The 115343-nt window shown below is 55.5% G+C and carries 88 protein-coding genes, 1 tRNA gene and 2 pseudogenes (2 of these 91 cut by a window edge); 28 read left to right on the top strand and 63 right to left on the bottom strand.

Translation table 11 applies throughout. The features are described from left to right. On the bottom strand, positions 1-2459 hold the 5' portion of the coding sequence (gene uvrA, locus JMN36_RS07175) for an excinuclease ABC subunit UvrA (protein WP_204088386.1). The gene continues 424 nt to the left of window position 1, outside the view; the window shows 2459 of its 2883 coding nt (coding positions 1-2459); the start codon lies at positions 2457-2459; its stop codon lies off the left edge, out of view. A gap of 346 nt (positions 2460-2805) precedes the next feature. Here uvrA and JMN36_RS07170 point away from each other — a divergent pair, with 346 nt between their 5' ends. Further along, positions 2806-3399: an MBL fold metallo-hydrolase gene (locus JMN36_RS07170; RefSeq protein ID WP_236881667.1), complete on the top strand. Its 594-nt coding sequence runs from the start codon at positions 2806-2808 to the stop codon at positions 3397-3399. 100 nt (positions 3400-3499) lie between these two features. Beyond that, positions 3500-5923, top strand: coding sequence for a HelD family protein (locus tag JMN36_RS07165; protein ID WP_204088384.1), 2424 nt, complete (start codon positions 3500-3502; stop codon positions 5921-5923). On the opposite strand, the gene JMN36_RS07160 is transcribed toward JMN36_RS07165, so the two are convergent. From JMN36_RS07160 to JMN36_RS07140, 5 genes are all read right to left on the bottom strand, one after another. Continuing rightward, positions 5899-6900 (bottom strand): alpha/beta hydrolase, encoded by a 1002-nt coding sequence (locus JMN36_RS07160; RefSeq protein WP_204088383.1) that lies wholly within the window; start codon positions 6898-6900, stop codon positions 5899-5901. The genes JMN36_RS07165 and JMN36_RS07160 overlap by 25 nt on opposite strands. 138 nt (positions 6901-7038) lie before the next feature. Further along, a complete protein-coding gene (locus JMN36_RS07155) occupies positions 7039-7479 on the bottom strand; it encodes a universal stress protein (protein ID WP_012731464.1) in 441 nt (146 codons plus the stop codon). 144 nt (positions 7480-7623) lie between these two features. Then, on the bottom strand, positions 7624-9813 hold the full coding sequence (gene uvrB, locus JMN36_RS07150; protein ID WP_204088382.1) for an excinuclease ABC subunit UvrB: 2190 nt from the start codon (positions 9811-9813) through the stop codon (positions 7624-7626). Positions 9814-9932: 119 nt separating this feature from the next. Next, entirely contained in the window at positions 9933-10880 is a 948-nt protein-coding gene (gene coaE, locus JMN36_RS07145) for a dephospho-CoA kinase (protein WP_204088381.1), read from the bottom strand. A 174-nt stretch (positions 10881-11054) separates the two neighbouring features. Next, the gene (locus tag JMN36_RS07140; protein ID WP_012731461.1) at positions 11055-12359 is read right to left on the bottom strand and encodes an acetyl-CoA C-acetyltransferase; all 1305 of its coding nucleotides are present in this window, start codon (positions 12357-12359) and stop codon (positions 11055-11057) included. 111 nt (positions 12360-12470) lie between these two features. On the opposite strand from JMN36_RS07140, the gene JMN36_RS07135 reads away from it, so the two are divergent. Continuing rightward, positions 12471-13814 carry a 3-oxoacyl-ACP reductase gene (locus JMN36_RS07135; RefSeq protein WP_204088380.1) on the top strand — a complete coding sequence of 448 codons (1344 nt, stop codon included), beginning with the start codon at positions 12471-12473 and terminating at the stop codon, positions 13812-13814. A 1-nt stretch (position 13815) separates the two neighbouring features. Further along, positions 13816-14856 carry a MaoC/PaaZ C-terminal domain-containing protein gene (locus JMN36_RS10995; protein WP_221924090.1) on the top strand — a complete coding sequence of 347 codons (1041 nt, stop codon included), beginning with the start codon at positions 13816-13818 and terminating at the stop codon, positions 14854-14856. Positions 14857-14988: 132 nt separating this feature from the next. Here the strand turns inward: JMN36_RS10995 and JMN36_RS07125 are convergent, their stop codons facing one another. From JMN36_RS07125 to JMN36_RS07110, 4 genes are all read right to left on the bottom strand, one after another. Then, complete coding sequence (locus JMN36_RS07125; RefSeq protein ID WP_221924089.1) at positions 14989-17100, bottom strand: glucose PTS transporter subunit IIA; 2112 nt, start codon at positions 17098-17100, stop codon at positions 14989-14991. Positions 17101-17379: 279 nt separating this feature from the next. Continuing rightward, positions 17380-18846: a 30S ribosomal protein S1 gene (gene rpsA / locus JMN36_RS07120; protein ID WP_046202961.1), complete on the bottom strand. Its 1467-nt coding sequence runs from the start codon at positions 18844-18846 to the stop codon at positions 17380-17382. 291 nt (positions 18847-19137) lie between these two features. Further along, the gene (polA, locus tag JMN36_RS07115; protein WP_204088377.1) at positions 19138-21912 is read right to left on the bottom strand and encodes a DNA polymerase I; all 2775 of its coding nucleotides are present in this window, start codon (positions 21910-21912) and stop codon (positions 19138-19140) included. 110 nt (positions 21913-22022) lie between these two features. Continuing rightward, on the bottom strand, positions 22023-23129 hold the full coding sequence (locus JMN36_RS07110) for a sulfurtransferase (protein WP_221924088.1): 1107 nt from the start codon (positions 23127-23129) through the stop codon (positions 22023-22025). Between the two features lie 75 nt (positions 23130-23204). On the opposite strand from JMN36_RS07110, the pseudogene JMN36_RS07105 reads away from it, so the two are divergent. Then, positions 23205-23351, top strand: a pseudogene (locus JMN36_RS07105) (site-specific integrase); the annotation flags it as partial. Positions 23352-23479: 128 nt separating this feature from the next. Here JMN36_RS07105 and JMN36_RS07100 read toward each other — a convergent pair. The 3 genes from JMN36_RS07100 to JMN36_RS07090 all read right to left on the bottom strand — a co-directional run bounded on the left by JMN36_RS07100 (position 23480) and on the right by JMN36_RS07090 (position 26164). After that, positions 23480-23553 (bottom strand) — tRNA-Leu (locus JMN36_RS07100). A gap of 179 nt (positions 23554-23732) precedes the next feature. Next, entirely contained in the window at positions 23733-24638 is a 906-nt protein-coding gene (locus JMN36_RS07095; RefSeq protein WP_221924087.1) for an SGNH/GDSL hydrolase family protein, read from the bottom strand. A gap of 203 nt (positions 24639-24841) precedes the next feature. Beyond that, positions 24842-26164: a threonine/serine exporter family protein gene (locus JMN36_RS07090; protein WP_221924086.1), complete on the bottom strand. Its 1323-nt coding sequence runs from the start codon at positions 26162-26164 to the stop codon at positions 24842-24844. A gap of 226 nt (positions 26165-26390) precedes the next feature. Here JMN36_RS07090 and JMN36_RS07085 point away from each other — a divergent pair, with 226 nt between their 5' ends. From JMN36_RS07085 to JMN36_RS07040, 10 genes are all read left to right on the top strand, one after another. Beyond that, positions 26391-27728, top strand: a complete 1338-nt coding sequence (locus JMN36_RS07085) for a DUF4921 family protein (RefSeq protein ID WP_204088373.1) — start codon at positions 26391-26393, stop codon at positions 27726-27728. 135 nt (positions 27729-27863) lie between these two features. Next, the gene (locus tag JMN36_RS07080; RefSeq protein WP_204088372.1) at positions 27864-28169 is read left to right on the top strand and encodes an urease subunit gamma; all 306 of its coding nucleotides are present in this window, start codon (positions 27864-27866) and stop codon (positions 28167-28169) included. Between the two features lie 18 nt (positions 28170-28187). After that, positions 28188-29402 carry a hypothetical protein gene (locus JMN36_RS07075; RefSeq protein WP_204088371.1) on the top strand — a complete coding sequence of 405 codons (1215 nt, stop codon included), beginning with the start codon at positions 28188-28190 and terminating at the stop codon, positions 29400-29402. 33 nt (positions 29403-29435) lie between these two features. Further along, positions 29436-31628 carry an urease subunit alpha gene (ureC, locus tag JMN36_RS07070; protein WP_221924085.1) on the top strand — a complete coding sequence of 731 codons (2193 nt, stop codon included), beginning with the start codon at positions 29436-29438 and terminating at the stop codon, positions 31626-31628. 28 nt (positions 31629-31656) lie between these two features. After that, entirely contained in the window at positions 31657-32460 is an 804-nt protein-coding gene (locus JMN36_RS07065; protein ID WP_204088369.1) for an urease accessory protein UreF, read from the top strand. A gap of 32 nt (positions 32461-32492) precedes the next feature. Continuing rightward, complete coding sequence (gene ureG / locus JMN36_RS07060; protein ID WP_204088368.1) at positions 32493-33140, top strand: urease accessory protein UreG; 648 nt, start codon at positions 32493-32495, stop codon at positions 33138-33140. 3 nt (positions 33141-33143) lie between these two features. Then, a complete protein-coding gene (locus JMN36_RS07055; protein WP_204088367.1) occupies positions 33144-34199 on the top strand; it encodes an urease accessory protein UreD in 1056 nt (351 codons plus the stop codon). Between the two features lie 150 nt (positions 34200-34349). Beyond that, positions 34350-36026, top strand: a complete 1677-nt coding sequence (locus JMN36_RS07050; protein ID WP_204088679.1) for a purine-cytosine permease family protein — start codon at positions 34350-34352, stop codon at positions 36024-36026. A 221-nt stretch (positions 36027-36247) separates the two neighbouring features. Continuing rightward, positions 36248-38041, top strand: a complete 1794-nt coding sequence (locus JMN36_RS07045) for a hypothetical protein (RefSeq protein ID WP_204088366.1) — start codon at positions 36248-36250, stop codon at positions 38039-38041. Positions 38042-38165: 124 nt separating this feature from the next. Next, positions 38166-39452: an amidohydrolase gene (locus JMN36_RS07040; protein ID WP_204088365.1), complete on the top strand. Its 1287-nt coding sequence runs from the start codon at positions 38166-38168 to the stop codon at positions 39450-39452. Positions 39453-39602: 150 nt separating this feature from the next. Here the strand turns inward: JMN36_RS07040 and pyk are convergent, their stop codons facing one another. The 18 genes and pseudogenes from pyk to JMN36_RS06955 form a co-directional block, all read right to left on the bottom strand. Further along, complete coding sequence (pyk, locus tag JMN36_RS07035; RefSeq protein ID WP_204088364.1) at positions 39603-41030, bottom strand: pyruvate kinase; 1428 nt, start codon at positions 41028-41030, stop codon at positions 39603-39605. A 158-nt stretch (positions 41031-41188) separates the two neighbouring features. Further along, on the bottom strand, positions 41189-42124 hold the full coding sequence (lgt, locus tag JMN36_RS07030; RefSeq protein WP_221924084.1) for a prolipoprotein diacylglyceryl transferase: 936 nt from the start codon (positions 42122-42124) through the stop codon (positions 41189-41191). After that, positions 42117-42920, bottom strand: a complete 804-nt coding sequence (gene trpA, locus JMN36_RS07025) for a tryptophan synthase subunit alpha (protein ID WP_204088362.1) — start codon at positions 42918-42920, stop codon at positions 42117-42119. The genes lgt and trpA overlap by 8 nt, the downstream gene beginning before the upstream one ends. Continuing rightward, the gene (trpB, locus tag JMN36_RS07020) at positions 42920-44218 is read right to left on the bottom strand and encodes a tryptophan synthase subunit beta (protein ID WP_204088361.1); all 1299 of its coding nucleotides are present in this window, start codon (positions 44216-44218) and stop codon (positions 42920-42922) included. Before trpB ends, trpA begins: the two co-directional genes overlap by 1 nt. Positions 44219-44266: 48 nt before the next feature. Next, positions 44267-45082 carry an indole-3-glycerol phosphate synthase TrpC gene (gene trpC / locus JMN36_RS07015; RefSeq protein WP_204088360.1) on the bottom strand — a complete coding sequence of 272 codons (816 nt, stop codon included), beginning with the start codon at positions 45080-45082 and terminating at the stop codon, positions 44267-44269. Positions 45083-45194: 112 nt separating this feature from the next. Continuing rightward, positions 45195-46013: a TIGR02234 family membrane protein gene (locus JMN36_RS07010; RefSeq protein ID WP_204088359.1), complete on the bottom strand. Its 819-nt coding sequence runs from the start codon at positions 46011-46013 to the stop codon at positions 45195-45197. Between the two features lie 208 nt (positions 46014-46221). Further along, positions 46222-47799: an anthranilate synthase component I gene (locus JMN36_RS10745; protein ID WP_241865239.1), complete on the bottom strand. Its 1578-nt coding sequence runs from the start codon at positions 47797-47799 to the stop codon at positions 46222-46224. Positions 47800-47949: 150 nt separating this feature from the next. After that, positions 47950-49056 (bottom strand): annotated as a pseudogene (gene hisF / locus JMN36_RS10740) (imidazole glycerol phosphate synthase subunit HisF); the annotation flags it as partial. Positions 49057-49189: 133 nt separating this feature from the next. Next, the gene (locus tag JMN36_RS07000; RefSeq protein WP_204088357.1) at positions 49190-50062 is read right to left on the bottom strand and encodes an inositol monophosphatase family protein; all 873 of its coding nucleotides are present in this window, start codon (positions 50060-50062) and stop codon (positions 49190-49192) included. Positions 50063-50135: 73 nt separating this feature from the next. Further along, positions 50136-50873 carry a bifunctional 1-(5-phosphoribosyl)-5-((5-phosphoribosylamino)methylideneamino)imidazole-4-carboxamide isomerase/phosphoribosylanthranilate isomerase PriA gene (gene priA / locus JMN36_RS06995; protein WP_204088356.1) on the bottom strand — a complete coding sequence of 246 codons (738 nt, stop codon included), beginning with the start codon at positions 50871-50873 and terminating at the stop codon, positions 50136-50138. 42 nt (positions 50874-50915) lie between these two features. After that, positions 50916-51728: an imidazole glycerol phosphate synthase subunit HisH gene (locus JMN36_RS06990; protein ID WP_221924082.1), complete on the bottom strand. Its 813-nt coding sequence runs from the start codon at positions 51726-51728 to the stop codon at positions 50916-50918. 2 nt (positions 51729-51730) lie between these two features. Further along, on the bottom strand, positions 51731-52387 hold the full coding sequence (gene hisB / locus JMN36_RS06985) for an imidazoleglycerol-phosphate dehydratase HisB (RefSeq protein ID WP_236881652.1): 657 nt from the start codon (positions 52385-52387) through the stop codon (positions 51731-51733). 5 nt (positions 52388-52392) lie between these two features. Beyond that, positions 52393-53553: a histidinol-phosphate transaminase gene (locus JMN36_RS06980; protein WP_236881665.1), complete on the bottom strand. Its 1161-nt coding sequence runs from the start codon at positions 53551-53553 to the stop codon at positions 52393-52395. Positions 53554-53745: 192 nt separating this feature from the next. Further along, positions 53746-55077 (bottom strand): histidinol dehydrogenase, encoded by a 1332-nt coding sequence (gene hisD / locus JMN36_RS06975; RefSeq protein WP_221924081.1) that lies wholly within the window; start codon positions 55075-55077, stop codon positions 53746-53748. 61 nt (positions 55078-55138) lie between these two features. After that, positions 55139-55675, bottom strand: a complete 537-nt coding sequence (locus JMN36_RS06970) for a hypothetical protein (RefSeq protein ID WP_204088352.1) — start codon at positions 55673-55675, stop codon at positions 55139-55141. Between the two features lie 47 nt (positions 55676-55722). Then, positions 55723-56043 (bottom strand): biotin synthase auxiliary protein BsaP, encoded by a 321-nt coding sequence (gene bsaP, locus JMN36_RS06965; protein WP_236881651.1) that lies wholly within the window; start codon positions 56041-56043, stop codon positions 55723-55725. Between the two features lie 9 nt (positions 56044-56052). Next, a complete protein-coding gene (gene bioB, locus JMN36_RS06960; RefSeq protein ID WP_082089884.1) occupies positions 56053-57117 on the bottom strand; it encodes a biotin synthase BioB in 1065 nt (354 codons plus the stop codon). Between the two features lie 110 nt (positions 57118-57227). Next, the gene (locus JMN36_RS06955) at positions 57228-57953 is read right to left on the bottom strand and encodes an Rv0361 family membrane protein (protein WP_204088351.1); all 726 of its coding nucleotides are present in this window, start codon (positions 57951-57953) and stop codon (positions 57228-57230) included. A 237-nt stretch (positions 57954-58190) separates the two neighbouring features. On the opposite strand from JMN36_RS06955, the gene JMN36_RS06950 reads away from it, so the two are divergent. The 8 genes from JMN36_RS06950 to JMN36_RS06915 all read left to right on the top strand — a co-directional run bounded on the left by JMN36_RS06950 (position 58191) and on the right by JMN36_RS06915 (position 69508). Further along, entirely contained in the window at positions 58191-59015 is an 825-nt protein-coding gene (locus JMN36_RS06950) for a TetR/AcrR family transcriptional regulator (protein WP_204088350.1), read from the top strand. Between the two features lie 10 nt (positions 59016-59025). After that, positions 59026-61341 (top strand): glycogen debranching protein GlgX, encoded by a 2316-nt coding sequence (gene glgX, locus JMN36_RS06945; RefSeq protein ID WP_236881650.1) that lies wholly within the window; start codon positions 59026-59028, stop codon positions 61339-61341. A 60-nt stretch (positions 61342-61401) separates the two neighbouring features. Next, the gene (locus tag JMN36_RS06940) at positions 61402-63054 is read left to right on the top strand and encodes an exonuclease domain-containing protein (RefSeq protein ID WP_204088349.1); all 1653 of its coding nucleotides are present in this window, start codon (positions 61402-61404) and stop codon (positions 63052-63054) included. Between the two features lie 480 nt (positions 63055-63534). Further along, positions 63535-64425 (top strand): fructose bisphosphate aldolase, encoded by an 891-nt coding sequence (locus tag JMN36_RS06935; RefSeq protein WP_204088348.1) that lies wholly within the window; start codon positions 63535-63537, stop codon positions 64423-64425. A gap of 217 nt (positions 64426-64642) precedes the next feature. Then, positions 64643-65560, top strand: coding sequence for a hypothetical protein (locus JMN36_RS06930; RefSeq protein ID WP_204088347.1), 918 nt, complete (start codon positions 64643-64645; stop codon positions 65558-65560). Positions 65561-65610: 50 nt separating this feature from the next. Then, on the top strand, positions 65611-68133 hold the full coding sequence (gene treY / locus JMN36_RS06925) for a malto-oligosyltrehalose synthase (protein ID WP_221924080.1): 2523 nt from the start codon (positions 65611-65613) through the stop codon (positions 68131-68133). A gap of 77 nt (positions 68134-68210) precedes the next feature. Next, positions 68211-69281: a GTP pyrophosphokinase gene (locus JMN36_RS06920; protein ID WP_204088345.1), complete on the top strand. Its 1071-nt coding sequence runs from the start codon at positions 68211-68213 to the stop codon at positions 69279-69281. 77 nt (positions 69282-69358) lie between these two features. Continuing rightward, positions 69359-69508: a hypothetical protein gene (locus JMN36_RS06915; protein ID WP_156441630.1), complete on the top strand. Its 150-nt coding sequence runs from the start codon at positions 69359-69361 to the stop codon at positions 69506-69508. A gap of 42 nt (positions 69509-69550) precedes the next feature. Here JMN36_RS06915 and JMN36_RS06910 read toward each other — a convergent pair whose 3' ends face one another. The 4 genes from JMN36_RS06910 to JMN36_RS06895 are packed head-to-tail and all read right to left on the bottom strand — an operon-like array spanning position 69551 to position 72076. Continuing rightward, positions 69551-69952, bottom strand: a complete 402-nt coding sequence (locus JMN36_RS06910; RefSeq protein ID WP_204088344.1) for an RNA-binding S4 domain-containing protein — start codon at positions 69950-69952, stop codon at positions 69551-69553. A 9-nt stretch (positions 69953-69961) separates the two neighbouring features. Continuing rightward, positions 69962-70198 (bottom strand): hypothetical protein, encoded by a 237-nt coding sequence (locus JMN36_RS06905; RefSeq protein WP_204088343.1) that lies wholly within the window; start codon positions 70196-70198, stop codon positions 69962-69964. Positions 70199-70222: 24 nt separating this feature from the next. Further along, the gene (locus JMN36_RS06900; protein WP_204088342.1) at positions 70223-71308 is read right to left on the bottom strand and encodes an ABC transporter substrate-binding protein; all 1086 of its coding nucleotides are present in this window, start codon (positions 71306-71308) and stop codon (positions 70223-70225) included. A 6-nt stretch (positions 71309-71314) separates the two neighbouring features. Further along, positions 71315-72076, bottom strand: coding sequence for an IMPACT family protein (locus JMN36_RS06895; protein WP_204088341.1), 762 nt, complete (start codon positions 72074-72076; stop codon positions 71315-71317). Between the two features lie 77 nt (positions 72077-72153). On the opposite strand from JMN36_RS06895, the gene treZ reads away from it, so the two are divergent. Then, a complete protein-coding gene (gene treZ, locus JMN36_RS06890; protein WP_204088340.1) occupies positions 72154-74337 on the top strand; it encodes a malto-oligosyltrehalose trehalohydrolase in 2184 nt (727 codons plus the stop codon). Between the two features lie 108 nt (positions 74338-74445). Here the strand turns inward: treZ and dnaE are convergent, their stop codons facing one another. Beyond that, positions 74446-78024 carry a DNA polymerase III subunit alpha gene (gene dnaE / locus JMN36_RS06885; RefSeq protein WP_221924079.1) on the bottom strand — a complete coding sequence of 1193 codons (3579 nt, stop codon included), beginning with the start codon at positions 78022-78024 and terminating at the stop codon, positions 74446-74448. Positions 78025-78325: 301 nt separating this feature from the next. Here dnaE and JMN36_RS06880 point away from each other — a divergent pair, with 301 nt between their 5' ends. Continuing rightward, positions 78326-79822, top strand: coding sequence for a type III PLP-dependent enzyme domain-containing protein (locus JMN36_RS06880; RefSeq protein ID WP_239091387.1), 1497 nt, complete (start codon positions 78326-78328; stop codon positions 79820-79822). A 38-nt stretch (positions 79823-79860) separates the two neighbouring features. Here the strand turns inward: JMN36_RS06880 and rarD are convergent, their stop codons facing one another. From rarD to lspA, 4 genes are read right to left on the bottom strand one after another with little or no spacing between them, the layout of a single operon-like run. Further along, positions 79861-80739, bottom strand: a complete 879-nt coding sequence (rarD, locus tag JMN36_RS06875; protein ID WP_204088338.1) for an EamA family transporter RarD — start codon at positions 80737-80739, stop codon at positions 79861-79863. Positions 80740-80770: 31 nt separating this feature from the next. Next, positions 80771-81880 carry a hypothetical protein gene (locus tag JMN36_RS06870; RefSeq protein WP_221924078.1) on the bottom strand — a complete coding sequence of 370 codons (1110 nt, stop codon included), beginning with the start codon at positions 81878-81880 and terminating at the stop codon, positions 80771-80773. After that, positions 81873-82814, bottom strand: coding sequence for an RluA family pseudouridine synthase (locus JMN36_RS06865; protein WP_204088336.1), 942 nt, complete (start codon positions 82812-82814; stop codon positions 81873-81875). Before JMN36_RS06865 ends, JMN36_RS06870 begins: the two co-directional genes overlap by 8 nt. A gap of 19 nt (positions 82815-82833) precedes the next feature. Then, a complete protein-coding gene (gene lspA, locus JMN36_RS06860) occupies positions 82834-83310 on the bottom strand; it encodes a signal peptidase II (RefSeq protein ID WP_204088335.1) in 477 nt (158 codons plus the stop codon). A gap of 79 nt (positions 83311-83389) precedes the next feature. On the opposite strand from lspA, the gene JMN36_RS06855 reads away from it, so the two are divergent. Both JMN36_RS06855 and JMN36_RS06850 read left to right on the top strand, forming a co-directional pair. After that, positions 83390-84328: a DUF6263 family protein gene (locus JMN36_RS06855; RefSeq protein ID WP_236881664.1), complete on the top strand. Its 939-nt coding sequence runs from the start codon at positions 83390-83392 to the stop codon at positions 84326-84328. A gap of 10 nt (positions 84329-84338) precedes the next feature. Continuing rightward, the gene (locus JMN36_RS06850) at positions 84339-85340 is read left to right on the top strand and encodes an asparaginase (RefSeq protein ID WP_236881647.1); all 1002 of its coding nucleotides are present in this window, start codon (positions 84339-84341) and stop codon (positions 85338-85340) included. Here the strand turns inward: JMN36_RS06850 and JMN36_RS06845 are convergent, their stop codons facing one another. The 23 genes from JMN36_RS06845 to JMN36_RS06735 all read right to left on the bottom strand — a co-directional run bounded on the left by JMN36_RS06845 (position 85341) and on the right by JMN36_RS06735 (position 114496). Further along, positions 85341-86843: a DNA polymerase IV gene (locus tag JMN36_RS06845; RefSeq protein ID WP_221924076.1), complete on the bottom strand. Its 1503-nt coding sequence runs from the start codon at positions 86841-86843 to the stop codon at positions 85341-85343. A 73-nt stretch (positions 86844-86916) separates the two neighbouring features. Next, entirely contained in the window at positions 86917-90159 is a 3243-nt protein-coding gene (gene ileS, locus JMN36_RS06840; RefSeq protein WP_221924111.1) for an isoleucine--tRNA ligase, read from the bottom strand. A gap of 413 nt (positions 90160-90572) precedes the next feature. Continuing rightward, a complete protein-coding gene (locus JMN36_RS06835; RefSeq protein WP_221924075.1) occupies positions 90573-90767 on the bottom strand; it encodes a hypothetical protein in 195 nt (64 codons plus the stop codon). Between the two features lie 106 nt (positions 90768-90873). Beyond that, a complete protein-coding gene (locus JMN36_RS06830; protein WP_221924110.1) occupies positions 90874-91926 on the bottom strand; it encodes a DivIVA domain-containing protein in 1053 nt (350 codons plus the stop codon). Positions 91927-92269: 343 nt separating this feature from the next. Continuing rightward, positions 92270-92575, bottom strand: a complete 306-nt coding sequence (locus JMN36_RS06825; protein WP_046202993.1) for a YggT family protein — start codon at positions 92573-92575, stop codon at positions 92270-92272. 58 nt (positions 92576-92633) lie between these two features. Continuing rightward, positions 92634-93158: a cell division protein SepF gene (locus tag JMN36_RS06820; RefSeq protein WP_221924074.1), complete on the bottom strand. Its 525-nt coding sequence runs from the start codon at positions 93156-93158 to the stop codon at positions 92634-92636. 28 nt (positions 93159-93186) lie between these two features. Next, positions 93187-93936, bottom strand: coding sequence for a YggS family pyridoxal phosphate-dependent enzyme (locus JMN36_RS06815; protein ID WP_221924109.1), 750 nt, complete (start codon positions 93934-93936; stop codon positions 93187-93189). 99 nt (positions 93937-94035) lie between these two features. After that, entirely contained in the window at positions 94036-94737 is a 702-nt protein-coding gene (pgeF, locus tag JMN36_RS06810) for a peptidoglycan editing factor PgeF (protein WP_221924108.1), read from the bottom strand. A 116-nt stretch (positions 94738-94853) separates the two neighbouring features. Then, entirely contained in the window at positions 94854-96269 is a 1416-nt protein-coding gene (gene ftsZ / locus JMN36_RS06805) for a cell division protein FtsZ (RefSeq protein ID WP_221924073.1), read from the bottom strand. 236 nt (positions 96270-96505) lie between these two features. Further along, complete coding sequence (locus tag JMN36_RS06800) at positions 96506-97348, bottom strand: cell division protein FtsQ/DivIB (protein ID WP_221924072.1); 843 nt, start codon at positions 97346-97348, stop codon at positions 96506-96508. A gap of 41 nt (positions 97349-97389) precedes the next feature. Further along, positions 97390-98952 carry a UDP-N-acetylmuramate--L-alanine ligase gene (gene murC, locus JMN36_RS06795; RefSeq protein ID WP_221924107.1) on the bottom strand — a complete coding sequence of 521 codons (1563 nt, stop codon included), beginning with the start codon at positions 98950-98952 and terminating at the stop codon, positions 97390-97392. 103 nt (positions 98953-99055) lie between these two features. Continuing rightward, positions 99056-100159, bottom strand: coding sequence for an undecaprenyldiphospho-muramoylpentapeptide beta-N-acetylglucosaminyltransferase (gene murG / locus JMN36_RS06790; RefSeq protein WP_221924071.1), 1104 nt, complete (start codon positions 100157-100159; stop codon positions 99056-99058). A gap of 73 nt (positions 100160-100232) precedes the next feature. Further along, a complete protein-coding gene (gene ftsW / locus JMN36_RS06785) occupies positions 100233-101888 on the bottom strand; it encodes a putative lipid II flippase FtsW (RefSeq protein WP_236881646.1) in 1656 nt (551 codons plus the stop codon). Between the two features lie 5 nt (positions 101889-101893). Then, entirely contained in the window at positions 101894-103363 is a 1470-nt protein-coding gene (gene murD / locus JMN36_RS06780) for a UDP-N-acetylmuramoyl-L-alanine--D-glutamate ligase (RefSeq protein ID WP_412728573.1), read from the bottom strand. Positions 103364-103397: 34 nt separating this feature from the next. Then, entirely contained in the window at positions 103398-104495 is a 1098-nt protein-coding gene (gene mraY, locus JMN36_RS06775) for a phospho-N-acetylmuramoyl-pentapeptide-transferase (RefSeq protein ID WP_012731389.1), read from the bottom strand. Then, positions 104495-106012 carry a UDP-N-acetylmuramoyl-tripeptide--D-alanyl-D-alanine ligase gene (locus JMN36_RS06770; RefSeq protein ID WP_221924069.1) on the bottom strand — a complete coding sequence of 506 codons (1518 nt, stop codon included), beginning with the start codon at positions 106010-106012 and terminating at the stop codon, positions 104495-104497. Before JMN36_RS06770 ends, mraY begins: the two co-directional genes overlap by 1 nt. 52 nt (positions 106013-106064) lie before the next feature. Then, on the bottom strand, positions 106065-107645 hold the full coding sequence (locus tag JMN36_RS06765; RefSeq protein WP_221924068.1) for a UDP-N-acetylmuramoyl-L-alanyl-D-glutamate--2,6-diaminopimelate ligase: 1581 nt from the start codon (positions 107643-107645) through the stop codon (positions 106065-106067). Between the two features lie 63 nt (positions 107646-107708). Next, positions 107709-109631 (bottom strand): peptidoglycan D,D-transpeptidase FtsI family protein, encoded by a 1923-nt coding sequence (locus tag JMN36_RS06760; RefSeq protein WP_221924067.1) that lies wholly within the window; start codon positions 109629-109631, stop codon positions 107709-107711. Positions 109632-109842: 211 nt separating this feature from the next. After that, positions 109843-110742 carry a cell division protein FtsL gene (ftsL, locus tag JMN36_RS06755; RefSeq protein WP_221924066.1) on the bottom strand — a complete coding sequence of 300 codons (900 nt, stop codon included), beginning with the start codon at positions 110740-110742 and terminating at the stop codon, positions 109843-109845. Beyond that, positions 110739-111911: a 16S rRNA (cytosine(1402)-N(4))-methyltransferase RsmH gene (gene rsmH / locus JMN36_RS06750; RefSeq protein ID WP_221924065.1), complete on the bottom strand. Its 1173-nt coding sequence runs from the start codon at positions 111909-111911 to the stop codon at positions 110739-110741. The genes ftsL and rsmH overlap by 4 nt, the downstream gene beginning before the upstream one ends. Positions 111912-112112: 201 nt before the next feature. Further along, on the bottom strand, positions 112113-112544 hold the full coding sequence (mraZ, locus tag JMN36_RS06745; protein WP_221924064.1) for a division/cell wall cluster transcriptional repressor MraZ: 432 nt from the start codon (positions 112542-112544) through the stop codon (positions 112113-112115). A gap of 959 nt (positions 112545-113503) precedes the next feature. Further along, positions 113504-113896, bottom strand: coding sequence for a DUF3040 domain-containing protein (locus tag JMN36_RS06740; RefSeq protein WP_221924063.1), 393 nt, complete (start codon positions 113894-113896; stop codon positions 113504-113506). A gap of 207 nt (positions 113897-114103) precedes the next feature. Further along, positions 114104-114496 carry an SAV_6107 family HEPN domain-containing protein gene (locus tag JMN36_RS06735; RefSeq protein ID WP_221924062.1) on the bottom strand — a complete coding sequence of 131 codons (393 nt, stop codon included), beginning with the start codon at positions 114494-114496 and terminating at the stop codon, positions 114104-114106. A gap of 250 nt (positions 114497-114746) precedes the next feature. Between JMN36_RS06735 and JMN36_RS06730 the strand changes: the two genes are divergently transcribed. After that, positions 114747-115343, top strand: partial view of a GNAT family N-acetyltransferase gene (locus tag JMN36_RS06730; RefSeq protein WP_221924061.1) — the 5' portion only. 15 nt of this gene lie beyond the right edge of the window; the window shows 597 of its 612 coding nt (coding positions 1-597); the start codon lies at positions 114747-114749; the stop codon falls past the right edge of the window.

Here is a 115343-nt window from a genome sequence, read left to right as displayed (position 1 = left end):
CGGTGGATAGAGGTGATCGGTTCAAAGAAGTCGGCAGCCTCAGAAATGGGCATATCGAGGACTTCGGCAATGTTTTTGCCCTTATATTTGACCTCAAGAGTTTCCCGGTTATACCGCGCGCCATGACAGACTTCACACGGAACATACACGTCGGGGAGAAAATTCATTTCAATCTTGATTGTCCCGTCGCCTCGACATGCTTCGCACCGTCCGCCTTTAACATTGAATGAAAAGCGACCGGCTTTATAGCCGCGCACTTTTGCCTCTTGTGTTTCGGCGAAAAGATTACGAATCTTGTCAAAAACTCCTGTATATGTCGCAGGATTTGACCGCGGTGTCCGGCCAATCGGACTCTGATCAACCTGCACCAACTTGTCCAGCTGATCCAACCCCTCAATCCGACGGTGACGGCCTGGAACGACGCGGGCACCATTCAAATCCCTCTGCAGTGTCGATGCGAGAACACCATTCACCAAGGACGACTTACCTGACCCCGATACCCCAGTGACGACGGTTAAAACACCGAGCGGGAAAGACACATCGATGTTTTTTAGATTATTTTCCTTAGCCTCAATGACTGTGATGTGACGGTCTTTATCAAGTTCTCGGCGCTTGTCCGGAACGGCCAACACCCGTCGACGGGATAAATAGTCACCGGTTAACGAGTTCTTACACTTCTCGATGCCATCCGGTCGGCCCTGATAGACCACTTCCCCACCATATTCACCAGCACGAGGACCGATATCGACCAGCCAATCCGCTGTTCGAATTGTTTCTTCATCGTGCTCGACAACGATGAGAGTATTTCCAAGATCGCGAAGCTGTTCCAGAGTGGCGATCAATCGTTGATTATCGCGCTGGTGGAGGCCAATCGAAGGCTCGTCAAGAACGTAGAGGACGCCCGCCAGACCTGAGCCGATCTGTGTCGCTAAGCGAATACGTTGAGCTTCTCCGCCTGAAAGGGTTCCAGCCGAACGAGATAGTGAGAGATACTCAAGTCCGACGTCGAGAAGGAAAGTCAGTCGCGCCTGCACTTCCTTGAGTACTCGGCCGGAAATCATTTCCTCACGGGAGGAGAGCGTTAACGAATTTAAGAACACCGAAGCGTCAGAGATAGATAAATCACTAAGCTCCGCGATGGATAACTCCTGATTGGTACCATCCGAAGAATCTCCGGCAATCTTGACCGAGAGGACCTCCGGCTTTAAACGAGCTCCATGGCACTTCGGACAAGGCACCTCACGCATATATGCCGTGAACCGCTGCTTTTGCGAATCAGACTCTGCCTGGTCTATCCGCCGATGAAGGAATGGCATGACCCCTTCAAACGGCGCGCTATATTTCCTTACCCTCCGATAGGCATTGCGATAACGAATGGAAATCTGATGATTCGATCCATGCATAATCGTCCGCTTCTGAGACGCAGTAAGGTCTTTCCACGGCGTTCTCGGAGATACCCCCAACTGCTGGGCTATTGCCTCCACCATTTTTGAATAGAACGTTGAATGGTTACTCACCCACGGCGCGATGGCTTCCACCAGCGGCTTCGTATCGTCAGGAATCACTAACGATTCATCAACAGTCAGCTTGCTCCCCAACCCATCGCATTCGGGACAAGCTCCGTATGGCGAGTTGAACGAGAACGTTCTCGGTTCCAGTTCATCAATGGCTAGTGGATGGCCATTTGGACATGCCATTTTCTCACTAAAACGTCGGAAACGATACGGATGATCATCATCTAAGGAGACAAAATCAAAGATGACTACCCCATCAGCGAGATTCAATGCGGTTTCGACAGAATCAGTTAACCGCTGCTTCTGAGTCGGCTTCACTGACAGACGGTCAATAACAACTTCGATATTATGTTTGACCTGTTTTTCCAATTTAGGGACATCGGAAATGTGATAAGTCGTTCCATCTACACGGACACGAACATATCCCTGTGCTGAAAGGTTCTCGAATAAGTCAACAAATTCCCCTTTTCGTGTCCGCACAACCGGAGCCAAGATTTGGAATCGGAGTCCTTGCTCCATATCCATAATCTGGTCAACAATTTGTTGCGGCGTCTGGCGCTCAATAACCGCACCACAGGTCGGGCAGTGCGGGATGCCAATGCGCGCATAGAGAAGCCGGAGGTAATCATAAACTTCGGTGATCGTCCCCACCGTTGAACGCGGATTATGGTTCGTTGACTTCTGGTCAATGGAAACAGCCGGTGAGAGTCCCTCAATAAAATCGACCGCCGGTTTCTCCATCTGGCCAAGGAACTGACGGGCATAAGAGCTCAATGACTCGACATAACGACGCTGCCCCTCAGCAAAAATCGTATCGAAGGCAAGGGATGATTTACCGGATCCGGATAAACCCGTGAAAACGATGAGTTCGTCTCGAGGTAAATCGATATCAACACCTTTTAAGTTATGTTCACTGGCTCCCCGGACGATCAGTCGATCTGCCACAGATTTCCCTTCTTATACCGCTCATTAATGGTTTGTGAAACGAATACCGCGCTATTCTACGACCAGTGCAGGCCACCCCGCACACAACGTCACGAAAAAGACCTAGGGTGGACGCATGAGCACTTCCAACAACACTCCGGAAAACTCGGAAACGCCACACGCAGACACGAATAACACGGCAGCTCGTACCAAGGAACATATAGTTTTTGGCTCGTACACAGGGCATATTGACGGCCCTCGGCAAGCTCAACGATTGGTCTATGAGGCCCCACCTCAAACTCGCGATGGACAGCCCACCTCATCCGAGGCAAGCGTCGTATCCGTTATCAAAACCTCCGTCGGATCCATGGACAATTCCTGCTATCTTCTGGCACTAAATAAGGATGCGGTCCTCATTGATGCGGCAACTGACGCGCCTTTTCTCCTTGATCTCGCCGATGCCGCGGGTGTGAAGATAACGGACGTTATCACTACGCATTCACACTATGATCACGTCGGAGCCCTCCAAGAGGTTCTCCAGCAGACTGGGGCACGACATCATGCGTCCGCCGGGGATGCACCTGATTTACCTGCCGATGCTGACTGCGTCGTCAAGGATGGAGAAAGGTTCGACCTTGCCAGTGAGAAGCTAGCTGGTCTTCACTTGTCCGGCATTACTCTCCATGGCCACACGCGTGAGGGGCTGGCCATAGCCTTTGACCCGCAATCCTCACTCGGCATTGAAGCGCCCGTTCACGTTTTCACTGGCGATTCCCTTTTCCCCGGCGGGGTCGGAAAAACGTCGTCGCCGGAGGCCTTCAACCAATTATTAGACGACGTCACCCACAAGCTCTTCGATGTGTATGATGGGTCAACCTGTATCCACCCGGGCCATGGGGACGATACGACACTGGGTGCCGAATATCCTCATCTCGCCGAATGGCGTGAGCGTGGGTGGTGATCAACGCACCCTACCCCGTGGGCGAACAGTTCTCACGCCCATGGGGTAGCTCCATCATGGATGATTACTTCGAAAGACCCCTACGTTTATTGGAGAGAATGTGGGAACCCCCACGACCGATTCTGAACAATCCGCCATCGCCTATGAGCAGCGTGTTCTCGACTCACTCTTCACCTATGTCGATCGTGAACGTCGACTCTCTGAGGAGAAACTGAGTTCAGTTCTACGCCGGCGTACTCATGATCCTCGTGGCCTCGTCGAGCGAGAAACGGCATATAGCACGTTGCATGATCGGCTTACCATGCTGTCCTCAGCCGAAATTGGCCTGTGTTTCGGCCGTATCGATATTGTCGAAACCGATGGCGAGGAACCGGAAAACCCATCTCCTGACAACCCTGAGCTGGATCGACGCTACATCGGGCGGATCGGGTTGTCCGATAAGGATGACGATTATCGGACTCTCCTCATGGATTGGCGTGCCCCGGGGGCACGGCCTTATTACTTGGCGACGACTGCACACCCGGAAGGTGTGGCCCTACGACGCCACTTGCGGACGAACGGGCGCACGGTAACGGGAGTCACTGACGAGTACCTTGACGCTGAAACGCTCAACGCGGATGGCGTTAACGCAGACTCATCCCCGCGTGGCGCAGGCGATGAATCCCCTCTGCTTTCAGCGCTCAACGCAGCCCGCACCGGGCATATGACCGACATCGTCGCAACAATTCAGCGTGAGCAAGATACCATCATCCGCGATCCTTACCGTGGAGTCACGGTTGTGGAAGGTGGCCCCGGAACTGGGAAAACGGCGGTAGCCCTCCACCGTGTCGCATATCTGCTGTACACATGGCGAGACGTCCTCTCTCCCACCGGCGTGTTAGTCATCGGGCCCAACAGGACGTTTATCGACTACATTTCCCGCGTTCTTCCGACGCTGGGCGAAGGTGGCGTTGTCCTGTCGACTATCGGGGATCTTTATCCCGGGGTTACGTCGTCGCGAATTGACTCTGAGCTCAGTAGAGAAGTCAAAGGATCCATTGAAATGGTGGAGATCTTGACTAATGCCGTGAAGAACTATCAGCTCGTTCCCGACGAAACAACGTCGTTAAGTGTGGATGGGCATCACCTGGACGTCACGCCCGCGATGGTTCGAGCTGCGCGGACACGAGCTCGTCGTTCACGGAAAGCGCACAACCAGGCTCGCGGTATTTTTCAAGACAAATTCCTGGATCTTCTCGCCGACGCCTTTGCCGATCAAATCGGCGAAGATCCATTAGGCGGGAATAATCTCCTCGATGCCGGCGATCGAGTTGCGCTGCGAGAAGACCTGGAAGAAGAGCCTGCGGTCATCGAATTGATGGATAGTCTGTGGCCCGAACTGGATCCTATCGACGTGCTCGCAACTCTCTTCAGTGATGAGAGTGCGCTGCAGCAAGCGACCAATGATTATGACGATCTCACGCGTGAGGCGCTCCGTAGAGCGGACGGGCAGAGCTTTTCTACCTCAGATGCTGCACTTCTAGATGAGCTCGCAACGATTATTGGCCTTGCTGATATCGACGAACAGAGAGCGAAGGAAGAGCGCGAGCGGTCCAAACGCATTGCTGAGGCACAAGATGCCCTCGATATTTTGGCCGGGTCGGCGTCCCAAGACGTTGATGATCAGTTCGATCCCGAAATCCTCATGGCCTACGACATCCTCGATGCTGCTGCGCTCGCGGAACGCCAACGTGTCCGAGATGATCGAACGACGGCTGAGCGTGCTCAGGAAGACCGACTGTGGTCCTATGGGCACGTCGTCGTCGATGAAGCGCAAGAACTCTCCGCGATGGAGTGGCGGATGGTGATGCGTCGGTGCCCTAACCACTGGATGACCTTGGTAGGCGATACCGCGCAAACAGGAAACCCCGCTGGGGTGGAATCGTGGTCGGACACGCTGGAGCCGTTCGTCCAGTCACGATGGCATCACCATCGGCTGACGATTAACTACCGGACTCCCAAGGAGATCACCGACGTCGTTGACCACATACGCCATCATGTGGCGCCTGGTACGTCGTCCGATACTGCTATTCGTTCGAATGGCCGACGGCCCACGATGGTATATGTACCCGAGCTGGACTCATGCCGTGCCACTAAGGCTGAAAGCGCGCACCATGAGTTGACTGATTCGGATCACGGTCGCGTTCGAACCCCTGTTGTCGACAAACTGCAGCATGTCATTTCTGATGTTGCACGAGCAATATCGTCAGAACGCACCATTGCTATTATCACTGCGGCAAACAACCCTGATCTTCATTCCTCCATCAACCAGGCGGTTCAACAATTAGACCTCGATCAATCTGTGAGTATCTTGGATCCATCGGAAACGAAAGGGCTGGAATTTGACGAAGTAATCATCATCGAGCCGGAGGATATTGTGTATAGGGCGGTTCAAGGATTTCAGGATCTCTATGTCGCTGCTACGCGAGCTACACAGGGGCTCACCGTTACGTACTCGGGTCAACCGATGTTCGAAAGCGCTTGATTCATCACACCTTGATCCCACGCCATCCGTGACCAGGTGTCCCAACCGTGAACACCTATTGGATCCAGACGGTAATCAATGTTAACCCCTGCTGCGCGGGCTTGGGCGACGAATTCCGTTGTTTGGACGGTCGCCCCAGCTTCCATGGGAACTCCTTCGGTTACTACGCCGGCCAGGTTATCGCCGTAATCAGCAAGAGGATTAATCACACCTGAAGCCGACGTGACGATGATAGGCATCGTCAAATTCTGTAGATTCTCCGAGGGATTAGCGGCCCGTCTATTAGCCAGATTGAACCAGGGCACCGTGTTCACGCCCTCCGTCAGGAGAGGCTGGAGGTCTGTGGTTAACCACTGGTCGGGCATCCTGGAATCGTAGAAACCGGACATGGCGAGAACGCTGCGGTAAAAATCGGGACGTTGGGCTGCCAAGCTCATTGCACCCCAGGCTCCTGCCGAGATGCCGGTGACCAGAGTATGGCCGGCTCCCCCACCTGGAACCCCGAAATTGGTAGCGAGATATGCGGGTAATTCTTCAGAAAGAAAAGTCTTGTATTTAAATACCCTGCCATCGGCAGTGGGATGGTCCCAGTCAGTATAGAGACTTGCCGAGTCCCCCGCTGGGAACACCAAGGTGGCATCTGCTGAGTCCATGTGCTCTAAAGCGTGCCCATCGGTTAGCCACTCATTCGTGTCATTTTTAATGCCCATTCCGCCCAGAAACTGGACCACACGTGGGTTATTGGCAGTATGAGAGGGCCGGATGACTACGGAAATGTCCCGGTTCATCGCAGCGGAATGAACGGAGCATTGAACAGCCGCATTATCAAAGGGGGAACATGCTTGGCCCACTGGAACAGCTGACGCTCGGGGCAACAATTGTGGCTCATGCAAAGCCGGCATGCACACCATTGATACTGCTAAAGCAGCGCCATAAAAACGCCGACGAATACTACAAAACGATCCAGTGGGGAGCATATATCGATCTTAAGCCGACGAAAGCTTACGACAAGGGGAATATTATATTTTTATACCCAATCAGGGGTAGCGAACTAGGTGGCAATGCCGGCCGATCACGAGGTATCGGCGTGACCTACATCAGTTATTAGGTAAACCTTAGTCAACTGTGTGCACGATCATGACATCGCAATTTGATTGACGAGCCACGTCAGCTGGAACCGATCCCAGCAAGCGTCCGGTCAGAGAATTAATTCCTCGGTTTCCGACCACCAGGAGATCGGCGTCGACCTCTTTCACGATGGCCATGAGCGCTTCGACCGGCGTTCCCTTCCGAACTGCCGTTTCAATGTTGGTTGCACCGACCCGGCGCGCCGCTTCTACCGCGCTTTCTAGGTTTTTACGTGCGGGGTCGTCGCCAAGAACTGTGACGGAATCTTGGCGGAGGGTCTTCGAGGCTTCTTCTTGGTTTTCATAGTAGGCGCAACCAATGGTTACTGTGGCGTCCAAAGCCGCTGCGATTTCGGCTGCTCGTTCGACTGCGAGAAGCGACGACTGCGACCCGTCAGTACCAACAACGATTGTCGAGTATTTGCTCATTTCTACCTTCCCAACCTCATTTGTCGACAATGTCGACAGTAACCTTAGCTTTTATGGTACGTCACTTCGTTGTACTTCACTCAGTGACATTGTGCGTGCTGAAACCGCGGAGGACATGAACGGCACAACACTGAGCTGTTGACACTATTCAATCCCGGCTTCGGTGATTTCCTTGAGTTCTTTCTTGACGCCAACAAGTTCGTCGCGGAGCCGCGCGGCGAGTTCGAATTTCAGGTCTCTCGCGGCGTCACCCATTTGTCGGGTTAAATCGTCGCGGAGACGAACAAGGTCATCACGGGTCATTTCCGTGTAATCCGGTCCTTGGTCCCCGGCGAGCGCAGCGTCGGACGTTAATGAGGATGTTGACTGAGCCTTCTGACCATCCGCGTTCGTAGATGACTGTGCCCCACCTCCGGCAGTTGTTGTGCCAGCGGACTCGCGATCGTCGGCTTCACTCTCGCTGTCATAGACCTGATCGAGAATGTCAGCAATCTTCTTCCGCAACGGTTGAGGATCAATATTGTGCTCTTTGTTAAATGCGATCTGCTTTTCCCGACGCCGCTCAGTTTCGTCAATTGCCTGCGCCATAGAATCGGTGACAGTATCCGCGTACATGTGGACTTCGCCACTGACATTTCGGGCGGCACGGCCAATGGTCTGAATTAAGGACCGCGTGGAACGTAGGAAGCCTTCTTTATCGGCGTCGAGAATGGAAACAAGGCTCACCTCGGGGAGATCGAGCCCCTCTCGCAAGAGGTTAATTCCGACGAGAACATCGTATTTTCCAAGCCGTAAATCACGGAGAAGCTCGACGCGCTGCAGGGTATCGATGTCCGAATGGAGATAACGAACGCGAATTCCGGCGTCCGCCAGGTAATCCGTGAGATCTTCAGCCATCTTCTTGGTCAACGTCGTGACCAGAACTCGTTCATTCTTGTCTGTTCGTTGGCGGATTTCTTCCATGAGATCGTCGATCTGACCCTTTGTGGGTTTAACCACAATCTTGGGGTCGACGAGACCCGTGGGGCGAATGACCTGTTCGACATATTCACCACCAGCGGCTTCCAACTCGTAGTCGCCGGGGGTGGCGGACATGTACACGCATTGGCCTTTACGCGCATCGAACTCATCCCATGTCAAAGGCCGGTTATCGATGGCGCTCGGTAGACGGAAACCGAAATCGATGAGGTTTCTCTTGCGTGACGCGTCCCCCTCGAACATCCCACCGATTTGAGGGACCGTCACGTGTGACTCGTCGATGATCGTTAGGAAGTCCTCTGGGAAGTAGTCGATCAGCGTTGCCGGAGCACTACCCGCTTCACGCCCATCGATATGGCGTGAGTAATTCTCGATTCCTGAGCAGAACCCAACTTGTTCAATCATTTCCAGATCGAACTCTGTTCGCATTCGCAACCGTTGAGCTTCGACAAGCTTCCCTCGATTTTCAAGATCTGCTAATCGATCTTTCAATTCCGCTTTAATAGCTTCCTCAGCCTTCGCCATGCGCTCAGGCCCAGCCACATAGTGAGTTGCCGGGAAAATTCTTAATTGATCATGAGTATCGATCACTTCCCCAGTCAATGGATGGATCGTATGAAGGCTATCGATCTCGTCTCCAAAGAATTCGACACGAACGCCCACCTCTTCATAGGCGGGAATGATATCGACGACATCTCCCTTAACCCTGAATGTCCCGCGAGTGAACGCAACATCATTACGCGTGTATTGGACATCGACCAGCAATCGGAGGAATTGGTCTCGGTCGACTTCCTCTCCGACGCGAAGAGGGATAGAGCGATCCAAGTACGACTGCGGAGTCCCTAACCCGTAGATACACGACACCGAGCTCACAACAACAACATCGCGTCGTGACAAGAGATTAGACGTCGCTGAATGTCGTAAGCGCTCAACATCTTCGTTAATCGAGGAATCTTTTTCGATATACGTGTCAGTTTGCGCGATATAGGCTTCTGGTTGGTAATAGTCGTAGTAACTGACGAAGTATTCGACCGCGTTATTGGGCAGCAGTTGCCGTAGCTCATTGGCTAGCTGAGCTGCCAAAGTTTTATTCGGGGCCATAACTAATGTTGGTCGCTGTTGCTTCTCAATGAGCCAGGCGGCCGTCGCAGACTTCCCTGTACCCGTCGCCCCCATCAAAACAACGTCGCGCTCACCGCGACGAAGTCTCTCATCAATTTCCTTAATGGCCTGGGGCTGATCTCCCGCGGGCTCATAATCGCTAACAACCTCAAAAGGTTTGCTCGTCCGCTCTATGTCTCCGACTGGACGAAACTCTGATTGTGAAAGGATGGGGTGTTCTGCAGCGAATGCCATAACCGCGAGTGTAACCCTCATCCCACGATGACGCGGGTTCGCACTAGACCGTGGAAATGATCACTAACGATCCCGGCTAAGCAACAGAACAATTCCCGAAACTAACCCATCCGTCGTGGTTACAAGCGGATAGTTGCCGGGTCGATGGGGTCTCCGCTCCTCCACACGTCGAGGGGATGCTCGGTGCCATCGGTGGCACGGCGGTCGTCGCTCCCTGACTGGCGGCTAAAGCCCAGCCATGAAAGCTTTTCACGAGTACTCTCATCCACTCCACCGGAGCCACCTTCACCGGGAGCGTGCCGGGATACTGAAGCAACCAGTGGCTTATCAGGATCCCCACCAAACTCCACTTCTGCTTCTGGCCCGAAAACCCACTCGACCCGCCGTCGGAAGCGTTGGTGACGACCTTGAAGGTGGAACAGCACGAGACCATCCGTCTCACGGCTGGCACTCTCATCCTGTTCAGTCACGCGCCCCCATAGAACCAAACGGGAATCCCATAATCTATCCACCGACTCCAGAAGCTGATCAGGTGTGCCTGAGTTATCCACAATGACGTCAGCGGATGGAGTTCGATCTGCATCCGATAACTGTGCCCTGATTCGCTGCCGTGCATCATCTTCGTCGAAACCCCGATGCGCCACCAGCCGTTCAACTCGCGTGTCTTCGTCGGCAGTCACGACCACAACCACACCACACATTCGGTCCAGGTTGTTCTCGATCAACAAGGGCATATCAAACACGACGATTGACGCGTCGGCAGAAGCACGAAAGAGTTCATATGCCCGCTCATGAATCCGTGGGTGCATGATAGCGTTCAACGCTTTCGTGCGGTCCTCGGAGACAAACGCGCGCCGGGCCAGCTCTTTACGGTTTAACGAGCCGTCGCTCATGAGAATGTCGGAACCGAATTCTTCAGAGAGTTCTGATAAAGCGGGTTCTCCCGGTTGCACAATCTCACGGGCTATTTTGTCGCCATCGACGACAATCGCTCCGTGATCAGACAATCTCTTTGCGACAGTGGATTTACCTGAGCCAATACCGCCCGTGAGTCCAACCACAACCACTTTTGCTCACTCTTTCATGCGTTTCTTAACCGTGACCGCCAAGGCTGGCAGCATCGGAACCTTGACTACCTATCGACTGTCAAGGCCAATACCTTGTCTACCACGACTGCACACCGCTTCAGGACCGGAAACAGATTTCCTGCTTGGTGGATAAGCACCAAGCAGGAAAGGCGATTACCGTTCGAGAATCGCGGTCACACCTTGACCGCCCGCAGCACAAATGGATACCAATGCGCGGCCTGATCCCTTCTGCTCCAACAGCTTGGCCGCCGTCGCTAAGAGACGACCGCCAGTTGCCGCAAACGGATGGCCAGCTGCCAAAGACGAACCCTTCACATTCAGCTTGGACCGATCGATGGCACCCAGCGGCTCGTCCAAGCCCAAACGCTGCGAACAGTATTCCGGAGACTCCCACGCCGCGAGCGTCGCCAACACCTGAGAGGCAAAGGCTTCGTGGATCTCGTAGAAATCGAAGTCCTGGAGCGTCAGCCCATTACGACGCAGTAACCGCGGAACCGCGTAGGTCGGGGCCATCAACAGCCCGTCGGGCGTTAACCGCCCGCGTCCATGAACAAAGTCGACGGCGGCTGTTTCGGAGTCAACAAGGTGCGCCCTAACAGGGAGATTGTGCTGCTCCGCCCAGTCCTCGGACGCCAACAAGACCGCAGAGGCGCCATCGGTGAGCGGTGTGGAGTTTCCGGCAGTCATCGTTGCCCGCACACCGTGACGTTCGGCATCCTTCTTACCGAACACAGGCTTGAGCTTTGACAGTTTTTCCACCGTGGAATCCGGCCTCAAGTTGTTATCTCGGCTCAGCCCCAGATACGGCGTAATGAGATCATCAAAAAAGCCTTCGTCATAAGCAGCAGCAAGTTTCTGATGACTTGAAGCAGCAAACTCATCCTGCTGCTGGCGAGAAATTCCCATCTCACGCGCAGTAATGGCCGCATGATCCCCCATCGACAGACCTGTTCTGGGCTCCCCATTGCGTGGCTGCTCAGGAACAAGGAGTTGTGGCCGAATCTTCCCCAAAAGCTTGAGCCGCTGCCCCGTCGTTTTGGCTGTCGAGGCCTTAATCAACAGCTTCCGGAGGTCATCATTCAGCGCGATTGGCGCGTCGGAAGTTGTATCAACACCACCGGCTATGCCGGAATCGATGCGTCCCAGCGATATTGCATCTGCCACTTGAATCGCTGCGGCTAGCCCCGTGCCACATGCCTGCTGGATATCAAAAGCTGGCGTATCCGATGCCAAGTGGGAACCAAGGACACATTCTCTGGTCAAATTGAAGTCGCGCGAGTGCTTAAGTACTGCTCCCGCGGCAACCATCCCTAAACGCTCATCCTGCAGATGGAACCTGCTCACCAATCCATCGATGGTGGACGTCAGCATATCCTGGTTGGACGCATTTGCGTACCGCCCATTCGAGCGCGCGAACGGAATACGGTTTCCGCCGATAATTGCTACCTTACGAGTCATAGGTTGCCCCTCTCTGAGATTCATATCACTAAAACTCTCTCATATTGTGTATGTTCACCGTAGGCTAATTGAACAGAAACTCGTAAAACGTATCCACGAAGGGATCTTTCCATGGCTGACAGTTACGCGAAGTTCGTCAATTCAGGGGCAGGATCGCTGCTCGCATCGAAACTTGGATTACCAAAACCGGAAAAACTCCGCCGGTTTGAGCCTGGTCAACCCCCTGTAAACGGGCCCATCATCGTCACGGGATCCGGGTCTCTGGCATCCTCCATCCGGGAGCTTCTCGAGCCGACGTACACCATCATCGACACTCGAGACGACGGCTCCCCCGCAACTGACGGAAAAATCGCTGGCCTCGTTATCGACGCCACGGGCTTCACCGCTCCCGCAGACTCGCTCGAGCTGTATGAAACCGTGAATCCGGTCATTCGAAAGCTGGCCCCATGCGCACGCATCGTCGTCATTGGGCATAACCCAGAGACCACGACAACTGCGGCGTCGCGCGTCGCACAGCGAGGACTAGAAGGTTTTACTCGCTCGCTGGCTAAAGAAATGCGGAGAGGCGCAACCGTCCAGCTGGTCTACACCGAGCCGAACACCCCACTGGGCAGCCTCGAATCCACATTGCGCTTCCTGCTATCCGGGAAATCCGCGTACGTCGACGCTCAGGTGATCCAGCTGAACGAAGCCCCATCTCCCTCGGTAGACTGGGACCAGCCTCTCAAAGGAAAAATTTCTGTCGTCACTGGTGCGGCCCGCGGTATTGGAAAAACGATCGCGCAAATTCTCGCGCGCGATGGTGCCCACGTGATTTGCGTCGATATTCCCGCGGCAGGAGAAGCGCTAGCTGAAACCGCAAATGAGGTCAACGGAACGTCCCTTGGCCTCGACGTGACTGCACCCGACGCGGCCGACACCCTTGCGCGCCATGTCAAAGAACGGCATAAGACCGGTATCGACATCATCGTCCACAATGCTGGAATTACCCGGGACAAGACGATGGCTGGGATGGACGAAGCTCGATGGAAATCCGTCATGGCCGTTAATATCACTGCCCCGCTGACGATCACGGAACGTCTTCTCGAGCTCGAGGCTATCAATGACAACGGCCGAGTTATCGGGGTCTCCTCGATGGCAGGTATTGCCGGCAACAGAGGACAAACCAACTATGCCTACAGCAAGGCGGGAGTCATCGGGTTCGTTGACTCATTTTCCGAGTCCGCCGGGCACGGAATCACTGTTAACGCGGTCGCGCCTGGTTTCATCGAAACGCAGATGACCGCGGCGATTCCGGTCGTTACCCGCGAGGTCGGGCGTCGGCTGAATTCTTTGCAGCAAGGCGGGCTGACCATTGACGTTGCAGAGACGATTGCATACTTCGCGTCGCCCGCGTCGGAAGCTATTAATGGCAACGTTATCCGTGTGTGCGGACAGTCAATCTTGGGGGCATAGCGTGAACGCATCATCTAATAACGAACCCTCCACCGGACCGACACACAACGCAGCGTCAGCGTCCCAGCCAGCTGCGCCCACCGACGACGCGTACAATGATTCTCTGAGGGAGAGAACCATCGTTGAGCTCGACAGAATCCCATCACTTGGGGATGAGTACCGACGAGCATTGCGCGGACTTCTTCCCGGCGTCCCGTTCCTTTCGAACCGTTCGTCGAGTGGCAAGGGTTCGGCGGCCACCGCCCCGTGCCAGGAGTATCGCGTCAATGGGGTCACGATCGATGCCACGAACCTTGCTGAATACTGCGCTGCATGCGGCCTTCGCATCAGCAACGACGTGCCGCTGACGTATCCGTATGCGGTGACATTTCCCCTCGTGATGAATGCGATGAACTCGCCGGATTTTCCGTTCCCGGCAGTCGGGACTATTCACATACGCAATGTCATCGAGCAGTATTCCCCCATCACGGTGACAGACAGCTTCGATGTGGCGGTGTACACGGCATCGTTGCGACGTCACCGCCAAGGTTTGCTGATAGACATCATCACCGAAGTGCGTCGATCGTCGGCACCTGACGACGTGGCCTGGCGGCAGCGATCAACCATGCTGTCGAAGGGCAAAGCTCCTGACGCTCAACTCCCCGACGATAATTATTCACGAATGAGCGTCGATATTCCGGAGGACCCTACGACGATCATTCGAGTGTCGGCCTCTGACATTAAGAACTACGCCAATGTTTCGGGTGATAAAAACCCGATTCACGTCTCCAGGTTGGGGGCCAAAGCGTTTGGTTTCCCCGCGACGATCGCTCATGGGATGTGGAGCGCCGCCTCGTTATTGAGCATCGTCGAGGGCGAAATTCCTACTCGGGCGCGCTACACCGTGGAGTTCGGTAAGCCGATTATCCTTCCAGCAGTCCTGGCGGCATATTCCTCCCGCCACCCACAGAATGACTCAACCGGGCTTTCATGGGATTTGCGCTATTGCAGCGCGAAGGATTCGTCAAAGATTAATGTGACTGCTCAATTGTCAGAAATCTAAGCGGCCCGTCGTGTAATGGCGGGACGCACAAAGAACCCCCCGGCAGGGTTCCACAATCGACGAGATCGTGGACATCCTCTGCCGGGGGTTATCTGTCTCAATACGCGAAACGTGGTGGTCCGCGAGGACGGCTTACGCTTTCACGTCTTGGTTTTTACTTCCCTGAGATTCCTTGTCTTGTGCGCTTTCTTTTGGCACCAGGTTCAAGAGGTCTTCCCCATGGGAAACTTCGCCAGTGGCAATCGTGTCGATTCCGCCGATCCTCTTCCAGTTCGTGATGAGCACTGGGGTGACATCTGGGTGACCGGCCTTCGCAATCTTTTCTTTGTCAAAGGTCATGAGTTTTTGCCCGGCCGATACGCGGTCTCCGCGCTTAACGAATGACTCGAAGCCTTCGCCTTTCATCTCGACCGTATCGACACCGACGTGAACGAGGAGATCCACACCGAGGTCGAGTTTGACGCCAATTGCGTGTCCTTGGACAGCGAGGATTTTTCCGTCGCCGGGGCTATAAATGGTGTCGCCTGATGGCTCAATAGCGACCCCGTGGCCTACTGCTCCAGCTGCAAAAGCGGGATCGGGTACATCTTTCAAGGGCACAATGGTTCCGTCGAGAGGAGCAACCAGTACTGAGGTTTCCGTGAGAACTGGGCGCTTCTTCTTCGTCGTAGTCGACGTCGCTTGAGCCTGCGATGACTCAGTCTGAGTTTCGGATCCTGCCGCGGTCCCGGCTGGAACAGAAGATGCTGCAGACGAAGCCGAAGCTCCCTCGGTCTGGTTAGCAGCTGCCGCATTGTCTGCTTCTTCATCAGCGGCAATCTTTGCCCGAACTTCTTCCTTCTCTTCCTTTGAGCGGTAGTCGAAGAAGACAACCAGGAAGAATGAGGTAAAGAATGCTACTGCGATACCAATGGTGTATCCGAGCCAAGGTTGGAATGCCGGAATCGTCAAGATCGAGGTAAAGACGAAGGCATTGGCTTTGATGTTGAAGATGCCCATGACCACGCCACCTGTAAAACAGCCAGCAAGTAACCGCGGATACGTCTTCTTGAATCGAAGAACAATACCGTACAACGACGGTTCGGAAATTCCACCAAGAAGACCTGCCATCAATGCACCGAGGGAAACCTGTTTCATGGCCTTATTGCGTTCACGGAATGAACGGTAGAGAACACCCGCAACCAATCCGAAGCACGCGAAGTTCCAGGCGCCCATGGGGCCTTGGATGAAGTCGTAGCCGAGGGAGTTGATGTTCTGAATCATGACGGCGTTCAGCGGCCAGTGCAATCCGAGGGGCACAATGAACGGGTACAACAGCGGAACGACGACGGACAGAATAAACGGCGAAAAGTCATTGATGGCTTTAAGAGCGTTTGAAATACCGTTACCCAGGCCGATACCGAAGGGGCCAAGCAAGAATGCTGTGGCTGGGATCATAATGATCAGCGAGAAGAATGGCACGAATACCATTTGGACCGCTTCAGGGATGATCTTCTTCAGGCCTTTTTCAACCCAGTACAATGCGATGGCCGCGATCAACGGCGGGAAAACCTGACCGCTGTATTCGTTCAACACCATCGGAAGACCGAAGACGTGAACAACGTCTTCGCGGTTACCTAAGCTCATGAACTCTGGGCTCATGAGGGCAGCAGGAATAGCTGCGCCAACCCATTCGTTAGCGCCTAGTTTCCGAGCAGCTGTTGCACCCACCATGATCGGCAGGAAGTAGAACACCGACTGGTACATGGCGTGCATGAACTGGTACGTCGGCGGTTGATTCTCTGCACGGAAATTCTGAATTCCCATCGTGTCGAGGAGGACGAGGATCGTGATGATCAGTGAAGCACCGAGGAGAGCCCACAGAATTGGCCGGAATGTGTCAGAGAGGAACTCGAATGCGTAGTCGACCCAGCCGAACTTTCCGCGAACTCCCCCGTATTCCTTCTTGGAGGACTTTTGCCGATTGCCGCCGCCTTCAGCACTTTCCGCAACACCCGGGAGCTTGATCAATTCCTGGTAATAATTGGCGACTGCTCCCCCCATGACGACCTGCAGCCCGTTGTCTCCCTGAGGAACAACACCGAGTACTGATCCATTCTCGTCGAGGGCTTCTGTATTCGCTTGTGACCGATCATTCAACTGGAACCGCAAGCGAGTCGCACAGTGCGTCACTGACGCTATGTTATCCGCCCCACCGATATTATCCAGGATGAACCGTGAGGTGGTTTCGGTTTGCGAAGCCATCACAATCCTTTCGCATTTATGTCCGATTATGTCTGTTCGGACTGTGTCCGAGATAATCGTACCCCCTATATGCTTGGTTTAATAGTGATCCTTTGTGAGGCTCGCCACAACTTGTGGTTATTAGTTACAAACCACACTATCGGGATTGATGATGACCACCGATCGCAAAAATCCCCCTATCCGCACTGGGATAGGGGGATGAACCATAGTAAGGACTCTGTGGTTGTGAGGCTGGGTTTAAGAGCCTGTTTTTAGCCCGAACATGTTATCAATTCGGAACTAGTTTTCTCCACCGGCGAGCTTCTCACGCAACTTCGCAAGCTGCTCATCAGAAGCCAAGGAACCGGAGTCATCTGCAGCGCTCTGCTCAGCTGGCGCGGAGTCACCCTCAGACTCGGACGAGTAACCGGAGGCTGCGGCTTCCTTCGCCTCTGCGGCACCGGCACGGTGACGCTCGATCTGGGCGGTGTGCATCTCGTGACGGCGCTCCGACTCCGCGTACCGAGCTTCCCACTCGGCCCGCTGCTCTTCGAATCCTTCGAGCCATTCGTTGGTCTCGGGATCGAAGCCTTCGGGGAAGATGTAGTTCCCCTGCTCGTCGTAAGAGTCGGCCATTCCGTACTTCGACGGATCGAACTCTTCGGTGTAGTCCTCGTCGGCCTGCTTGAGGGAGAGGGAAATACGGCGACGCTCAAGGTCGATGTCGATGACCTTGACCATGACTTCTTCGCCGACGTTGACGACCTGATCCGGAACTTCCACGTGGCGTTCTGCCAGCTCGGAGATGTGGACCAGACCCTCGATACCCTCTTCAACGCGGACGAACGCACCGAACGGAACCAGCTTGGTGACCTTACCGGGAACAATCTGACCGATAGCGTGGGTCCGGGCGAAGACTCGCCACGGATCTTCCTGGGTGGCCTTGAGCGACAGGGAGACGCGTTCGCGATCCATGTCGACATCGAGGACCTCGACGGTGACCTCGTCGCCAACAGCGACGACCTCGGACGGGTGGTCGATGTGCTTCCAGGACAGCTCGGAGACGTGAACCAGACCGTCTACGCCGCCAAGATCGACGAATGCGCCGAAGTTGACGATGGAGGAGACAACGCCCTTGCGGACCTGACCCTTCTGGAGCTGATGCAGGAACTCGGAACGAACCTCGGACTGGGTCTGCTCAAGCCATGCACGACGAGAGAGCACAACGTTGTTGCGGTGCTTGTCGAGCTCAATGATCTTCGCTTCCAGCTCTTGGCCGATGTAAGGCTGAAGATCCCGCACACGACGCATTTCGACCAAGGACGCGGGAAGGAATCCACGAAGACCGATGTCGAGAATCAAGCCGCCCTTAACGACCTCAATAACGGTGCCGGTGACGGGCTCATCCTTCTCTTTAAGTTCTTCGATGGTGCCCCAAGCGCGCTCATATTGTGCACGCTTCTTCGACAGGATCAAACGACCTTCTTTGTCCTCTTTGGTGAGAACAAGAGCGTCGATCTCATCGCCGACCTCAACAACTTCGTTGGGGTCGATTTCGTGCTTGATGGACAGCTCACGTGAAGGGATGACACCTTCCGTCTTGTATCCAATATCAAGAAGAACCTCATCGTGATCAATTTTGACCACAGTACCCTCGACGATGTCACCATCGTTGAAGTACTTGATGGTGGAGTCGATGGCAGCGAGGAAATCCTCAGTGGAGCCAATGTCATTGACGGCTACCTGAGGGGTTGTAGAAGTGGGCATATGTTAAGTGCTCCGAAACGGATTGTAATCGAAAAACGGACAGGAACGAGCGAGTCACGCATGTAAAGAGCCATTCCGTTTCGCGAAGGCTCTTCACATGTTTAACCCCTTGTCTTCTCCTACCGACAGTGTGTTCCCGGGGCTATACCTGGGTCGTCAGTTGAGCTATCGCGACCATATACAACCGAGTCAACGTCGATAAGAAAAGAGAAACAAGAGGCGGACACACGCGCATACTAGAATTTATCTCATTTTCCCTGCACTGGCAAACTTTCCGCTGGTGGAATACTACTAATGGCCCGCTTCATTCCAATCAGAGCCAACTGCCATTCCAACCTCGAGCGGGACAGCAAGTTCGATAGCCTCATCCATTTCTCTCTGGATAATGCCTCTCACCTGCTCAAGCTCCCCTTTTGCGACCTCGACGTCAAGCTCATCATGAACCTGAAGTAGCACTCGCGATGCCAATTCCTCCTGCTTCAACGCAGCATCAACCCGAATCATCGCGACCTTGATGATGTCTGCTGCTGTGCCCTGAATCGGAGCATTCAGGGCTGCACGTTCGGCATTCTCCCTAGCCTGCCGATTCATGCTGGTGAGGTCTGGGAGATAGCGCCTTCTCCCCAACATTGTCGAGGTATAGCCATCCTTCCGCGCACGATCAACAACGTCATTTAGATATCGCCTCACGCCCCCAAACCGTTCAAAATACTTAACCATAATTTTCTTAGCCTCTCTCACAGAAATATCCAGTTGTTGAGAGAGGCCATATTCCGACAGTCCATATACAAGGCCGTAGCTCAACGCTTTTACTCGACGTCGTAGCTCAGGGGTTACCTCGTTGACCGGCACGTCAAAAACCTGCGAACCGACGAAATTGTGCAGATCTTCACCACTGCGGTAAGCCTCAATAAGGCCTGAATCCTGCGAGAGATGTGCCATAACACGCATTTCGATCTGCGAATAGTCTGCGGTTAATAAAGCTTCATATCCCTCACCTGGAACAAATGCCGCACGTATTTGACGCCCTTCCTCCGTACGGACCGGAATATTCTGAAGATTAGGGTCAGTTGAAGACAAGCGCCCCGTTGCAGTCGCAGTTTGGTTGAACGTCGTGTGAACACGCTCATCCGACGCGATCGCTTTAATTAGCCCATCAAGAGTGCTGACCCTTTTTTGATATTCCCGATGTGCCAGAAGATGGTCGAGGAACGGGTGCGGGTGCTTCTCAGCTAGTTGCTCGATGGCTTTAGCTGCAGTCGAATAACCCGTCTTTGTTTTCTTCGTCTTAGGCAGTTCCAATTTATCGAAGAGGACCTCTTGTAATTGTTTCGGACTTCCTAGATTCAACGTAGGCATATCGACAAGAGCACGGGCTTCCTCAACCTCTTTGGCTAATTTTTCGGCTGTTGAATCCCTCAACGCTGTCATGCGTTCTCTGTTGACCTTAATTCCGGCGTGCTCCATGCCAAACAAAATGGGGACGAGTGGGATCTCAAGGTTTTCGTAAATTGAGTACAAGCCCGCATCATCGAGCTTCCTTGCCAGTTCTGCGGCAAGCTCTAGAGGGGCTTCCGCATTATCAGCCAACTTCGCCCACTCAGGCCACGGAATCCCGGTAACTGATCGGTCGTCCTCACCGTCCGATGACAGATCCCCTACTTCTAACGACATTTGCCGCCCAGAATGGTGTTCTTCCTCCCATGACATGACGTCGCTGTCATAGAGGTCTCGTCCGAGATGGCGTCGCACAGCACTCTCCAGGTCGAAGCTCGCGAGGTCAGGACGGATTAAGTACGAGGCGAGCCTCGTGTCATGTTCAATGTTTGTAGCGGTAAATCCTTCGCTACTTAACATGTGAAGAAAACCCTTGCCATCGTGTATCACGATCGGGCGGCCGGGATCCCGAAGCCATTCCTTCAACGCCTTCCGGTCATCATCCGTCGTCCGACTCATGTTGATGATCGCCGTTTGTTTACCCTGCGTGATAGCCAGGGCCTTCATACTTGGCGAAGATGGGAGCATGCTTCCCAACGCTGCGACCCCGGCGGGTTTGTGATCAGCGGCTTCCTCTAACCAGTGGCGGATCGCCCCTTTCTGCAAACCTACACGTTCATACGACACGCGCTCATGACGGTTGTCATTCTCCACTGAGCCACCTTGTGTGGGAATGACCGAAAATACTCTCTCTCGGAGGTTGGTTCCGAACTGAATATCGTCGAAGAAGTCGTTCACGTCATTTCTCGCCGGCGGGCGAATTTCGCAGTCCTCAGGGCTGCAATCGATGGGGAGATCACGGACCATTTCGGTAAGCTCGCGGGCTTGGATCACCGTGTCAATATCCCGCCGAAGTGCATCTCCGACTTTTCCGCCAATGTCGTCGATATTGTCAATTAAGTTATTAAGGGAACCGTATTTACTTATCCATTTTTGAGCTGTCTTAGGCCCTACCCCTGGTACTCCTGGCATATTGTCAGAGGTGTCGCCCCGTAAAGCTGCGAGGTCCGGATACTGTGTCGGCGTAACCCCATACTTTTCTTCAACAGCCTCGGGAGTAAACCGAGCGAGATTACTAACACCACGGAGCGTGTACAGCACGGTGACATCATCGGTAACGAGTTGCAGTGAATCCCGGTCGCCGGTGCAGATATAGGTGTCAAATCCCTGCTTATGCCCCTGTGTAGCGAGGGTCGCAATGACGTCATCCGCTTCGTATCGTTTGTAATCGACGGTAGTGATACCAAACGTTTTTAATGCCTGACGAATGAGCTCAATTTGGCCTTTAAATTCTGGAGGTGTTTCCGGACGTTGGGCTTTATAGTCAGCAAATTTTTCAGATCGAAAAGTGGGACCAGCCAGGTCAAAAGCTGCAGCAACATGGCTAGGCTTTTCTTGTTCGAGAAGGGTCGTCAGCATGGATATGAAACCATATACAGCATTAGTGTGCTGGCCTGACGAATCGGTAAACTTGTCAGCCGGTAACGCATAAAAAGCGCGGAAAGCCAGAGAGTGGCCGTCGAGAAGAAGCAACTTCTTCTTATCCTCAACCTCGTTGGCAGACACCATGGACTAGGACTCCTTTACTCTTACTTTTCTCTGACTGGTCGATGGTTATTCTTCTTAAAATACGACGTAAAACAAGACGGGTTTTCATGCGACGACATGCGGGTAGATCTTTATCGCTCAGTCCCCTGGGCGATAGGCCGATCGGTTGCCGAGTACTGCGACCACGATCCGGGGTATAAGCGAGTCTGAATCCCCGCATGGGCCAACGCTACGATCTCATGAGTGGCGGTAACCCCGGAGCCGCAGTACACAACGAGCGATTCCGCTAACGATTGCCCCTCTCGCGTCTCAACACCAGCATCATTAAGACGTGACACTACCTGGTCCGGGTCAAGGAAATATCCTTTATCATCAATAAGATCACCATGGAAAAGGTTAAGAGCGCCTGGAATATGTCCTGCGCGACTATCCATCGGTTCATTATCTCCTCGGTAACGTTCTGGCGCGCGAGCATCAATAACGACCCCCTCGCCCGCGAACGTCGCCGCCTCGTCGATAGAGACAATCCATTCGGTATTGAAAGGCTCTGCGGTAAAGGCTCCTGCTTCCTCAGCCTCAGTCACATCATCACCGTAATCAAGGAAGTGGTCATGTAGTTGTCCGATCCCTTGCTCGGCCTCGTCGGACTTATGGGTCTGTTCACAATACTCGATCCACGCGTTGAGGCCTCCATCCAAGACGGCGGCTCGATGTCCGCTGGCCCGCAGAAGCCAGACTAATCTCGACGCGGATGCCCCGCCTGCATCGTCGTAGGCAACCACGGTGGTGTCGTCGGCAATTCCACTGACTTCCATAGCTGCAGCAAAACTCTCCTCCAAAGGCAACGGATGCCTTCCTTCTTCTTTCGAAGCCGGTCCGGCGAGCATGCTATCTAAATCGATGAAAACCGAGTGCGGAATATGCCCCTCTTTGTACGCGTCATATCCTGAGCGTCCATCGAGATACCACCTCACATCAGCAACAACCACGGGGCATAAAGCCAAAGGTTGTGATCGATATAGATCTTTATTTTCCCCCTCTTCGCGAAGGTACTGCTCGAGAAGGCGGCGCTCTGATACGGAGAGGTCATCTGGATGAGCCAAAGCACGCTCGACCCACTCTGATTTCTGTCGGAAGGCCTCTCGTCGAGCATTCCGCTGGTTCTTATGAGCCGCGGAGTCGTGCAGAAGCTTGTGCAATTCCTGAATAGAAATAACCCAGGGCAACTCGTTGTTCATAATCCCATCGTATGAAATGGAACCAAACCGTGCTCCACCGATCTATGACAACGCTTACGATGAGGCAGTTACTATGTGAAAATTGTTCAGCGGCAACTCGGCCATGCTTCGGCAGCTATGACGTTGGATACCTACAGCGCTCTGTTTGATAGTGATCTCAATGAAGTCTCTGCTGCGATGGATTCACTTACTAATGACGTGGGTAGGCTTCGCGCTGTGTAGTCTGTGGCTCTATTTTGGCTCTAAACGGTTATGAACGATTATAAAAGCCCAGGTCAGAACTGTGTAGCCTATATCACATTGGTTGAGCTATTTTGTACAAAACCGCTGGTCAAACGGGTAAAAACTAGTGCCCCGGGTGAGACTCGAACTCACACTGGACGGGTTTTGAATCCGTTGCCTCTGCCAATTGGGCTACCGGGGCGGAGTCCGGCGGATGCGATTACTATCATCTCCGACGAACACGAGGAACGATTATACGGGCCCCTACTTCAACACAGAAATCGGCAGGTCAGAGTGGAAATTTTAATCAACTCTATTCCGCTAATACCCTGCCATCATTTCAGCGTCTCAGAGCCTAAGGGATCGTATCTGCTCCTGTTTTTAGATCTGAGCAGAAATGGCATCGGCCATACGTTGCTGGCCGGCAGCAGTAGGATGAATCGGTATGGTGTTGTCTGGAAAACCTAAAAGCGAGTTACTCGGTTGATTGCCGACACCGCCGTCACACCAGCCTTTTTCTTCATTTGGTGGCGCAACATACTTGACACCAGTTTGGTTAGCGGCATCTTTCATGAGGTTATTAACTTCATCAACGGTCTCAGCAAAGTAAGTCCGCTCGTCGGAGCTAAGGAAGCCATCATTAAGACACCATGTATCAGGTTTAAAGGCATTCATATACCCGGTCACAACGATCTCTGCATTGGGAGCACGATGCTTAATATCATTAATAATGTCTATTTCGCGTTGAAGTAGCGTGCGCCCATCGATACCCGGCGCATAAATAGACTTCTCGACGGCGTCTTGAGAGGTAACACGACAACTCTCACCAACCCCCGAGACCGCCCTTATGAAGCATGGTGGAAAAGCGAAGGCGGTGCCGGCATCATTCCCTCCCAATGTCAACGTAACCAACTTGGTGTCTTCTGTGACTCGCTCACGCTGCCCGGTCAAAGCCGTGAATGGAAGTGCATGGTTTTGCGGAAAGTCGTAGTTATACGTGAAAGCCCAGGCACATGTAGCGTCATCTAATTGAAGTCCACGTTGTTGGGCCAATTTGTGAGCATAATTATCAGTAGACGCGACACATGCCGGATTTTTAAATTGGGGGGAAGTCAGTGAGCCCACAGAAGCGTATGAGTCTCCCAATGCCACATACTTATCCCCTTGTTCAAGAGCACTTGCAGATGGCGTCGACCCTACGACCCCCATCACCGCTGTACATGCGGCTATAGCAAGCGAGCCAACGACTTTTTTCGTAGACTTCATTTTTCCTTCTTTCGAGAGCACCAAGGGATGATTACTTCTACAACCATAACATAACCAAAGCGCAGCTACAGTAGAACTGCAGTCACCTCCTGTAGATGACATGCGGACGTCAACGACTCTAAAACCTATATTGCTAGCGTATTTGCAATTGGAGCTCCCCTATTCGATCATGACAATCGATCTCTTGACCAGCTTTCCCACCGAGGGGAGAGACTCCATAGTTTTTAACCAATCGAATGGTCCGGCCGACGCGCGAAATCAATGTACTTATGTCGAGCCCACGAGTCATCGGCGGCTAACCGCGCAATAACCAAACCCGCCGCAATAGCAAAAACTTGCAACGATGCGGTCACTGTGTGAGTGAGGGCCTCATTAATATTTCCGTCATTAAGATAATAAATTCCCCGGAACATCTCTGTTCCAGGAATCATAATAATGACTGCAGGTATCGTCACTGTGATACGCGGAATATACGAACGATCACGAATTAGATTAGCGATTAAACCGACACATAGTCCCCCAATTAATCCGGCAACCTGCGTCGGAATTCCTATGAATAAACAGGTAAATTTAACGACGTTCGCCATCGCACCCACCACTGCCGCAATAGCAATCATTCGTCGTGATGAATTAAAGAGCATGGCGAATCCGGCAACACCAAAAATGCTCGCTATTCCGGCGACGATAAGCCATGACCACTCGGTCGTCCCACTTTGAGCCGGCACTGACGGCTCAAGACCCGTGCATGCGGAGACAATCCACGCCGCCATGGTTGCTGAGACAATGATCTCGAAAGCGTAAACAAAACGCTCCCACCCCGCGGCGATATCTAATCTGGCCAGGTCAACCAACGCAGTAAACAGCGGAAAACCGGGAATCAAGAACAACATCGCCGCCACATAGCCCTGGCCCAGCGTCTGCTCTGACCGACCCCAGGGAGTCACAAAGAAGAGCTGACTTAACCCGAAATACACCAGACAGGCAACTATTCCCGAAACTGCCGTCGTCCCTAATTGATTGAAACGCTTACGAGCAAAAGACATCCTCACGGTTTGGCCGCACAAAGCGCTAAAAGCAACTGCTACAGCCGAATCAAAACTAAACCGATTTAAAATCGCGAACGCCGAACACGCCACCGCCGCAGCACAGGCAAGTGCAACTCGACTCCACCTGGTCCGTCGATTGTTCTCGATTTTATCGAGCTTTTCGTGAACCCACTCTGCCGTTATTTCAGAGGGAAGGTGGTGAGTCAGATCTTCGACAGCTTCAATAAGAGAAGAATCGACGCCGTACTTCTCTAAAGTACTGATTTCCGTTCGGAAGTTATTCCCTCTGCGCCCGGTAAAACGGATACTTGACATCGTGATCGACGCGTCGAACCGATCGAAGCCCAAGGACCGGGCCGTGCGTTTCATCGCCCGAATAACTCGATATACGTCGGTCCCGGCAGAGAGCAAGATCTCACCCACGCGTAACACAGCATCCGCATCGATTCCCATGCGGGGGTCACGCTCGTGGGGCATAAGCTCCTGACCTTCAGTATCCACTATTCATCGCCCTCTGTGTCCAATGCCGTTGTCTTATCTTCTTCTTACTTCCGATGAAACAAGAAATGACCAACACGGTCCAACAATGTTTTAGCAACCGTGCTCATTTAACACCGACGCACGCGTGAGTTAAACACCGGCGCACGCGCGAGTGCAAAGACGGCTCCATCGTCTCGTCGGGAATCAAGGTCGCGATCACGTCACCCACCCGCTAAAGTTTTCGCTCGTGAGTACTCCTGTCGCCCTGCCTCTCGCACCTCTAACAACACTTGCCGATGGAACCATCAAGCAGGTCAACCCATTTACAGGAACCGAAGTGTGGACTGTACCGGGGCGCGGGAATCGACCAATCGCGCACCCCATTCCAGAAGAGCACCCTGTCACTCCGCACGATCGCGACCATGAGTGCGCATTTTGTTCCGCGCGATACAGAGAGACTCCTCCGGAGAAAGCGCGAGTCGTCGTCGACAACAACAAGTGGACAACCCGCTACCGGTTAAAAGAGAGTCAACTGGATGACTCAGTCGCCGAGTTCCGACGTGTCCCCAACCTCTTCGAGATTCTCGGATACGAATACTGGCGGGCGAACCACGGATTCGCGATGGATCCGGAAACCTCAACCCACATGAACGATTACCTCAGCGAACCTGCCGGAAGGCAGCACGTGCTGAACATTATCGCGACACGTCTGCGTTCTGCAGGAACACCGGAATCGGAGATCAAAGACACACCGGAAACCGAACTTCTCAAGCGTGCGCCCGCCTACTTTGCTGGTGGACACGACGTCATCGTGGCCCGTCGACACTTCACTGACGACGCCACCTCGAGCGGACAACTCGCCTCCAGCGGCACGCTAACGCCGGAAGAGCACTACCAATTCATCAACTTCACCGCTGACGCAATGCGTGACCTCTATTCACGCAACCGCTACGCACGGTATGTGGCCGTATTCCAAAACTGGCTGAAGCCTGCAGGAGCAAGCTTTGATCACTTGCACAAGCAGCTCGTCGCTATCGATGAGCGAGGCGCGCAGGCCGAACTCGAGATCGCGCGACTACGGTCCAACCCCAATATGTACAACGAATGGGCCGTTGATTATGCCGGCTATCACAATCTAGTCATTGCCGAAAACACTCATGCCATCGCTTTCGCTGGGTTTGGGCACCGCTACCCAACTATCGAGATTTACTCTCGATCAGCAACGTGTGAACCGTGGAAGCTCAGCGAAGAAGAAATGCGGGACATGAGCGACCTCATTCACGCGTGCCACGCAGCAACCGGCTCGGACGTTCCATGTAATGAGGAATGGCACCACAAACCAATTGACCTCGATATCCCTATGCCATGGCGAGTAATGATCAAATGGCGAGCATCAAACCTCGCCGGTTTCGAGGGTTCGACCAAGGTATATCTGAATACCATTTCGCCGGAAAATATCCGGCAGCGCATGTCAAAAAGGCTCAGCCAATTGCGCGAGGAAGGTCGACTGGCTGAGTCAGTTCGTATCGCTGGCGAACTGACGTACCGCCGTAATTCACTGAAATACAATCCTGCTCTTCGATAAAGATTTACATACTCGCAACATAAAGCCAACGATTCATTCGTCACATGATGGCAGAGTGAGGGGCGACCATCATGCCGAGACAGGGTTGTGCACACCACCCCCGGAGCTTTGTTGCGCGCGTAAGGAGCCATACCAATGAATCTCTCTCCTCGTGAGACAGATAAATTATTAGTATTTCTTGCAGCTCAAGTGGCTCAACGTCGACGAGAACGGGGTGTCAAACTCAACCACCCCGAAGCGATTGCTTTAATTTCCGACGCCGTCATAGAAGCAGCACGCGATGGCAAGAGCGTGGCTGAAGCAATGCACATCGGGACGACGGTCCTCACTGCCGACGAGGTACTCGACGACGTCCCAGACATGGTCTCGCTAGTCCAGGTAGAAGCGACTTTTCCTGACGGAACGAAACTCGTCTCCGTCCACGATCCCATCCGACACTAGACGCGCCGGGAAGTATCGATGATCATTCTTTTTTGTGGCGCCGAAGCCCATAATGACGAGCTCATTCGCGAAGCAACTGCCCGTCTCCGTCGATTCCGTCTAGTCGATGTCGCTGACCAGCACGCAGCTGCAACAGGGGCAGCGGCGCATGGTTCTTCAGCCGCCCATCGTTCTATGCCAAGCGACGGCAATCTCGAGCCGATCGTTCTCGCTCATTCAACAAGTGAATTAACGCAAGCCCTCACAGTCGCGCATCACGAGGATCCTTCAGAGGACGACGCCCGTCATTCGGCAACCTCAACCGCCAATCAGCCTCCCACTGTCATCATTCCCATGACCGCGGGACGAGACCTCCACAGCATCACAGCACTAGCGCAAGCGACCCAATGGTGGAAACGCAGCCGGCCTTCAGCGCGGGTGATTATTTCCGATCCAATCGGGAATTCAACCACACGCGTATCGGCTTTACGTGCAAACATGCGCTCCCATCCAGCACATTCGTACGTCGTCGTATCAGTGGCTTTAGATCCCTTTTTCGACGCTGATTTGTTCCGTGATACCCGGTTGGCATGGCAGTACAGCAATTCTGAGACCTCTGTGGCATTTGACGGAGCAGCCCCGAGCCTTCCTGAGGCTATTCACCGTGCTGAGATTCTTCTCGATGACCATGCGGCCGACCAGGCGGCCGAGCCCGACGGGGAGCGAATCGTCGTTCTTCGAGCAGACCTTCTGCCGCCGAATAAGGACGGTAATTGCGCCGATGGAGGAAGCTATCACGAGGTCCCACTATGGTCGCCGTCAGCACTCGCAGTGCTGATTGAGACAAATGTTGTTCGTGCTCGCGATGCTGCTGCCGACGTATTCAAATCCTCGGCGGGAAACGATGCAGCTCATAGCACTGGCGGCAATCAATCCTCTGACGATCCATCATCAGCCCTGAGTAGCCAATCCTTCCCTGTCGTGGGTTTGGAAGAGGCACTGTGGGCTGATCATGATTCGGGCTTCGCGCATAGTCATGCCCATGAGGAGGATGACGCCGAGGGTGGGCATAGCCATTCACATAGTCATCCGCACAGTCACACTCATTCACACCACCACCCTCACCCCCACACGCACTCGCACACGCATTCTCGTGAGCATGCCCACCACCATCATATCGAGCATTCCCATTCCCACGGCCACTCACACGACTACTACGACGAACACGAAGAGGGCTCGTCTCATGGCCGTTAGGCCAATAAATCGCCACGCAATCACGAGGACTTCATGAGCACTGCAAACAGATATATCTACGACGACGGAACCATCACGATTAACCCGGGTAAAAGGACACTTACACTACGCGTCACCAATACCGGTGACCGGGCCGTCCAAGTGGGAAGCCATTTCCATTTCTTCGAGGCGAATCGCGAATTACTCTTCGATCGTCATCGGGCATGGGGTATGCGCCTCAATATCCCAGCGGGATTAGCTGTCCGATTCGAGCCCGGCGATTCGAAAGAAGTTCAATTAGTTGATTTTGGTGGGCGCAGAATCCTGCATGGCTTTAGTGCTTTGGCGGAAGGTGCCCTCGACGATCCTGCCATTCGTGAGCGGGGTCTCCAACGAGCACAGGAGCGCGGTTTTAAAACAGAATCTGTACCTGACGACGAGTTGCCCGCCGACCAAGGCCCGTACTCTATTTCCAAAGCGGAATATGGTTCCATTTATGGCCCGACGACGGGCGACCGCATTCAGCTTGCCGACACCAACCTCGTTATCGAATTAACTGATGATGCTAATTCGCGAGCGTATGGGGACGAATCGGTGTATGGCGGTGGCAAAGCTATTCGTGATGGGATGGCACAGGACCCTCAAGCTTCTGATGCAGAATCCGTCGACACTGTTATTACGAGCGCGCTCATCGTTGATGCGATGACGGGGATTATTAAGGCCGATATCGGGATTAAAGATGGGCGAATTGTCGGAATTGGCAAGGCGGGTAACCCGCATACTCAGGATGGTGTTGATCCGCAGCTGATCATTGGGCCCAATACTGAAGTTATCGCAGGCGAACATCGAATTGTGACTGCCGGCGGGATTGATTCGCATATCCATTTTATTTCTCCTCAGCAAGCCGAAGAGGGATTATCAAATGGAATTACGACGTTTTTCGGCGGTGGAACGGGTCCTGCCGAAGGAACAAAAGGGACGACCTGCACACCGGGGGAAAGTTCCATTGGCATGATGCTGCGAGCCGCCGACGATATGCCGGTCAATATCGGAATTCTGGGCAAAGGATCAGGATCACTTCCCGAGGCTTTAGAGTCGCAAATTGCAGCTGGGGCCGCAGGATTAAAAATTCATGAAGACTGGGGAGCAACACCAGCCGTGATTGACAATGCCCTCAAGGTCTGTGACGACCATGACGTTCAGCTCGCCATCCATACTGACACGCTGAACGAAAGCGGTTTCTTCGAGGACACGCGCAATGCCATCGGAGACCGAACTATTCACACCTTCCACTCCGAAGGTGCTGGTGGGGGCCACGCACCCGATATCCTCCGCGTGACAGGAATGCCCTCGGTGCTCCCCGCCTCAACGAACCCCACTCTCCCCTACACCGTCAATAGCGCTGAAGAACTCCTCGACATGGTGATGGTTTGTCACCATCTGTCTCATGACATTCCGGAAGATGTATCTTTCGCGGAATCTCGCGTCAGACCCGAAACTATCGCTGCTGAAACGGTTCTCCACGATAGAGGCGTCATCTCTATTTTCAGTTCGGATTCGCAGGCAATGGGTCGTGTTGGGGAAACCTGGGCCCGTGCTTTTCAAACTGCACACCATTGCAAAGCTGAGCTCGGTCCCCTTCCAGAGGATCGTCAAGCAGCCCCTGAGAACTCAGCGTCCGTTGAGTCAACAGACTCCGAGACCGACACAAAGTCTACGTCAGGCAATGACAACCATCGCGTCCTTCGCTACGTCGCTAAGGTGACATGCAACCCCGCGATCGCCGCCGGAGTCAATGACTACATCGGGTCGTTGGAAGTCGGAAAAGTCGCCGATATTGTCCTGTGGCCGGTGTCGTCGGTTGCTGCAAAGCCCCAGCTCGTGATTCGCAGTGGTCATATTTGCTGGTCCTTAATGGGCGATCCCAATGCTTCTCTTCCCACCCCAGAGCCGGTGGTATATCGACCCATGTTCGGCAATCGCGGTCACGCACTGCCCCACAGCCGGATCACGTTCATGTCTTCCGAGGCTATTAACGACGGCGTGCCCGCCAAGCTGGGTCTCACCAGCACCGTTTTGCCCGTTCACGGTTGTCGACACATCGGAAAGAAAGACATGGTGAGAAACTGTGAGCTACCGAAGATCACGGTCGACCCCGATACTTACGAGGTTCGGGCGGACGGGGAACCGCTCACTATAGCGCCCGCTGACAAACTTCCCTTAGCTCAACTGCACTACTTGTTCTAACACGACACATCGGTGACGGCTTTGAATCATGTCTTCTTCCAATAATCTCGACGCGACCGTGAACAGCACTGGTAGTTCTGGATGGCAATCGGTGTTTCCAGCCTTCCTATCAGCCCTCCAATGGACAGACACGGCGTTCCCGTCGGGAATGTACACGCTCTCGCACGGGCTCGAAGGGCTATCTCAGTGCCATTGGCTAGACAACGCCTCTCTCACAGACACTGTTCGCGAGCTTATTACCGACGTCGTCGCCCCTACCGATGGAATTGCAACGGCCTTGGCATGGACCTGGACTCAGGAGTGGCGACAATCCACGTCGGCCACGATGTCTGCGAGTGTCTCTGCACACTCCACAACGGAGACACTTCGAATCATCGACGAGGTCCTCCTGGCAACAAAACCTAGCGATAATGCACGGCGCGGGAGTATGCGCGTCGGCAAGCAATTATTGTCAATGGCCGACGACGTGCTCCGCCCCGCTGACGACACACCGCTAGGGACACTGATCAGCGACGTACGCGAAGGAAATGTCATAGGTAACCAGGCAATAGTCGCTGGAGTCATTCATCATCACAATGGATTGTCTCAGGAAATGGCAGTGTCCTGTGAACTGTTTTCTTTTGCGGCTGGAGCCTGTTCCGCGGCGGTTCGTTTAAGCGTGGCTGACCATATCAGTGCCCAGCAGATTGTGAATGAGGTGGGATCAGATATCGCTGACTGTATACAGATGTGTTGCGATTCATCCGTTGACGATATAGGAACACTAAGCCCTGCTTTGGATGTTGCGTGTGCGGCACACGAATCCGCTCCCGCACGACTATTCATTAATTAATTATTACTAGTACGAAATGTGAGGATTTCGCTATGTCACATAATGAACCAGGACGTGAACAGCACTCGATTTATCGCATCGGATTTGGTGGTCCAGTCGGATCAGGAAAGACGGCAATTATCGAGGCACTGGTGCCCACGTTGATCGAGCACGGTCATAGCGTGGGAATTATCACGAATGATATTTACACCCAAGAAGATGCAAACCATATCCGTCGGGAATTAGATGGAATTCTCGACCCGGCGCGAATCGTGGGGGTAGAAACAGGATCCTGCCCTCACACGGCTGTCCGGGACGATCCGACGATGAATTTGATGGCGGCGGCAGAGATGGTGGAGCGCTTCCCCGATATCGACACTTTGTTGTTCGAATCGGGTGGGGATAATTTGACGCTCACTTTTTCGCCGGCGCTGGTGGAAACATACGTCTTTATTCTTGACACTGCGGAAGGTGACAAAATGCCTCGGAAACGGGGGCCGGGCGTCACGGAATCGGATCTTCTCATTATTAATAAGACGGATATTGCGCCCTATGTTCATTGTGATTTGGACAAGATGGTCGCTGATGCGAAAGAGGTGCGCGGTGGTCTCCCCGTGTTACCGACCAACGCGTTAACGGGTGACGGACTGTCCGAGCTTGCTGAGTTTATGGAGACGCAGCGAAAAGCTCACCAGGGGTAGGGCGTGACACCCCAGACCAAAGTGGAGAGCAACATCTCTACCCCTACTTTTGTCTCCCTCTATGACGCGGCAGCTACGCTTCCCATTCCGCCGAGGATCACCAAGGAGCTTCGCAGTCATCCAGTGTCCGGTGACCACCGGGCACTTCCGGTTGGTTCACCTGGCAAAGTCGGTTTTCTGTATGCCCGAGTTGACTCAACTGGGGATAAGCATGCGGGACATAGATCGGTCGTCGCGGAGAAAATCGTGAAAGCTCCGCTTGCTCTTATGCGACCGCTGTACACGGACCCACACCAGCCTGGCACACCGTTGCTCTACGTTATGACCACGGGTGCTGGGCTTGCTCACAATGATCGACACCTCGTCGACATTCGCGTCGGCGAAGCAAAACCGGCGTCGGCTCTTATCACCACTCAGGCGGCGACGCCTATATATCGAATGGATGTGGGGCTAGCGATACAACACGTCAATCTGACTGTTGGTCCGGGAAGCACTCTCGAATATATGCCTGACCATGTGATCCCCTATGAGGGCTCGCGGGCTCATCTGTCTATGAGAGTAACAGCTGCTCGAGGAGGCTGCGCGATAGTCAGCGATTGTATTGCGGCGGGGCGACTGGGACGCGGTGAGTGGCACCGCTACGACGCGTTGTCTATGGAAACACGAATCGACCAGCCACGAGCTGACCATCCACATGACTGCAGGCGACTTGGAGAATCTGGCTACAGACCTCTCGTTATCGATCGCGGACTCTTGCGCCCGCATTCGGGCAGTCGGCTGCTCGGCATGCGTAACTATGGCGCATGGTCCAATGTCTGGATAGTTGTGCCTTCACCGCAAGCTACTCAGGCACTTCTCGACGTGCTCCGACGCTTGCCGAACTCCGATTTCCCGGCATCAGTTCGGTGGGCTACATCAACTCTTCCCTACGAATCCGGGGTCTGGGTGCGTATCTTTGCTGCCACTGCTGATGAGGCACGAATCGCTCGTGACCGCTTGTGGACCGCGGCGCGAGAAACGCTTCTTTCAGCACCAGCGCCACGGTTGCGGAAGTACTAATTCTTTACACGTCTTCTTTACACGTCGTTGCCCCACGGGTCGCTAGTGATCATTTCCGCGTAGTAACGCGTTGTTTACCTAGGTCACCTGATATTCATACAGTGGGAGCGCGTTCGTGACATTAGCACCATAATTTACGTGTCTATGACGATGACAGACACTACCCCGGTACGTCTCGCGACGACGCCGGTCAATCCCCAGAATGCTCCCACGCCGCACCAGTCCCAATCCAATTTCGGTGACGACTATCCCCTCCGGTTCGCACCGCGGCACTATCGGACCTGGGCAACGTCGGCAGTCGCAGCGTCGGCACTCGGTGGTATCGCTTATCTCGCTGATTTCTCTATCGGAGCTGGGATCGGAATTGCGCACGGAACAGTGAACGCAGTCGGCGGAATTCTTATCGCAGCGGTATTAATCTTTCTGTCGAGTTTTCCCCTCGCCGTCTATGCTGCTAAATACAATCTAGACCTCGACCTTATTACACGTGGAAGCGGATTCGGCTATTACGGATCGGTCGTAACAAATATCATCTTCGCTTCGTTCACCTTTATTTTCTTTGCCACTGAAGGCTCAATTATGGGACAAGGGCTCAAAATGGGTCTCGGAATCCCACTATGGGCCGGGTACTTGGTCTCTTCGCTGATCGTTATCCCACTGGTCATGTACGGGATGAAGTCCTTATCAAGGATTCAGAAAGCAACGAATCCGCTGTGGATCGTGATGATGGTTCTTCCCCTCATCGTTCTGATGATTCAGCATCCATCGAGTGTCCATACGTTTGCTCACTACGCGGGAAATGGGCCCGGCCATGCGGATTTCGCATCCATGATGTTAGCTGCCGGTGTCTGCCTCTCGCTGACAGCACAAATTGCTGAAAACATCGATTACATCCGTTTTATGCCGCCCAAAACCCCGGACAACAAACGCAAATGGTGGACCGCTGTCATCCTCTCAGGTCCCGGCTGGGTCATCTTCGGCGCCACCAAACAAATCATTGGCGTTTTCCTCGCAGTGTATGTCATGGCTGTTCTCAATGATTCTCCTGGAACGGCCAGCGAGCCGGTCCACCAGTTCTTCGCCATGTACACAAATATGATGCCCACCTGGCTTGCTATCACCCTCGCCGTGATCCTCGTCGTCATGAGCCAAATCAAAATTAACGTCACAAATGCATATAGCGGTTCACTAGCGTGGACCAATGCATATACGCGCTTAACTCGTCGCTATCCAGGCAGGATCGTCTTCGTCTTTGTCAATGTCGGTATCGCGCTTTCTCTCATGGAATTCAATATGTTCTCCATGTTGAACGCTATTCTCGGCTTCTATTCCAACGTCGCTATCGCATGGATTTTCACGGTCGCATCCGACATTGCGATAAACAAATATGTATTCGGCATTTCTCCCCGTTATCCAGAATATCGGCGCGGAATGATTTTCCCGATCAACCCTGTGGGAATCGGGGCGCTCTTACTTTCTGCCACCACCTCAATCGCTGCGTATTTCGGCGTCCTCGGCGCGACCATTCAGCCCTACTCGGCACTCCTCGCAGCCGCCATCGCGGTCGTCGCAACACCATTGATTGCCATCATCACCCGTGGAGAGTTTTATCTTCGTCGAACCGACGACGGCGTAGACTCCCCTCTTTTCGATGATCACGGAAATCCGTCAGATGAGCTCTTCCGATGCTGTGTCACCGGAGAAATGGTTGAACGCCCGGATGTTCTCGCGTCCGCTGTTCCTTCCCCTACAGGTGAGAAGCAGTACATTTCCTCGCTGGCTCTTACCACCGATCGGCAAGGCCGTCACGTTCTTCCGGTTGAGTAACTAACTACAACGGGGGTATCTCGGTGATCGACTACCCCTGTTTTCTGCTTTCTCGATACAGCTCAGTGCACCACAACATTTCGCATTGTTACAGTAAATACGGTAAAGCCCTTAAAAGGTTCCATTGCATACAGTTTTGCCTACAGTTTCCTCGTTCACGCACTGTTCTGTCGTCGCACGATGGGGACACCACTGGTGTTTCAACCCGCAGGAGAAAATACATGTCATCCTCACGTCCTTTTGCCCGACCAGTCACTCGCCGGACATTCTTAACGACAGTGGGCGCGGCCGTCACAGCACTCGGAGCTGCCGGAGTAGCCGGAAGCCTCAGCGGCTGTTCAAGTAGCTCAGGCGGTGGTGGCAATGACACCGTCTCAACAAAGAAGACTTCGGACAAAACGGACGTCATCGGCGACGACCCCACGGGTACCAAGACGAGTTCCACATTCCTGGACTCAGCAAAAGCCGCTGTGGTCACTGGACCCAACGCCGATTCCGCCACGCGCGCACGGGCCTGCAACCTGGCCGCCAGTGCTGGAGTTCCCGTTTTCCTCATCGACGCGACTAACGAGGACGACTCCCGTAAAGACATTGAGTCCGAACTTGATCGATTGGGAGTCGACGACATTGTCACTCTCAAAGGCGATTCGCTAGGCTCGCTGGCTTCGTCCGCGAAGACTCACGAAACGACGCCTGATTCGTGGCCAGATGGATTAGACAAAGGTCAATACTCTTTCCGTGACCTTGTGATCATTCCGGATGCCCCGATTGAAGGCGACGGCTCCGGGACTGCGCCGGCAGCGGCGGCCAGTGCGGCGGCGAGCACATCGAGTACCACAAGCTCGTCGAAGCCGTCGTCCAGCGCTAAAAAGAGCGCGAGCAGCAGCGCACCGAGTACTCCCAACCTTCCCACCACATCGGATGGTGCACCGTATACTCCCCGCCCGGTTCTCACGGCGCCGTGGAACCCGGACAGCAAAGCGGACAAAGAGCCTGACTCTGACGGACACGTGTTCGTCGCTCCCGACACGAGCCCCGCAAGTTTCACTAACGCATCCGTCGCGGGCCAGAACGTCGTTCGCCTTCCCGCAGCCGACCCCCGCGCCACCCATGAGTCGATCGAGATCGTCAAAAAAGACGACCATGTCATTGCCCTGGGCGAATTGTTCGGCGACAAGGACACACTTTCTCGTCGTATCGACAAAGCCAAGAACATTGACAAAGAACAGCCTGGCGGAGGGGGACTCGTCACGCCTGGCCGGCACATCGTCGCACTTTACGGCTCCACCGACGGGCCCGATCTCGGGTGCCTCGGGGAACAAGGAAAAGATGCGTCCGTCGCTCGGGCGAAGAAAATGGCCAAGAGCTATGAGGCCTTCACAGATCAGCCTGTGATCCCGGCATTTGAAATCATCGTGACTGTTGCGTCGTCGGAACCAGAAAAGGACAATTCCTACAGTCGCTTCATCGATTCCGACACCGTCGAGCCGTGGATTGATGCTATTAACAAGGCCGGCGGGTATGCGGTCATTGACCTTCAGCCAGGGCGCATGACTCTCCTGGAACAGGCAAAGAAGTACGAGAAGCTGCTCAAGAAGCCCTATGTCGGACTGGCGCTCGACCCCGAGTGGCGTCTCTACGGCAACGAACTGCCCATGGAGCAGATCGGTCACGTCGATGCCCAGGAAATCAACGACGTTGTTAAGTGGCTGGACAAGCTCACTGAGGACAACAAACTGCCACAAAAGCCCCTGGTCGTTCACCAGTTCAAGGTTCATATGATTCGCAACCGCGACAAGATGATCCCTGGTACCGATAACATTGCGATGGTTATCCACATCGATGGCCACGGATCGCAATCCATCAAGCTGGATACCTGGCACGTGATCCAGCAGGATTTGAACCCCAAGATCAGCCTCGGGTGGAAGAACTTCTACGACGAGGACAAGCCCATGCTCGATCCGAAGGACACGATGGCGATTAAACCTCGCCCGGACTTCATTAGCTATCAGTAACTCACCCGGTGCCCCAGGGGCAGATTGCTGCCTGACTCTATCGAGCATGGTGCGCCTACACTGGTAAAGCACATCGCGTCCGATCAGTGAACGGATACGGTTCACCAGAAGATGGAGGAAAAGAATGACAAACACTGCAGATATAGAATCCATCGCTCATGTCCGTGCCCCCGGTGCAGCCATTGCGGAGTTGCTTGATGCCAACCCGGCCGATCTCAGTTGGCAGCAAGAGTTCTATACCTGGATGCATTCTCATCCCGAGTTGTCTGAACGCGAAGAAAAAACTGCGATTGCCATACGCGAGCGGTTATCTCACTACACCTGCACCGTGTCGCGTCCCATAGGTGGGCATGGGCTCGTGGCAACGATCTCTAACGGCGAGGGGCCGACGATTCTCTCACGCGCGGATTTCGACGCCCTACCCGTCACCGAAGATACCGGCGCGCCCTACGCTTCCACTGTTCGCACGACTGGGCGTGATGGCAACGAGACTGGTGTCATGCATGCCTGTGGTCACGATATGCACACCACCGCTTTGCTCGGGGCGGTTGCCATTCTCGACGCTACACGTCAGCGCTGGTCAGGAACCTTCCATGCCCTGTTCCAACCTGCCGAAGAAGTCACCGCTGGGGCGGGCGCTATGGTCCGCGATGGCCTGGCCGATGAGATTTCGCGCCCTGACCTCTGCCTGGGCCAGCACATTGTTCCTGGAAAAGCCGGAACGATTATGAGTATGCCCGGGGCCGCCCTCGCAGCGTGTGACTCCATCACGGTCACCATTCATGGAACGAGCGCTCATGCGTCGAGTCCTCATCAATCCGTGGATCCCATTTATGTTGCGGCGCACGTCATTCTTCGTTTACAAGGGATCGTCGGCCGAGAAGTCGACCCCGGCGAATTCGCCGTCGTCTCGGTCGGCCAAATCCACGCCGGTAACACGAATAATTCCATCCCTGACACCGCTACCCTGACGTTGAACTGCCGGTTCTACAACACCGACGTCCGCGATCATGTTTATCGCGCTATCGAACGAGTGATCCGCGCCGAGTGTGAGGCGTCGGGGTGCCCCGCCGAGCCAGACATAGAGTACTGGGCTCACGGCGAACTGACTGACAACGATCCCGCCCTGTTCTCCCATGTCCGCGAGACATTTGATGCTGTCTTTGGGGATTCCTCCATTGATGCTGAGCGGTGGACGGCGTCGGAGGACTTTTCGGAGATACCGCGGCACTTTGATGTACCCTATTTGTTCTGGACTGCCGGCATCACCCCGGATGAACAATGGGAGAAGCGTGACGAGACGCCCGTCCCCGCCAACCATATGGCGACGTTCCTTCCCGATCTCTCGACTATTTCATCGACGACGAAGGCTGCTGCGGCAGCACCGCTCAGCTTCCTTTTCAAGGAGTAACGCGTAACTGGGAAAAGTTTCGAAGCGCGAGGCATAGAAAAACCGGGCCGCACACATCATGGTGCGACCCGGTTTCGCGTTGTGATTGGCACCCGCCACACCCCGGCCATCGCGGTATCTCGCAATGGTTACGGTGTGGGAACCGACAATCTAGCGCTCGTGGCCTTCGAGGTCTTCACCCAACATGTGAACGTGAATCATGTTGGTGTTGCCTTCAACTCCGGGAGGAGAACCGGCAGCGATGACGACCGTGTCGCCGCGCTCGTAGCCGTCGATAGCCAGCAGAGCCTTATCAACCTCAGCAACCATCTCGTCGGTGGTCTTGACCTCAGGCGTCAAGAAGGTCTCCGCGCCCCACGTGACAGCCAACTGCGACCGCACGGCGGGGTTCGGGGTGAACACCAACAGCGGCAGGAAGCTGTGGAGGCGAGCCACACGACGTGCTGTATCGCCTGAACTGGTGAACGCGACAACTGCACGAGCGTTCAAACGCTCCGCAATATCGCGCGCCGCGTAAGACACAACGCCACGCTTGGTGCGCGGAACGTGGCTGAGCGGCGGCACCGTGCCGTCCTGCTCGGCAGCCTTCACGATGCGGGCCATGGTCTTGACGGTCTCTACCGGGTACTTACCGACGGAAATCTCGCCGGACAGCATGACCGCGTCCGTGCCGTCCAAGACAGCGTTAGCAACGTCGGACGCTTCAGCACGCGTAGGACGTGAATTCGTGATCATGGAATCCAGCATCTGCGTTGCCACGATGACTGGTTTAGCGTTTTCACGAGCAATCTGGATGGCACGCTTCTGAACCATCGGCACGTCTTCGAGCGGAACCTCGACACCCATGTCACCACGGGCAATCATGATGGCGTCGAAGGCCATAATGATGGGCTCCAGGGCATCAATGGCTTCAGGCTTCTCCAACTTCGCGATGACCGGAAGTCGACGGCCCTCCTCGTCCATGATCTTGTGGACGAGCTCAACATCTGCCGGCGAACGGACAAACGACAGAGCGATAACGTCGACACCCAAGCGAAGTGCGAAGCGAAGGTCCTCAATATCTTTTTCAGATAATGCCGGGACGGAGATATCCATGCCAGGCAGGGACACGCCCTTGTGGTCTGACACGGGGCCACCCTCAGTGACCTCACAAATTACGTCGTTGCCTTCAACGGCCTTGCAGACCAGGCCAACCTTGCCATCATCGACGAGGAGGCGGTCACCGGGCTTAGCATCCTTGGCGAGATTCTTGTACGTCGTGGATACACGGTCGTGCGTACCCTCGATCTCGTCAACGGTAATGCGCACCGTTTCGCCGGTTTCCCACATTTCCTCGTGGTTCTTGAACCAGCCCAACCGGATTTTCGGACCCTGGAGGTCAGCCAAAATCCCGACGGCGCGGCCGGTTTCGTCGGAAGCCTGCCGAACCCACTTGTAGTTCTGTTCGTGGTCTGCGTGAACGCCGTGTGAGCAGTTCAGTCGTGCTACGTCCATTCCTGCGTCAACCAGAGCACGGATCTTTTCCGCACTGGCTACCGCCGGACCCAATGTACAAACAATTTTCGTTCTTCTATCCACGAGCACCAGGTTAGCCCGCTCCACCCGGATTAGCTACTACAAAACGGTCGAAATAAGCTTTACGGCGCCACGGCGAAAAACGAAAAAAGTCGGTGACCAGGGAAAATTATTTTCCAATACGGTCACCAAAATCACTTTTTTCCTAGATTTATGCCCGATTATGTCCGAAGTTCTTCAGGGGTCTCGCGACGGCGTGACCGCGTCCACACCAGAAAAATCACTGCGCACACGAAGCAGACGGCCGACGTGATGGTATTAATGCGGAGCCCAAACACATGCGTAGCGGTGTCCGCACGCAGAAGCTCGATCCAAAATCGACCTGCTGTGTACCCGGCAACATACAAGGCAAAAACTCGGCCGCCACCCAATCTGAACTTGCGGTCAATCCATACGATCAGAGCGGCGATGGCAAAGTTCCACAGCATCTCGTAGAGAAAGGTCGGCTGAACGACGGCGATAACGTGGCCGTTCGAATGCCCCAGTACTGGGTCCAGGACACCGTGGTCGTCGACGCGCTCAAAAATCTTCAGCCCCCAGGGCAGATCGGTGGGTCGACCATATAATTCCTGATTAAACCAGTTGCCTAGGCGTCCAATGCCCTGCGCGACCAGAATCGGTGGCGCCACCGAATCCGCAAATGGCGCCAGGGCTAGATGCTTCCATCGGAGAACCGCCCAGGCAGCCAATCCGCCGACAATGACGGCTCCCCATATTCCCAGGCCGCCGTTGGTGATCTTCCACCAATCTCCGGGTGTTCCGTTGGGGCCCCAGTACGTGCGCCAATCCGTCGCTAAGTGGTAGAGGCGCCCACCGATAATGCCTGCTGGGACAGCGGCGAGTGCCACGTCGAGAACCACCTCGCGGTTACCGCCGCGTGCGGCATAGCGTCGCTGCGACCACAGCACTGCGACGAGAATTCCCACGAGGATCGACAGGGCATATCCGCGGATCGGAAAACCGCCGACCATCCACACACCTTGGGAGGGTGACGGAATCGCAGCTAATAGCGTCACATCGGGCGAATGCCCACCTAGTCCCCCGTCGTGAGGAACTAGTCCGTTCTGCTGGACAATAGTGGCCTGGACGTTAGTCACCCCTCACCCCTTCGCTGAGTTCTTTCGCCAACGCCTCGAGCGAGTGGAGCCCATCCTTCGCCGCGCGGATAAGTGCCGAACCGACGATGACGCCGTCGGCATACTGCGCGATCTCTGCGGCTTGCTGCCCATTGCTGACGCCCAACCCGACGGCAACGGGGAGGTCGGTGTACTCCCGCACGCGATTCACAAGGTCACGAGCGCCGCTGCTTACTGATTGCTGAGCACCTGTGACCCCCATATGCGAGGCTGCGTACACAAAGCCATCACCGGCTCCCACTGTGAGTGCCATCCGCTCAGGGCTCGTCGACGGAGCGACGAGGTAGATGGGTGCCAATCCGTGCTTGTGGCATGCCTCTGCCCAGCGCGCCGATTCTTCGGGGAGGAGGTCGGGGATGATTGTCCCCAGTCCTCCCGACTCGGCCAGCTCTTCGGCGTATCTTTCCGGGCCATACTGCAAGATCGGATTCCAGTAACTCATGACAACGCTTCGACCACCGGCGTCGGTAATCTTGTGGACAGAGCTGAGTGAATCTTTGACGCGAAAACCTGCTTTCAATGCAGCCATGCCGGCTTCCTGGATGACAGGACCGTCCATCATGGGGTCAGAGAACGGGATCCCGACCTCAATGACGTCGGCGTAGGACGCCAGGCACGCCATCAACTCGTCAGAGTCGTGCTTCGTCGGGTACCCCGAGGGAAGATAACCAATGAACGCAGCTCGTTGCTCACGGCGGGCCTGTGCGAAAACGTCGCGAAGCGCCCCTGCGGGGGAATCAGAAGAAAATGCCGCCATTAGTCCAGCTCCTCCTTGGGTTTAAGGTCAAACCACTTCGCGGCGGTATCCACATCTTTATCGCCGCGGCCCGACACGTTAACAATCAGAAGCGGGCCGTCATCTGAGTCATGATCCCAGCGATCGGCATAGACTCGCGCTGCTGCAAGAGCATGCGAAGACTCAATAGCCGGGATAATTCCCTCGGTCTTACACAAGAGCATGAACGCATCCATGGCTTGTGCATCCGTGATAGGAAGGTACTCAGCGCGCCCGACATGGTGAAGATACGAGTGCTCCGGCCCTACACCCGGATAATCTAGCCCGGCCGAAATGGAATGGGACTCGACGATTTGGCCATCCTCATCTTCCATGAGTGCGGCATACGAGCCCTGGAAGACACCTTCATTACCCGCGGTAATCGTCGCAGCGTGGCGGCCAGTCTCAAAACCGTCACCGCCGGCTTCGGCACCGATGAGATGAACAGAGGAATCGTCGATAAAGCGATGGAAAAGACCGATCGCATTCGACCCACCACCAACACACGCGACGACGGCGTCGGGAAGACGATTTTCCGCCTGCAGGATTTGCTCACGCGCTTCGTACCCGATGATTCTCTGGAGATCCCGAACCATTTGTGGGAAGGGATGGGGGCCGGCTGCAGTACCAAAGCAGTAGTACGTGTCATCGGCATGCGATACCCAAAAACGCATGGCCTCGTTGATGGCATCTTTAAGAGTCTGGGATCCGATGGTGACAGCTGTGACCTCAGCCCCCAGTAGACGCATGCGCGCAATATTCAGGGCCTGACGCCGCGCATCCACGGCCCCCATGTAGATGTGGCACTCTAAACCGAGCAATGCACATGCCGTCGCAGTTGCAACACCATGCTGGCCCGCACCCGTCTCAGCGATAACACGCTTTTTCCCCATACGTTGAGCCAACAAAACCTGGCCAAGGACGTTATTAATCTTGTGGGACCCTGTGTGGTTTAAGTCCTCCCGCTTTAAATACACCCGGGCATGGATAGCGTCGGAAAAGCGCGACGCATAATACAGTGGAGAAGGCCGACCCGAATAATGGAAATGCAGGTCATTCAGCTGCTCGATATACTCAGGATCAGTTCTCGCCTTGTTCCACGCATCGGTAACTTCGGTAATGACCCCCATCAGGGCTTCTGGAATGTACCGCCCGCCATACTCACCCCAATGACCACGATCATCGGGCTCAGTCGATGTCGTCTCCGCGAATACATCGGCGATAGTAGGCAGATCACTATACGGATTGCGATGAACTGATTCTGAGTTACTCACGCACACCAGTGTGCCTTATCACTCGCATAGACACGGCATCCAGGTGACAGCAGATTACTCAGCGAGATTCTTCGGACATGCCGGGTGGATGCCCGCAGCGACCAAACTCTTACACGCTAAACCGGGATTACCTGCAGTAACCAGCCCCTCGCCGACCAAGACCGCATCCGCCCCGGCACCAGCGTAGGCCAGCAAATCATTGCGATCTTTCACCCCCGATTCAGCGATCTTAATGACATCCGACGGCAAACCCGGCGCGATAGTGCCAAACACGGAGGTATCAACATCGAGTGTTTTGAGGTTGCGGGCGTTGACTCCCACGACTTTTGCGCCTGCGGCAATGGCTCGCTCCGCTTCTTCTTCGGTATGGACTTCAACGATGGCAGTCATCCCGAGGGATTCGGTGCGGTCGAGAAGCGATTCAAGCTGGGGCTGCTGTAGTGCTGCCACGATGAGGAGAATGAGGTCCGCTCCATGAACGCGGGCTTCATGAATCTGGTAGGGAGTGACAACGAAATCTTTTCGAAGGACCGGAATATCGACGGCTGCTCGTACGGCATCCAGATCAGCCAAGCTGCCTTTGAAGCGTCGTTCTTCGGTGAGGCAGGAAATGACTCTGGCACCATTGGCTTCATATTGCCGAGCGAGCTCGGCCGGTTCGGGGATCCGCGCCAGGCTTCCTTTGGATGGGCTTGCCCTTTTCACTTCGGCGATCACTCCCACACCGGGAGCAGACAATGCGGACATGGCATCGCGAGGGGTGGGCGTGTCATGCGATTGTGCTTTGATGTCCGCAAAACTGACGCGAGCTTCACGGGTTGCAAGATCGTCTAAGACGCCATCGACGATAGTGTCTAAAACCGAACTCATCTTCGACTCCTCAGCCCGTGTTACAGCGGTGTACTTAATCCTAAAGGCAGCACTGACTGGTGCATAAATCGGCACGATGATGCCTGTCTGACATTCCCCGCATATGTGGACTTTAGTTGTGCAGCCCACGACGCCGGGCTGCATCAACCGCATCGTCTTGTGTTGGGTCAACTCCAGCATCCATCGCATCCCACAGCACGCGCCCTGATTCTCTATCGTTCTCGAGGTCGGTCGCCAGTGAATCGCGCCGGGCTGAGGTGGTGTCGTATTTACTTCCTTTAACGGTGTCTATTCCTGGCCATAGGAACAGGATGATTGCACCGGCGATGGTGATAACGGACGCTATGAGGGCCAAGATGACCGCTACTTTGTGGACATCGACTCCCGTGACGACGGCCCATTCGGTCAAGGTCTGTGGATCGTTTTTCTTTTGGGTTGCTTGCCCGTTGACAAGAAGATTTCGCGCGCGTGTCGTACTTGGTGAGGTGAGGAGCACATTAAGGGGGATCCATAAGGACGCAGCACCGATGACTGCCGACACTGCTGCGAGTATCCGTCGACCTGTTCTCTTGAGAACCAGGGTGGCAAGGCATGCTGCAATGAGGGCAATAGCGATCGCGTCAGTGCTGGGGGCCCACGTGGATCCGACCAAGGTGCGTGTTACTTCACCCTGTTTATCGTCGCTGGCATGAACGGTCATCCAGGTCATGCGGGATGTTCCACCGATAGCGACTGCCCCAATCGCAACCAGGGCTAGGCCTAACCAGCGTCGCTTGGTGTGGGGAGAACTCGACGTTTCCGTGTCAGTGTCCGTGTCTGTCGGCATCGTGTTGACGTCCTCGTGTCCGTCCGCATTGGTCGGGTTTGAGGCGATTTCTTCCGACGCGTTTGCTGCCGTTGCGTCGTCCCGACGTGAGTCATGTGAACCCATTCATTCTCCCTAACGTCACCGCACTAATTCCCTATCGTCACTCATTTCCCGACGTCACCACGCTCGCCCGGTGCGCCGCCGAGTGTCCACCACGTGTCCAATAGGCTACTCAGCGCATATAGCGTCGTCACTCTTGGCCACTCGCACTCGAAGACGCGGCAGCCACACCGGCGGAAACCGGGCGGGCGACAACACGGCGGGCGACAACTCACAGAGAGCCATCAACGTCGACAATTGTTTCGGCAGCTGCCGTTGCCCGCAAAACGGCTGCAGCCTTGTTCCGCGTTTCTTCATCTTCGGTAACAGGATCCGAATCGGCGACGATCCCGCCACCGGCCTGGACATACATCGTTCCGTCTTTGAGAACCCCTGTCCTGATGGCAATTGCTTGATCGGTGTTCCCCGAAAAATCGAAATATCCGACGGTTCCGCCGTAGATGCCGCGGCGCGTGTCCTCGAGCTGGTCAATGATGGTTAATGCGCTGGTTTTGGGTGCCCCGGATAAAGTTCCCGCGGGGAATGCCGCCATGAAGGCGTCGACCGCTGTCATGTCCGGAGCCAACTGTCCCGTGACCATAGAGACCAGGTGCATGATGTGGCTATACCGCTCGATATGACGGAAATCATCGACCTCGACCGTTCCAGGGACGGAGACCTTACCCAGGTCATTGCGTCCCAGATCAACCAGCATGAGGTGTTCGGAATTCTCTTTAGAGTCGGCAGCTAACTCGCGCTCCAGCTGGAGATCAGCTTTCCTTGTGGAGCCGCGGGGCCGAGAACCAGCGATGGGGTGCGTCGTCACCACATTGTTATCGACAGCAATCAGTGATTCAGGCGACGACCCAACAATAGTGAACTCCACCGACGAAAAGTCATCCGACGGAATATTCATCAAGTACATGTAGGGGCTGGGGTTCGAATACTTCAGCATCCGATACACATCACGAGCCCGCACATCCGTGTCAATCTCGAAGCGCTGTGACAGGACGATTTGGAAGGCGTCCCCGGCGCGAATGTGTTCTTTACACAACTCGATCCGGCGCATGTGCTCGTCGGCAGTGCGTTGGCGACGGACCACCGGTTCAGGCGTCGTAAAACTGTTTACCATAGGTTCACGCGCTGCCTTCAGGCGCTCGGTTAATGAATCCAATCGGCGGACGGCGTCGTCATAGGCCTCGTCGACATTGTCGTCGGAACCATTGAAATTGAATGCATTAGCGATCAGCCACATCGTCCCTTCATGGTGGTCCAAGGCGACCATGTCCGCGACAAGGAACTGCATCATTTCCGGAATCTTGAGGTCATTGTCGCAGGTATCGGGGATATCTTCGATGAAGCGAATCGCGTCGTGGCCACAATATCCCACCATTCCCGACGTCATCGGTGGCATTCCCTCGATGGGGTCGGTGTGCAATTCCTTCAGCACGGACTTCAAAGCGTCGAAGGGATTGCCTCCTGTCTGGACACCTTCAGGAGTGGTGCCCAGCCATGCTGCTTCCCCATCGCGGACGGTTAATGCTGATCTTGCTCCTGTGCCGATAAACGACCACCGTGACCAGGAACGTCCCGGTTCAGCCGACTCGAAGAGGAACGTGCCTGGCTTGTCCTGGGCCAAGGCATTGTATGCGCTGAGCGGTGTTTCTCCGTCGGCTAAAATTTTGCGCGCTACGGGCACGACTCTGTGGTGAGCGGCTAATTCGCGAAACTGTTCCCGCGTCGTCGTTGTGCGGCCGGCTCCGAGATCCGGAACCCCCACGGGTGCCGACGAACGAGCAGAATCGTTCAGTTCGGCGCCGTCCTCAGGCCTTTCAGCCGTACTACCGGACTCATCGGCATGGTTTTTGTTTGACGTGGTCTCGCCATCTGAAAACTCTGCGCCCGGTGTAGAAGAATCCGCGCCGAATGTAGATGATGAATCGGTTAAAACAAGGTCACTATCGAAACACGTATGGGTTCCGGTGTGGCACGCCGCGCCCGTCTGGTCAACCTTCAACAGAACGGTGTCACCATCACAATCCAGCCGAACCTCGCGAACGTTCTGGACGTGACCACTGGTCATTCCTTTGACCCAATATTCGGACCGCGACCGTGACCAATATGTTCCCCGCCGAGTTGCCAGAGTATAAGCCAATGCGTGGTCGTCCATCCACGCCTGCATTAATACCTCTCCAGAATGTACATCCTGGACGACAGCGGGAACCAATCCCCTATCGTTGCGCTTCAAACGGGCAGCAATTGACGGGTCGAGCAGGTAGTCGGCGGGACCGGTATGCCGGACCTCATGCCCCGCCGCTGCCAACGCACTCTTTACCTCAGAAATACTCACATCACCGAAGTGGAAAATCGAGGCAGCTAACACCGCGTTTGCCCCTGAATCAATGGCCGGGGGAAAATGGCTCGCTTCGCCGGCACCACCGGACGCTATGACGGGGATATGAACCACTTGGCGAACGGCGGAAATAAGCTCGCTATCGAATCCTTGCTTAACACCGTCGCTATCCATGGAATTGAGAAGAATTTCTCCGACACCTAATTCTTCACCACGACGAGCCCACTCGATCGCATCAATCCCTGCGCTCCGTGTGCCGCCGTGCGTCGTGACTTCAAAACCACTCGGTTGAGGCGTTCCGCCGTCAGGAACACGGCGGGCATCCACCGACAAGACGACACATTGTGATCCAAAGCGCTGGGAAAGTTCCCGCAACAGTTCCGGCCTCTTAATGGCCGCGGTATTGATGCTGACTTTATCTGCACCGGCACGTAATAGCTGGTCGACGTCGTCAGCGCTACGGACCCCACCGCCAACAGTGAGCGGGATAAACACTTCATCCGCAGTGCGTCGAACCACGTCCAGCATCGTTCCCCGTGCTTCCGTCGAGGCTGACACGTCGAGGAAGGTCAGTTCGTCGGCGCCCTCTTTGTCATAACGGGACGCCAATTCAACGGGATCGCCGGCGTCGCGAAGGTTCTCGAAATTGACCCCCTTGACGACGCGACCATGAGACACATCAAGACACGGAATGACTCGGACTGCTACGGACATGAAAACGCCTTTCGACAATAAGGTAACTATTATTCACGAACGAGATTAATGAAAGGCCACGTAAAGCAGACACGCGCTAGTAACACTAGACACGTCCAAAATGACTAACCGCTTCACGCGACGACATAAGCATCTAGCTTAGTGGTTCGAAAGGCCGCGGAACCGCATGGATCCTCGCCAGCAGCGTCGAGTGAATGCTCGGGGATCCCGCGACCAGACCAATAGTTCCAGGTGTCCAAGGCTCACCATCAAGGTTCGTGACGACGCCACCAGCGGCTTGAACTAAGCAGATACCTGCTGCGTTATCCCACAGGTTAGGGCTGAATGTCAGGGTCCCCGCAAAAACACCGCCGGCTGTAAAAGCTAAGTCGGCACCCACAGAGCCCGTCACACGCATACGCGGATATGATTCACCGATACTGAAAAGTAAATTCTGGCGATATTGCCGCGGAACGTGACCACGTCGGCCCGACAAAATAGAGCCGAAACCAATTTGGATCACTTCTGGGTCATCTTTCGGCAATGGCGGAAATGGCTCACCATTAACATGTAATGGCCCACCGCGAACAGCGCTATAAAACTGTCCCAACAGGGGTAACGACGTCAACCCAATAACTGGTTCTCCCTTATGAATAAGTGAGACCAAAATGCCACACATCGGGTTGGCGACGGTGTAATTGGACGTTCCGTCCACCGGATCGATACACCACATTGTTTCGGGCTGCTTACCGCCGCCCATGCTGTTGACCGAAACATCCCCGGAAGCCGTCGATCCACCCTTCAAACCAAATTCCTCGCCCAAAACGGGAAACCCAGTTTCTTTCACAAGTTGTTCGCGAAACTGCTGTTCTAGTGACAGATCAACGTCGGTTGCGAAATCCTGGAGATCTTCGTTCTTAATGACAGAGGGCTGGGCACCAATGTTCACACAAAAAAGATCTTCAGAATCTTTGACTAAGCGCTCGGCAATAGACAAATATGCCACCAAGTCAGAATGTTCAATCACGGGTCCGTCACCTAGCCTTTCACTACCGATAACCCGGGGAGCCTATTTCGCAGGCCCCTCAGGAACGGCTCCATCAGGAATCTTGTGCGACTGCTAATGCTTCTTCAAGGGTAAAGTTCCCTGCATACAGGGCTTTGCCAATGATGGCTGAATCAATGCCCTCGTCCACGCAGGCCGCAAGCTGGCGAATGTCGTCGAGAGTTGATACTCCACCCGAAGCAACAACAGGGGCATCTGTGGCCATCGCGACGTCGCGAAGAAGGTCAATATTGGGGCCTTCTAATGTGCCATCGCGCCCAACATCGGTAACGACGAGGCGGGATACCCCCTCCGAATCTAAGCGCTCAAGGACTTCCCACAGATTGCCGCCGTCGGAAACCCATCCTCGACCACGCAACCTCCACTCGCCGTCGATGAGCTTGGTATCCAAACCGATGGCGACGCGGTCGCCGTACTCCCCGATGATCCGACGACACCACTCAGGATCTTCCAGCGCAGCAGTGCCGATATTCACCCGTCGGCAACCAGTATCTAATGCCCTGCGCAGCGAGTCATCATCCCTGATTCCCCCGGATAATTCGATGTTAACGTCTACCCGCTCGATGACATCTTTCAGCAGTTCGTAGTTCGTACCGCGGCCGAACGCGGCATCCAAATCTACAAGGTGGATCCACTCGGCACCAGCGTTCTGCCACGCCATCGCGGCATCAAGGGGGCGACCATATGTGGTTTCGCTCCCAGCTTCGCCCTGAACGAGACGAACAGCTTGGCCGTCGGACACATCTACTGCGGGTAATAACGTTAAAGCCATAGATGAATCATAACGGAGATCACACCTACAGCTGATAAAACTTTACAAAGTCTCCACCCAGTTACGGAGAATCACAGCACCGACCGAACCCGATTTCTCCGGGTGGAACTGCGTCGCCCACAAGAGGCCATTTTCTACCGCGGCAATAAAACGACAGTTTTCATGGGTGGACCAGGTCACTTTCGCTGGGGCAACGTGATCATCCGATGTCATATCCCAGTGTTGAGCCGCATAGGAGTGTACAAAGTACACCCGATCATCGGGGGCCACTCCCTCGAACATTCGAGATCCCTCGGGAATGTCAAGTGTGTTCCATCCCATATGAGGCAGCACTTTCGCTGTCAGGCGCTCCACTGTTCCTGGCCACTCACCACAACCGGGAGTACTCAGCACCCCATCATCCGATATCTCTGTCGACGACACCGTCGGGTCGAGTGGTCGTCCCGTCTCTGGGTCACGAATGACGTCGTCACGTCGACCCGAGGTCGTGGCGTCCCCGCTATCTGGGGAATCCGATACGGGGAAGGCCTCTGCTTCGTCGTGAATACCGTCGGCAAACTCGACTCCGCTATCGAAAAGAACCTGCATACCCACGCAGATGCCTAACACAGGCCGGCCACCGGCGAGGCGCTGCCCGATGAGCCGCGGACCATAGACCGAGCGCAGGCCCTTCATGCACGCTGCGAATGCCCCGACTCCAGGAACTAACAATCCGTCGGCGGCAAGAACACGTTCTGGATCAGCGGTAATCGTAACCTCGGCCCCTGCACGTTCTATAGCGCGTTCGGCGGATCGAAGGTTTCCCGAGCCGTAATCAAGGATTGCCACTGAAGGACGTGACGTGCTCTGCGCCATATTTACAGCGCCCCTTTCGTGGATGGAACACCATGGACTCTCGGGTCACGTTCGACGGCCTCGCGGAGGGCGCGGGCGACTGCCTTGTATTCAGCCTCAGTGATGTGGTGCGGATCGCGTCCATACAGAACGCGGACGTGTAAAGCGATACGCGCGTGGAAAGCGAGAGATTCGAAGAAATGCTGGTTAATCACGGTTGCATAGTGATTACCAATCACCGTATTCATCATTTCTTGAGGCTCACCGCGCGTGACACAATACGGACGCCCCGACACATCCACGACAGCCTGGGCCAGCGTTTCATCCATCGGGATAAAACTTGACCCGAAGCGGCGGATACCGGCTTTATCTCCCAAAGCTTCGTGTAATGCCTCGCCCATAACAATGGCCGTATCTTCCACGGTGTGGTGAGCATCAACGTCGATATCGCCCTCTGCTTTAACTGTTAAGTCAAAGCTGCCGTGGGTTCCCACCGCATTCAGCATGTGGTCGAAGAATGGCAATCCCGTCGAAATGTCAGTAATGCCAGAGCCGTCGAGGTTAATGTCAACGGTGATTCGCGATTCTTTCGTCTCGCGCTCACAATGGCCCCGTCGGGAGGGGAATTCTCCGCTATTTCTTTCTTGCTGGTTCAGACTCTCGTCATTGTTGTTGCTCATATGGTTCACCGTAACCCGTTATGTTCACTCGCATATTGGCCAGCCGCAGAAAGGAACTCATCATTCTCTGTCGGAAGCCCAATGGTCACCCGCAAATATCCGTCGACCCCTACATCCCTAACGAGGACTCCACGATCAAGGAACTCCTGCCACGCTGCTTGTGTAAGCTCGCGACGGGATGCATCTCCATTAGCGGGCGCTTCACCAGAAGAATTCGTCGACTCATCAGGAATGACTTTAAAGAAAAGGAAATTAGATTTACTCGGGACAACAGAGAAGCCCATTTCCTGCAATGATTCCTGAACCCGCTCACGTTCGCGAATTATTTTTTCCACCGAGGCTAACGTATCGGAGGAATACCGGAGCGCGATAGTCGCAGCAGCCTGCGATAATGCCGATAAGTGGTAAGGAAGCCGGACCAACATAACAGCTTCGACAAAAGCTGGAGCAGCGACAAAATACCCCAACCGACCACCAGCGAAGTCGAATGCTTTACTCATCGTTCGGGATACGACAAGCCGATCAGGATAATCCTTCAACAATTCACATGCACTCGGGCCATCATCGAATTCACCATAAGCCTCATCAACAATGACGATGCCATCAACGTCCGGATCAGAAACAGCATCCAGCAGGACCCGAATATTATCCAAACTTGTTGTACCGCCAGTCGGATTATTCGGCGTCGTAATAAAGACAACGGATGGGCGGTAGTGCTTAATAGCCGCAGTCGCTTCGTCAATATCAATAGAGAAGCCACCAGCTTCTTGTCGCGGACATTCGACGAACTCCGTGTGCGTCCCCGCAGCAAGAATTGGGTGCATGGAATAACTGGGAGTAAACCCTAGTGCTCGCCGACCAGGCCCTCCAAAGGCCTGCAAGAGCTCTTGAAGAACCTCATTGGACCCATTAGCAGCCCATATATTGTCTTCAGTCACTGCTACACCGGTTTGGCCCGACACATACCGCGCAAGCTCCTGACGCAGGATAACGGAATCACGCTCGGGATAGCGGTTAAGCCCCGACGCCACCTTTTCCACTTCTTTAACGAGATCGGCAACTATTCGTGGCGACGGAGGATACGGATTCTCATTCGTATTTAATCTGACGTCGAGCTCTAATTGCGGTGCCCCATACGCCGTTTCCCCGCGGAATTCTTCACGCAGAGGTAGGGCATCAAGTGTGACATTTCCTCCTAATGTGCGGGACTTATCGGCGGTACCGTCCTCACCGCTGCCACGTGATAATTTTTGATCATCATTCGTCGGTGCCACTATGTAATCTCCCCTTTTCTATCGACGTATGGTTGTGATAAGTATTTCGCTACTCCGGTCGATACGGCTTTTTATTCGTTAGGGTTACTTATTCCCGTCTGTAAGGTCCTCGAACCGTGCACGCACTGCTTCTCCATGCGCCGGAAGCTGCTCTGCATTTGAAAGAGCGACGATAGTATCGGCCGTGCCTTTAAGCGCAGCTTCATCGTATTCAATAACGTGAACCGACTTAACAAACGTATGCGTCGATAAACCGGAGCTGTACCGCGCCGATCCCGATGTGGGAAGAACATGGTTTGATCCAGCGGCGTAATCCCCCAGCGGAACTGGTGAGAAAGGCCCGACGAAAATGGCCCCCGCATTACGGATCTGAGCTGCATCCTCACGGGCGTTGTGAGTCTGAATTTCGAGATGCTCGGGTGCATAAGCATCAGCCGCCCGAATCGCAGCAGGTATATCGTCGACAAGAATGATGCCAGATTGCTTACCCTGTAATGCCTGAGCAACACGATCGGTATTCCGGGTAATTGAATACCGCTTCTCTACTTCTTCATCGACCTGCTGGGCGAATGGCGCGGAATCCGTAATAAGAACGCTGGCCGCCATCGGATCATGCTCCGCCTGGCTAATGAGGTCATAGGCGACATGAACCGGATCAGCAGTGGAATCGGCGATAATTGCTATTTCCGTCGGCCCCGCTTCCGCATCAATTCCCACGACGCTACGGCACAAGCGCTTTGCTGCGGTGACGAAGATGTTGCCCGGTCCGGTCACCATGTCAACCGGCACCAATGGATCATCTGCCTGCTCGTCACCATAAGCCATGAGAGCTATTGCCTGTGCGCCACCGACAGACCACACTTCATCAACACCAAGAAGTCCACACGCAGCAAGAATCGTCGGGTGCGGCCATCCACCACATTCTTTTTGCGGAGGAGAAGCAACGACGAGTGAATCAACCCCTGCTTCCTGCGCCGGCACAACATTCATGATGACACTCGACGGATAAACGGCCTGCCCACCGGGGACGTACAACCCGACTCGCCCGACCGGGATGAATTTTTCCGTCACCACGCCGCCCTCGGTGACAGAAATAACGTTATCGCTGGGCTTAATCGCAGCGTGGACCCGCCGAACGCGCTCGATGGCGTGCTCTAATGCCTCCCGCTCGATGGCATCCAGGGAGTTCACAGCGTCGGTGATCACGTCGTGAGGAACTCGGATACTCTCCGGTACGACGCCATCGAACCGCTGCCCGTACTCTTGCGCAGCCGCCACGCCATCTTTCTTCACGGCCTCAACGATGGGCTGAACTGTCGGGATCACGGAATCGATGTCGGTCCCACCGCGAGGCAAAGTGGCACGAAGTTCAACAACGGTGGGGTTGGTTCCACGCATGTCGGTTAGGGAGAGCATTGAAATCCTTCGGTTCTGCCGAGGCCTAGGAGACGGCCGTTACTGCTTCTTTCATGTAATGCTAATCTACCGCGCTGCTGTGACGCTCAAGAGAAGGTACTTCATCAGGAAAGTCCCCCTTTCCGACGACAGCTGCGCACCAATATGTCAATGACGCCAATAGCGGTGGAACAGCAAGGGCCGCCCCTGGAGTGATGTGAGGCGCCCACGTAATCGTTTGGCCGGAATGGACATCGTCGACATCCGGAAGTGGGTGCAAGCTGGACGCGACAGCGTTTCCCACCTCGATAAAAATAATTCCTCCGAGCACCGCCACGATGGCTAGAAGCCATATCATGAGCGGGCCACGCGAACGTGGTGCCCATCCCCACGCGGCCAGGGCGCTCCCCATCGACAGCACAAAAAGGCCGGCAACGAGGGCTACAAAACCGGTAAACTCTCGTCCATCTTGAGTCGGATCGGTCGAAAGATAACCGCTATCTACGGTGGCGGTGGTCGTCGGAATGAAAATTCCCCATACGCAGCCACCCAAGGCGAAGACAGCAAGGATAGCTATCAAAACTATCAGGGCTCGGCGATACCGATCAGAACGTAACACCGGAACCATTATAGGGGTGGCCGCGATAATGGGGATGCGTGGTCAATTCAGCGATGGGGATCGAGGAGAACAGAATCTAGCTCCCCGTGCCTCGAGCAGACCGCAGTCCATCCATCTGGTCGAACCTGAACCACCATGCGTCTGCCGCACAACTGGCAAAACCGCGGCGCTTCAAGTCCCGCCCTCATGGAGGGCGAATAGTGGGGAGTCTCGCCGGTACTGAGTTCAGTGCCAGTGAAGGGATCGTACAGAGGGGCGTCACCAGCGATGATGGCATCCGCCAACTCGGTGGAGGCAATTTTACGGGGCCGACGCCGAACGGGCTTCTTCTTCGGCACTCCCTCGCGGGCAGTGGTTACTTCCGACATTGCGCCACCTTAGACAGTCGCATTCAGGGCTTTAATCGGCAGGTGCAACCGGTTGAGCATGTCGACGTCGGTTTCCTGGGGGCGACCCAGCGTCGTCAAGTAGTTACCAACGATGATCGCGTTAATGCCACCAAGGAGGCCTTTTTCTGCACCCAGGTCACCCAGGGTGAGCTCGCGTCCACCGGCGAACCGCAGAATGGTCTTGGGCAGTGCCAAGCGGAAAGCTCCAATGGTCTTGAGCGCTTCGTTTGATTCCATGACTGGACGGTTGGCAAAGGGCGTGCCGGGGCGAGGATCAAGGAAGTTCATGGGGACTTCGTCGGGGCGGAGTTCAGCCAATTGAGCAGCGAACTCTGCGCGTTGCTCGACGGTCTCCCCCATTCCCACGATGCCGCCACAGCAGACCTCCATGCCTGCGTCACGGACCATCTCGCAGGTTTCGCGACGCTTCTCCCAGGAGTGGGTTGTTACCACGTGGGGGAAGTAGCTCTTCGCGGTTTCCAGGTTGTGGTTGTAGCGGTGGACTCCCGCCTTCGCCAAGCGTTCCACTTGTTCTTTGGTGAGGATGCCGATGGAGGCAGCAACTTCGATGTCGACTTCTGCCTTAATCGCCGCGATGGCCTCTTCAAGCTGGCTCATCAGGCGCTCGTCGGGTCCTTTGACGGCGGCAACAATACAAAATTCCGTCGCGCCCGTCTTTGCTGTTTGTTTAGCAGCTTCCACAAGGGCCGGGATATCGAGCCACGCCGACCGGACGGGCGATTCGAAAAGTCCCGACTGTGCACAGAAGTGGCAGTCTTCCGGGCACCCACCCGTCTTCAGGGAGATAATTCCTTCTGCCTCAACTGCATCACCACACCAGCGCAGCCGAACCTCGTGCGCCAGAGCAAGGAGTTCGTCGATACGATCGTCGGAAATCGTCATCGCCCGAACAATTTCTGGTTGAGAAAGCCCTTCCCCACGCTCAAGGACCTTTTCGCGGGCCAGGTCCAAAATGTCTTGTTCGGCCGAGGCCGTATCAGTGCTGGTGGCCGACTGACTCGTTCTTGTCTGTTGCGTCGTATTCTCCGACATAATGCTGTACCTCCATAACCGTGGTGATTCTCCGGATAACCACCATCGTTGTGTTCAAGGTTATTCCATTCCTGAACACTGTTCAATGAGACACAGCAAGGGGGTAATTTCTAGTCAGAGCAGACTTTCCACTGACCATCTTCCTTGGTGAACAACATCGTCCCCGTCGAGGTCGCACCATTGAACGTGGTGTTCACCGACGCGGTAGCTCGGTCACCGTCGACTTTGATGTTGGAGATGTTATTAAATTTCGGGATCGACCCAGCTAAGCCCATCTTGTCAATCGACTCATTGGGCAGAGAATTGATGTTCTCGTCAGAGAACACTTCCGGATGGGCAGCAATACGATCCTTGCACGTATAGGCCTTCGTACTTTCGTAGTAGTGGCGCACAGTTCCGGAGGTATCCCCGTAGTGGCCGAGAGCATCTTTAATGCTCTCGACGTCTTGTTCACTACCGGGCTTTCCGTTGATCGGCTTGGGCCCACTTGACGGGGTTTCGTTGGAGTCTGGAACGGTGGGGATATCCGCACCGAGTTTCGCACCGCCGGACTGCTGATCCCCCGCGGCGTTATCTGATTGTGTTGCGGGCGGCTGTGTTGTTTCAGCAGACGATGCGGGTTTTGCAGAAGAACTACTCGATGATGCCTGAGCTGCCGAAGAACTCGTTTCATCATCCGACGATGACCCGTGTGAACAGGCTGCTAATGCCCCACATAGCGTGGCAGTCATGAGCGCAGCCCCCCAACGACGTACCTGCGCGCGAGACTGTCCCCTTTTATCGCCCTGATCCGCAGCCTGTACCTCATCTGCTTCTGACAACACTACATCTGGCACGACACATAGCTCCTTTACCACTAAGATACCGCGGTCATTCTACCTTTCCCGCTAGTAATATCCGCATATTCCCCAAAGCTTCCAGGGTTCTCACAGAATTTTGACACCGTAACGCGACACACCCACTGGTGACACTAGCTAGCCGACGTCGAACACCCCGGCGACGATTGCCGTCGTTGCGAAAAACTACGCTACTTTGCTCGAAACGCAGTCCACGAACGGTTTATCTTTGAAGGCATGCAGCTCACAACGACGGCGATCATCACGAGTGCTCTAAACATTCTGCACGAGTACGGGTTAGGAGACCTCACGATTCGGCGTCTCGCCCGCACCTTAGACGTCGCCCCAGCTGCACTGTACTGGCATTTTCCCAACAAACAGGCTCTCCTCGGTGGGGTGGCTGATGAGCTTCTTTCCCCTCTGGATGATCTTAAGGAGCGACTTCTTAAGAGCGTCGATGACGACGAAGGATCCCTCGATTCCGAATTATCGGGATTATCGGAACCCGTATCGGCGACAGCATCGCAGCCCCCTCGCCCTCAGTGGTATCGACATGCATATATATTCTGCGCCGGCTTTTACCGACAATGCATCTGTTGTCGGGACGCTGCAGACCTCATATCCGCAGCACTACCAGCGGGAATGGTAACCAACGACCCTATCGCCGCATTGTCACAAATCCTACGTTCTTCCTTGCCTGATGACAGTGAGAGCGAAATCCTCGATGGTTCAACAACGCTCATCTCCTTCATCCTCGGTCTCGCTATCCGTGAGCAAACAGCGGCGGAGGCGTCGAAAATTGTTGCTTCCTCAGTGTTTACTGCCGACGATGACCACGATGGAAACGGCGACGAACCATCCCAAACAGACGACGATGCTTCTTCCGCATCAAGCGATCCACGTGCTCCTGAGTGGGACGAACTTCTGGCACACAACACCACGAACATTGACGCGTGGAGAGCACTGCTCAGCGCAAGCGCAAATGCAGGATTACGAATCATCCTCGACGGAATAGCTCAATCTCACGCGGGGAAATCATGGTTTGTCCACCCTCCCCGCTAAAATTAACGTCATGACAAATACACAGGAGCAGGCTTCCGAGAAGATCGTCGATAATGACCACGAGGCCCCAACGATATCCGGGCAAGCAACTTCTCCAGCCACAGATGACGCCACAGCCAACGATGGATCGTCGGCGACATCCTCCGATAACGCACCTGACCCCGTCGTATGGCCAGGAAACTCATACCCTCTGGGGTCGACATACGATGGCTCAGGAACGAACTTTGCTCTGTTCTCAGAGGTCGCCGACAAGGTAGAACTCTGCCTGATTGACAGTGATGGTACCGAGACGCGCATTGAGATGCGAGAGGTCGACGCCCACATTTGGCACTGCTACCTACCTGGAATTATCCCAGGACAACGCTACGGTTACCGCGTTCATGGCCCGTGGGATCCACATCAGGGCCTTCGCTGCGACCCGTCGAAAATCCTGCTCGACCCCTACGCAAAGGCTTTTGATGGGAAATTCGACGGCGACGCTTCCCTGTTCAGCTATGACATCGATAACCCCGATGAACGCAATACCGACGACAGCTTGGGCCACACCATGTTGTCCGTCGTCATCAACCCCTACTTCGATTGGGGGTCTGATCGGCTACCACGGCACCCGATGAACAAGACCGTTGTTTACGAAGCTCACGTCAAGGGTATGACCATGACGCACCCTGACGTGCCCGAGAATTATCGCGGTACCTACGCTGGCCTTGCTCACCCCTCGATCGTCAAGTACCTCAAAGACCTTGGTGTCACGGCGATTGAGCTGATGCCCATCCACCAGTTCTATCAGGATGATCGGCTCCACGAGCTCGGTCTCAGCAACTACTGGGGATACAACACCTTCGGCTTCTTGGCACCTCACCAAGACTATGCAGCTGCCAAGAAACCCGGCGCCGCTGTTTCTGAGTTCAAGAACATGGTGCGGGCCTTCCACGACAATGACATCGAAGTCATTCTCGACGTCGTCTATAACCACACGGCGGAGGGCAACCATATGGGGCCGACGCTGAGCTTCCGGGGTATCGACAACGCGGCTTATTATCGCCTGGTCGATGATGACCGTCAGCACTATATGGACTACACGGGTACCGGAAATAGCCTGAATGTCCGGCATCCCCACACGCTGCAATTGATTATGGATTCGTTGCGGTACTGGGTTACCGAGATGCATATTGACGGATTCCGCTTCGATCTTGCGTCGACACTGGCCCGCGAGCTCCATGATGTCGATCGACTGTCAGCGTTCTTCGACCTCGTGCAGCAAGATCCTATTGTGAGCCAGGTCAAGCTGATCGCCGAACCTTGGGATGTGGGCGAAGGCGGCTACCAAGTCGGAAACTTCCCCGCCATCTGGTCAGAATGGAATGGAATGTACCGGGATACTGTCCGGGACTTCTGGCGCGGCGAGCCTGCGACCTTGGGTGAGTTCGCTTCACGCTTGACGGGATCGTCGGATCTCTACGCCGCAAATGATCGACGTCCTACCGCGTCGATTAACTTCGTGACCGCGCATGATGGGTTCACCCTCCATGACCTCGTTAGCTATAACGAGAAACACAACGAGGCTAATAAGGAAGACAACCGCGACGGAGAATCTCACAACCGATCGTGGAATTGTGGCGTTGAAGGCCCCACGGATAATCCCGACATTATCCAGCTGCGAGGCCGTCAAATTCGGAACTTCTTGACGACGCTGCTGCTCAGCCAGGGCACGCCCATGATCTGCCACGGCGATGAAATGGGACGTACGCAGAATGGCAACAACAACGTCTACTGCCAAGATTCGGAATTGTCGTGGGTGGATTGGTCCCAGGCAACTGATAATAAAGATCTGATCGACTTCACTCGACGGTTAATCGAGCTTCGCAATGATCACCCCGTGTTCCGTCGTCGGAGATTCCTTGCCGGTGGCCCGTTGGGGTACGACGTGCAAGATCGCGATATCGCGTGGATGACGCCCGCCGGAACGCTCATGACGACGGCCGACTGGGACCACGACTTCGGACGGTCTCTCATGGTTCACCTCGGCGGAGAAGCGATTGCTGAACCCGACGAGCAAGGGCAAAAAATCTTCGATGATTCATTCATCTTGTGCTTCAACGCACACCACGAGCGGATAGATTTCACTCTTCCAAAAGATGATGCAGTGAAGGCATCGCGAGATCCAGAAGACACGGATCCTTCGCGCCTCTGGAGCGTCGTCGTCGATACATCACTGCCCACCGGATTCTCCGAAGATGATCCCGATGTCTATAAGCCCGAATCAACCGTTCCCGTTGAGAGCCGATCTGTTGTCGTGCTGTGCCGCCGGCGCCGTCACTCGGCATAAAATTCGGCATAAGGCTACCTGCCATCGCTCGGCGTAAAACTGGTTAGAGTGGAGTGCACCATGACGAATTCCGACACTGATATTTCTTCCCCGGGAAATGAAATCCCAGCTGACGCTAGTTTTTCGCAAATTCAGGCTGACGATGAGACGACGCCCGCTGAGTATGTTGCTGCAATCCCGATCCTCGGGGGAACGGCATATATCAGTGAAAGTGGAGTCACTATCTCACGAATTCCCGCTGCACAGATTTATCTTGACCCGGAGACGAAGATAGATCGGGATTCAATTCGTGGTTGGTCACGGACCGACCCCACCCCACTTGAACCGGGCTTTATCGATCTATTCCTGGATGGCACTCCCCGGACATCGCGACAGCGCTCGCGATTCGCGCCTAACGTTCTCCGGTTTTCACCGGCTCACTCCGTCGACACATCCATTATTGATTTCGCGAATGAAGTCCTCACTGCGATGCAGGCTGATGACTTAGAGAGCTTGCGTCGTATAGCGCGGGCCGTTTCTCATCAGACGGATTCGCGGTCGGCATTTGGCGGTGTAGCTGGTACCGATGCACGGGGCAACAGCTCAGAAGGCAACCAAGCGAAGTCAACTGAGAAGAAACAAGACGATAGCCCTGCCGCACCGGATAACGATGCTCAGCGCAGCAATGTTCTTCAGCCTGCCGATGGCACATTAGATTCACGTCCGCCCTCGTTTATTGCTTTTGACGTCGAAACGGCGAACGAAGCCAATGGTTCGATCTGCCAATTCGGGATCGTCGTCTATCACGAGGGGAAAGAAGCTGAATCCCACACGTGGCTGTGCCAACCGCCTTCGGCCTGGCCAGATTTCACGGCGGCGACCACCGCAATCCATGGGATTACCCCTGATAAAGTCGCCGATGAGCCGTCATGCCATGATCGGTTGGAGCAACTTGCCGAGCTCCTCAGGAAAGAAAACCTCCCCATCGTCGCCCACAATGCCAAGTTCGATATGGTCGCGCTCAGGGACGCGGCTCGGGCAGAGAAAGTCGACATTCCGAACATTACTTTCGCCTGCACCTACCTCCTTGCACGCGCGCTCCACCCCGAGCTTCCGAATTATAAATTGACGACGGTGGCTCAATCGGCGGGTTCAGACGCATTTCATCATCACGATGCCCTGGCAGATGCTCGCGCGTGTGGCGAAATCATGCTGAGTTTGTGCGGGATTTCTCCTCGCGACACAGAGCTGCCATCAGACGTCCAATCGATGGCGGAGGTCGTCGAATCGGCGGGCTACACGTTCGGAACAGTGAAAGACAATTCTGTATCACTTTTCCGGAAACCGCGACGATCTCGGTCGGATCACCAGCAGTCATCACGAAATGGAAAAACGCGGGGGAACCGTGGCCCTTCCAACTGGGAATCCGTTGCTACTCCCCGTGATATTCCTGAGACGAATACCGACGCCGACCCGAACGGACCGCTCTTTGGCAAAAACGTGACGTTGACTGGTGAATTCTCTCCCCTGGATAAGGGACAACTGTGGCAAGCGATCGCTCGGGCGGGCGGAACCGTCGGCAAGAATGTGACAAAGAAGACGACTCTCCTTGTCTGCGGGGAATGGAATGGGAAGACGTCGAAACAGAAACGTGCTGAGGAGCTTCAGGAAAAAGGGCAAGAGATCGAGATCTGGAATCAAGGCCAGCTTCTCGATGCACTAGATCTCAATTAAGTATCGACACCTGATTCCATGTTTTCCTTGGAGGAGGTTCTTCAGGCTCACGATTGAGACGCGGGGATCGAGGGCCGGAACCTTACCATCGAAGCCGGAAAAGGGATGGATTGAGCCACATAGCCTGGGTTACACCCCACATAACCCTGTGAGGTTCGTCACAACATTTTCTCAAGCTTCACGATGCCCGAATAGGGCGATAATATGCCCGATTAGTTGCGGTTAGCTACGAATGGACATTACTGCACGTAAACGAACTGAGACTCGTCGCAAACTCCACTTCCACCCGTATCCCAGTGTCGTAAACGGCGGACACAACGATGAAAATTCGCCAGAAATGGTCGCAGTTTTTTGTCCGATCGGTGTTCATTCAGACATTTTCGGGCTACCATAGAGCGCGACAGATGATCTCCCACAAATAACGGAGAACGTCTACACGACATCGACGTTGCCCATGATGGCAACATAGAAGGAGTTGTAATGAACCAGGAGCAGGCCACTCGCATGACTGAGGCCAAGGGCTTCATCGCTGCCCTTGACCAATCCGGCGGATCCACCCCGAAGGCGCTTCGCGCTTACGGCATCCAGGATGACGCATATTCCTCTGATGCCGAGATGTTTGATCTTGTCCACGCTATGCGTAGCCGTCTGATTACCTCTCCATCCTTCACCTCCGAGAAGGTACTCGCAGCCATCCTGTTCGAGATGACGATGGACCGCGAGATTGAAGGCATCCCTACCGCCCAGTACCTCTGGGAGAAGAAGGGTATTGTTCCGCTTCTCAAGATCGACAAGGGTCTGGCCGACGAAGAAAACGACGTTCAGGTCATGAAGCCCATGCCTGAGCTCGATAAGCTCCTCGACCGTGGCGTCGAGAAGGGCATCTTCGGCACCAAGGAGCGTTCGGTTATTAACGCTGCTAACGCTGAGGGTATCCAGGCTGTTGTTGACCAGCAGTTTGAGATCGGTAAGCAGGTCCTGGCCAAGGGCATGGTTCCGATCCTCGAGCCCGAGGTCACCATCTCCATCGACGACAAGAAGGAAGCTGAAGAGCTTCTGAAGGCTGCCCTTCTGAAGGGTCTGGATGACATCCCTGAGGGCCAGCAGGTCATGATTAAGGTCTCGATCCCGACCGTCGATAACTTCTACGAAGACCTCATCAACCACCCGAAGGTTATGCGTGTTGTAGCGCTGTCCGGTGGTTATGAGCGTGACGACGCTAACGAGCGCCTTTCCCGCAACAAGGGCCTCATCGCATCGTTCTCTCGTGCTCTCCTCGAGGGACTGACCGCTGATCAGTCGCAGGAAGAGTTCGACAACACCTTGGCTACCACGATTGATGGTATTTACAAGGCTTCGATCGCAGGCTAATAGCGACAAAACCAGAGCTAACCCAGCTCATTGGTGATGGAATTCCGGGTGGCAGTGCAGCTGTCACCCGGTTTTTCTATGCGTGGGAGTGTGCGCAGCGTGGAAGTGTGCGCAGCGCAGTAGTGCCACGCAGTGTTACATCGCCACCTCACAGTGACCCCCGCCACATATTGAGGTCACCGGGAACCATACGGCGGTCGCGTCGTCAATAAGAAGCATGACACCTCATCACGCAACTGCTTCGCTTCTTCCTTCCCGTCCCGCCTCGTCATTAGATGTAGACAAAACGCGCTCGAGCACCGAAACACTGAGCAGTTCAGCGGGCGAAGCGCCCATGCAGAGCCACCAACTCGAACTCCAACCACTGACTCAGGTCTCGCAATACCGCGACGCGCTCGTTCACCTCGGTGCAGGTCTTGTAGCCAGGCTCACTGATAAACACGGGACGCCCGTCGATCGCGATAGCCTCACGTGCCCGGCGAATCACGCGTGGGGTAGCGCGGCAGATAATTTCCTGGAGTTCTTCTCTACGGAAAAAGGCCTGCGAATCCACTACCGCTCTATTGACACCACTATTCCAGCTGCAACGGGGTGGGAACTCCGCACACCACCCCCACCCCCACTAAATATCGATAGGTGCGACGATGACTCGCCGCAGCTGAAGGCATCAGTTCGTTCTCGTGGCCAGAGCACCATAACGCGTCCGCAACCGAATGAAGACAGGATAGTCCCTAACGCTCATGCATGGCTGAGCCATCCTATCCTCATGCGAATTCTCCGGGACTACCTCTATGAACAATGGTCTCGTCCCACGGTGATCGGGTGCATCAATAACGGAAATCTCATCGCCATCCCCATTAACGACACACCGTCTCTTCTCCGCGCCCATCAATGGTTAAACAACCATTGGCCCGATAGCACGTTTGAGGTCTTCCGCCAGCTATGGAAGATTGACAACCATTTTCCTGAACCCTGGGCCTGTCCGGAAAAGCAAGTACAGTGGAATCTTGGATCGAGCTGTAGCCAAACTGAGCCCATTCTGGGCACAATCCACGCGAGCGACAGCGCTCTATCGCGTCACACGACCTACATGCCGACACCGCCTAGCAGCTATTACGGTGTCCGAGACCACTAAAGACCGTGGACATCGATCACTCCACGGGATAATGAGGAAAGAGGTAGACCATGCCACGCCGTTCACTCTCAGCCACGTACCGGCTGCAATTGCGCGGCCCGGATGCCGATCCGCACGGGCGGTCTTTCACCTTTGCCGACGCGAAGGCCATCGTGCCGTACCTCAACGAACTGGGCGTCTCTCACCTCTACCTCTCCCCTATCCTGACCGCCCCATCGTCGTCGAACCATAATTACGACGTCATCGATCCCACCGAAGTCAATCCCGCCCTGGGGGGACGCGAGGGATTCGAGGAATTAGCTCAGGCAGCGCATGAGGAAGGGTTGGGAATCATCATTGACATCGTTCCCAATCACTTGGGTATCGATGTACCGAAGGATAATCCGTGGTGGTGGGACGTCCTCACCTACGGGGAAGAATCACGATTCAACTCGTATTTCGATATCGATTGGTCCCCCGGCAACGGGGCCGACGGAAAGCTAGGCATCCCGGTTCTCGGCAGCCCCGACGACGTCAATGCCATCACTATCGTCCCCGTCGACGAGGACAACGCACCTGCTCATGTAGAAGGGAGCGGTGAACCCTGCCGATTCCTCCTGGACTACTACGGCAACTACTTCCCTGTTCGCCCTGGTACAGAAGGAGACGACCCCCTCGACGTCCTCTCAAAACAGCGCTATGCCCTGCGGTATTGGCGCGATGGGGTCATCGGCTACCGTCGTTTCTTCTCTGTGAACGGCCTCGCGGGGATCCGACAAGAAGATCCCGTTGTCTTCGAGCACACACACCGCGTACTGCGGGAACTCATCGCGGCCGGCTTTATCGACGGTGTCCGCGTCGACCATCCTGACGGGCTCGCCGACCCATTCGGTTATTTGTCACGTCTTCGTGGCCTGGTGGGTGATCGCCGCTTACTCCTCATAGAAAAGATTCTCGGCAACGCCGAGCCTTTGGATCCGCGGCTCGACGTCGACGGAACGACCGGTTACGACGCGCTTCGTGAACTCGACGGCATCTTTATCAACCGTGCTGCCGAAAAGAGCCTGGGTGCTATCGCGCAGGAGAGGTCCCAATCGACCTGGGATTCCGACAGTTATGAGTCCGCCATCGTCGCTCTGAAACGCGATGTCGCAACAAATGAGCTGGCTGCAGAGGTGCGCCGACTGGCACGCGCCATTCGGCATGACAACTGGTCAACCATCGGTAGAGATGTCACCGATGAGGAACTGACGCTGACCGTCACCGACGTTATTGCTCATATGCCGGTTTATCGTGCCGATTACCTATCACTTTCGCGATTAACCTCCACTGTTATCCGGAAGATGGCCCACGATAACCCCGAGCGGAGCGCGGCCCTCGACCTCATGACGGCAGGTCTCATGAGTTATGGGGAGGCCTGGACGCGCTTTGCCCAAGTGTGTGGTGCAGTCATGGCGAAGGGTGTTGAAGATACTGCCTTCTATCGCGCGTGCCGTTTAATCGCTCTTCAAGAGGTAGGGGGTTCACCTGGTCTTTTCGGTGTGTCAGCGGCTGAATTCCATCTTCTTCAGTCCGAACGAGCATATTTGTGGCCACGGTCCATGACGACCCTGACAACCCACGACACGAAACGTGGTGAAGATACCCGGGCGCGGATTATCGAGCTCACCGAAATCCCCGATGACTACCGGGAGTTCCTGGACGGATTAGACACCCGCGCTCCTGCTCCGGATCCGGCGACATCACTGTTCTTGATTCAGAACATTATCGGCGTGTGGCCGTCGTCGGGTCGGATCGACTCACAACTCATTGATCGACTTCATGAATACGCCACCAAGGCTGTGCGCGAAGCCGGCCTGCACACCGAGTGGACCGACGTCAATGAAGAATTCGAAAAGTCCATCCACGAATGGATTGACTCGCTGTTCACAGAAGAAACAGCAGAATTCATTACCAGCTTTGTGCAAAAGATAGCTTCATCTGGGCATATCGTTAGTCTGTCACGGAAACTGCTTCAGCTCCTCGCCCCCGGGATACCTGATATTTATCAAGGCACTGAATTCCCCGAAGACAGTTTGGTCGACCCCGATAACCGCCGTTTCGTCGACTACCACTTACGGCGAGCCGCGTTGGCAGAAATCCGCGACGCTGTGGGGCTCGGCGCTCACGTGTCATCACCCAACGGCCCTAGCGTCGACGATATCCCTCTGCTTCCTGATTCCCAGGCTCGCAAGATCGCGGTCACGGCTGTGGCACTAGCGGTTCGGCGCGAACGCCCGTATAGCTTTGTCGGAGCGTCCTACGTCCCCGTTTTTGCGCAGGGTCCGGCTGCTCATCACGCCATAGGTTTCGCACGAGGTAGCCGCCATACCGACGTGGACATCGTCGTTCTGGTCACTCGCAAGCCACTCGGACTCGAACGATCTGGCGGGTGGAAAGACACGACCCTATCCCTTCCCGCCGGACGGTGGACCGACCGGTTTACGGGTGAACGGTACAGCGGCGACATTGCTCTCGCGGACCTCTTCCACCAGCATCCGTACACCGTTCTTGTCCGCGACACACCGTCATTGCCCGACGAATCTCCGCGTTAAGTTCTAGCCCGACGATGTACTGTCCATAACGGGTCACCCATCGTCACGGATCATACGAAAGGAATCTTTACTCAACTTTGTCCCACCGCCACCACAAGCTTCCCAAGGAAACCTCGAGGCAGCGCGAGGCACGAAAGAAATACGCGACATGGACCTCCGCGCACCCACTTGCCGCGAAGCAATTCGCTCGAACGATCGAGGATCTCCTTGGTGATTCCGGAATAGCTTTCGACGCTGTCACTGCTCGAATCAAAGCGCTACCCAGCCTCTTAGACAAGGTAGAGAAGAAAACTGCTACCGGTGAGTGGTTCTTCCCCCATGGATTCGATGACGCCTACGACTTTATTGGCGTGCGGGTAACAACTTTTCACTCCACTGAGATCCCGGAAATCCGGCGCGTACTCGAACAGCACTTTCAGATCGACCGTGTCGTCGACAAAGCAGCTGAAACCCGAATAGCTGGTGGGTTCGGTTATGGTTCTCTCCATCTCATCTGCCGGATCCCAGATATCACCTCTGACTCCACCAATATTCTGATTCAAGAATTAGCCGAATATTCAGGGCAAATGATGGAAGTTCAAATTCGAACTGTCCTTCAACACGCGTGGGCCGAGTTCGAGCATGATGTCCGCTATAAAGGGCCAAATACGGGAAGCGATCCACGAATCGATCGGGCATTCACTCTTGCCGCTGGTCTTATCGAACTAGCCGACCAGCAATTCGACCAAATCGCGTCCATTGCCAACCAAACTCCCCGAGCAACGGATAGTTCCGACGATGCGTCGCTCTCTCCGGAAATCCTGCCGGGCGTGCTTACCGTTATCCTTGGGCCACTTTTCCCTCGCTCGAAAAGCGAATACTACCGGTACGCGTACGCGATGTTGGCTGCCCACGGAATTACCGACGTCGGTGGTTTACGCGAGCTACTGTCCGACGACCTCGCCGAGGCGGTCAGGTCGGTCATGCACCCAGATTTTCCCCCAGGGCAAGTCCGCATGGTCGACGATGTTCTCCTGGCACGATACGGGCGGGACCACATCAAGAAAACCGTCGATATCGGGGATCACGGCGAGACACGATCGGGCCGCTTGGGCAACCGGTGGAAGAAGCTTCTTGATGCCGGACTAGGTGCGGCAAGTAAATCGTAGTCTCATCGTTATCGTTAGATAATCTGAGGAACGGTGGGTCACCGCTATACTCGCCACATCACAGAAGGAGCAGAAAGATGAAATTCCGTGCACAAGACGCCATCCTGATCCTTATTTCAGCGATCTTTTCCCTAGCGTTCTTCCCACCCAAGTGGGCACTGGTTGTTTTTATCCTCCTTGTGCTCGTCGCCGTCGGGCTCAAGTACTGGAGTGAGCGAAAACAATAAACTAAGCGCCCATATCCAATCGCACCTATTCTACTCCGGTCTTTACCGACGACCCCGCAGCTTCTCCATCTGCCGACGCTCTTTCTTCGTCGGTCGACCAGCACCACGATCCCGGCGCGGCATGGACGCAAGTATTTCGGGTGACGGTGGTGGCGGGGAATGGTCGATATAGCACTCTCGTGCTACGGCTGCGCCTACACGTTTGGTGGGAGTTTTGACGACTTCGACAATGAATTCCCGGTGATGTGACCACGCCCGAACGACGTCGCCAGGGACGACTGTTTGTGCCGGTTTGATTTGTTTGCCGTTGACTTTAACGTGACCAGCACGGACTGCGCCGGTGGCAGCGGTGCGAGTTTTGTATAGGCGGACAGCCCACACCCATATGTCGGTACGAACAGCTGAGGTGTTGTCCGCTGCGGAACTGTGTTTCGTCGGTGACATGACCAGGTTTTATGTCCAGGTATCTTCGTGCTTGAGGATTCTCATGACTTTGTAGCCATCCCATGCTCCAGCGACAACGATGAGCATGCTGACGATAATGAAGAATGTCGAACTTGCTACTGCGCTGGTAATCAGCGCGATAATTCCGACACCGGCGAAGGTGGCACTGCGGGCGGAGTATTTTCTCACATCAGCTTTACGTTGTGCGGGTGAGGCTGCGACGTATCGATCAACCTGAGAACTCATGCTTACACTCTAGCGAAGAAATGGTCACTCGATTTTTGATAGTGCCCAGGGGACGGACAGGGGGTTTGGCATGCTCATGGCTGTTCCGAGTTCCTCCTGAAGAACTTGAGTGCGACCTTCCTGTGCTACGTCGAGTGAGCTGAACACAGGGTCATGGAGAAATGCCTCGCTTTTGCCTGCATAATCAATGACGAAAAGTTTGTCGAGACCTCGAAAGATGTCATAGTTTTCGGCTGATATTTCGTGGTAGAACGCCGAACTCTGACCGCCAGAACCGTCCCCCTGCACCGATTGAGGGATGGTGTAGCCCATGTTCGTTATGAATTGCCCCCGTCCGGCCGAATCGTCATAGACGGCGACTTTGCCATCGTAGGGCATGACGATGGCAGCCTTTTTATTCTGGATGTCGGTGTGCTTGTCCCGGTATTTCTTGAAGGACTCCTTGACGCCGTCAATCAGCTTGCTCGCGTCCCCTTCCCTATCAACTGCTTTGCATACTTCTTTGATCTGTTCATCCCAGGGAATTTCATAGTCCTGATACTTGTCGGAATGCGTCGCTATGGGTGCGATGGCAGAGAGACGCTGATGCGCTTCTTTATCCACTGCCGTATTAATCGCCACGATCAAAGAAGGATTTTTGTGGGCAATCGTCTCAAGCACCGACGTTGAGAACGCTTCTTGAGTGCTATCCAACACGATAGGGAGGTCATGAATCTTCCGCGACTGTAAAGCCTCGCTAGTCCAACTATTAAGGGCTTTCGGCTGAACACCGTACGAGGTCGTAATCACGGGGATGATTCCCAACGCGATAAGGGTGTCTCCATCCCCCATTCCTACTGCGGCAACCCGGCTGTCTTTCCCATTCAAACCTTTCTGGTTGGCTCCCGACGATTGCTCTGCGGAATCACCTGACGAATCTGATGAGCATGCGGCAAGACCCCACCCCGCTGCCACAATGACACTGACTCCTGCGGCGCGAAGGAACGAACGTCGGTTAATTCCCGGGCGCCCGGGCTCTCGATCGGGCCGCCCATCACGGCCGCCGATTGTAGTTGTCTGGTTCTGAGATACGGACCCGTTCACAGCCGAACCGTCACTTTCTGGGAGCATAAGACCTTAGGTGGAGGTTTCTCTCCATGTTATTCCGGTCTCGTAGGTGTTGAAAACCCCTTGCGTCAATGCGGCTACTACGGATACCACGGCGTCGACATCGCTCGGGGAGACGACGACGTTGATCTGCGCAATGTTTCCACTGCCCCCGCTACCCTCGTTGAGCTGCGTTGCGCTGGTATCCAGTGGACGTGCGTCCTCAGGTGCACCCGACCCGTACACAGTGGGTTCCACTGACCAGTCATCGCTGCGGAGCGCAGATTCCACGCGGCCTGCGTCGGAAATAGAGACAATAAAGGTAATACGTAAAGCACGACGACGTCGCGATGTCGGCGCGATAGATACTGTCTGCGCCACAGAATCTGAGTACGCGCGAACCAAGCCGCCCGCCCCCAGTTTGGTTCCACCAAAATATCGGACGACGACGGCACACACGTTGGTCATTCCCGATTCGCGCAAGACATTGAGCATCGGCTGGCCAGCGGTTCCTGCAGGTTCGCCGTCGTCGGAGGAACGCTCAATGAGCATCAGTGGCGCGTTCACCTTGTCCGGCATGTCATCAGCTTCATCCGACGCCGCGGTAATAAACGCACTGCAATGGTGGCGTGCATCGGGGTATGCCTTGCGGATATCGGCAACATGCTGGCGCGCATCGTCCTCTGAATCGGCCCGCCGGAGATGGCAAATAAAACGGGACCGTTTGATTTCCTGCTCAGTGGTGTAGTCCTGATAATCCCGCGGGACGACATACAACGGCTGGGTGCTCATAAGGATTTATTGTAAAGCTGGCCTGCTCGCTGAGAACTGACATGCTCTCCCCGGCGCAAATCCCCTACCCTAGATATATGGAACACACCAGGCCCGCCCAATCCACAGAGACCACGACGTCCCCGGAACGCTATTTCCGTTTGTGGTCGCCCGACGCCACCGCCGCACGTGTTCATGTACGGCGTCCTCATGAACAACAGGATAGATCCAGCTCGCGCGAGCATAGTTCGTCGGCACTTCCCGCGTCGACTTCTACAGACTCCGACGACATTACCGGTGACGCCGACACGGTGGTCTACACCCTGCATCACACCGGGGAATGGTGGATCTCCGATATTCCGGCACAACCCGGTGACCGGTACGCCTTCTCCATCACCACTGATCCCGCTGCCAGCGACGACACAACGTCGACCAAAAATAGCGAGGCTATTGAATGGGTCGGGCCGTTTCCTGACCCATGCTCCGAGCGACAGCCGGACGGCGTCCACGGGTTCAGTGAAATATGGGAGCCGACATACGAATTCACCTGCACCCAGTGGCGTGGCCGCCCCTTGGAAGGATCCGTCCTCTACGAGCTTCACGTCGGAACATTTACTCCCGAAGGAACATTCGATGGACTCATCGGGAAGCTCCCCTACCTCAAGGATTTGGGAGTAACGACGATTGAGCTCATGCCTGTTGCCCCCTTCGGAGGCACGCGGAACTGGGGTTATGACGGGACCAATTGGTTTGCTGTCCAAGAGTCGTACGGCGGGCCGGACGGTCTGCGGAAACTGGTTGATGAGGCCCACCAGCATGGCATGGCCGTGTGCCTTGATGTCGTCTATAACCATTTCGGCCCCGACGGATATTATGGCGGCGCGTTCGCGCCCTACACTTCAGGCGGTTCAACCGGGTGGGGCGAGGTGGTCAACCTCGTCGGTGATCATTCAGACACTGTTCGGCGCCTGATCATGGACGCGATCCGACGCTGGTTCACCGAGTTCCGTATCGATGCCCTACGGCTCGACGCTGTTCACGCGTTCAACGACCCGGGTGCTCATCCGATCCTGGAGCAGATGAACGACGTGGCACGCGACGTGACAGCCCGTACCGGTATTCCCCGCACGCTCATTGCGGAATCAGACCAAAATGATCCGCGCATCGTGAGCCCCGTCGCCGCCGGTGGTTATGGGTTGGCCGGCCAGTGGTGTGATGATGTCCACCACGCCATTCATTCGGCGGTCTCCGGTGAGCACCACGCCTACTATGGTGATTTCGGGTCTCCTAAGGTTCTTGCTACGGCGCTGACCAGGGCCTTCTGGCATGATGGCCGCTATTCGCAGTTCCGTGGCCGGACGCATGGTCGGCCGATCCACCATGCGACACAACCTGCGTCGTCCTTTGTCACATATACGACGACTCACGATCAGACTGGCAACCGCGCGGCCGGCGACCGGCCGAGCATGAATCTCACGCCGGAGCAGCAAGTCGCGAAAGCCGCGCTTGTTTTCACTTCTCCCTACACGCCCATGCTCTTCGAAGGCGAAGAGTGGGGTGCCTCCACGCCATTTCCGTTCTTTGCTTCGCATGAATCCGATGAACTGAATGAATTGACCAAGGAGGGGCGCAAGCGCGAATTCGCACGCGCGGGATGGAGTGACGATGCTGTGCCTGATCCGTCTGCGCAATCAACATTTGATTCCGCACGGTTAGATTGGGACGAGCTCACCGAGGGTTCTCATCAGGCCATTCATGATGCGTACCGGAAGCTCATCGCGCTGAGGGAAGATTTCCCTCTCCTTCGCTCAGGTAACTTCGCGTCCATCTCAGTGTCGTGGCATGACGATAGTGGCAACCCTGCCGCGGCAGCTCACGGAGCCGACGTCAATGCCTCGGGTGCGCTTTCAACCCCGCCGGTTGTCGACGAATCACCCGGACGAGGTAGGTGGATCCGGGTAGATAGGTTCTCCCCGGTCACGAATACGGCTGTCCCCGCCGGTGGAGGTAAAACTGCATCGGCCCAGACCGACGGCGACAATGCTATATCTGCTTTCATCAACCTTGCCGACGAACCAGCCGATGTTCCGCTCCCCCACGGCAGCGACATTAACGACTGGACTGTCATCTTCCGCTTCGGCGGTTCAGAAGGCGAAGACGCGTCGTTAGCGACACACACGGCCACCACGCTGAAACCGTCGACGAATGGTAAAAGCACTGGTAAAGACGATGAGCCCCGCGTTACGCTAGGCCCCTGGGAAACGATCATTGTTGCGCGGTAGGCCGACAGAATAGGTCAATACGATAGGTCAGCCTACGAGCGAATAGTCAGACTCCCTAGGTCGAAACAGAAACTATCGACCTAGGGAGTTACCGTTCCGTGGGAACGGCTAGGCCACGATACCAGCGCCCAACGTGGCTTTAAGGTCACCCATCAGGGAACTCGAACGGTCCACCCGCAGGTGATTGCCCAGAACCATCATGGTGGAGTTGGCGCCGTCGACAAGGGTCAAATAAACATCGGAGTCGCCCTTATTCTCGACTAAAACTTTCTTTAGCCGGGCAATATTCTCCTTGGTGCATTGGTCAGTGCGCATCTTCAATTTCAGCGGACTCCCTTTGCCACCACCGTTGAGGCTCAAATCCGCTTGGGTGAGGTCGTCGCAAAAGACACTCATGCGGTCATCACGGTATTTAATATGCGCCTTAGCTTTAATAATCGTGTCTTCCACAATGAGTGGTGCCACTAATGCATAGAGTTTATTGAAAACGAGGATATCCACGGAAGCGCCGTTATGGTCCTCAATAGTGACAATGGCCCATGGGGAGCCATCTTTCTTCGAGAAACGACGGTCCACGGCGGAGATAATTCCGCCAATAACGACGTCCTGTTTATCCTTCAGCTCACCCGACAACACGGTGGTCAGTGGCGTATCCGTCTGAGCAGCTAATGTCTCTTCATACCCGTCAAGCGGATGTCCTGAGACATACAACCCGAGCATTTCGCGCTCTAAAGCCAACTTATGCTTACGGTCCCATTCCTGGTCAGGAACCTCAATGGAAAAGGCCGAATCTTCTTCCTCAGCTTCTCCACCTAGACCAGCGAAAAGATCGAACTGCCCCTTGTCCGCCGCTTTCTTGGTCGAAATGACGGAATCGACCGCGTCTTCATGGATCAAATAAAGCCCTTTACGCGGGTGCCCCATGGAATCGAATGCACCGGCTTTGATTAACGATTCGGTCACTCGTCGGTTACACGCAATAGTGTCGATCTTATTCAAATAGTCAGTGAAGTCTTTAAACGCACCTTTCTCCCGGCGCGTCGAAACAATCGACTCCACGACATCTTCACCAACATTGCGGACAGCGCCCAGACCAAAGCGAATATCCTTGCCCACTGACTGGAACGTGTATTTCGACGAATTAACGTCGGGAGACAACACATCAATACCCAAGTGACGGCAATCCGAAAGATAAATGGCAGACTTATCTTTTTTATCTGACACGGATGTCAAAAGAGCCGCCATGTACTCGGCTGTGTAATTCGCCTTCAAATATGCCGTCCAGAAGGACACTAATCCGTAACCGGCGGCGTGAGACTTGTTAAAGGCGTAACCGGCGAACGGCAGAATCACTTTCCACAGGGTATTAATAGCGTCGTCCGAATAGCCGTTCTCTTTCATTCCGGCTTCGAAACTGACACGTTCTTTCGCCAGAACCTCGGGCTTCTTCTTACCCATCGCTTTTCGGAAGCTATCAGCTTGGCCCGCGGAATAATTGGCTACCTTCTGCGAGATCTTCATGATCTGCTCCTGGTAGACAATCAGGCCGTAGGTCTCCGCCAGAATGTCTCGAAGCGGTTCCTCCAATTCAGGGTGAATCGGGGTGATCTTTTCACGCCCGTTCTTACGGTCGGCGTAGGACCAATGCGCACCCTCACCCATCGGTCCTGGGCGGTAGAGCGCCAACGCCGCAACAATATCCGAGAATTCGGTTGGGCCCATGCGTTTGAGCAGCTCACGCATACCACCACTATCCAGCTGGAACACGCCGAGAGTATCGCCGCGCGAGAGCAACTCATACGTCGGCTCGTCGACAACAGAGAGGCCCTCAAGGTCGAGGTCCTCTCCTCTGTTTTCTTTGATGTTCTCAATGCAGTCGCCGATAACGGTGAGGTTTCGCAGCCCCAGGAAGTCCATCTTCAACAGGCCAATGGCCTCACACGCCGGGTATGGCCAGCCGGTGATGATCGCCCCGTCTTGGGCGCGCTTCCACATGGGGATGTGGTCGAGCAATGGCACCGACGCCATAATCACGGCACAGGCGTGAACACCAGCCTGACGGACGACGCCCTCGAGACCCCGAGCCGTGTCGAAAATCTTCTTCACATCGGGATCGGTTTCGATGAGCTGGCGAACCTCAGCGGCCTCGCTGTAGCGGGGGTGCTCAGGGTCGACGATGCCGGACAAAGGAATGTCCTTCGCCATGATGGGCGCCGGCAGGGCCTTCGTAATCCGCTCCGCCATTTGGAAACCCGGTTGCCCGAAGTGCGCGCGAGCAGAGTCTTTCAACGCTTGCTTCGTCTTCACCGTGCCGAAGGTAATAACCTGAGCGACCTTGTCTTCACCCCAGTTATCTGCCGCATAGCGGATCATCTCACCGCGGCGACGATCGTCGAAGTCGATATCGATATCAGGTGCCGACGGGCGCTCAGGGTTAAGGAATCGCTCGAACAACAATCCGTGCTGGAGCGGATCGATATTCGTAATAGTCAACGCGTACGCAACCAAGGATCCTGCAGCTGAACCACGGCCGGGCCCCACGCGAATACCGACCCGGCGCGCGTGCTTGATCAGATCGGCCACGACGAGGAAGTAGCTGGGGTAGCCCTTGAAATCGATGACACCGATTTCGTACTTGGCCCGATCGGTGTACTCCTGCGGAACGGGCTGGCCCTCGAAGCGCTTTTTCAGGCCTTGTTCAACTTCGTGGGTGAGCCACGACGTCGGCGTGTAGCCCTCTGGGACGTCGTATTTCGGCATGCGATCGTGGGTGTGGGGCTCCCAAATTTCGCTGTAATCCCCGACGCGCTCGGCGATAAGCAGGGTGTTATCGCACCCACCGGGGACCATGTCGTCCCACGTATCTCGCATCTCCCGGGCCGATTTCAGGTAGTAGCCGTCACCGTTAAAGGCAAAGCGGTTACCGCCTTGGTCCAAGGTGGGTTCGTTCATCGTCGAACCCGTTTGCACACACAGCATCACTTCGTGTGACCGGGCCTGGTCCTTGGTGACGTAGTGGCAATCGTTCGTCACCAGCGGAGGGATGTTGAGCTTTCGGCCAATTTCTAATAACTCATTACGGACCCGCTGCTCGATCTCGATACCGTGGTCCATGAGCTCCAGGAAATAATTGTCTTTCCCGTAAATGTCCTGCCATTTGGCGGCCGCTTTGAGCGCTTCGTCGAACTGCCCGAGCCGGAGGCGGGTTTGAACTTCACCAGACGGGCACGCCGTCGTAGCGATGATTCCCTCGGAATGCTCTGCGATCAGCTCAGCATCCATGCGAGGCCATTTACCAAGCTGCCCCTCATACGACGCCATCGAGGACAGGTAAAAGAGGTTTTTCAGTCCGGTGGCATTCTCCGCGATCATCGTTTGGTGCAGGTAAGCACCCGAGGCCGACACGTCGTCACGCTTCTGGTGGGCTTCACCCCACCGAACGCGCTTTTTATTAAAGCGGGAGTCGGGGGCCATATAGCATTCGACGCCGATAATGGGCTTGATGTCGTTCGCCGTCATGGCGCGGTAGAAAGCGTCGGATCCGAACATGTTGCCGTGGTCGGTCATTCCGACTGCCGGCATGTTCTGCCGTTTTACTTCGTCCACCAGCAGGTCAACCTTGGCCATTCCGTCGAGCATTGAATACTCAGTGTGGTTATGCAGGTGAACAAAGGAAGAATTGGCCATGCTCGCGATCATAGGGGGCATTTCTAGTGTGGTCGAGTGTCCAGGTCAGGGCATTTTTGTGGCGAGGTCACCCCCGTCGATAGGTCTTCTCTCTGGGGCATTTGCCGTCTTTTCGAGAAAAACCGCACGCCCTACTCCAAGAACCGTTAATGTGACTGCTATCACTCCACAGCTTCCGTCACAGAGCCGTCACTGCACCGTGAGCGTCTTTCCAACGCACGGTCTGCAGAAGGCTCCCGACGGTAGAGCACACACGTACACCATCGACCCGTGAAAGCAACCCGAACGAAAGCAGGGCGTCATGAACTCGCCGAAATCAACACCACCCCCGTCGCAATCGAATAACGAGGCATCAACGCGATTGTCCAACGCGTTCACCGCAGCAAAGCGCCGGTTAAACTCTGCCTTCTCTGCAGCAGACGATGCCACGGAGCGCGCGCGGAAAAGCGGCGGAGTCATCGTCGAGACGATGAAAGATGGTTTACGCCCCAGTGCTCCACAGAGCGGGGTCTATCACCATAACTATGGTGTTCCTCAAAAGGTGCGCGAGGCCGTTGCACGCTACAGTGCTCCGCTCACGGTGCTGGATTTGGATGCTTTCCGTGCCAATGCCAAGGACATGGTGACGCGATCCAATGGCACACCGATACGTGTGAGCAGCAAGTCCCTCAGGATGAAGAACGCCATCAAGGAAGCCCTTGCCCAACCGGGGTTTTCGGGTGTGCAGGCCTATTCTCTCCAAGAAGCCATTTGGCTGGTAAAAGACGGGGTATCAGACGACGTGTTGGTTGGTACCCCCACCACAGATAAAGACGCCCTGCACGAAATTGCTAACGACGAACAGCTCGCACGCGCCATCACACTAACTGCGGATTCGCCCGAGCACCTCAATTTTCTCGATTCGGTGACCGATCCCGAGAATCGCCATGAGCTCCGCATCTGTTTAGATGTCGATGCTGCCCTCGTGATTGGGCGCGGCATGTACATTCCCGGGCTTTCTTCGGGAGAAGCGACAAAACTGTGGACAACGCAGCCCATTGACAAGGACTTTTCGCTCCGAATCGGAGCACTCCGCTCACCCATTCATGGAATCCGCGACGCGCAATCCTTCGTCAAAGAAATCTGGGGACGAAAGAACATGAAGGTCGTCGGAATCCTTGCCTTCGAGAGCCAGATTTCCGACGAAGGCGACGCGGGAACTGGTGTCCGGCCGACGATGCGACGAATTATGCAGTCGCTGTCCCGCGGTGAAATTGCGAGCCGACGACAAGAAATCGTCAACGGCGTCGATTTCGCCCTGATGTCCGCGGGCCTTGATCAGTTAGAGTTCGTCAACGGTGGCGGCACCGGATCATTGGAGTCGACGGGAACGGAAAGCGCTGTGACGGAAATTGCCGCCGGTTCCGGGCTTATTGGCCCTGGTTTACTCGATCATTTTCGCAGTTTCCAACCCCACCCGGCCTGCTGGTTCGTATTGCCCGTTATCCGACGTCCCGGCAAAGGAATCATCGTCGTGGCTGGCGGAGGGCGTGTCGCGTCGGGAACCCCTAGCCACGACAAACTTCCTGTCATCGATTTCCCCACAGAACTGGAATTCGCTCCGCGAGAAGGTGCCGGAGAAGTCCAAACTGCACTAATCGGCCCCGCCAGCGATGGTTTAGCCTTTGGCGATAAGGTCTGGCTCCGTCATGCCAAAGCCGGAGAGGCGATGGAATGGACGAATTCGGTTCTAGTGGTATCCGGCGGAGAAGTCGTCGATACATGGACGACGTATCGCGGTGAAGGTTTCGCTTTTTAGGTAAAAGGTCTTGACCCGAAGGCCCCCACCAGCGACGATTACGACGACGCGGCACGCACGCGATGTACCCGTTTTCGTGACATCAAGGCCAAGTCTGTGACGAAGAATCCGACGCTAATCCAAATAATGATGAAACCGAGCCACCGGCCAAGGCTGAACGATTCCTGTGTCACGAAAACGGCCCACAGCATCTGCAAAACGGGGGTGAGATACTGCAGCATTCCCAAGGATGTCAGTGAAATCTGCTGGGCCGCGTACCCAAAGAGCAGCAAGGGCACGGCTGTGACGATCCCGGCTGTCATCAGCAATAAGGTGTGGCTGATTCCCTCTGTGGTGAATGTTCCGTCGTGTTGCTGGCCCAGAATGAGCAAATACACGGTCGCGACTGGCGCAATACATAACGTTTCACACGTTAGAGAAATCATTGGAGTCAGGGGAACTCGTTTTTTCAGCAAGCCATAGAAGCCAAAACTGAATGCGAGGGCCAACGAAATAACGGGAGGATGCCCCAGGTCAACGGTGAGAACAGCGACCGCTACCACGGCAATTCCGACGGATAGCCACTGCAGCGGACGGAGCCGTTCCGCCAAGAAAAATACCCCGAGAAGAACGCTGACTAGAGGGTTGATGAAATAGCCCAGCGCGGCATCGGCGACGTGGTCCGAATTAACCGCCACAATGTAGGTCCCCCAGTTCACTGCGATGAGCACCGCGGCGGCAAACACCGTCACCCATACTCGCCAAGGAATCCTTAGTAGTTTCTTGAGCTGTCCGCTGAACAGCACGATGGCGAGCATGAAAACGAGGGTCCATACAAATCGGTGCGCCAAGATTTCCAGAGGCGACGCCGGTTTGAGAAGAGGAAAGAACGCGGGGAACAGTCCCCACAACACGTAACATGCCCAGGCCCATAACACGTGAATGATGGTAGCGGAGACCTAAGACTCTTTACAGACGACGGTCACCAGTGGGTGAAGGAAGAGTAATGGGGTTCACATCATCCTGAGATGTCGTCGAATCTTGAGCTGCATTCGGAAAATCCTCAACACCCGCAATAGTAGGATTTCTTACTCCGATCCGCCCCCACACAGCATCGGAAGGCAGCGCTTCCACAGCAAACGTCTTCTTCCGGATAGCCCGAAGCTGATCCAATGTCCCATACACAATGACACCGGGGATCTCGTCGTCGTTGGACGTGTCTTCGAGCTCATTGGCCCACTGCACCTGGTCAGAAAATAGTTTCTCCAGCGGATACCCGGGAGTCGGATTGGGAATTCCGGAAACCACCCCCGGCCCTACCAACACCGACCCCGCTCTGACATTGCTGCCTTCCAAGGCTTCCGTGGCTTTCGCGGGTGTTGTTGGCGGATTGAAGGTCACTAACGCCCAGTGTTTACTGTCTTTCGCCCCCCGACCGGATGACGTCTGGTGCCCCGTACTATCCGAACCGTTATTCGCCTTGTCACTCTCAGCGGTCTCAGACTGCAGCGTCGCATCCGAGCGCTGCTGATACTGCGCCATGGTTTCATCCTCGGGGCCAAGCGTGTCGCCATTGATCGCCATGGTCGATGAGGTGGTATCCGGACGGACCATCATAATGATAAAAACGGTCACCAACAGGCCGACTGCCACTAGGGCAGCAATATTCCATCCCATGCTGCGCTCACCAGCAGCCTTTGCAGGGCTGGCCTCCGACGTCTGATCCCGACTCCGGTCTGAGACCTCAGATAACGGGTCTTTAGTGACGGAACCGGGACGTTGAGCTCCCCAATTAATACGGCTGGTCGACGAGGAAAAAGCGGTCGACGAAGATGACGAAGAAACATTCGACGAAGGAGCCGTCGAAGGAGGCGACGCGGATTGAAACGACGCGGATGACGGCTGCGCAGATGGAGAAGCGCTAGGTGAAGCCCACTCATCAGCCTTCACCGAGGAAAGCGACGGCGAACGCCCCGCACCTGGAACCCATGCTCCCGACCCAGAACGTCGCGATGTGGATCCACGGCGGTGCCGGTTGTGACTGCGTGGGTCATAGCTATGACGGTTGTGGCTATCCATCAAGCATCCCGTTATCACGCCGGAGCGTGGTTAAAGCGTGATCCAAATCCGCAGGATACGGGGATTCCACCACCATGTAATGGCCATCAGGGTGGGTAAAGCCTAAGGAAACCGCATGGAGCCACTGCCGTGACAGGCCCAAATGCTCAGTCAACTTCGGATCAGACCCATACATCGGGTCACCGCAACACGGGTGATGCAGCGCAGAGAAGTGGACGCGGATCTGATGCGTCCGCCCCGTTTCGAGATGAACCGACACCAACGTCGCTTCCCGAAAAGCCTCCATGGTCGAATAATGCGTTACCGCTCGTTTGCCGTCCGAACGGACGGCAAACTTCCACCCTGCACCAGGATGCCGAGCGATAGGCGCATCAATCGTGCCCACCGTCGGGTCTGGATGTCCTTGGACCAGGGCGTGGTACGTCTTATCGACGGTGCGATCCCGAAACGACTGCTTGAGCAGCGAATATGCCCGCTCCGACGCCGCAACAATCATGACTCCGGACGTGCCCACATCGAGGCGCTGGACAATGCCTTGCCTCTCCGGCGGCCCCGATGTCGACACGCGAAATCCAGCGGCACGCAGTCCTGAGGTCACGGTCGGGCCATCCCACCCCATCGTCGGATGAGCAGCCACCCCTACCGGCTTATCAACGACGATGACGTCGCTATCGCTGTACAGAATGTCCATGCCCTCAACCTCACGGGCAGGCTCATCTGCGATCGATCGCGACTCCGGCAGAGTGACATCCAACCACGAATCCGTCGTCAAGCGATCGGATTTAGAAGCAGGAACACCGTCGATAAGAATGTCTCCCGATGATGCGAGATCGGCAACAACCGTGCGAGATAGGCCGAGTAACTTTGACAAGCCCGAATCGACGCGGAGACCGTCAAGCCCCACGGGAACAGGCATGCGCCGAGAATCACGCATTATTTCACTCACCTACCTATTATTGCGCTTCCCTCTGTCTACCACCGAAGAGAACCCCAGCAATATAAAGCACCACGCCAATGGTGATCGCCGAATCTGCCAGATTGAAAATTGCGAAACGACCCACCGAAATGAAGTCCACCACGTGCCCGACGCCGAAACCGGGACTCCGAAAAAGGCGATCCAGAAGATTACCCAGCGCACCGCCACCGATCAGACCGAAGGCTAACGTTTCCCACCTCGCCTTCATGCGTGGGGCCCACACCAGCACGGCGATGACGGCGAGGACCTGGATCACGGTGAACACGATCGTTGCACTGCTGCCCATACTAAAGGCTGCCCCCGAATTACGGATGAGGTACAGACGAAAACCCGGAATGATCGTATACGCGTGTCCGGGTGTAAGAACCGCCACAAGGAGCGATTTCACCAGTTGATCAACAATCGCCACCGCCGTCACGATGCCCAGGACAATCCATCGATTCACGCAGACCATAGTAACGGAGTGTCGCCCTATCACCCCATGCCGCTACGTCATGTCCAGGGTCGTCGGTAAAATTGACGACGTGAATGTCATGCTCCGTCGAATCGCTGCCGCTGGAAGTGCCATACTCCTCTTATTCGCGACAGGTTGTGGCTCAGATAGTAACGACGCTAAAAAACAGAATTCCGCCACCGTGAACCTGGAGGCAACCGTCGTTACTGTGACAAAGCCCGGGGAACAACCGCAGTCGAAGCTCACATATGACCTCAGTGACTCTGACCAGCACGGAACGATGGACGTGACACAAGGATTCGGGCAGGAAACCAATGCCGACAAGGTGCCGGACGTGACGTCCACGACGATGACGCTGCCCTACACCGCGAAACGGGACACCATCACACTCGGAAAACCGACTGGGTCTAACGACAAGCTCAATTCCGATATTGCGACCGCCCAAGGGTTCACACTGAAGACGAATAATTCCCCCAGCGGCATTAAGTCTGAAGCAACCTTCACTGCCCCTGAGAAGGCGACGGAAACCGCGCGCGCCTCCATTGAACGCGCGCTCACACAATACCTCTCTACCCCCGTCGTGTTCCCCACTGATCCGGTGGGCATCGGGGCTCAATGGGACGTCCGGATTAAAGTAAACGACCCTTCACCTGCAGTGAAGACGATTACCTACACACTGAAGAACCATAACGGCAATACCGTCGAACTCGAGGCCAGCGTTCAACAACGCCCAAGTACCACGTCCCTCTCCCTCTCGGAAGCGCCTGATGTGCCGTCCGATACGAAGGGCTCACTGGATGTCAAAGACTCGTCGACCAGCACCCACGTCGGCACAGTCACCGTTGACCTGACGAAGCCGATCCCGGTCAAGGGCTCCATCGACACCACGACGATCACGACCTATGCCGGCGACACCAGCGGACAGTCTGACGACAAGTCGCCCGCACCCGAGAAAAACTCAACGGCGGGCGGGACGTCGATTATTCAAAAGAACCAGCGTGCGATGACGTGGAAGTAGGTTACACATCATGCCAGTTTCAGCGAGCACACCCGACGACGTGACCGCGTCACCGCAGGAGACGCCCGGTCAGCCCTCTGCCACACCCCCACGCATTGTTGTCCTCGGCACCGGGGGCACGATTTCCTGCACCCACGACTCGTCCGGGGCACTAGTGCCGACGTTGTCGACGCAGGAAATCGTCGATCCGGTAGTTCAACGCTTTGAGGGCAATGTCATCGTCGAAGCGCGTGACATCGCCCAGCTCGACAGCTCCTCAATCACATTCGACGATTACGACACTATCAATGCGGCTATTAAAGAGGCGCTCAGCGGCCCTGAGGTCACCGGTGTCGTCGTTACGCACGGAACCGACTCGATGGAGGAATCAGCTATCGCGGCAGATATTGTTCACAATGATTCCCGTCCGGTCATTTTCACTGGTGCACAACGACCCGCCGACCACCCCGAGGCCGACGGGCCCGGGAACTTATTCGAATCAATCGTCATCGCAACAGATAATTCTGCTCGCGACATTGGAGTGCTGATCGTCTTCGGACATGCGGTCATTCCCGCACGTGGAGCGGTGAAATGGCACACATCCGATCCGCTTGCTTTTGCGACCAACGCACCCGACGAACCACCACGGCCACGCCCGTTACCCAAGGTCACATTCGCAGGACATCGTGTCGACATCATTCCGGCATACCCTGGAGCCGACGCAAGCCTGCTAAACGCGGCTATCGACGCCGGCACCGAGGGACTCGTTATCGAGGGCATGGGCGCGGGAAATGTCGGCGACGCCTTAGCGACGGCGATCACATCCGCGCTGAAACAGGGAATTCCTGTCGTGATGGCGAGCCGTGTCCCGCGAGGAAACGTCAATCCCCTATACGGTGGCGACGGCGGCGGGCTGACTCTCTCTCGGCAGGGCGTTATCGGTGCCGGGTCCGTTCATGCTGGTCAAGCGCGAATTATCCTTGCTGCAGCCATTGACGCTGAGGTCCATCCGCAAACGTTATTTGACGTGTAATCATTCACCATCAGCTAGCCCTAGCCAATCGCCCCACTCGAGGCTATCGATGGGATTTGCACGAGTGAGCTCCGGCGTATCGACTGGAAAGCTTCGTACCGGCCCTTTCCCCGTCGTGCGCGTTTCGAACCGAACACTCACCACTCCATGCCCCGAACCTTGGACCCACCCATGGCCGTACTCAGGATGATAAACATCGATCGTCGCAGGCCACACAGATGTTTCCGTGTGGGGTGCATCCGTCGGAGCACCATCGAACCCAGATTTCTCCGAGTCCTCTTCCGTCGAGGCATCCACGAGTTCGTCACTATCGACGGACGCCGTCGGAGTATTCGCCGCTGAGACAACTCCTGCTTCGAAATCACTATCAGCCTCCGTAAGGGCTCGATAGTCTGCTCCCTGTGACGGATCGAGATCCGGGAACAATGCTTCCTGGCGAGCAGATTCCAGCCCTGAGAGGGACACCCCAACCAGGCGAACAGCACCAAAAACAGCAGGATCGGCGGCGAGGCGGCTGGCCACGCGGTATAGCACGTCCCAATCCGTCGTCGAAAAAGGAAGTGTTTCTGACCGTGTGTGCTGCTCGAAATCGGCCCGTTTAAGCTTGACCGTCACCGTGCGGGCCCCACGGCCATCATTCATGAGGCGACGGTGGGCCTTCGTCAAGGCCGCGCGTATGCCCTCGTCCACCCCATCCAGGGTGGTGACGTCGTCGCTGAACGTCGATTCCGACGACACTTGCTTCGCTTCCGCCCGCGGCGCAACAGGGCGTGGATCATGCCCCTGAGCAAGCAACCACAAGGCTGGCCCATTCGTTTTCCCCAACGTCATTTCCACATCGGTTCTGGACATACGGGCGAATTGCTCGATCGTCCTCACTCCGATGTCGGCCAATTTAGCTTCGGCTACCGGGCCAATTCCCCACAGCTTTCGCACCGGCAGCGGGTCGAGAATTGTGTGCTGGTCATGCACGGGAATGACAAAGGTTCCATCGGGCTTGGCCAAACCCGACCCTATCTTGGCGAACTGCTTCCCAGCTCCCGCTCCCACCGACGACGGCAGCCCGGTTTCCTCCCTAATGCGCTTCCTCAAATGCCCCGCCCAGTGACGGACCTCATCGGGAGTGGCGCCGCCCAGCTCGTCTGGCTCCATGAAGGCTTCGTCCACACTGAGCTGCTCAATCAGCCCGGCCTCTTCGCGAAGAATCTTCATGACCCGTCGAGACGCGGTTTTATACACATCAAAACGCGGCCTCACGGTGATCCCGGAGTACCCGACTAAGCGACGGGCACGCATCATGGGCATCGCCGAATGGACACCGAACACGCGGGCCTCATAGGAGGCTCCGGCGACGACACCGCGACCGGACACTCCGCCGACCAAAACCGGGCGGCCACGCAGGGTCGGCCGAGTTAATTGCTCACACGAGGCGAAGAAAGCATCCATGTCGATATGGAGAACCCACCGATGCTGGCTGGCATCGTCGTGCGTGGTGTTCGCCATATCTCTACAGATGTCATCCTTTCAGACTAAAGCCACTTGCCTGGTGGGAGAGCGCTCTTATGACTCGTCGCCGTTATGACTCGTCGGAGTCGTCGCGTCGAAGATCAACCGCCACCGAGGCAAAGCAGCCATCCGACAGATCCGTGGCCTCGGACGGGGCCTCCGATGCGGCCTTGATCTCGACCGAGGTCGCCAACACTTCAGAGGCGATGGTGTCCTTCTGGGACTTCACCATATCGACCTTGTCGTCGGGGACGTACATCGTCAACGCGATGCGGTCAGAAACGTTCAACCCTGCCTGTTTGCGCGCCTCCTGAATTCCGCGGATCCGGTCGGCCGCCCAGCCTTCGACTTCGAGTTCCGGCGTCATCGTGGTGTCGATGACCACCAGCCCCTCGGTTCCTTCGATTTCAGCAGTCGTGTCTGGGTTCACCGCAACAAGACGACGCGTGAATTCCTCGGGCTTGAGCTCAATACCGTCGGCACGAAGAACGTCTCCGTCAACGGTGTAGTCACCCGCCTTCACTGCCTTAATCGCCTTCTGGACATCCTTGCCCAGGCGGGGGCCGGCAACGCGAGCGTTGACAACCGCTTCAAATCGACCCACGGAATTAACGTCGTCGGTCAAGATGACATCCTTGACATTGACTTCATCGCGGATGATGTCCGCAAACGGCTCCAAGGACGACGAATGAGGCATCGCAACAGTCACCGACAGCAGTGGCAACCGGTTACGCAAGTGATGAGCCTTCCGCAACGACGAGGCCGCCGAGCACGCGGACCGCACACCATCCATCGCCTTGACCAGGTCAGGATCTGATGGGATTACATCCGACGAAGGCCAATCAACCAGATGCACCGAACGCCCACCAGTCAGGGCACGCCACAGCACCTCCGAGAGCATCGGCAAGAGTGGCGCAGTCACACGAGTCAACGTTTCAAGAACCGTATATAGAGTATTAAAGGCTTCCGGCTTGACGGTATCTCCAGCCCAGAAACGGTCGCGCGAACGGCGCACATACCAGTTCGTCAGAGCGTCACAGAACCAACGCACTCCATCCGTCGCACGCGCAACATCAGTATCGTCTAAAGCCTGCGTGACCTCGTCGATAGTGTCATGCAATTTAGCGAGGATATAACGGTCCAAAACATTCGACGACGACGTCGACCACTCTGCCGGTTTCGACGCATACAGAGCAAGGAATGAATACGCATTCCACATCGGAAGCATCGCCTGGCGCACACCCTCACGAATGCCTTCCTCAGTGACGATCAGGTTTCCACCGCGAAGAATCGGCGACGTCATTAAGAACCAGCGCATCGCATCCGATCCATCACGGTCGAACACTTCGTTGACGTTGGGATAGTTGCCCTTCGATTTCGACATTTTCAAGCCGTCATTACCCAACACAATTCCGTGAGCGACGACGCGTTTGAACGCTGGCCGATCAAACAGTGCGGTTGCTAAAACATGCATGTTATAAAACCATCCGCGTGTTTGGCCGGAGTACTCCACTACAAAATCCGCCGGAGCATGCTTTGCAAACCATTCCTGGTTCTCAAAGGGGTAATGAACCTGGGCGAAGGGCATCGACCCCGACTCAAACCAGCAGTCGAGAACTTCTGGCACACGGTGCATCGTCGACTTGCCCGTCGGATCGTCCGGGTTGGGGCGAGTCAGCTCGTCGATGTAAGGGCGGTGCAGCGACTCGGGGCGTGTCCCGAAATCTCGCTCGAGTTCGTCAAGTGAACCGTAGACGTCGACACGCGGATACTCCGGGTTATCCGAGACCCAAACGGGAATGGGCGATCCCCAGTACCGGTTTCGGGAGATGTTCCAATCCCGGGCACCTTCGAGCCATTTGCCGAATTGCCCGTCGCGAATATGCTCTGGGAGCCACTCAACTTTGTCGTGGTTGAGCTCGACCATGCGGTCGCGGAACTTCGTCACCGACACAAACCACGACGGTAACGCCATGTAGATCAGTGGCTGGCCCGACCGCCATGAGTGCGGATACGAGTGCTCGATCGTCTGGTGGCGCACGATACGCTTGGCCTTCTTTAAGTCCTTGATGATCTGCTTGTTCGCATCAAAGACCAGTTGGCCTTCATAATCCGGAACCTCAGACGTGAACTTCCCGTCAGCATCTACGGGGATAACCAGCGGGATATCAAACTGGTTCGTCGTGTTCATATCGTCTTCACCAAAAGCCGGAGCCTGGTGAACGATACCCGTACCATCTTCCGTCGTGACGTAATCCGCCGGGAGGATCTGGAACGAATTCGGATTATCTTTGAAGTAATCAAAGATCGGCTCATAGGTCAGGCCGACGAGGTCACTCCCCGGGTGAGTGGAGAGGACCTTATAGTCCTTACCCAGTTCTTTCTTGTAGGCGCCGACGAGGTCTTCGGCTAGCAGAACGCGTTGACCTTTGAACTCGTCAAGCCCGGTGCTGCCCACCTCAACCTCGACATAGGTCACATTCGGATTAACAGCCAACGCCAAGTTCGACGGCAGCGTCCACGGCGTCGTCGTCCAGGCAAAGGCCAAGGCGCCGACCAGACTGTCGTCGGCACTAGTCCCCTCTTTCACCCCGGTGATCGGGAATGTCACCGTAACTGTGGGATCCTGTCGCAACTTGTACGAATCGTCGAGACGAGTCTCCTGGTTCGACAGTGGCGTGTGCTCTGCCCACGAATACGGTAGGACACGGAACCCCTGATAGATGAGCCCTTTATCGTAGAGAGTCTTGAAGGCCCACATCACAGACTCCATGAAGTCGAGGTTCATGGTTTTGTAGCCATGCTCGAAATCGACCCACCGAGCCTGCCGGGTGACGTACGCCTTCCATTCCTCGGTGTACCGAAGGACAGACTTCGCGCAGTAGTCATTAAAGGCCTCGAGCCCCATCGACTCGATTTCGCCCTTGTCCTTGATGCCTAGTTGCTTTTCTGCCTCAAGCTCGGCGGGGAGACCGTGGCAGTCCCACCCAAAGACGCGGGCAACTTTCTTGCCGCGCATCGTTTGATACCGCGGGATGATGTCCTTGACGTACCCGGTGAGCAAGTGCCCGTAGTGGGGCAACCCATTCGCGAAGGGAGGGCCATCGTAGAAAACGTACTCCGGGGCACCATCGCGCTGGCTAATTGATTCTTCAAAGGTGCGATCTTTCTTCCAAAAATCCAGCACCTTTGGTTCCATATCGGCAAAGCGTGTAGATCCCTCTGCGAGATCGACACGCGGGTATGCGCCACCCGCAGGAGTCGCGTCCTCCGGGTTCCTGGGAGAATTAGATTTTGTCTCCGACGTCGACATGTTATCGGTCACCCTGGCTCCTCTTATCTAGGCTGTCATAACAACGAATGACGTAGCGGAGCCGATGGAACGGGCACCTGTGGAAGGCGAACCGCGCTTCATCGAGCTCAGCATTGCTCGGCCAGGGACGCTCACACGCGGTACCACCCTGATTGGATATGCTCTTACGATGCTCCGCACCACAGGAACGGAGCACGAACCATATCCCACTCATTAACGACGTTGACGGTGCCGAACCGCTCGGTTCTACTGGGGTACCACATCTACACTCTTACGGGCATCGACGCCACAGTGCAGTTCTGGAACCTGTTCTTCCGAGTCGCTCCCCGGAGATAGCCGGATCATAGCGGACGAACAAAACTATACGGGATTATCGATGATGCTAAAAATTTACAACCGGGAACGCGCGTTCGTTATTCCCCGTTCGCGGATTTACCGCTCTTCCCAGCGCGCTCTTTCCGTTTAACGATGATATCGATGATGACGATAAGAACTCCTATAGCTCCTACCACGATGCAGGCTATTGCCCACGCTTTTGATGCCAACACCAGGGCAAGAACGAGAAAGGCAAAAGCCACAACGGCTAGGAGCAGAGCTAATACGGTCATAACCACATCCTTTGTTTGTCACCAGCCTAGCAAATCCAAATAAGACAAAAATTAACCCACCGCGGGAAAGTAGCCCGCAGTGGGTCGACGAAAGAACGGGAATTACCTAGTCATTGGACTCGAGCTGGCCGGCGGGTGCCGCAGAACCACGTGAGTTCAAATCCTCCAACTGGGATTCGAGGAAGGTCTTCAGGCGGGTACGGTATTCGCGCTCGAAGGTGCGGAGCTCTTCGATACGAGCCTCCAGAGCTTCCTGCTGCTTCTTCACGGTGGTCATGATCTCCGCGTGCTTACGCTCGGCGTCGCTACGCAGCTGATCTGCCTTCTCCTGAGCCGACCGGACCTGAGCCTCCGACTGTGCGGTGGCGTCGGAAATCATCGTCTCCGACTTCTGCTTAGCATCTGCCACCATAGCCTCGGACTTCTGGCGAGCCTCGGCGATCATGGAGTCCGACTTCTGCTTAGCGTCATTGAGCTGGCTGGTGGAACGGGATTCCGCATCGGCCAGCGTGCGCTTCGAGGACTCGTCAGCGTCGGAAATGGTCTTGTTGGCTGCAGTACGAGCCTCATCCAGCATGGACTGAGATTCCTGACGGGCGTCGTTGGTGAGACGATCCGCCATCTCCTGAGCCAAGCTCAGGACGCGAGCTGCCTGCATATGAGTCTCTGCGGTGGCCTCGCCGGTCTCGCTGTCGGTATCGGAAACCGACGACACAGCCTGCGCGGGCTGTTGCGGCTGGCTTTGCTTCTCAGACTCGAAGCGAGCACGAGCATCTGCCTCAGCCTGCTTGCGAGCCTCAACCAAACGTGCTTCGTACTCAGCTTCCAGGTTCTGGCGAACTTTCTGCTCAATGTCTCGGCGGAGCGACTGTTCCAGTTCACTGCGGACCTGGCTCTCAATCTCCGCACGGAGAGCGGCCTCATCAACCGAGGACCCAGCACTTGGTGCCGATGCTGCAGACGATGAAGCAGCATCACGAGACTCTGTCGAATTGCTTTCTACGGCACTCTTGAGTTCAGAGTTTTCATCAAGCAGCTCACTGAGAGTGTCTTCGACAAGGTCGAGGAACTGGTCAACCTCATCCTCGTTGTAGCCACGCTTGCCGATCGGCGGCTTGCTGAACGCTACATTATGCACATCAGCGGGAGTCAGCTGCATGGAAATTCCCTTCACTTTCATACGGAACGCCAACCGCCGTCCACCATACGCGGTGGACTCGGATACCATCCCGAGTTTCTATCTGTCTCTGGAAACGCAGTTGTGAGATCTACTTTAACTTCATTGATAACGCTTTACACGTTACATCGCCGAGAAATGTTCTGATCACAACAGCCCCGGCAACCTCAGCAGCTCGTAGCTACTACCGATTAGCCGTTGCTATCTACTGCGACCCCAAAATATTCGATTAACGTCGTTAGTCTACCGCACTATAGCGCATATAGCGTATCAAGTGTCCCAATTTTTTCGCTAGTTTCACGAAAAGCGGGCCACTCGCGCGGAATTAGTACAAGCCGAACACGCCAGTCGGTCGAAATATCATCGCAATAACTTCCAGCGCGAAGAACAGAACGAGGACTGATAAATCCAGGCCCACGCCACCCCCAAGGTTGAGGGGAGGAATGAGTTTTCTCAAAGCTTTGACCGGCGGGTCTGTGACAACAAAGAAAGGCTCCGCGGCCAACGCAAACCACCGCGGAGGCCGCCAAGACCGGGAGAAACTGGCGATCATTTCAACGACGATCCTGACGATCAGGATGAAAGAGTAAATCCGCGCGATCGTATAGATAGTGAGCGAAAGAGCAGTCACACGTGTCCTTTACCGTATTAACAAATAATTTCGGTACAGAGTACCGGACGGACGGGGCTTAGAGAGAGTCGGGCTCTTTCAGCTGCTCTCTTTGTTCGTCATCCAGCCTGACGCCTTTCGGAATCAGCGCAAACTTGCGCGGAGTAAGTTTCTCGGTCCGCGCGTCGAGCGCAATCTGAATCCCTGCAGCGAAGTCGGCCACACGCTGCGCCTGGGACTTTTCCATCGCGGATACGTCGTAAACGACGATGTCGCCATTGCGGAACGCTTCCCCAATTTGGCGGGCTTGCCGGAACGAGGCCAGGGTTATCCGCACAATCTCGGGCTCACGAGGCGTCTCTGTCGTCGCACCCCGGGATTCCGGCGTCGACGAGGAATAATAACGGGATCCACCGTAGCTACTCCCTGAGCGATAACCATAGGAATCACGGGAATAAGAGTCGGCGTGGCGCTCACGCTCTACGGGGCGATCGTCGTAATCGTCGTAGTCCTCGTAATCATCGTCATAATAACTATCGCGTTTATAGTCTTCTACAGGCTGAAGGCCGAAGAATTCTTTTACTTTATCCATTGAGCCGGCCATAGTAAGGGTCCTTCCTCCGTTGATATGCTCACAAAGTTACTGGCCTAGAGCCAAGAATAGCTGTTCCGACACGCACAACTGTTGATCCGGCCGCAATCGCTTTTTCCAGATCGCCCGACATCCCGGCCGACAAACCCCCGCGACCACCGTGCTTCTGACGAATGGCCTCAGATAATTCAGCAGCGCGGGCAAAGACCTCTGCTGAATCATCATCCCGCGGCGGCACCACCATCAGCCCCTCGAGGGTGAGATAGTGCGACGAATTCACAGCGTCGGCGAGAGAATCGAGATCATCTTCCTTCGCTCCCCCTCGCGACGGATCACCGTCGGCGCTCCATTGAAGGAAAACTGGGAGCTGATCGGCGTTCTCATGCTGTGTGCTTACACGATCTCCCGCGTCCAAAGCGCGCTTCATTCCGTTATCGAGCCCATGAACAATTTTGAGGCGATCAACAGTGTGAACCCGGTGAGCCCACCGTGCAATGTGATTGGTCTTCTTCGACTGCACCTGACCGATCATGTCGATATAAAGACCCACCCCATTTTCGCCGAGCCGGTGGGCTTTATCACGCGCTTCCTGCTCGCGGTTTTCACCCACCACGATGACCCCACAGTCCGCTAACGCCTGGAGGTCCTCGTAGGGGTGAAACTTTGTGACCGGCAGTAACTCGATATCTTTAGGATCTCGCCCCGCTGACTCAGCTGCGCGTGCAATGCGACGGGATACCTCGTCAAGGCGGGACGACAACTCCGCTTTTCGCTCCTCGTAGGTAGCCATCACTAGCCCATTCCTTTCCAGCTACTCACATTATTTGCCTGCCAGAGAACTCTTTACTGGTCGGTCACTTGGGCGCTTGTCAGCGACGGCGACGCGATCTTATGTCCACGCCTCCGACGGCATCCACACTGCAGCCGCCTGCCTACCTGTCGTACCCTCACGCCTATACGAGAAGAACGTTGCGTCCTCGCTAATCGTGCACCGGGGATCCGCATCAATCGCCGTCACACCCATGCTCATCAATTGACGAACCAGCCCTCGTCGTAAATCGAGGCTCGGAGTTCCCCATTCCGTGGTGCTCGATGACCCGGGCAGGTGCTGCTCTACATCACGGACCATATCAGTGGGCACTTCGTATCGCTCTCCCGACGCGGCCGCGCCCATCAGTGCGTGCATGTGTGCCGGCTTGGCCCCGCAGCGGATCATCGTTTCCACCGTCGCTTTGACGATCCCGTTGCGCGCGCCCAATCGACCCGCGTGAACAGCGGCAACAATGCCGGACACGTCGTCGGAGAGGAGCAACGGCACACAGTCCGCAGTGAGCACGACCAAGGCTAAGTCACGTTCAGTCGTGACCATCGCGTCCGTTGCCTCGATTGGGCTTGTCATCGAACTATTAACGACGGTGACCGTCGGGGAATGAATCTGTTCCATGTAGAGAACACGATCCATGGGAAGACCCAGAACCTGAGCAAAGTGTTTGCGGTTCTCGGCGACGGCAGCTGGGTCATCGCCGACGTGATCGCCGAGATTGAATGATTCATAGGGCGCACGGGAAACCCCGCCGGCTCGCGTAGTCATGACTTTGCGAACGCGACGGGGTTCTGGAGTGGGATTATTAATCGTCACGCCATCCTTCTATTTCTTTACGACTTCTTTCCGATGACCCGGATTCTTCACGCTGGCCCGGATCGTTCTTAGGAGAAGGGCAGGTCCAGATCGTCATCATCGTCGTCATAGTCGTTACGGGAGTCATGCCCCCGCTGCGGCTGGGCTCCACCACGCTGCAGATCGGATTGCTCCTCAGAGAAGCTATGCCGGCTACCGGAAGTGAAAAGCCCGCGGTTTGCCTCGGACTGGTAGGAGCCACCGCTGCTCTGCGAACGCCCTGCAGATCCGTCGGACTGTCCATAAGGCTGCCGGGAGCCGCTCTCCCCTGAGCCACCGATCGGTTGCGATCCGGAGGACGCTCCGAAACCACGGTCCGCGGAGCTGTGCTCACGGCGCTGGAAGGAAGACGTCATCTGCTCACGAGCGCCCGCGGAACCCGACGATGAAGCACTCGCCGGCTGGCCGGAGAACACGTCGCGAGCATTCGATTCCCGTGGTGCAGGTGTCGTTTGGGAATTCGCCGGCTGGGCAGCATGAGCACCGCTCGACTGCTCGGTGCTGTCGTCAAACCCGGTAGCGATCACGGTGACTCGAACCTCGTCGCCGAGGTTTTCGTCGATAATCGTTCCGAAAATGATGTTGGCGTCGTCAGAGGCCAAGTTGGCAACGACATTGGCTGCATCATTGACCTCGAAGAGGCCGATGTCCGAGCCACCTGCGAAGGACAACAAGACACCGTGGGCGCCCTCCATGGTGTTTTCCAGCAGAGGGGAGCTAATGGCCAGTTCGGTAGCTTGAGCGGCACGCCCTTCGCCACGGGCAGCACCGATCCCCATCAAGGCTGAACCGGCATCCGACATGACTGAGCGAACGTCGGCAAAGTCAACGTTAATGACACCTGGGGTAGTAATCAGGTCGGTGATGCCTCGGACGCCATTGTGGAGAACTTCGTCAGCCTGGCGGAAGGCCTCCATCATGGAGACGTTCTTGTCGCCCATCTGAAGCAACCGGTCATTCGGGATGACAATCAACGTGTCACACACTTCGCGCAGAGCCTCGATGCCCTCAAGAGCCTGCTTTGTCCGGCGCGGCCCTTCGAAGGTAAATGGGCGGGTCACAACGCCGACGGTCAACGCGCCTTGCTTTTTCGCGATACTAGCGACCACCGGGGCAGCACCCGTTCCGGTTCCACCACCTTCGCCTGCAGTGACGAAGACCATATCTGCACCCTGCAGGGTGGATTCAATCTGGTCACGATGATCCTCGGCAGACTTCCGGCCTACCTCAGGATTAGCGCCAGCCCCCAGGCCACGAGTCGCTTCGCGGCCGATGTCAAGCTTGACGTCCGCGTCAGTGAACATAAGCGCCTGAGAGTCGGTGTTCACGGCGATGAACTCGACTCCCTTGAGGCCATCTTCAATCATGCGATTGACAGCGTTGACGCCGCCGCCGCCAACGCCAACCACTTTGATGATGGCGAGGTAGTTATCCGATGTCGTCATGGTTGTAGGGCTCGCCTTTCGTTACACGATCTGTCGCTATCGAACTGTACGGTCTGCGCAAAGACTACAGGATGTTGCCACCTTTATTGCAGAGGCGCAGCGGCCCGTAGCAAAGAATTTTATTTTTTACTTTTCTATAATGCTTGTGAACAGACCAAACACGTGGTGACTAATCCATTCGGCGTGTCGCAAGTCTAAACCTTAACTTTAGGATTTACCTGCAGTTATGGTTCACACTATTCCTTGACTGAGACCTGAGCCGGGTTGGAAACATCCCATACACGTCCTTCTCGCTGAAGCACGGCCTTCGTCGCTTCTGCTTTAGACGACGCATTATTACTCGTTCCCCATTTCACTGTTTTCTCGTCTTTGAAAACTAACGAAATATTATTTTCATTCTGGGCATCAATATGGTCAATATCGCCGACGATACCCGGCGCATGCTCGTGAACAGCCTGGGCGACGTGTGCCACCGCACGTGCGGTCTCCTCATCGGGAGAAGTGTTCCCATCCAGCTTCAACGCCCCGTCGGGATGAGGGGAAACGTCGAACTCTCGCCCGTTGTCGTCGAAAAGATGATCTCCATCATCATCCACATAAAACGCGACGGTTGCTTCCTTCACTGAAATCGAGATAGTCCGCGGCCATGAGCGCTCCACAGTAGCCTGAGTCACCCACGGCAGCCCGACAACATGTGACGCCGCAGAATGAGTATCAATTCGGGTCATATTCTGACCTTTGTGAATCCCGGAGGCGGCAATGATGTCCTCTTTCGACGTCTGCTCATTACCTTTCACGGAAAATGAGGACACGGTCAGGATAGGGGCGGTACGGAGAACCACCGCACCGACCACAAGGAGAAGCACGATGATGAGAGCTGCTCCCCACCACCGGCGTCGACGTCGGCGACGGCTCTCACCCTGTGATTCTTTACGGCCACCGGAATGAATAACACGTGAGTGCTCCCTCTCTTCGTCAGAGTCGACGGGGGGACCAAAGTTGTCGATGGGTACGCTGCGCCCCGGCTGTCTACCTTTAGCGCCAGCGTTTTTACGCGACGCTTTTCGTGAGCCTCTCACTAGTTCTTCCTACTTACCTCTCACCCAGGTCACGTTGTAACCTACTGCACCGGTTCATGCAATGCTGCAACAATTGGATCTGCCAGCATAGTCACCGTTCCTGCGCCCATAGTCAAGATGATGTCCCCCGGCCCAGCGATGCTACTCACCATGCGAGGAACCTCATCGACTCGATGGGCGGCGTGCGTCGGAATAGTCATCTGATCAATAATCAGGTCACTCGTCACTCCCGGAATGGGCTTTTCACGGGCACCGTAAATGTCCATCACGATGGCCTCGTCGGCAAGAGACAACGCGTCGGCAAACTCAGAAGCGAATTCCTCAGTTCGGGAATACATGTGGGGTTGGAAGACAACAATCACTCTGCGCTGGTGGCCTGCCACCGAGTCCATGGCCTGAATCTTTTCCCGCGCTGCGGTCAAGACCGCCCGTACTTCGGTCGGGTGATGAGCGTAATCGTCGTAAACAGATGCTCCCTCGTAATAACCATGCGCGATGGTCCCATGTGATTCGAACCGACGGCGCACGCCCTGGAAGCCGTTGACACCACTCACGGCACGCTCATGGTCAGCCCCGACGAGAACCGACGAGACAATTGCGGCGACAGCATTGAGAACCATGTGTTTCCCGGGGATATGCATCTCAACGCGGTGAGTGCTCGTTTCCGCCTCATTCTGGTCGCCACCCGAGTTGCCGGCCGACGCATGCGCGGGTACGGAAATACGGATCAGCGCATCCGTGCGGTCAGGCTTCGGGGTGATTTCTGTAATTTCCGCACCCACCGCGATCGATGGATGGCGCGTACACGCATCACTCGTTCCATACCCAATGACGTTTATTCTGTCCCCTTGCTGCACAATCCGCTCACCCAGTGCCGCAGCATGTGGATCATCCAGGCAAACCACCAAATATCCACCGTCGACGATGCGGTCCGCAAACTCATCGAAAACGTGAATATACGATTCTTCGGAACCATAAAAGTCAAGGTGATCCGCCTCAATGTTGGTCACCACCGCAACATTGGGTGAATAGGTCAGCAACGACGCGTCGGACTCATCGGCTTCAGCCACGAACACTGAGCCCGTTCCATGATGCGCATTCGTCCCGGTCGTGGAAAGCTGCCCACCTACGGCGAAACTGGGATCCATGCCTGCCTGTTGCAGCGCGATAACTGCCAGCGACGTCGTCGAGGTTTTTCCGTGGGTCCCGGCGATGAGCAAAGAGACGTGGTCGAGCAGGAGCGCGCCTAAAACGTCCGATCGAGTGACCACGGGGATTCCGCGTTCACGAGCGCCCACCAGTTCAGGATTGTCCTGGGGTATAGCAGCAAACGAGGTCACCACGCATGTCGGTGTATCGCCCGTTAAGTCCAGGTTCTCCGCCTTATGCTCCGTGGCGATCACGGCCCCGGCGGCTCGTAAAGCCAAGATGGTGAGCGAGTCTTTCATGTCCGACCCAGTGACCGTGTATCCGCGGTCTAACAAGATACGGGCCACCCCAGACATGCCGACACCACCGATGCCCACCATGTGGACGTGACGGAGTTCATCGGGGGTTATTGCATGGGCCGGGTTGACGCGTCGGGCATGGCGCTCCAAATGCATGGTGTGCCCAGCGTCCTTCGTCTGCCCGGTGGGTTCGTCGTTATGTGCCACTACTTTGCTCCTTGACTGTGAACAGGTAATTAGGGGAACAGATACATGGACGTCATCGAGCTGCTGAAATAACGCGTTGAGCTATGTCATCGGCGGCATTCGGGTTGCTGCTTTTGGCCGTTTGTTCCGCCATCACCGTTAAGACATCAGGATTCGTGATCATAGGTATCACCTTGTCGACGATGGTCTGGCTGGTGATGTTGTCGTCGTTAATGAGTATGGCCCCGGCGTTGTCCACGATGGGTTGAGCGTTCAACGCCTGCTCACCATTGCCATGCGGGAGTGGCACGTACACGGCCGGAAGTCCGACAGCGGACACTTCTGCGACGGTCATTGCCCCGGACCGACAGAGAATCATGTCTGCGGCGCTCAGTGCCAGGTCCATCCGCGAGATATAGGGGACGCCAATGTAGGGCGGAGTTCCATCCTGGTGATCAACGTCTATTGAGTTTTTCTTCCCATAGGCATGGAGTACCGAGACCCCCGCCTCACCGAGTTCGCGTGATGCGCCGGATACCGCGTTATTGATGGAGCGTGCCCCCTGGGACCCACCTGTGACCAGCAACACTGGCGCGTCAGGATCCAAACCGAAATACTCGCAAGCCTCTGCACGAAGTCCTGACCGATCGAGCGAGCTGATCTCTGACCGGACCGGAATCCCCACGATCTCCGCGGAAATACCTGATCCTTCAACGGCAGCTAGACCCTGCCCTCCTAAGCGAATTCCCAGCTTATTGGCCATGCCGGCTCGCGCATTCGCCTCATGCACGAAGAACGGGATGTGGAGGGATTTGGCCGCGAGATACGCGGGGGCCGACACATAGCCACCGAAACCGATAAGGACATCGGCGTTGACATCGCGCAAAATGTCTTTAGTTTGGTTGACCGCACGACGGACACGGTGTGGAACAGAAAAAAATGCTTTATTAATTTTGCGTGGGATCGGTACTGGGTCAATCATCCGCAGGTCATAACCACGTTCGGGAACGAGAGTTGCTTCGAGCCCCTTCGTCGTCCCTAATGCCGTGATCCGCGCAGAAGGCAGACTGCGACGAACCGCGTCGGCAACTGCCATCGCGGGCTCGATATGACCAGCAGTGCCACCACCAGCAACAACAACGGAAAACTCTCCGTCCGTATCCTGTGACCTCTTCATACACCCACCTCAGGAATAGCGCTACGCCGTCGACGTAGCCTCATTTGTGCCTTAAAAACGTGCCTCATTCATCTTAACGACGAGTCCCGTCGTCGAACGGCCCAAAGGAGCCATTCGTCGTACCGTAATCGGATTGATAAGTACGCCGACTGCCGTTTCGGGACCGCCGACGAGGCGCACGGTCATGGGCCCGTTCCCTTCGTTGGGTCGCGGATCCCGAGCCTGTCTCCCTATTGACCTCATTACGTCGGCTGCGGGGAGACCCGTTCCGACGAGTCACTGGCTCTCCGAATCTCTGGACCTCGTGGTGTCTGTCAGAGAGCGAGCCTCGGCGCGACGAACCCGAACGGCCACCGGATCTCCCTCGCACACCGGCAGTCTTCCGAGACCCGCTGCCATTGCGAGATCGTGGATCGTCTTCGTCAACCCACGGGCCTCGTCGCAGCGTTGAAGGATCAAATGCACGTGGTTCCGGGAAACCCAATAATTTATCGACGACGGGGCGACCATAGGTCTGCATCGACGACACTGTCTCGGGCTCATGTCGGGCGCAGTTAAGAAGCAACCCCATCGATATCAGCGTGATAATGGCCGACGTTCCACCGGATGAAATCAACGGCAGCTGAATACCGGTGACGGGAAGAAGCCCCGTCACGTACCCAATGTTGATAAACGCCTGAATCACAATGCCCGTGGTGACCGTCGCAGCCATGAGTCGAAGGAATGGATCGGCCTGGTTTAACGCGATTCGCATTCCCACCCAACCCAAGAGGGCGAAGAGAAGGATGACGATGCTGGCACCAAGGAATCCCATTTCTTCACCGACAACGGCAAAGATGAAGTCGTTTTTCGCCTCGGGGAGATAGAACCACTTGGCACGCGATTGGCCTAGACCTTGCCCCAGGAAAGAGCCGTCGCCCAACGACAAAAATCCCTGGTAGCTCTGGTACGCCGTGCCTTGTGTATTGGGGAATTTACCGAAAAGGGTTTCCCTAAACACTTCGACGCGGTTGGACCGATAGCCGGCCGTCAAGGTCAGGAGAACAGCGAGGCCCAAGCCCCCGGCGATGATCGTCGTCGTGACCCACTTGGGCACACCCACAAACCAAGCCAGAGCGAGGAAAACGATCATGACCGACGCGACCATCCCGAGGTCACGCTCAAGGGCAACGAGAACGATCACGAGCACCACAATCGCGGTGAAAAATCCCAGGACCTCGCGGATTGACCGCGCGTAGAGCGCCCGCTCGGACAGAACTGCAGAACCCCAGACCGCGATGGCTAGCTTGGCGACCTCTGACGGCTGAATCGTGACGGGCCCCAGGATGAGCCATGATTGGGATCCCATCTGCTGAAGACCAGTTCCCAGACCTGGAATCAGAACCAAGATCAGCAGAATGACCGCAAGGCCCATAGCCCAGGGGGAAATTTTCTTAATAGTGGTTGGGGACATTCGGATAGCGAAATACAGACCGACGAGGCCGACCACAACCATTCCGGCTTGTTTGAAGAAATCCGTCCACACACTGTTGGAATCTGCCAGCGACGACGCCATCGAGCTAGACAGCACCATCAAGAGCCCCACACCGGTCAGAATCGCTGTGATCGCGGCAAGGATGTAGTAGTCAAACTTCGGCGTTGATGTCGCAGCATCGATTTTGCCGACGACTCCTTCCCACCATGATCGCGCACGGCGGGACCTCGTTCCTTGGTCAGATTTCACTGTCACGATGCCTATCCTTCTGTACCGCGCCCGTAACGACGAGCAGCTTCGGCGAAGAGGTCGCCACGCTGGCTCATCCCCGTGTACATGTCCAAGCTAGCGGCAGCGGGCGCGAGAAGCACCGTGTCACCAGGTTGCGCCAACTTGGACGCCGCCTGGACGGCCTCGTTCATCGCGATCACTGGATCAGTCGACGTAATGACGGTCAACGGAATGCGGGGATGAACGGTAGCGAGGCTCTGGCGAATGATCTCTCTATCCTGCCCCAAAACAACGGCGGCCGAAATACGGTCGGCGTTCTTGTGAATGAGGTCATCAATCTGGGCACCTTTGAGCTGCCCACCAGCAATCCACACACATGACTCGACCGCGCTTAAAGCTGCATCTGTCGCGTGAGGATTGGTCGCCTTCGAGTTGTCGATCCACCGGATGTCTCCAGCTTCATAGACAACTTGTCCACGGTGCTTTTCCACGACGAAGGAAGACAGCGCTCGAGCTATTGCGTCCGGCTCCACACCCTGCGACCGGGCGATGGCCGTAGCCGCGAGCGCGTCCGCGACACCAGCCGGGCCGGGGGGAGAAATTCTTGTCGCATCCGCAATGTCCACGCCCTCTGAGTCGGCGGGGACGCATGCACGATCAACGATCCTGCCATCAATCACCCCAACTTGCCCTGCGCTGGGCTCACCCATCGTGAATTCAACAACACGACGAGCCGGAGTATCGCTGCCGGACGAGGTTGAGGAAAGCTCCATGTACCGCTCAACTTCACGACACACACGCTCATCGTCCGCATTGACCCCGATAACTGGCCCTCGGTACACCCGCGCTTTGTCTGCCGCGTAGGCGTCCATCGAGCCATGCCAATCAATATGGTCTTCTGCAAGGTTTAAGATGACACCGGCATCAGGAGTGAGCGTCGGCGACCAGTGAAGCTGGAAACTGGAGAGTTCCGCGACCATGACGCTGACCCGCGGAGTCTGCGTTAGCGCAGTCCCTACTGCCACCCCGATGTTCCCCACTGCTTCAGCAGCTGCCCCCGATTCAGCCATCATCGATGCGAGCATCGCCGTGGCTGTTGTTTTACCATTCGTCCCGGTGACGGCTAGCCAGGTGCGAGGTTCTCCAAAGCGACCGTCACGATCGGCACACCAGGCCAGTTCAACGTCACCGATCACCGGGATTCCTTGTGCCTGCGCATCGTGCAGCAAGGGCGTGTCTGGCCGCCATCCTGGCGACGTCACAATCAGTGAGGCTTCGTCGAGACGAGAATGAGCCTCCTCGACGGTCATCGCGGACCCGCCGTGGCGGTCTGCAAGCTCACTTGCTGCAGTGAAGTTGCTATCGATGATGCACACCGACCATCCGAGTTGTGTGGCTAGGTCAGCTGCGCCTCGACCCGATACCCCAGCACCAGCGATCCACACTGGGCCTTGAGGTTGAGGAAGATATGACGATGATGTCTGGACGTGAGACATAATGATGTTCTCTTTCCGTATGGGGTCTCGGGTTTGATTAGGTCCACCCTAACCAGTCAGCGTAAAACATACTCACCCCAGCGACCGCGAACATCGCGGTGAGCAGCCAAAAGCGGACGACCACAGTCGTTTCCGCCCAGCCTCCGTTTTCGAAGTGGTGGTGGATGGGTGCCATACGGAATGGCCGTTTACCTGTTGACCGGAAACTGACAACTTGAATAACAACGGAGATCGTTTCCGCGACGAACAAAGCGCCAATCACGATCATCAGCAATTCGGTCCGCGAGGTCACAGACAAGCCGGCAACGAGTCCACCCAGGGCCAACGATCCGGTGTCACCCATGAAGATTTTCGCCGGGGCCGCATTCCACCACAGGAAACCAAGGCACGCGCCCAATCCGCACGCTGCCAAAATGGAGAGGTCCAAGGGGTCCCGCACCTGGTAGCACGCAACCGACGCGTTAGAGGCACACGAGTTACGGAATTGCCAAAAGGTCATGATGGAATACGCGGCCATCACAATCGCAGTTGTTCCTGCAGCAAGGCCATCGAGACCGTCGGTAAGGTTCACGGCATTCGACCAGGCGGTCACCAAAATGTAGATGAACAGCAGGAATATGAGGGTCCCGATGATGCCGCCGCCAATTGCGATATCAAACGTATCGATATCGCGGACGAAGGATAGCTTCGTTGAGGCGGGCTTCAGGCCATGCTCATTGAGGAACAGGAGACACAGCACCCCGAAACCGATGGCGAGAACGGCTTGGCCCAGCAGCTTTCCTTTTTTGTTCAGGCCAAGGTTCCGCGCCTTCGCCAATTTGATGTAGTCATCAAGGAAACCGAGGAAGCCCATCCCCACTGTCAGGCCGAGAACTAACAGGCCTGACGCTGTGGGTTTGTAGCTCGACGGGGTAAACACAGAGGCGAGGTGCGCAAGAAAATACCCACCGACGATGGCGACGATGATGGCGATACCACCCATCGTGGGAGTTCCGCGCTTGCGCAAATGCGATCGCGGGCCTTCCTCACGAATTTCCTGCCCCAGGCCTTCGTCGGAAAAGCGACGAATCAAAATCGGGGTGAAAAGAATTGCAATAATAAAAGAAACGGCGCCGCCGATGATGATATGAACCATTACTCTCCGTTCCCTTCATCCTGACCGGACAAAAGCCCTTCCGCGACTCTCCACAGTCCATCTGAGTATGAAGCCTTGATGAGGACAACATCGTCTGGACGAACTAACGACCACACATTATCGACAGCTGCATCAACGTCGTCCACGTGGGTGACATCAACGCCCGAGTCCTTAGCTCCGTGCGCTAAAGCCCGCTGGTTAACACCATTGCCGACGACAACAACGTGGTTGATCTGATGTCGGCCCAGCTCTTCGCCGATCGAGTAGTGCTCGTCGGTGGCGGAGGCTCCCAGTTCGCCCATTTGTCCTAAGACTGCCCAAGATTGGGCATTCTCCCGCGCCTGAACAGTGGACGTCAATGCGGCGATTCCTGCCCGCATTGAGTCAGGGTTCGCGTTGTACGAATCGTTGATGATGGTCACTCCGTCACGCCGGTTGCGCACATCCATCCGATTGGCACTCGCCGCGGTGTGGTGCAACAGCGCAGTGGCGATCTCGTCGACGGACATCCCGACGGCACATCCCACGGCTGCGGCTGCGAGAGCATTCGCAACTTGGTGCTGCCCATAAACCTGCAGTTGTACGGGGGCGGACTCCCCCGTCGGCATTGTCAAGGTAAAGGACGCACGGGCGGAGCTATCGAGAACGACATCAGTGGCGGTGACAGCGTCGTGGTCATCGGCCGGGTTATCAGTGGCTTCGCCAGACTTCACCGAAAAAGTGATCACACGAGCCGAGGTCCGTGGTGCCATGCCCGATACCAAACGATCATCGGCGTTAAGTATGGCAACGCCACCGACGTCAGCCGACGGCAAGGCCTCGACGAGTTCACCTTTGGCTTGGGCAATGGCCTCGCGGGACCCAAATTCGCCTAAATGAGCCGTACCAACGTTAAGGACTGCACCAATCGTCGGGGGCGCAATCCGCGCTAAGTGAGCGATGTGGCCAATTCCGCGGGCGCTCATTTCGGCAACTAAGAATCGCGTCGATTCGGTACATCGCAAGGCGGTGTACGGGTGCCCAATTTCGTTATTGAAGGACCCGGGTGGTGCCACCGTCTCCCCTTGCGTCCGAAGAATCGTCGCAATCATGTCCTTTGTCGATGTTTTCCCGGCGGACCCCGTCACACCAATCACACGTAGGCCATGGTGAGCAACCAACTCGGTGACCGTGTGGTGGGCAAGCTTGCTGAGGGCAGCTAATGCCGCTTCGCCTTCCCCATCGCGGTCATATTCCAACGCAGTGGCATTGGTTTCCACGTGCTCAACGTGAGGAATGATGACGGCAGGTACACCCATATCACGTGATAGCAGGGCGAGAGTAGCGCCGTCTTTAATCGCTTGGGCGGCGAAATCGTGGCCATTGACTCGGGCACCCGGCAATGCCAGAAATACTGAACCAGGGGTAATCTTCCGCGAATCGAATTCGACGGGTCCTGGTACTACCGCGTCGGGGTCAGTATTGACAAGATATCCGCCGGTAATATCCGCGAGACGCCCCGCCGTCATGGGAATCATGGTTGGCTACCTCTTTCACTACGCCCGTACATGTGATGGCACATAACTACTTTTATTTCTCCACCGAGCTATTGAGTTTATCGTCGATGCTTCGCCGCGTTTCGACCCGATCGTCAAATGGATGAGTTGTATCACCAATCAGCTGACCAGTTTCATGACCTTTACCTGCGACAATAACTGCGTCACCGGGCTGGGCCCATTGGATCGCAGCACGGATCGCTTCTCTGCGATCACCGATCTCACGAATGGTAGGCCGATGCTCCGAACCCTCTGTTTTTACTTTATTGCGTAGTTCGTCTGCACCGTCAATACTTGCATGGTCAGCCACTTCCTTCGCCCCTGCCACTACTTGTTGGCGTATCGAGGCTGGATCTTCACTACGCGGATTATCATCGGTGACAATAACTAGATCACTACGTAGCGCTGCTTCACGTCCCATGATGGGGCGTTTCGAATGATCCCGATCTCCGCCGGCCCCGACGACCATGGCAATCCGGCCCCGCACATGTGCACGAAGCGTATCCAAGACGGCAGCGATCGCCCCCGGTTTATGGGCGTAATCCACGACGGCCATAAAATCCTGGCCACAATCAATACGTTCTAATCGGCCGGGCACGGTCACGGTCGAGAGCCCCTCAATGGCGTCCTCGGCTTTCATCCCGGTCTTCACGAGGAGCCCCATCGCCAGCATCGCATTAGCGACGTTAAAACGGCCGGGCATCGGTATATGTAGCGTCATTTCGTTCGCGCCGAAGCCGTACAGCTCGGCCGTCTGCACACCGTTATCCATGACGGAGGAAGGCCCAGCCCACACATCCGGCTGAAGCGATGCGTCATGTTCCGACGCAGCTTCCGTCGATACGGTGAAAGGATGAGGCAGCATCGTCGCTAATCTCTGCCCCCACGCATCATCAATGCATACGACGGCTGTCTCCGCATGCAGGGGCGAATCTTCCTTGAAAAGCCGCGCCTTCGTCTGGAAATAATCCTCCATCGTGGGGTGGAAATCGAGGTGATCCTGGGACAAATTAGTAAATCCCGCGACGGAGAAATGGGTTCCCAAAACACGACCCAACGCAATCGCGTGACTGGAAACCTCCATGACCACGTGCGTCACGCCTCGCTTTTTCATCATGGCGAAAAGTGCTTGAAGATTAGGGGCTTCGGGGGTGGTGAGAGTTGAAGGAACCTTCTCTCCATTAATCCTGGTACCCGTGGTACCGATCAGCCCGGTTGAAATGCCGTGATGAAGGAGGGCAGCTTCGACCATGTAACTCGTGGTGGTTTTCCCTGCTGTCCCGGTAATACCGATCACTGTCAAGTCGCGGGAAGGGTGATCATAAACAGCCGACGACACCGCCCCGAGCACGGCGCGAACATCATCAACGACGATAATCGGCAGGTCCTCACGCGCGACCTTTTCTACCCCGTCGTGATCGGTCAAGACGGCTGCTGCCGAGGAAGAGTCCGCAAATTGTGCGCCATGGACATGGAGCCCAGGCACCCCCGCAAAGAGCCCCCCCTCTGGCAAAGCCTGAGCATTAAGCCCAATATCCGTGACGACGAGGTCCGGGTCATCAGCCCGAATGAGGCGGCCACCCGATATTTCCGCAAGTTCTTGCAGCGTTGCCATGACAATCTCCTTGATCACGATCTAGACGGCGAAGGATATGCTTCCAACAGTAGAAATCTTGAGCTACCCTGCCTGCAACAAGAGGGTGTCACCTGGTTCTTTCGACGGCGGAACGTTGTAGCGGTTAAGCGCCCACGATGCGATGTCGTGGAACAGCGGCGCTGCCGACTGACCACCTTCACCATGAACACCACGGGCCGGGTTATTCAGCATGATGGCAACAACGAAGCGTGGGTCGTCGGCCGGGGCAATCCCGGCGAATGTGATCCAGTACTTCGAATTGGAATATGCACCGGTGTCCGGATCAACCTGCTGGGCTGTTCCGGTCTTACCTGCAATTTGATACCCATCGATGGCCGCGCCGGGTCCTGTGCCCTGCTGGTTTCCGCTGTCCCTCTGGACAACCCCGCGGAACATGTTGCGGACCGTTCGTGCCGTCTGGGCACTCACCACCCGCGTTTCACTGGGAGCGTCAGTGGACACTTCTTTGCCGTCGGGGTCTTTAATGCTCTTCACGATTCGGGGCTCGATACGCACCCCGTCATTGGCGATGGTTTGGTAGATGCTCGCCATCTGCAGGAGGGATGTTGAAAAGCCCTGGCCGATGGGGAGGTTCGCAAATGTACCGGCCGCCCACTGGGAGCGCGGAGGCAGAAATCCGCTGGTCTCGTTGGGCAGTTCGACTCCCGTTGCCTGTCCGATCCCGAATTTATTCAGGTAATTATTAAACGAATCTGGCCCGACCCGCTGCGCAAGCATCAAGGTCCCGACGTTGGACGACTTACTGAAAATACCTGTCGTGGTGTACGGAGTGACGCCGTGATCCCACGCATCCTTGACAGTGACGCCGGAGTCATTAATTGATCCCGGCACCTGCAGAACTTCGTCGGGAATGGTTTTCTTATCCTCAATCGATGCAGCTGCGGTAATAACCTTGCCGACCGATCCCGGTTCAAAGGGGTTGCTTATCGTCCGGTCACCGAACTGCTTGCCTTCTTTGAGCTGCTTCTCGATGTCTCCATTCGGGTCAATCGTTCCCGTCGTAGCCATGGACAATATGTGGCCTGACTTGGCGTCGAGCACCACCGCACTAGCATCCTCGGCACCGGAATTGGCTTTGGCTTGTTCCAGGCTCTGCTGCACGAAGGTCTGCATGTCGTTATCTAAGGTCAGCTGATAGCTATCGCCATCAATCGCTGGGTGCTCGTCCCGACGAGAACCAGGGATTGCCATCCCTTGGGCAGCAATATCGACGGTGTAGCTTCCGTTCGTCCCCTGGAGGTCAGAGTCCTGTGAGAGCTCCAGCCCGAATTGTCCCGATCCATCCTGGCTTATCTTGCCTAGAACATTTTCGCCGATAGCACCATTCGGGTATTGGCGGACATCTTGCCGCTCCGCAGTGATCTCTGGGTACTTCTTAACGATTTTTTCCGCTTTATCCGGATCCACGTTTCGCACCAGAACGGAATAATCATCATCGGAGGTTAATTTCTTTTCAATATCCTCCGACTTCACATCATCCGCTTTGTCGTCGTCACCAATCATCCGAGGGAGATCATCGGCAATATCCTTCATCCGCTGGTCAGGATCTGGATAACTATCGGGGTTAATCTCATGCCGCTTCTCCATGAAGCTGCGCAATTTGTTCGGATGTACGGATAGCAGTGACGATTCCATGGTGTAGGCAAGATCCTCACCGTTGGTGTCGGTGATAGTCCCTCGTCGAGCCGGTTCGGCGATTTTTACCCGACGCTGTTCTTGGGCCTGCGACGACAAGTTCGGACCGATGATCAGCTGGACCCATACAAGACGCAAAATAAGGACGATCAGTAAAGCGATGATGATCGCCCGAAGAAGATTGAGGCGCCGCATAGCCGCCTTGGCGCCTGTTATTAACGATGTCCCCGCCATGCTGTTACGTAGCGGTGCATCAGGAGAGATCCCAGTTCTGGGATTCCGGGGCCGACGAGATGAACTGTTACTCATGGATTCTCCGGTCCCCCTTCTCATGCCTCATTTACCTGATCACCACATATCTTCTACAGATTACTGCCGCCACCTCAAGGTGGGCGATGTTCCGCACTCACATCCGGAACCCTCGCAAAATAGTACACAAGCAACCTGACACATCCGGTTCACCTCACGCCGCCCAGCCTGACCTGCGACGATCCACAGTTCGGATTATTTCCGGACAGTCCTAGGGAGTTGGCACGGCAGCATCGCCAGCCGGTGCAGCTTCCGGCGCAGGGTTGGCGCCTTCCGCCTGATCTGCAGGCAATGGGGCTTCGCGATCAAGTCCTTCACCCTGACTAGCAGCCTGGTTATCGCCCTGCGCTGCTACTGCCCCAACCGTATTGTCCTGGTACGGAGCCAATTGCGCTGGTCGGTTGTTGTCACGGCCTGACGAGGAAGAAGACGTAGCAGACCTTGACGTATTTTTCGTTTTCTCGGGATCCGACGAGGCCTTCGCCTTGGGATCCGCACCGCTATTAATGTCGTGAATCTCGTGAGTCTTTGAGGGATCAGCGGCTCTATTCTCAACCACGGAACCGTCGGGATTGACGGTCATAATTCCTGGTTGATCAGGAACAACCATGCCGTCCTCCGAGGCCTTCTTGGCGACTTCCGAGTCAGAGCTTGCGTTCTTGACGTCGCGATGCAGCCCTTCCAACTCGTTATCCAGAGTTGTCTTCTGGTCTTTCGCTTTCTGGATGGCGAAGGACTGCTGCGTCGTCACTCCGGAAAGATACATCGTGACGCCCACGCCGACGCCGATAAACAAGATACATACGACGATGAACTGGATCGTGGTCCTCTTGACTCGTCGTTCTTCGGAGACGACGCGTCGGCCTCGGACGGAAATGACCTGACGAGAGCCCATTCTCTTCGCGGCGCTCGTCCTCTTTTTCCGTGCTACGGGCGGACTCGAGGAGCGGAGGTTATTTCCTTCCCGACGCGACCGAACCGGCGTTTCTCCTCGTCGGTCACGTGAAGCGGTCCGCGTCAACGTCGCCGTAGCGGCACGCCCCGCGGTGTCGACGTCATGGTCGTGGCTTGCCCGTCGAGCTGTTGTTCCAGCCCCTATCAAGGTAGTCATTGTTCTCCTTCGACGTCTTCGCGGTGTGAAATGCTCTGTTGTGCGGAAGAGACCAGCTGTTCTCTTCCAGTCGGGTGGGCCTCGTGCCGGGATTCTGATCGAGCTGAATATGTGGTCGATGATCCCGAAGCCCTTGCCGGAGTGCTGCCCGGCGGCGGGCTCGAATGCGAGTAGCCCGTTCTTTCTACGGCACGGACGCGGACCGAATGTGCTCGCGGATTCTTATTATCCTCCTGCTCATCGGCCTTTTCCGAACCCCGCGTCACCAAGTGAAAATCGGGGGCGCTGTTGGGCAGATCGATAGGAAGTCCCGGAGGAGTCTTCGATTCTGTCAGCTCCGCCAGTTCCCTCTTCACAATTTTGTCTTCAAGGCTTTGGTAGCTCATGAACACTGCCCGTCCACCAAGGTGGAGGTAGGAGCAGACTTTCGGAATGACGCGACGCAAAGCATCCAGCTCAGCATTGACCTCAACGCGCAAAGCTTGAAAGGTCCTCTTCGCCGGATGGCCCCCATGACGGCGGGCCGACGCCGGAATTGTTGTGTAGATCAATTCCACTAACCGCTGCGACGTAGTCCAGGGTTCTTTCTCACGTTCACGAACAATGGCGCGAGCAAGAGGCCCAGCAAAGCGTTCATCGCCATATTTTTTTAAGATGCGAGCGAGCTCACCGTGGCTATACGTATTAAGGACATCGGCGGCAGTTTTGCCCGTCGACGTATCCATCCGCATGTCCAGCGGACCGTCGTCGCGGTAGGTAAAACCCCGGTCCGCCTGATCTAGCTGCATCGAGGACACACCAAGATCGAAGAAACCGGCGCTGAGACCGTGCGCCCGGAAAGCGTCGACAACTGGATGATCAGCATCGTCTAATGCCTCATCGAAATTGTCGAAACGAGCATGTACTGGGTAGAACCGGTCCTGAAATCGGGACAGCCGCTCGGTGGTTCGGGATAGTTCCTTCTTGTCTCGGTCAACCCCGATGACCATTGCCGACGGGAAACACTCCAGGAAGGATTCGGTGTGTCCGCCAGCTCCGAGGGTGCCGTCGAGAATGACGGGTGGTGCCGAGTTCTCTGATGATTCTGTGACCGTGGGAGCTATCAGCTCAACCATGCGTTCCAGCATGACGGGAACGTGACCATGCGTACCAGTGCGGCGGTCGGCCATTGTCCCCTCTTTCATCGTCGCGGTCAGAATATTGGGCGGTCGTGGTGATGGAGAGGAATGTAAACAGGGCCCTACCCGCTCAGTGCCTGGTGTTGGGGAAGTACATCAGGATCCAAACGGGCAGAGGCCTGCACACATTCCTTACACTCGCTGTAGATCATTGCGACGGTCGACCATGTGGGTGGTGAACTCAAGGAGTCCTTAGAGGAAATCCATGAAGGCAGCGTCGTCGCCGTTGGCGTAGCTTTCTTCATGTTCGGCTTGGTACTGATTCCACGACTCCGCATTCCAGATTTCGACGAAGTCAACAGAACCAATCACGACGCATTCTTTGCTTAACCCTGCGTAGCGACGATGATCAGGCGAAATCGTTATTCGCCCATGACCATCAACGGATTGTTCATCCGCGCTGGCCGCTAAGTTACGCACAAATGCGCGAGCCTCCGGGTTCGTTCGAGATGCAGCAGCAGCTTTACGAGCGCGTTCGAGGAACACGTTGCGCGGGTAGATGGCTAATGAATGGTCTTGGCCTTTCGTCACCATCAAGCCGTCTGCTAACTCATCGCGAAACTTGGCCGGAAGAGTCAAGCGTCCTTTGTCGTCCATCTTGGGGGTGAAAGTACCGAAGAACATAACCTTCGGACTCCTTCCCTCAACATCGACGATCCACATCCAGTCGATTGCCGTGTCGTTATCAGCACCGGCCGCCAACAACGACAGTCATCTACAGAATTAGTGCGACGAACTTACCTTGTCCGCCATTGGCACCCACTTTAACCCACTCTGCCCCACAACGCACCATTGGCACGACGCTTTCAGCAAATCTTTAGCTTTTTTCATTATGACAACACGACCCAATCACGGGCCGCACTGTTGATACTACGTCATTTTACCCCGTTGACGTGCGAAAACCCGTTATAAATTGATATAACAGCCGACGCTAGGAACGTCGATCAAACCTCTTCGCAGAGAGTTACCATCCAACCCCGACGAGGGCACACCCGCGCCGACCGCACGCAATGTGCAGCCGAAAAACACACCTGAGTCGTGCCACTTCCAGCACATAAGTCCATTCATTCCCCATCAGTCAGAGAAATAACGGCATTTTTAGCGAAAAGCTGAGAATCAGCGAGCCAGAGTGGGGCAAAGTGGGGGAATTCTAATTACTGAACCAAACATACGGGTTATACGACAAAACTGTTCGTGGTGGATGTGATCTGCTCGGGGCAGATCACACCGTCGGATAGGGGGATCGGCTCGATAAGCCGCTGGTCGTCGCGGGTGGTGTCGCGTGCACACCACCCCCAGGTGATGGCGTGGTCGATTCTTGGACAGGGGACCACGCGGATATATGTCCGCCGGGCATATATTTTTCGTCTTTGCCTAGATCAAAGGCCAGACATCACCGGGCTCGGATACACTTTCTGTCGTATTACCCGAACATACGAAAAAGCCCTGGTAGTGAGCTTATTCACTCACCACCAGGGCTGCAGTGTCTTGTTAGACAGTTTTACGTTGTATGGGAAGCCTTTCGCCGAAGCTTCGACCCCCATACGCAAAACTCAATTCACATATGGGAATCACGGTGGACTTTAGCGCTCGAAACGTCGACGGAAATTCTCTTCCATACCGCCCGGCCGGCTACTCAAAGACGACTTACGAGCTTTCCGCTGCTTCTTTGCTGCTTTGTCGGAACGATCCCCCACTGTGAGTTTCGACGAGCGGTCACCGCGTAATCCGATCACGCCGGCGGCGAACATCACCAAGAACCCGGCCACCGACATCACGACGAACCACAGGCTCACTTGTGATAGAGCTATTCCGCCTACAAGTAAGACGAGGCCAAGGATCAGCAGAGCAACGACTTTGACGAAGGCGCCACCACGCTGGATTGACCCGACGTTTTTACCAAAGTCTGGGTCTTCCTGATACAGAGCATTCTCGATTTCGTCGAGGACACGCTGCTCTTGCTCTGAGAGGGCCACAACTCCTCCATTTTCCATGAAAGTACCGTTTCCTACCTGGCATAACGCAACAGGTGCCAAAACAGTTCCGTTTATAACTTCATTGTAACCACCATGTACCCCCATTTCTCCACCCCGGTGCACGAAACAATGAATGCCGTCATCCTCAACCTCCGGAAGGCGCTACCCACACCCCTTTTGAGTCAACTTCGTTAAGCCCTCCAGGCTTTAAGCTGCAGCCGGTATCCATGCATACCGATCATTCACAGCAGCACGGAAATCCAAGACGAGCTGCTCAAAATACTCAATATAAGCAACCGTCAGAGAGAGGGATAATCCCAACCGGACTCGTTCCTTGATGGGCGAATACTTCCGGAAGACATCTGCCCACGGGCTCAGCTGTCCGCCATAACGTGCAAGCAGAGTCCACGCATCACCCTTGGGCTTCCTTTTACGGCTCGCGATAGAATCTTCAATAACAGCCCCAGCGAGTCGGAGCGCTGCGTAATAAGAGTCCATCAAGCGTCGTTCCAATTCATCCTGGCTGATGTCGTCAGTCTTGTTAGCCAGTAATGCATCCGCTTTCCTGAGAAAACTTACCGTTGCCGCGTTCATCATCATCCACTCCTTGGAGCCGTCGTCTCTACACTTTCGAGCAAGCACTTCAGTTACCGAACAGCGTCGCTACACAGCGATGTCTTTATCGAGCGCCTATTTCCTTGTTGACACTTGACACACTACGAAGAGGTGCGGACAAAAGAGTCGAACAAAACTAGAAAATTCGAACTTATATTCGAAATCGACGGCAGGTAATTCCCAGCTTCTCCCGGTTAACTCCCCCACCCCGGTTCGCGCATGGTTTCATTAAAGAATGCCCATCACTTTCACGACGTTGACCGCAGCGCAATTTCGTCGACGAGTCCCCGAAATGGTCTCTATTTATATCCGTGCGATGGGCTACAGCTCCACTATCTCGGGCGCGCGACAATCGGCATGGAACACACACTCGCGATATCTTGGCTTCCACTCCGTGGCTGCTATCGAGCATCCCGCAGGAGAGGAACCAAATCCTAAAGATCCCGCACAGCCTATCCGTGGTTTTATCTACGGCTATCGAGGCGGCAACGGACAATGGTGGAATACGCAGGTCAAAGCAGCTCTCATGGTCGCCGGAGTTCCACCATCACTACGCATCCAGCTCCTGGACAACTACACGGAACTCACCGAAATTCACGTGGACCCGTCGTGGCAAGGTAACAATATTGGCCGACGATTGTTGACTATCTTTGCGGACAGCCTCACAAGCCAGCGTTTGCTTCTTTCCACCCCCGAAGTCACCAGTGAGAACAACCGCGCATTTCACCTCTACCGACGACTAGGATTCACCGACGTCGTTCGGAATATGCACTTCCCGGGTGATCCGCGTCCGTTTGCAATCCTCGGCAGCCGGCTGCCCCTTGGGGACAGC

This window comes from Corynebacterium pseudokroppenstedtii, from assembly GCF_019754945.1.
In the GTDB taxonomy this organism is placed as follows: domain Bacteria; phylum Actinomycetota; class Actinomycetes; order Mycobacteriales; family Mycobacteriaceae; genus Corynebacterium; species Corynebacterium pseudokroppenstedtii.
This window is presented reverse-complemented; position numbering and strand designations above follow the sequence as displayed.

What these genes read in the sequence shown, in the direction of transcription:
- JMN36_RS07170 (WP_236881667.1), top strand. Translation starts at nt 2,806, where the DNA reads ATGGACAATTCCTGCTATCTTCTGGCACTAAATAAGGATGCGGTCCTC.
- JMN36_RS07160 (WP_204088383.1), bottom strand. Translation starts at nt 6,900, where the DNA reads ATGCTCCCCACTGGATCGTTTTGTAGTATTCGTCGGCGTTTTTATGGC.
- JMN36_RS07155 (WP_012731464.1), bottom strand. Translation starts at nt 7,479, where the DNA reads ATGAGCAAATACTCGACAATCGTTGTTGGTACTGACGGGTCGCAGTCG.
- uvrB (WP_204088382.1), bottom strand. Translation starts at nt 9,813, where the DNA reads ATGGCATTCGCTGCAGAACACCCCATCCTTTCACAATCAGAGTTTCGT.
- JMN36_RS07140 (WP_012731461.1), bottom strand. Translation starts at nt 12,359, where the DNA reads ATGACTCGTAAGGTAGCAATTATCGGCGGAAACCGTATTCCGTTCGCG.
- JMN36_RS07135 (WP_204088380.1), top strand. Translation starts at nt 12,471, where the DNA reads ATGGCTGACAGTTACGCGAAGTTCGTCAATTCAGGGGCAGGATCGCTG.
- JMN36_RS07125 (WP_221924089.1), bottom strand. Translation starts at nt 17,100, where the DNA reads ATGGCTTCGCAAACCGAAACCACCTCACGGTTCATCCTGGATAATATC.
- rpsA (WP_046202961.1), bottom strand. Translation starts at nt 18,846, where the DNA reads ATGCCCACTTCTACAACCCCTCAGGTAGCCGTCAATGACATTGGCTCC.
- polA (WP_204088377.1), bottom strand. Translation starts at nt 21,912, where the DNA reads ATGGTGTCTGCCAACGAGGTTGAGGATAAGAAGAAGTTGCTTCTTCTC.
- JMN36_RS07110 (WP_221924088.1), bottom strand. Translation starts at nt 23,129, where the DNA reads ATGAACAACGAGTTGCCCTGGGTTATTTCTATTCAGGAATTGCACAAG.
- JMN36_RS07080 (WP_204088372.1), top strand. Translation starts at nt 27,864, where the DNA reads ATGAATCTCTCTCCTCGTGAGACAGATAAATTATTAGTATTTCTTGCA.
- JMN36_RS07075 (WP_204088371.1), top strand. Translation starts at nt 28,188, where the DNA reads ATGATCATTCTTTTTTGTGGCGCCGAAGCCCATAATGACGAGCTCATT.
- ureC (WP_221924085.1), top strand. Translation starts at nt 29,436, where the DNA reads ATGAGCACTGCAAACAGATATATCTACGACGACGGAACCATCACGATT.
- JMN36_RS07065 (WP_204088369.1), top strand. Translation starts at nt 31,657, where the DNA reads ATGTCTTCTTCCAATAATCTCGACGCGACCGTGAACAGCACTGGTAGT.
- ureG (WP_204088368.1), top strand. Translation starts at nt 32,493, where the DNA reads ATGTCACATAATGAACCAGGACGTGAACAGCACTCGATTTATCGCATC.
- JMN36_RS07050 (WP_204088679.1), top strand. Translation starts at nt 34,350, where the DNA reads ATGACAGACACTACCCCGGTACGTCTCGCGACGACGCCGGTCAATCCC.
- JMN36_RS07045 (WP_204088366.1), top strand. Translation starts at nt 36,248, where the DNA reads ATGTCATCCTCACGTCCTTTTGCCCGACCAGTCACTCGCCGGACATTC.
- JMN36_RS07040 (WP_204088365.1), top strand. Translation starts at nt 38,166, where the DNA reads ATGACAAACACTGCAGATATAGAATCCATCGCTCATGTCCGTGCCCCC.
- trpA (WP_204088362.1), bottom strand. Translation starts at nt 42,920, where the DNA reads ATGGCGGCATTTTCTTCTGATTCCCCCGCAGGGGCGCTTCGCGACGTT.
- trpC (WP_204088360.1), bottom strand. Translation starts at nt 45,082, where the DNA reads ATGAGTTCGGTTTTAGACACTATCGTCGATGGCGTCTTAGACGATCTT.
- JMN36_RS07010 (WP_204088359.1), bottom strand. Translation starts at nt 46,013, where the DNA reads ATGGGTTCACATGACTCACGTCGGGACGACGCAACGGCAGCAAACGCG.
- priA (WP_204088356.1), bottom strand. Translation starts at nt 50,873, where the DNA reads ATGGCTTTAACGTTATTACCCGCAGTAGATGTGTCCGACGGCCAAGCT.
- JMN36_RS06990 (WP_221924082.1), bottom strand. Translation starts at nt 51,728, where the DNA reads ATGGCGCAGAGCACGTCACGTCCTTCAGTGGCAATCCTTGATTACGGC.
- hisB (WP_236881652.1), bottom strand. Translation starts at nt 52,387, where the DNA reads ATGAGCAACAACAATGACGAGAGTCTGAACCAGCAAGAAAGAAATAGC.
- hisD (WP_221924081.1), bottom strand. Translation starts at nt 55,077, where the DNA reads ATGCTCTCCCTAACCGACATGCGTGGAACCAACCCCACCGTTGTTGAA.
- bsaP (WP_236881651.1), bottom strand. Translation starts at nt 56,043, where the DNA reads ATGTCGGAAGTAACCACTGCCCGCGAGGGAGTGCCGAAGAAGAAGCCC.
- bioB (WP_082089884.1), bottom strand. Translation starts at nt 57,117, where the DNA reads ATGTCGGAGAATACGACGCAACAGACAAGAACGAGTCAGTCGGCCACC.
- JMN36_RS06950 (WP_204088350.1), top strand. Translation starts at nt 58,191, where the DNA reads ATGCAGCTCACAACGACGGCGATCATCACGAGTGCTCTAAACATTCTG.
- glgX (WP_236881650.1), top strand. Translation starts at nt 59,026, where the DNA reads ATGACAAATACACAGGAGCAGGCTTCCGAGAAGATCGTCGATAATGAC.
- JMN36_RS06940 (WP_204088349.1), top strand. Translation starts at nt 61,402, where the DNA reads ATGACGAATTCCGACACTGATATTTCTTCCCCGGGAAATGAAATCCCA.
- JMN36_RS06935 (WP_204088348.1), top strand. Translation starts at nt 63,535, where the DNA reads ATGAACCAGGAGCAGGCCACTCGCATGACTGAGGCCAAGGGCTTCATC.
- JMN36_RS06930 (WP_204088347.1), top strand. Translation starts at nt 64,643, where the DNA reads ATGACACCTCATCACGCAACTGCTTCGCTTCTTCCTTCCCGTCCCGCC.
- treY (WP_221924080.1), top strand. Translation starts at nt 65,611, where the DNA reads ATGCCACGCCGTTCACTCTCAGCCACGTACCGGCTGCAATTGCGCGGC.
- JMN36_RS06915 (WP_156441630.1), top strand. Translation starts at nt 69,359, where the DNA reads ATGAAATTCCGTGCACAAGACGCCATCCTGATCCTTATTTCAGCGATC.
- JMN36_RS06910 (WP_204088344.1), bottom strand. Translation starts at nt 69,952, where the DNA reads ATGTCACCGACGAAACACAGTTCCGCAGCGGACAACACCTCAGCTGTT.
- JMN36_RS06905 (WP_204088343.1), bottom strand. Translation starts at nt 70,198, where the DNA reads ATGAGTTCTCAGGTTGATCGATACGTCGCAGCCTCACCCGCACAACGT.
- JMN36_RS06900 (WP_204088342.1), bottom strand. Translation starts at nt 71,308, where the DNA reads ATGCTCCCAGAAAGTGACGGTTCGGCTGTGAACGGGTCCGTATCTCAG.
- JMN36_RS06895 (WP_204088341.1), bottom strand. Translation starts at nt 72,076, where the DNA reads ATGAGCACCCAGCCGTTGTATGTCGTCCCGCGGGATTATCAGGACTAC.
- treZ (WP_204088340.1), top strand. Translation starts at nt 72,154, where the DNA reads ATGGAACACACCAGGCCCGCCCAATCCACAGAGACCACGACGTCCCCG.
- dnaE (WP_221924079.1), bottom strand. Translation starts at nt 78,024, where the DNA reads ATGGCCAATTCTTCCTTTGTTCACCTGCATAACCACACTGAGTATTCA.
- JMN36_RS06880 (WP_239091387.1), top strand. Translation starts at nt 78,326, where the DNA reads ATGAACTCGCCGAAATCAACACCACCCCCGTCGCAATCGAATAACGAG.
- JMN36_RS06870 (WP_221924078.1), bottom strand. Translation starts at nt 81,880, where the DNA reads ATGGATAGCCACAACCGTCATAGCTATGACCCACGCAGTCACAACCGG.
- JMN36_RS06865 (WP_204088336.1), bottom strand. Translation starts at nt 82,814, where the DNA reads ATGCGTGATTCTCGGCGCATGCCTGTTCCCGTGGGGCTTGACGGTCTC.
- lspA (WP_204088335.1), bottom strand. Translation starts at nt 83,310, where the DNA reads ATGGTCTGCGTGAATCGATGGATTGTCCTGGGCATCGTGACGGCGGTG.
- JMN36_RS06855 (WP_236881664.1), top strand. Translation starts at nt 83,390, where the DNA reads ATGCTCCGTCGAATCGCTGCCGCTGGAAGTGCCATACTCCTCTTATTC.
- JMN36_RS06850 (WP_236881647.1), top strand. Translation starts at nt 84,339, where the DNA reads ATGCCAGTTTCAGCGAGCACACCCGACGACGTGACCGCGTCACCGCAG.
- JMN36_RS06845 (WP_221924076.1), bottom strand. Translation starts at nt 86,843, where the DNA reads ATGGCGAACACCACGCACGACGATGCCAGCCAGCATCGGTGGGTTCTC.
- ileS (WP_221924111.1), bottom strand. Translation starts at nt 90,159, where the DNA reads ATGTCGACGTCGGAGACAAAATCTAATTCTCCCAGGAACCCGGAGGAC.
- JMN36_RS06835 (WP_221924075.1), bottom strand. Translation starts at nt 90,767, where the DNA reads ATGACCGTATTAGCTCTGCTCCTAGCCGTTGTGGCTTTTGCCTTTCTC.
- JMN36_RS06830 (WP_221924110.1), bottom strand. Translation starts at nt 91,926, where the DNA reads ATGCAGCTGACTCCCGCTGATGTGCATAATGTAGCGTTCAGCAAGCCG.
- JMN36_RS06820 (WP_221924074.1), bottom strand. Translation starts at nt 93,158, where the DNA reads ATGGCCGGCTCAATGGATAAAGTAAAAGAATTCTTCGGCCTTCAGCCT.
- JMN36_RS06815 (WP_221924109.1), bottom strand. Translation starts at nt 93,936, where the DNA reads ATGGCTACCTACGAGGAGCGAAAAGCGGAGTTGTCGTCCCGCCTTGAC.
- pgeF (WP_221924108.1), bottom strand. Translation starts at nt 94,737, where the DNA reads ATGACTACGCGAGCCGGCGGGGTTTCCCGTGCGCCCTATGAATCATTC.
- ftsZ (WP_221924073.1), bottom strand. Translation starts at nt 96,269, where the DNA reads ATGACGACATCGGATAACTACCTCGCCATCATCAAAGTGGTTGGCGTT.
- murC (WP_221924107.1), bottom strand. Translation starts at nt 98,952, where the DNA reads ATGCATTTGGAGCGCCATGCCCGACGCGTCAACCCGGCCCATGCAATA.
- murG (WP_221924071.1), bottom strand. Translation starts at nt 100,159, where the DNA reads ATGAAGAGGTCACAGGATACGGACGGAGAGTTTTCCGTTGTTGTTGCT.
- mraY (WP_012731389.1), bottom strand. Translation starts at nt 104,495, where the DNA reads ATGGTTCATATCATCATCGGCGGCGCCGTTTCTTTTATTATTGCAATT.
- JMN36_RS06770 (WP_221924069.1), bottom strand. Translation starts at nt 106,012, where the DNA reads ATGATTCCCATGACGGCGGGGCGTCTCGCGGATATTACCGGCGGATAT.
- JMN36_RS06765 (WP_221924068.1), bottom strand. Translation starts at nt 107,645, where the DNA reads ATGGCAACGCTGCAAGAACTTGCGGAAATATCGGGTGGCCGCCTCATT.
- JMN36_RS06760 (WP_221924067.1), bottom strand. Translation starts at nt 109,631, where the DNA reads ATGAGTAACAGTTCATCTCGTCGGCCCCGGAATCCCAGAACTGGGATC.
- ftsL (WP_221924066.1), bottom strand. Translation starts at nt 110,742, where the DNA reads ATGACTACCTTGATAGGGGCTGGAACAACAGCTCGACGGGCAAGCCAC.
- rsmH (WP_221924065.1), bottom strand. Translation starts at nt 111,911, where the DNA reads ATGGCCGACCGCCGCACTGGTACGCATGGTCACGTTCCCGTCATGCTG.
- mraZ (WP_221924064.1), bottom strand. Translation starts at nt 112,544, where the DNA reads ATGTTCTTCGGTACTTTCACCCCCAAGATGGACGACAAAGGACGCTTG.
- JMN36_RS06735 (WP_221924062.1), bottom strand. Translation starts at nt 114,496, where the DNA reads ATGATGATGAACGCGGCAACGGTAAGTTTTCTCAGGAAAGCGGATGCA.